Here is a 115,343-nt window from a genome sequence, read left to right on the forward strand (position 1 = left end):
CTTTATCAAAAAGGATTTCCAATAGAAATGATCGATCGATTTATCGATGAAAAGAGGGAGAATGGATGAAAAAAACATATGCGCAAATGACGCCTGAAGAATTAAGACAAGAGATAGCGAATCTGAAGGAAAAGGCGAGAAAAGCCGAACAATTGGGCATCGTCAATGAATTTGCCGTATACGAAAGAAAAGCGCTGATGGCACAAGCCTATTTGATGGACCCATCCTTCATCAAACCTGGTGAAATTTATAGAATAGAAGGGGCACCAGGGGAATATTTCAAAGTGGAATATTTGAAAGGGCGCTTTGCATGGGGCTTCCGACTACATGGAGAAAAATTTGAAGAAGCATTGCCAATTTCCATGCTCATTCCACTGAAAGAGGAGGAATAACATGGACGCAAGCACGATGATGATTGAGCGATTGACTGAAGAATTATTGGAAGTGAATCCATTTTTATCAGAAAACAAAGCCCGCACATGGATTGAATTATTATGGTCGGATTTTGAGGCGACCTATGCAAAGGCGGGCCGCCGCTATAAAGGGCCTGAATTTACGGAAAGAATCATCCGCCAGTGGATTGAAAGCTATGGCGATAAAATCCATGAATTTGCAGGCCGCAATCCGAAATATGCGCATTTATTGGATGAAGAGTAATGAAAAGGAGCACCCCTACTAAGAGGTTGCTCCTTTACACTTGAAGCCGATTATCATATGGTCAGCCGCTTGGGCGGAAACTAATCGCTCGCTCCGATTTGCAATTTCCGTTGAAGCTTGTCTTCGCTGAAAATCCAACCGGTATAGGAAGTGACGATGTTCAAGTCTTCATCCAAATGGGCGACCGCTACGAATGGATAGCGTTCATTGCTTCGGTATCTCAAATCGATCAATCTGACTTCCGTGAGCCCGTTTTCCAGTTCGGAAATGTCCCAATGATAAATTGGGGAGAAAGATAAAAAGGCGGATAAATTTGGATCGCTCAAGGCCTTTTCGACCAGAGGCGTTTTAGGCAAAGGGCGGATTTTGAATTTATCGTAAATATTGATTGTCCGTCCAAATGCCCGTCCCACATAATAATGGGTTTGGGATTTGGCTGCGACCCGCCAGATAAAGAAACGCATGGTCGGAGCGACAATGATGACCTCCGCATCCGGAATCGTTTTGCGCACGGCATTTTTTACCGATTGTTGAACGAGGTATCTTAAAATATAATAGCCAATGATGACCAAATACATAGTGGTAAATATCGTAACCGGGTCCATCCTTAAAACCCATAGAATGATCCCGACACAATGGATTCCAAAAATGTATGGGTCAAAGGTGTTGATGACGCCGAGAGCCACCCATTTCCTTGAGAATGGCCTTAGTGCCTGCGTGCCGTAAGCATTGAAGATATCGACAAAAACATGCAAGAAAACGGCGAGAAACGTCCATAACCAAAGATGCAGCACATTGGCTTCCTGGAAAATGAGCGATGCGATGGCGGTAATTCCAATGGGCCAAAGAATGACGGCAGGAACAGAATGGGTAATGCCTCGATGATGTCTTATATAAACCGCATTATTGCGGAGTTTTAATATCGTGTCTACATCAGGAGCTTGGGAACCGACAATTGTTCCTGTTAAAACTGCTGCAAAAGTCACGCTATGATTTGCCACAACCGGATCAATCAAAGATAACCCTCCGAGGGCAATGCCCATGACGAGGTGAGTGCCAGTATCCATCCCAATCATCTCCTTAAAAACGGAGGACTACAGAATTTGTAAAAGCAAAATAAATACAACTTCTTTATAATTATATTATACCCTAATTACTAAAAATAAAATCGAAAACTGTCAGGAGGAACTAGTGAAATACCCATATTCGCAACAATTTCGACAAAGTCTTGTCGAATGGTTTCATGAAGAAAAACGTGATTTGCCTTGGAGACAAACAAACGATCCATATAAAATTTGGGTTTCGGAAGTGATGCTTCAACAAACCCGTGTGGACACGGTCATTCCATATTATCAACGGTTTATCGATAAATATCCCACAATCGAGTCGCTGGCAAACGCCGATGAAGAAGAGCTGCTCAAGATGTGGGAGGGGCTTGGATATTATTCAAGAGCCCGCAACCTGCAAGCCGGTGTAAAAGAAGTGGTTGAGAAATATGGCGGCACGGTGCCGAACAACCGCCATGACCTGCAACGATTAAAAGGCGTCGGCCCTTATACTGCCGGAGCCATTTTAAGCATTGCCTATAATCTCCCGGAACATGCAGTCGACGGCAATGTGATGCGTGTATTGAGCCGGGTGTTACATATCAAAGAGGACATTTCCCTTGTAAAAACCCGGAAAATCTTTGAAGAAGCGGTGGAACAATTGATCCATCCGGAATACCCTGGGGATTTCAATCAGGCATTGATGGATTTGGGGGCGATGATTTGTACGCCATCTTCTCCAAAGTGCCTGCTTTGTCCGGTGAGGGAATATTGTCTGGGATTTATGGAAGGCGATGCGGAACAGTTGCCGATCAAGACGAAGAAAACAAAAGAAAAACATGAATTTTATGATGTGTATATCGCAGTCAATGATGGGAAAGTCTTGTTCGAAAAGCGTCCGGAAGAAGGACTCCTTGCAAACATGTGGCAGTTTCCGATGATGCTGAAGGGCAAATCATCGGAAGATACAAAAAAACAATTTGAATTAAAATACAATGTGGAAATCAAAAATATCATCGAAGAAGATTTTTTCGAACAGAAGCATATTTTCTCCCATTTAATCTGGAATTTGCGTTGCCATTTGGTGGACATCACAGAAAACGGGGAACTGCCGGAGTTTGCGCATTATGTCACATTGAAGGAAATCGAAGGCTTGCCGCTTCCGGTGCCAATGATAAAAATTGTGAATATTCTGAATCAATATATTTTTCATTCCCCGGAATAATCCCGGGTTCACCTGTCCACAATAACTAGCGTGGAGGTGAACATTCATGGCAAAAAATCGCAACAAAAACAACCAGGCAGAGGAGTTTGCTCAAGAACAGGATTTTGAACAAACTCGTCAAGACCAACAAAACAACAAAAAACCACAAAACCAACAACAAAACAAAAACAACAACAAATAAGAAACAGCGATTGAGTGCTACTGGTATAGACATTTTTGTCTATACCTTTATTTTTTGCGCCAGTTCCTTATCAATGGATAACACATCAAGAATAATTATTGATTTTAATAGTAAAATGAGCCGTTCCTCAATATAATATATAAAGAGTGTGTTATTTCCTACAAGTTTTCAGAAACATTGATATAATAGACGTGAGTATATAGGAAAGTGAAAAGGTGGGGCTAAAAAATGACGGTACCGAAAGAAGGAGAAACCATACAAATACATAGTTATAAACATAATGGAAGCATCCACCGGGTTTGGCACGAAACGATGGTATTAAAAGGAACGAAAAATATTATTATCGGAGCAAATGACAGAACTCTTGTTACAGAAGCGGATGGTCGAACTTGGCTTACAAGAGAGCCTTCCATATGTTATTTTCATGCGGAACACTGGTTCAATATCATCTGCATGTTGCGGGAAGACGGGGTTTATTATTATTGTAATATGAGTTCCCCTTTTGTCTTTGACAATAACGCGATCAAATATATCGATTACGACCTGGATCTCAAAGTGTTCCCTGACAAGACCTATACATTGCTGGATGAAGATGAATATGAACAACATAAAGCGGAAATGGGCTATCCGGATGTGATCGATAAAATATTAAAGCGCAATGTCACTAAACTCCTGAGCTGGGTGAAGCAGAAAAAAGGTCCCTTTGCCCAGGACTTTATAGAAGTATGGACAAACCGGTATTTATTTTACAAAGACATGCAATCCAATAATAAATAGCTTTTCGGCGTCTCATGTGGGAAGAGACGTCTTTTTTATTGTGGTAAAATAGAATTCGTTATGTCAAACTTGGAAAAATAAAAGGAAAATTGACACTCCATGTGTAGCAGTAAGGATGTGATCGCTTTTGGACAGTATTCGAAGATATATGCGTTTTGTCAAGCCCTATTACTGGGAAATCATTTTGACCCTGATCATAGGGGTCATCAAATTTGCCATCCCGTTGTTCATTCCATTCTTAACGAAAATTGTCATCGATGATATTCTGTTAAATACTGAATTGACGGATGCCGAACGCATCAAGCAATTGACTTATTGGCTTGGCGGAGCCCTCGTCATCTTCTTCATCATCCGGCCACCGGTGGAATATTATCGGCAATATTTCGCCCAACATGTCAGCAATAAGGTGCTGTATGACATTCGGAAAGAACTTTATGTGCACTTGCAAAAGTTGAGTTTGAAATTTTATTCCAATCATCGGGCAGGGGATATCATTTCCCGCTTCATCAATGATGTTGAAGCGACGAAAAACTTTGTGATGATTGGGCTGATGAATTTATGGCTTGATATGACAACGATTTTGATCGTCATAGGAATCATGCTGACGATGGATTGGAAATTGACGATCGTTGCGGTGATTTCCCTTCCGTTATTCGCAATCAGTGTAAAGTATTTCTTTGGAAGACTGAGGGTGTTGACAAGAATCCGTTCCCAGGCGCTGGCGAATTTGCAAAGCTATTTGCATGAACGGGTGAGCGGCATCAGCATTGTAAAAAGCTTTGCTCTTGAGGAACACGAACAAAAGATTTTTGACAAGGAAAATGGCGAGTTTTTGGACAAATCTCTGGACCATACAAGATGGAATGCAAAATCCTTCGCGGTAGTCAACACGATTACGGATATCGCCCCTTTGTTGGTCATCGGCTTTGCCTCTTACCTGATCATTCAGGGGCAACTATCCGTCGGTGAAATGGCGGCATTTATGGGGTATATCGAGAGGCTTTATTCACCGTTAAGAAGATTGATGAACTCTTCAACGACCCTTACCCAATCCATCGCTTCAATGGACAGGATGTTCAGTTTGATGGATGAAGAGTACGATGTCCAAAATAAACCGAATGCTCTTCCATTGCCGCCGGTTACAGGGAAAGTGGAATTCCAGAACGTCCAATTCAAATACGCAGAAGAGGGACAACCGGTATTAAAAAACATCAACTTTACCATCCAGCCTGGGAAAACCGCCGCATTTGTCGGAATGAGCGGTGGAGGGAAATCGACGATAGTCAGCCTCATACCGCGCTTTTATGATGTAACATCCGGTTCTGTAAAAATTGATGGCAAAGATGTGCGGGAGGTGGACATCAAGTCCCTCCGTTCGCAGATCGGCATTGTGTTGCAGGACAATATTTTATTCAGCGATTCCGTGAAGCAAAACATTTTAATGGGAAAACCGGATGCGACGGATGAAGAAGTCATTGCGGCGGCAAAAGCGGCGAATGCCCATGACTTTATCATGTCGCTGCCGAATGGATATGACACCAAAGTGGGAGAGCGGGGAGTCAAGCTGTCAGGCGGCCAGAAACAGCGTATCGCTATCGCAAGGGTGTTTTTGAAAAATCCTCCAATCTTGGTGCTGGATGAAGCAACCTCCGCCCTCGATTTGGAAAGCGAAGCGTTGATCCAGGAATCGTTGGAACGTTTGGCGAGTGACCGAACAACCATCATCATTGCCCATCGCCTATCGACCATTACTCATGCCGATAAAATTTTTGTCATTGACCATGGTGAAGTGGCAGAAGAAGGCAATCATGAGTCTTTGATGGCGAAAAAAGGAATATATCACGACCTATTTCAAATTCAAAATTTGGATTAAAAAGAGGAGCCAGGTGCAAAAAATTACCTGGCTCTTTTATTGTTATGTTCCAAAAATTTTTATTTTTTCTATCTTTTCCATATATTTAATGTTAAAATAAAAATTTCTAAGGATTCTATAAAATGAATAATTCAAAATTTTCTGTATTAAAAACAGATATTGCTAGGTTAGAAAGAAATGTATAAAATATTTAGTAAAATGGAAAAATTTTTAGTTTAGAGAATTTTTTCTCATATCTTCCATTTGTTTATTACTATATATTATTTTTTGAAAATCTATGAATCTATTCATTGTATTTGAAGGTTAGAAAAATCAATAAATCAATAGAATCGCTTCCCACGTTTTACTTTTTTAAAATATTATTTCAGAAAATTCTAATTTCTAAAACGAAATCGGCAGATTCTTGCATATGAATCCGATAAATAGATGAGGTGAATACATGGAGAGAAAAGTGCTGCTAGAAGTGAAGGATTTGGAAACAACATTTTTTACAAATGACGGAAAAGTTCCCGCGGTTGATCATATAGATTTTAAAGTCTATGAAGGCGAAATATTGGCAATTGTAGGTGAATCCGGTTGCGGGAAGAGCGTTACCTCTTTATCGATCATGGGGCTGGTTCCAAACCCTCCCGGAAAAATTACATCAGGTGAAATATTGCTGGAAGGCAGGGATTTGACGAAGCTTCCGGAAAAGGAGATGCGGAAGATTCGCGGAAAGGATATCGCGATGATTTTCCAGGAGCCGATGACTTCTTTGAACCCTTTGTTCACAATTGGGAACCAATTGGTTGAGGCGATTCGGATCCATCATCGGGATTGGGGCAAAAAGAAAGCCGAAAGCCATGCCATCGAAATGATGAAACTTGTCGGACTTCCCCGCGCGGAAGAATTGATGAAGGAATATCCCCATCAATTATCCGGCGGTATGAGACAGAGGGTGATGATTGCGATGGCTTTGTCTTGCAATCCGAAATTACTGATTGCCGATGAACCGACAACCGCATTGGATGTAACGATTCAAGCGCAAATTATGAAACTGATGCAAGATTTGAATAAAAAATTCAATTCCGCTGTTCTTCTGATCACCCATGATTTAGGTGTCGTGGCGGAAATCTGCGAAAGGGTGGTTGTCATGTACAGCGGGCAAATCGTGGAAGAAGCATCGGTGATGGAAATCTTTAAAAATCCAAGCCATCCATATACAAAAGGACTTATTCAATCCGTGCCGGATATGCGGGTGAAGAAGGAAACATTATATTCGATCCCGGGTTCCGTTCCAAAGCCTGGTTCCATCAAAACCGGATGCAGATTTGCCCCAAGATGTGAATTTGCAACGGATCGGTGCTTCAATGAAAATCCTCCGATATATGAAGTTTCAGCAGGTCATAAGGCAAGATGTTTCTTATTGGAGAAAGAGGAGGGGACTGTTCTTGAAGAACACACTGTTAAAAGTTGAACAATTAAAAAAACATTTTCCGAAACACAAAAAAGCGTTTTCCAAAACAACAGAAGTGGTAAAGGCCGTTGATGGCGTTTCTTTTGAAGTGTTTGAAGGAGAGACGCTCGGAATCGTTGGGGAATCAGGCTGCGGAAAGTCCACTACCGGAAGAATGATTATGCGCTTGCTTGAACCGACTGATGGAAAAATTTATTTTAACGGGATTGAACTGACATCCTTGTCAAAAAGTGAAATGCGGAAAGCCAGAAGGGATTTGCAAATGGTGTTCCAAGATCCGTACGCTTCATTGAATCCGAGGCATACGGTCGAAAAAATCCTGGAGGAACCATTGATTGTCCATGGAATTGGAAATTCAAAAGAAAGAAAAGAAATGGTGAAAGAGTTTCTCCAAATTGTCGGTTTAAATACTTACCACGCGAAAAGATATCCCCATCAATTCAGCGGAGGTCAAAGACAGCGCATCGGCATCGCAAGGGCGTTGATGACCAATCCCAAATTGATCATAGCGGATGAACCGGTATCGGCATTGGACGTATCGATTCAGGCGCAAGTCCTCAATCTGATGCAGCGGCTGCAGGAAGATTTGAAACTGACATACATCTTCATTGCCCATGATTTGGGGGTTGTACGGCACATCAGCGATCGGGTTGGAGTCATGTATTTGGGAAGATTGGTGGAATTGGCGGATTGCGATTCCCTCTATGAGGAACCGTTTCATCCATATACGAAAGTGCTGCTTTCTTCCGTTCCAGTTCCTGACCCTACATATAAAAAAGAGGAAGTCTTGATCAAAGGGGATATTTCCGAATCTGTACCGAAAAACGGTTGTTTATTCCATCCGCGATGTCCTTTTGCCACGGAAGCATGCAAAACAATCGTTCCGGAATTGAAAGAAGTGAAACCGGGTCATTCTGTTGCGTGCCATCTTTTTGATGAAGCGCAGCAATGACATAAATGAACATCAAAAAATAGGAGGGGTTTTATGTTGAAAAAACTTTGGCCTGCAGCATTGCTTTTATTGCTGCTTGTTCTGGCTGCCTGTGGCGGAAATGACGATCAGGCAGGCAACGACGAAGGGGATCAAAAGTCAAATGTTCCTCAAGTATTAGTGTTTGGCCGCGGCGGAGATTCAGTATCTCTTGACCCAGCCATCGTGACTGACGGGGAATCTGCAAAAGTAACAATCAATTTATTCGAAACATTGGTAAATTTCGGTGAGCAAGATACAACCATTCAACCGGGGCTTGCTGAAAGTTGGGAAGTAAGCGATGATGGTTTGACTTATACGTTTAAATTGCGCGAAGGCGTAAAATTCCATGATGGAACAGATTTCAATGCGGAAGCGGTAGTGAAGAACTTCGAGCGTTGGAAAGCCGGCGCATCCGAAAAGTTCTACTACTACCATTCCATGTTCAAAGCTGAAGGCGAAGATATCATCAGCGAAGTAATCGCCGAAGATGACCATACAGTGGTATTCAAATTATCAAGACCGCAAGCACCATTCTTGAAAAACTTGGCGATGTTCCCGTTTGGTATCGCTTCGCCGGCTGCGTTGGAAAAATATGGTGAAAGTTTTGGGGATAATCCGGTAGGTACAGGTCCGTTCAAATTTGTTGAGTGGAAACGCAATGATTCCATTACCCTTGAAAAATTCGCGGATTATTGGCAAGAAGGATTGCCAAAATTGGATAAAGTGATTTTCCGCGCGATTCCTGACAACTCGGCGCGCTTAAATGCATTAGTTGCCGGAGATATCGACTTGGCGGATGGCATCAACCCATCTGATGCAAAATCTGTTGAATCCAATGGAGATTTACAATTGATTGAACGTCCGTCCATGAACGTCGGTTACTTAGGTCTGACAGTGACGCGTCCGCCATTTGACAATAAATTGGTTCGTCAGGCTGTGAACCATGCGATTGATAAAAAAGCGATTGTCGATGCATTCTTCTTAGGAAGAGCCGAAGTGGCTGTAAACCCTATGCCGTCATCCATCAGCGGTTATAACGACGAAATCCAAGATTACGAATACAATCCGGAAAAAGCAAAAGAACTTCTTGCTCAAGCCGGATATGATGGCACACCAATTGAACTTTGGGCAATGCCGGTTCCACGTCCATATATGCCGGATGGCCGAAAAGTTGCGGAAGCCATTCAGAAAAACTTGCAAGATGTAGGTATTCCATCTGAAATCAAAACAGCGGAATGGGCTACTTACTTGGAAATGGCGAATAATGGTGAATTTGACGCCTTCTTGTTAGGTTGGACAGGCGACAACGGAGATGCGGACAACTTCTTATACACATTGCTTGATAAAGACACAATCGGAAGCAACAACTATACTTACTATTCCAACGAAGAAGTCCACAAATTGCTTGTACAAGCCCAATCTGAAGTGGACGAAGAAAAACGCAATGAATTATACAAAAAAGCGCAAGAGTTAATCAAAGAAGATGCGCCTTGGGTACCACTTGCACACTCAACTCCGCTGCTTGCCGCGAAGAAAGGTGTAACAAATTATAAACCTCATCCAACAGGTTCAGAAGTACTATCTAAAGTGGAAATGAAATAATTTCAAGCGAGGCACTCATGCGAGTTAGTATGAGTGCCAAGCATTTATACCATTCGTAGAGGGGGGAAGAAGATGCTTCATTACATAGGGCGAAGATTATTGCAGCTAATCCCTGTGCTTTTAGGAATGACCTTCATCGTATTTTTGATTATTCGTGCAATCCCTGGGGATCCGGCCCAAGTGATTTTAGGACAACAGGCAAACAAAGAAACAGTCGAAGCATTGAGAGAAAGTTTGGGGCTGAATAACCCGTGGTATGTTCAGTATTTCGATTATTTGAAAGGATTGCTTAAAGGCGATTTAGGAGTATCCCTCCGAACAAACCAGCCAATCTCTTCCGAAATATGGCCTTATCTTGCCGCAACTTTTGAGTTGGCATTTTTTGCGATGTTTATCGCCGTTGTCATTGGAATGAATGCGGGCATTATTTCAGCCTGGTTCCAAAATACCTGGTTTGACTATTTAGCGATGGTTCTTGCGTTGATCGGTGTATCCATTCCGGTGTTTTGGCTTGGTTTGCTGGAACAATGGATGTTCAGTATCAATTTAGGATGGTTTCCGACTTCCGGACGGGAAGAAGTGCGTGATCCCATCACGGCGATTACCCATTTTTATTTGATTGATACATTGATTCAAGGCAGATTTGACCAATTCGGAACAGTCGTCAAGCATCTGTTCCTGCCGGGATTGGCCCTTGCCACAATTCCGATGGCGATTATTGCGCGTATGACCCGTTCTTCCATGCTTGAAGTGATGCGTTCAGACTATATCCGCACTGCCCGGGCAAAGGGGCAGAAAATGTTTGTTGTCGTTTATAAGCATGCTTTAAAAAATGCAATTATTCCAATTTTAACAGTCATCGGTTTGCAAACAGGTTTGCTTTTAGGAGGAGCGATCCTGACGGAGACAATCTTCAGCTGGCCGGGAATTGGTCGCTACATTTATGAAGCCATTGGATTCAGGGACTATCCGGTCATTCAATCGGGCATTTTGGTGGTGGCATTCTTATTCGTCATGATTAACTTCATTGTCGATATCCTATATTCAGTCATCGATAAGCGGATTAAGTACAGCTAGAAGGAGGGAAAATAATGGCAGAAGTAGCAACAAAACAAATGGAAGTAATTGAGGATAAAGTGTCGTCTCCTTGGAAAGAAGCTTTGCGCACTTTTCTGCGAAGCAAATCGGCTGTAGCGGGAACCATCATCGTTTTATTGTTCATACTGGTTGCCCTTTTTGCTCCCGTAATTGCGCCTGAAGGGATCAACGAGCAAAAATTGGGAGATCCAAGTACGCATTTAGTACCTCCTTCAAGTGAATTTTGGTTCGGAACAGATGAATTTGGAAGGGACATCTTTTCGCGGGTTGTATGGGGGGCGCAAATTTCTTTGACGGTCGGTTTCGGTGCGGTTGTTTTATCCGCGATTCTGGGAAGTTTCCTTGGAATCATAGCCGGTTATTATGGCCGTTGGGTGGATACGATCATTTCAAGATTCTTTGATATTTTGCTTGCATTCCCAAGCATCCTGCTTGCAATCGCGATTGTTTCCATTTTGGGAAGTTCATTGCAAAATGCATTAATTGCAATTGCAATCGTCAATGTGCCAAACTTTGGGAGATTGATCCGTTCCAAAGTGTTGAGTGTAAAAGAAGAGGAGTATATTACAGCAGCCAAAGCCATTGGAATGAAGGATTCCAGAATATTGCTTCGGCATGTGCTGCCCAACTCTTTTGCACCGGTCATCGTTCAAGGTACATTAGCGATTGCGACTGCAATTATTGAAGCGGCGGCCCTCAGCTTCCTGGGCTTAGGAGCGGAACCACCGCAACCGGAGTGGGGGAAAATGCTTGCCGATGCGCGAATTTATTTGATGAATGCACCTTGGACAATGATTTTCCCTGGACTTGCCATCATGTTGACCGTGCTCGGCTTTAACTTGATGGGAGACGGATTGAGGGATGCCCTCGATCCGAAAATGAAAAACTAAGGTTTGGATGTTTATTCAAACAAATCCGTAGACAAATACCGTTCACCAGTATCAGGTGCAAGACACAACACATTGGCCGTTTTCGGCAAGTCTTTGGCGATTTGAATGGCAAAGTAGGCGGAGCTTGCACCGGATGCACCTACCAGGATGCCTTCTTCACGGGCGAGGCGTCTTGCGGTGTTTTGGGCATCTTCATCTTTAATATGAAGTATTTTATCGTAAATGTCAGTGTTTAATATTTTTGGAATGAACCCTGGGCCTGTCCCGGGGATTTTATGTGGTCCTGGCTGGCCGCCTGCAAGCACCGGGGATCCGGCCGGTTCGACGACATAAATTTTCAAATCCGGCAACACCTTTTTCAGTTCTTCCCCTGTACCTGTAATCGTGCCACCTGTTCCCGCGGTTAAGACGAAAGCATCCAATTTGTCGCCAAATGCCTTCAAGATTTCAACAGCGGTTGTATTTCTGTGGGCATCTGAATTGGCTTCGTTTTCAAATTGCAAAGGTATAAAGGAATCGGGGATCTTTTCCGCGATCCGATAAGCTTCATCGATGGCCCCTTGCATCCGCAACCGACTCGGTGTCAAATGCACTTCCGCGCCATAAGCCCGCATCAGTTGAATACGTTCTTTCGTTGCGTTATCAGGCATTGTAATGATGCATCGGTAGCCTTTTACAGCACATACCATGGCAAGGCCGATGCCGGTATTCCCGGATGTCGGTTCAATGACGGTACTTTTCCCGGGAATTAATTTTCCTTCCTGTTCCGCGCGGAGAATCATGTTGTGGGCAGCGCGGTCTTTCACGCTTCCCCCGGGATTGAAGGATTCCAGCTTCATATATACGTTTGCCCCTTCAGGAGAAGGCAATCTATTTAATTTCACGATGGGTGTATTGCCTATAAGTTCTGCAACAGAATGATATAATTTCATGATAAACTTCCTTTCAAAGTGTTTTCATTGTTCATTTAAACGAAGGCGGGCAGCTTCCCCAAGCATCCGGTTTATAGGAGTCTTGGATAAGCGCCCGCAATTTTTTGTTTTCAACACTTCATTTCAGCAAGTCAGGTTTGCAAGTCCGGAGTTAATGGGTATTGCCGAATACCGGATGTGCAACAATCAATAAAACTGTTCTTCCAAGTCTTCGTTGAGGTCTTTGCCATGAAAGTTTTGGAAAGAGACGATCAATGTGTCGAGATGCTCCAGATTTTCCTCATAATCAAGGATTCTCGAAAAAATATAGAACAAATGGTAGCTTGAAAATTCTTCTTCGCCTTCCCGCTGCTTCTCGATGGCGATTTGTTCGATTAACCGCTCCATCACTTCCGAGCGGTTTAAATGTTTTTTATCCACCGTCCATTTGGAATGTTCCGGCCGAAGTTTCCCCGTATATTTCAACAATAGCTGTTCATGATACGTGAGCAAAAAGTCAAGCCTCTCTTGAAGCATCGTTCTAAAGGTGGCAGGCAGATGGGCGATTTCATTTTCATGTTTATGAAGCCTCACCAACAGCTCAAAGCTTTTTTTCGTTGTGGTGATCATTTGGCGATACACAACGAGTTTGCGCATCTGGCTATGGCGCTTCTTTTTGCTGTATTGCCTCTCTTCCTTATATAAAACATACATTGATTCAATCTCGGAAAGCCGCTTTTGAAATTTGTTCAAAGCGTTTTTCATCGATACATGCTCAGATGCTCCCCGAATGGCCAATCTCGTCCATCGGATAATATCATCCTGAAGCGATTGGATTTGCTTGAATAACTTAACCTCATACCGCGGCGGCAGGAAAACCATATTCACAATAAACGCCGCGAATACCCCGACCATGACCGTGGCAAATCGGATGACGCTGAATTCCAAAAAGTTGCCGCTTTCATATACCATGATGGCCACAAGGGTCACGAGGGCCAAAGAAAGGGATGAATTCAATTTCAATTTCAGCATGATTCCGATGACAATAATGGCTGCAATCCCGATGGCGACAATATGGTGGCCGAAAAATATCCCGAATAAAATGGCAATAACCGCTCCAATCAGGTTCCCCTGCACTTGTTCCACAATCGTCAAATAAGAACGATAGATGGAGGGCTGAATGGCAAAGATGGCAGCGATTCCGGCGAAAACGGGTGATGGAAGCTTCAAAAGCTCCGCCAAAAATAATGCAAAAACGATTGCGACTCCTGTTTTTAATACTCGGGCGCCTAACTGCATAACGAAGCCCCCACTTTACAATTTATTTGAAACTCAATATTCAGTAAGCCGTCCAAATGATTCAACAACACAATTCTCATCTATGAAAAAGTCCCCCAAGAAAAATGTATAGACAATATTGAAGCCTGGGAAAGGGTTGGCATGGAATTCCTTCATGCCTTCCTGAATCCCTCACAAGTTCAAATAGAAAGGAGTCCGGAATCCCACATGGTTATGTCATTTCAATTGTGAAAATGCGTAATCCACCGCATCGATTGTTTCAAGAATATCTTGTTCCTTGTGTTCCGTTGTCAAGAACCAGGCTTCGAATTTGGAAGGAGCCAAGTTGATTCCTCTTGAAAGCATCAATTTAAAGAAGCGGCCAAACATTTCGCCGTCGGATTGTTCCGCTTGTTTATAATTTTCCACTTTTTGATCGGTAAAGTACACAGTAAGGGCACCTTTGATGCGATTTACCGTGATTGTAATGCCATGTTTTTCTGCGGCATCCAAAATGCCTTTTTCAAGCATGGCACCTAACCGGTCCATTTCTTCATATACCCCCGGTGTTTGCAGCACTTCCAAGCAAGCAATACCCGCAAGCATGGATGCAGGGTTGCCGGCCATTGTTCCCGCTTGATAGGCTGGACCTAATGGTGCGACGGTATCCATGATTTCTTTGCGGCCGCCATAAGCGCCAATTGGAAGACCACCGCCGATAATTTTCCCCATTGCCGTCAAATCCGGTGTAAAACCAAGCATATTTTGCGCTCCACCATAATGGAAACGGAATCCGGTGATCACTTCATCATATATCACAAGGGCTCCGTATTCTTTGGCCACTTTATGAATATATTCCAAAAAGCCCGGTTTAGGCATGACCATACCGAAGTTTCCGACGATCGGCTCCACCAAGATGGCTGCCACTTCTTCCCCCCATTTGTCCATTGCGAGTTGCAAGTGTTCTGTGTCGTTGTAAGGAACCGTAATCACTTCTGTTGCCACGGTTTGAGGAACACCGGCTGAGTCAGGTGAACCGAGGGTGGCCGGACCGGATCCTGCTGCAACCAATACTTGGTCGAAATGTCCATGATAGCAGCCTTCAAATTTGATGATTTTTGTCCGTCCCGTATAGGCGCGGGCTACGCGGACCGTCGTCATCACCGCTTCTGTGCCTGAGTTGGTAAAACGCACTTTATCCAACGATGGAATCGCATCTTTCAACATTTTAGCAAATTTTACTTCGTGCTCGGTTGGAGTTCCGAAAAGCACGCCTGTGTCAGCCGCAAGTTTGATGGCTTCCGCAATGTGCGGATGGCCGAATCCTGTAATGATTGGTCCATATCCTGCCAAATAGTCGATGTAACGGTTGCCGTCCACATCCCAAAAATATGGGCCTTTTCCTTTTGCCATCACAACTGGTGCGCCACCGCCAACCGCTTTATAGGAGCGGGAAGGGCTGTTCACCCCAGCCACGATATGTTTTAGCGCTTCTTGATAAATTTCTTCAGATTTTGTGTGAATCATTGTATTGCCTCCATTTTATAATTTCAATTTTATTTTAGCCTTCTTTGGCATATTACGCCAAAGAATTTGAAACATTTTCCCTGGTTCGGTAGGATAGACGAAAAGGAGGAATTTTCATGAGCGAATCTTTAGTGAATAAAAAAGCGCCGGAATTTACTCTTATGAATGAAAAAGGGGAACCGGTCAGCCTCAGTGATTTTATAGGAAAGAAAATTGTTCTTTACTTTTATCCAAAAGATATGACGCCAGGGTGCACAACGGAAGCCTGTGATTTCCGCGACCATTATGAGTCTTTCGCGGACCTGAACGCGGTCATTTTGGGGGTAAGTACAGATTCGGCGGAAAGGCACCAAAAATTTATTGAAAAATACGATTTGCCCTTCTCCTTATTGGTTGATGAGAATCATGAAGTATGCGAAAAATACGGCGTTTGGGTGTTGAAGAAAAATTATGGCAAAGAATACATGGGGATTGAACGTTCAACATTTCTGATTGATGAAAATGGGGTTGTCATCAAGGAATGGAGAAAAGTCCGCGTGAAAAATCATATTGAAGAAGTATTGAATTATTTGAGGGAAATCGAAGGGGAGTAAGAGATATGAGAGTTTATTTCACTTTTGATCCAAGACCGGATTTGAAAGATTCATTGGTAAAAGATTTTCCGGAAGTTGACTTCGTTTTTCATAAAAAAATTGATGAGGAAGAATTGGCGAAAGCGGAAGTGCTTGTGACTTACGGGGAAGATTTGGATGATGAAAAAATCAAGATTGCCCAAAAAATGGAATGGATTTTTGTCGCTTCCGCCGGGATTGAAAAAATGCCGCACCGGGCCATTGCCGAACGGGGCATTGTCGTTTCCAATGTGCGCGGCATACATAAAAAACCGATGGCGGAATCGATTCTTGCACATCTTCTTTCCATTAAAAGGGCGCTGCCATTCATTTATAAAAATCAGCAAGAAAGAATTTGGAGCCAGAAGACCAAATTGTACGAATTAAATGGTTCAACCGCCCTGATTTTAGGTCCGGGGGCTATTGGCGGAGAAGTGGGGCGCATGCTTCAGGCGTTTGATGTCTATACGATCGGACTCAACCGCAACGGGGAAAGTGCGCCTTATATGAACGAAACACATACTATCGATAAGTTGAAAGACCTGTTGCCGAAAGCGGATATCGTCATCTCCATTCTGCCAAGCACAAATGAAACAAGATATTTGTTGACTTATGAAGACTTCACATTAATGAAAGACAGTTGCATCTTTATGAATTTCGGCCGTGGAGATTTGGTCAGAACGGAAGATTTGATCAAAGCGTTGGAGGAAAAGCAAATTTTCCATGCGGTGTTGGATGTGTATGAAGAAGAGCCGCTGCCAAGGGACAGCAAGCTTTGGGAAATGGATAACGTAACGATTTCTCCGCATATTTCAAGCCGTTCTTCCAGATATTTGGAGCGCAGTTTTGAAATATTCAAACCGAGCTTAAGAAAATGGATGAACGGCGAACGGGATATCGAAAACAAGATGGACATATTGAGGGGATATTAAATTTTTTATAGAAAAATTGTACGTTTTCATAGTGATTATTTTTTATCAGGAAGTATATTGAATATAGGACTATTTTTTGAGAAAATTATGTTATTGTATGTGATTTCAGCATGTTTAAAAGTTGACGATATCCAAATATTCAGTTACACTAATTATAACAATTATTAATTAATAATTCTTGAAAAGAGGTGCATGACGATGTCTGAATTGCAGTTGAAAAATGCTCTAGACACGTTAAAGGCAACGGGCGTAAGAATTACTCCACAACGTCATGCTATACTGGAATATTTGATCAATTCAATGACGCATCCAACTGCCGATGAGATATATAAATCATTAGAAGGTAAATTTCCAAACATGAGTGTTGCGACTGTATACAACAACTTGCGCGTATTCCGCGAGGCCGGTTTGGTCAAGGAATTGACATACGGCGATGCAGCAAGCCGTTTTGATTTCGTAACAAATGATCATTACCATATGATTTGTGAAAGCTGCGGGAAAATCACCGACTTCCACTATCCGGCGTTAAAAGAAGTCGAACAATTTGCATCTCATGTTACTGGATATAAAGTTAATTCTCACCGCCTTGAAGTTTATGGAACTTGCCCTGACTGTCTAGAACAAAAAAATAAGCAAGTGCTGTAAAAAGAATCCTAGTAACTTTGGTTGCTAGGTTTTTTAAATGTCTTGATTGAGGGGCCAATCTCATAGCCTTTGGTACTCGGGAAGATTACAAATCGAAACCTATTTGATATGGAATATGGGACTTTAAACTCTTGGGCATTCTTTTCAAACCCATAAAATAAAATGAGTAGGAATACATTTTCCTACTCATATTTTATGGTTATTTTTTCGATTTTCTATTGTATTCTTCGTTGAATTCTTTGCCTTCCAGTGCCGGATCCAAAGTCAACGGTTCATTGCAATGCATGCAAATATCCACGCGTCCCAGCATTTTCGTCTCTTTGCCGCAGCCTGGACAGACAACTTTCACTGCCCGGGTGGATAACATTCCTATCCAAAGGTATACGACTGTGCTGGCGATGATGCATAATAAACCCAAACACATAAAAATAAGCACTAACACGACGTTATTTTTGAAAAACACGGCACCGTACATGACGATAAATCCGACGAATATGAGTGCAAGTGCGAAGGAACGTATTTTATTGATTTTGCTTGAATATCTTTTTTTCATCAGAGTGCCCTCCTAATCTTGATTCTAATATAACATAGCTGAGAACAATGTAGAAATAGAAAGAAAAAAAGAAGGATTCTTATTCTTGATGTCGAAAGAAATTAACGTAATCGCTATATAGGAGGACTATTCATGGACTATATTCTGCGTTCAATTTATCAAGAACGTGCCAGTCAACCTGAAACCTTGGGAGTAATTCTTGTCAATAAACGGGAAGATCAAATCAACTTGACAGATACATTTGATACGATCCTATTAATCATTGTTAAAGAGGCCCAGTTACCTATTTTTACAAAGCACTATTGCTATGAAAACCATAAAGTCGCTATGCATGTCATTACAGAACAATTGTTGAACAAGTGGATATATATAGGAAAAAACCGGCGAATTGTAGATTGGGTTTTTCATGGGAAAGTGATGTTTGAACGGAATGAATACTTGAGTAATTTAAAAATGGAATTGGAGGATTTTTCTTATTACGGGAGAAAGATCAAAGCCGGCATCCAATTTGCGAAATTATTGAGAAGCTACACTGAAGGGAAGGAATTTTTTCAGCGCGGTGATCATTTGGATGCGTATCATCATGTGGTGAAGTCCCTTCAATATTTGGCCAGATTATCAATTATCGAAAATGGCTTATATCCGGAAGTGACTGTCTGGTCACAGGTGAAAAAATTGGAACCTTCTGTTTATAAATTGTATGAAGAGCTGGTGACAAGCAGAGAATCGATTGAAAAGCGATTGGAGTTATTGTTTTTGGCAATCGAGTTTTCCATGAATTCCAAAGTTCAATCTTGCTCGGAACACATTATGGAAATCATGCAATCAAAGGAACTTTGGACAATTCAAGATTTGCATAATCATCAAGAACTTAAATTTTATTCGGTAGAATTGGAGCTTTTCATTGAATTTTTAATTGAAAAAGGATATATTATTGTTGAGAGAATTCATTCCAAAAATGAATCTATCGATCATCGCCTTTATAGAATCAATGATACTTTAAAATAATATTTTTTGATTGAAATAAGAAATTTTCGAGGTTAAATAGTTTTATTTTTCCTCGAAATTTTTTCGCTAAAAGTATTGACATTCTATAATTGATCGTTGTATTATAATTACCGTCGCTAAACGATAAAAGTTATAGTTAAATAGCAACTTGATAAAAAAGTTGTTGACACAAAAAAACAGATATGTTAAATTATAAAAGTCGCTGTTAAAAAAGCGGTAAAGAACGAACCTTGAAAACTGAACAACAGACGCGCAAATTTTAGTTCGTAACCCTCGTTACAGAACTAAATTTGAACAATATTTTTGAGCTAATCAACTTTTCTTTTATGGAGAGTTTGATCCTGGCTCAGGACGAACGCTGGCGGCGTGCCTAATACATGCAAGTCGAGCGGACCAATTAGAAAGCTTGCTTTTTAATTGGTTAGCGGCGGACGGGTGAGTAACACGTGGGTAACCTGCCCTATAGACCGGGATAACTCGCGGAAACGCGTGCTAATACCGGATAACACACCGAAGCGCATGCTTCGGGGTTGAAAGATGGTTCTGCTATCACTATAGGATGGGCCCGCGGCGCATTAGCTAGTTGGTGGGGTAACGGCCTACCAAGGCGACGATGCGTAGCCGACCTGAGAGGGTGATCGGCCACACTGGGACTGAGACACGGCCCAGACTCCTACGGGAGGCAGCAGTAGGGAATCTTCCACAATGGGCGAAAGCCTGATGGAGCAACGCCGCGTGAGCGAAGAAGGTCTTCGGATCGTAAAGCTCTGTTGTAAGGGAAGAACAAGCGCAGCAGTCACTGGCTGCGCCCTGACGGTACCTTACTAGAAAGCCACGGCTAACTACGTGCCAGCAGCCGCGGTAATACGTAGGTGGCAAGCGTTGTCCGGAATTATTGGGCGTAAAGCGCGCGCAGGCGGTCTCTTAAGTCTGATGTGAAAGCCCCCGGCTCAACCGGGGAGGGTCATTGGAAACTGGGAGACTTGAGTGCAGGAGAGGGAAGTGGAATTCCATGTGTAGCGGTGAAATGCGTAGAGATATGGAGGAACACCAGTGGCGAAGGCGGCTTCCTGGCCTGTAACTGACGCTGAGGCGCGAAAGCGTGGGGAGCAAACAGGATTAGATACCCTGGTAGTCCACGCCGTAAACGATGAGTGCTAGGTGTTAGGGGGTTTCCGCCCCTTAGTGCTGCAGCTAACGCATTAAGCACTCCGCCTGGGGAGTACGGTCGCAAGACTGAAACTCAAAGGAATTGACGGGGGCCCGCACAAGCGGTGGAGCATGTGGTTTAATTCGAAGCAACGCGAAGAACCTTACCAGGTCTTGACATCCCGCTGACCGCCATGGAGACATGGCCTTCCCTTCGGGGACAGCGGTGACAGGTGGTGCATGGTTGTCGTCAGCTCGTGTCGTGAGATGTTGGGTTAAGTCCCGCAACGAGCGCAACCCTTGTCCTTAGTTGCCATCATTCAGTTGGGCACTCTAAGGAGACTGCCGTACAAATACGGAGGAAGGTGGGGATGACGTCAAATCATCATGCCCCTTATGACCTGGGCTACACACGTGCTACAATGGGTGGTACAAAGGGCAGCGAACCCGCGAGGGGGAGCGAATCCCAAAAAGCCACTCTCAGTTCGGATTGCAGGCTGCAACTCGCCTGCATGAAGCCGGAATCGCTAGTAATCGCGGATCAGCATGCCGCGGTGAATACGTTCCCGGGCCTTGTACACACCGCCCGTCACACCACGAGAGTCTGTAACACCCGAAGTCGGTGAGGTAACCCTCCGGGAGCCAGCCGCCGAAGGTGGGACAGATGATTGGGGTGAAGTCGTAACAAGGTAGCCGTATCGGAAGGTGCGGCTGGATCACCTCCTTTCTAAGGATTATAAAACGGAAAGCGCGTTTTGTTGTTCAGTTTTGAGGGTTCATTCCCTCGAAGTTAACGATAGGATGGGCCTATAGCTCAGCTGGTTAGAGCGCACGCCTGATAAGCGTGAGGTCGATGGTTCAAGTCCATTTAGGCCCACCATAATATAATAAAACTAAAATACGGGGCATTAGCTCAGCTGGGAGAGCGCCTGCTTTGCACGCAGGAGGTCAGCGGTTCGATCCCGCTATGCTCCACCATATATTCCGTATGACTTTCGTAGATGAAACAATCCATCTCGTGGTTATACCAGCTTTGGAATATTGCTGTTGTTCTTTGAAAACTGGATAAACGACATTGAAAGCAAGAAATTTACTGTAAGCTCTTAATTTTTAGGTTAAGTTAGTAAGGGCGCACGGTGGATGCCTTGGCACTAGGAGCCGATGAAGGACGGGACTAACACCGATATGCTTCGGGGAGCTGTAAGTAAGCTTTGATCCGGAGATTTCCGAATGGGGCAACCCACTGCTCGTAATGGAGCAGTATCTTAACGTGAATTCATAGCGTTAAGAGGGCACACCCAGGGAACTGAAACATCTAAGTACCTGGAGGAGAAGAAAGAAACATCGATTCCCTGAGTAGCGGCGAGCGAAACGGGAACAGCCCAAACCAAGAGGCTTGCCTCTTGGGGTTGTAGGACACTCTATACGGAGTTACAAAAGGATGGGTTAGACGAACCGTTCTGGAAAGGACGGCCGTAGAAGGTAACAGCCCTGTAGTCGAAAATCCATCCTCTCCAGAGTGGATCCTGAGTACGGCGGAACACGTGAAATTCCGTCGGAATCCGGGAGGACCATCTCCCAAGGCTAAATACTCCCTAGTGACCGATAGTGAACCAGTACCGTGAGGGAAAGGTGAAAAGCACCCCGGGAGGGGAGTGAAAGAGAACCTGAAACCGTGTGCCTACAAGTAGTCAGAGCCCGTTAACGGGTGATGGCGTGCCTTTTGTAGAATGAACCGGCGAGTTACGATTACGTGCAAGGTTAAGTCGAGGAGACGGAGCCGCAGCGAAAGCGAGTCTGAATAGGGCGAAAGAGTACGTGGTCGTAGACCCGAAACCAGGTGATCTACCCATGTCCAGGGTGAAGGTGAGGTAACACTCACTGGAGGCCCGAACCCACGCACGTTGAAAAGTGCGGGGATGAGGTGTGGGTAGCGGAGAAATTCCAATCGAACTTGGAGATAGCTGGTTCTCTCCGAAATAGCTTTAGGGCTAGCCTCGCGTAACGAATACTGGAGGTAGAGCACTGTTTGGACTAGGGGCCCACCTCGGGTTACCGAATTCAGACAAACTCCGAATGCCAGCTATTTAGACGCGGGAGTCAGACTACGAGTGATAAGATCCGTGGTCAAGAGGGAAACAGCCCAGACCACCAGCTAAGGTCCCAAAGTAACCGTTAAGTGGAAAAGGATGTGGCGTTGCTTAGACAACCAGGATGTTGGCTTAGAAGCAGCCATCATTTAAAGAGTGCGTAATAGCTCACTGGTCGAGTGACGCTGCGCCGAAAATGTATCGGGGCTAAACGGTTCACCGAAGCTGTGGATTCGTGCTTCGCACGAGTGGTAGGAGAGCGTTCTAAGTGCGCAGAAGTCAGACCGGAAGGACTGGTGGAGCGCTTAGAAGTGAGAATGCCGGTATGAGTAGCGAAAGATGGGTGAGAATCCCATCCACCGAATGACTAAGGTTTCCTGAGGAAGGCTCGTCCGCTCAGGGTTAGTCGGGACCTAAGCCGAGGCCGAAAGGCGTAGGCGATGGACAACAGGTTGATATTCCTGTACCACCTCCCCGCCGTTTGAGCAATGGGGGGACGCAGGAGGATAGGGAAAGCACGCCGTTGGTCGCGCGTGTCCAAGCCGCAAGGCGGGGAAGTAGGCAAATCCGCTTCCCATAACGCCAAGCGGTGATGGGGAGCCTCTTAGGAGGCGAAGTTCCTGATTTCACACTGCCAAGAAAAGCCTCTAGCGAGGCGGGAGGTGCCCGTACCGCAAACCGACACAGGTAGTCGAGGAGAGAATCCTAAGGTGAGCGAGAGAACTCTCGTTAAGGAACTCGGCAAAATGACCCCGTAACTTCGGGAGAAGGGGTGCTCATTGGGGTGCAAGCCCCGATGAGCCGCAGTGAATAGGCCCAGGCGACTGTTTATCAAAAACACAGGTCTCTGCAAAACCGCAAGGTGACGTATAGGGGCTGACGCCTGCCCGGTGCTGGAAGGTTAAGAGGAGGAGTTAGCGCAAGCGAAGCTCCGAATTGAAGCCCCAGTAAACGGCGGCCGTAACTATAACGGTCCTAAGGTAGCGAAATTCCTTGTCGGGTAAGTTCCGACCCGCACGAAAGGCGTAACGATCTGGGCACTGTCTCAACGAGAGACTCGGTGAAATTATAGTACCTGTGAAGATGCAGGTTACCCGCGACAGGACGGAAAGACCCCGTGGAGCTTTACTGTAACCTGATATTGAATTTCGGTGCAACTTGTACAGGATAGGTAGGAGCCGTAGAAGGGGGAGCGCCAGCTTCCCTGGAGGCGCCCTTGGGATACTACCCTGGTTGTACTGAAATTCTAACCCGCAAGCCTGATCGGCTTGGGAGACAGTGTCAGGTGGACAGTTTGACTGGGGCGGTCGCCTCCCAAAAGGTAACGGAGGCGCCCAAAGGTTCCCTCAGAATGGTTGGAAATCATTCGCAGAGTGTAAAGGCATAAGGGAGCTTGACTGCGAGACCTACAAGTCGAGCAGGGTCGAAAGACGGGCTTAGTGATCCGGTGGTTCCGCATGGAAGGGCCATCGCTCAACGGATAAAAGCTACCCCGGGGATAACAGGCTTATCTCCCCCAAGAGTCCACATCGACGGGGAGGTTTGGCACCTCGATGTCGGCTCATCGCATCCTGGGGCTGTAGTCGGTCCCAAGGGTTGGGCTGTTCGCCCATTAAAGCGGTACGCGAGCTGGGTTCAGAACGTCGTGAGACAGTTCGGTCCCTATCCGTCGTGGGCGCAGGAAATTTGAGAGGAGCTGTCCTTAGTACGAGAGGACCGGGATGGACACACCGCTGGTGTACCAGTTGTCTTGCCAAAGGCACAGCTGGGTAGCTATGTGTGGACGGGATAAGTGCTGAAAGCATCTAAGCATGAAGCCCCCCTCAAGATGAGATTTCCCATTGCATAAGCAAGTAAGATCCCTCAAAGACGATGAGGTAGATAGGTCCGAGGTGGAAGCACGGTGACGTGTGGAGCTGACGGATACTAATCGATCGAGGACTTAACCAAAAGAAAAGCTTTCAATGCCGTTATCCAGTTTTGAGAGAACAACCTCTCAACTACTAAAAAAATTCAAATAAATACTTGACAAATAAACGAAATATGATATAATAATATTTGTCTTTCGGTGAGAAAACAAGCCTAGTGATGATAGCAAAGAGGTCACACCCGTTCCCATACCGAACACGGAAGTTAAGCTCTTTAGCGCCGATGGTAGTTGGGGGCTTCCCCCTGCGAGAGTAGGACGTCGCTGGGCTTGAAAATAGAATCATTCCGAAGTAGCTCAGTGGTAGAGCAATCGGCTGTTAACCGATTGGTCGTAGGTTCGAATCCTACCTTCGGAGCCATGCTTCTTGGAGAGTTGTCCGAGTGGCTGAAGGAGCACGATTGGAAATCGTGTAGACGGGGATAACCTGTCTCAAGGGTTCAAATCCCTTACTCTCCGCCATTATTAAGGATTGGCCCCTTGGTCAAGTGGTTAAGACACCGCCCTTTCACGGCGGTAACACGGGTTCGAATCCCGTAGGGGTCACCAATATGGAGGATTAGCTCAGCTGGGAGAGCATCTGCCTTACAAGCAGAGGGTCGGCGGTTCGATCCCGTCATCCTCCACCATAAAAATACTTATTATCGCGGGGTAGAGCAGTCTGGTAGCTCGTCGGGCTCATAACCCGGAGGTCGCAGGTTCAAATCCTGCCCCCGCAACCAAAGAGTGGTCCCGTGGTGTAGTGGTTAACATGCCTGCCTGTCACGCAGGAGATCGCGGGTTCGAGTCCCGTCGGGACCGCCATTAAAAAATAGTGGGTCGGTAGCTCAGTCGGTAGAGCAGAGGACTGAAAATCCTCGTGTCGGCGGTTCGATTCCGCCCCAACCCACCATTTTGAAAATAAATGCCGGCGTAGCTCAACTGGTAGAGCAACTGACTTGTAATCAGTAGGTTGAGGGTTCGATTCCTTTCGCCGGCACCATACTTTCGGAGGGGTAGCGAAGTGGCTAAACGCGACGGACTGTAAATCCGTTCCCTTTGGGTTCGGCGGTTCGAATCCGCCCCCCTCCACCATCTGATATTACAGGGGCATAGTTTAATGGTAGAACAAAGGTCTCCAAAACCTTCAGTGTGGGTTCGATTCCTACTGCCCCTGCCAATGAACCAGACATGATGGCGACTGTGGCGAAGTGGTTAACGCACCGGATTGTGGCTCCGGCATTCGTGGGTTCGATTCCCATCAGTCGCCCCATAAAAACTGAAAATGGATTCGAAAATAAAAAAGGATTCCATTAGGTTTCCACCAATATAGAATATAAGGATTTTATATGATATAATTGGGGTATAGCCAAGTGGTAAGGCAACGGATTTTGATTCCGTCATGCCCAGGTTCGAATCCTGGTACCCCAGCCATCAAGTATGCGGAAGTAGTTCAGTGGTAGAACACCACCTTGCCAAGGTGGGGGTCGCGGGTTCGAGTCCCGTCTTCCGCTCCAGTGTTGGCGGCTTAGCCAAGTGGTAAGGCACGGGTCTGCAACACCCTTATCACCGGTTCGAATCCGGTAGCCGCCTCCAAATGAGACAAAAAAATAATATTACGCCGATGTGGCGGAATTGGCAGACGCGCACGACTCAAAATCGTGTTCCCAAAAGGAGTGTGGGTTCGACTCCCACCATCGGCATCCATGATTAAAGTAAGTTCCAAAAAAACGTTTCCTGATAATTTGGGAAACGTTTTTTTGTTATACGGAATAAGATTTATAGGTTCTTTGTCAAATGGTGTTGGTGAATAAATTTTAGTGACATTATTTGGTAATATGTAATCGGATGGCTTAGGGGAAATTCGAGGTTCCCCTAAGCTGTTTTTATTTTCGCTAAGTTTTGGGTAATGAATATTCGTAAGCCCGAATTCAAATGACGCATTGAAAAACTTAAAACAGGGATTAAAAAAGCGTACCTATTAGTACGCATGACAAATAGCCCTACAATCTTGAATTTTTTCAGATTGAGGGCTATTTTGCTATTGCACATGATTCACGTATATTTTTAGACCAAGGCAAGTAGCGATCGATTATTTCTGGTTGCTGATGGATTGGGAGGTTTGGGAGTTCTGTCAATACTTTGACCAAGTATTGATAGAAATCAATTCCATTAGCTTTTGTCGTTTCAGCTAAACTCAAACAAACGGCATTGGCATCAGCTCCCAATTCACTCACAGAGAAAAGCCAGTTCTTCCGACCAATCACACTCGGACGAATCGCATTTTCTGCTGGGTTATTGTCAATCGCAATTCGACCGTCATATAGAAATGCTTTTAGACCTTCGGCATGTTTCAAGGTATAGTTTGCCGCTTCCGCAAGGGCACTTTTGCCGTAAAAAGGAGATTCATCTACCCATTGTAAGAATTCTTCCACAATCGGTTTGGAATATTTTTTTCGTGCTTTTCGACGTTTGCTTGGTGAAAGTTTCTTAAACTTTCGTTCCAATTCGTAGAGTCGATTACAATATTCTACACCTTTTTCGGCGTTTTTACTGTTGGCTTTTAGCCATTTTCTACGCACATGTGCCCAACAATTGGCGAATGTGACGTTAGGTAAACCAGCGTATGCAGAATATCCGTCACAAATGATGGTTCCCTTGAACTTTTCCACGAAGTCTTTTAAAACTTCCCGACTTCGCGATAACGCACTATGAAACATGACGATGGTCGGCCCTTGAGAAGCAACGCTTCGGAATACCCAGTTATAAGCATTAGACTGAGCCGACTTTCCATCCGAACGGTTGAGTATTTGAGCGTATGTTTCATCAATATGAAGAATTGATTTTTTCATAAGGAGCTCTTTCATACGATGGTAGATTGGATGAAGCCAATCCTCCGCGATTCGAATCACCCAGTTCGATAAATTTTTATCGTTTGTAAGGAGACCATAATGGTTCCATTCCTTTACCTGGCGATATAAAGGTAAATATTGAACAAACTTATCGTAGATGATTTTTGCCAAGACCGTTGGTCCAGCAATACTTCGTTGAATCGCTGGTTGTGGTGCTTTGCCTCGTTTGATTTGTGAATTTTTGCTGAGATCTTTTTTACAATTCCTGCACTCATAAGCGTGTTCGATATGTCGAACACGCTTCACAATAGCCGGTATAAATTTTGCTTCCTCACGAACAATCGTGCTGCCGATCTCTGTCATCTGAGATTGACAACACTCGCATTGTAAGTTTTCAGGGTGATGATGAATTTCTTCAATTTCTAAACCATCCACGAAGAAATCGTTTCGTTTCTTTTTATGTATTTTACGAACAACTGTATAGGTAACAGTGTCCGTGCTTTGTTCTTCTGTGTGCTCAGGTTCGTTAAAAAAAGAGTCATCATCAAATAAAGAACATTGTCCATCTGGAGCTTGGTACTTTGATTTTTCTGATTTTGAGCCATAAAGAAGCTTTGTTAAATAGCGAACTTGTTGTGACAACGATTCAATTTGTTTCAACAGTTCTTCATTTCTCTTATTGGATTGCGCGAGTTGTTCTTCTAATAATTGAATTAATTTTTCATTCGAATCATTGCTCACATCATTCACCACATTTCCGTCCAAATTCAATAATGTCTTGATTATATCACTAGTAATCATTGGTTAAAAGACACCTTTTTTAGATTTTTGTATGGCTTTCGGTTGATGAATTGTGAGTCCTTCAAGTAACCAACGAAGTTGTTGTTGCGTGAGCCGACGAACTTCATTTTTATTTCGTGGCCATTGGAGTTTGCCATTATCCAATCGTTTATAAAGCATAGCGAAGCCATCTCCATCAAAGTATAAACATTTATAACGATCTTTCCTTCGACCGCAAAACAAGAAGATTGCCTCGCTGTATGGATCGAGTTCGAATGAATCCTGAATTAGCGTTGCTAGACCGTCGATTCCTTTTCGCATATCTGTATGACCGCAAATGATATAGATATTTTTGCATTTTGTAAAATCATGAATCATTTCGATTCAACTCCCTGATAACCGCTTGAAGTAATTGAGGTTTGACACCGGGGTAGAAGGAGATTTTACACTGATTGGATTGAATGACGCATATTGGTCTGAGTGGACCACGACTTGCTGGGGATGGAGTTGGATCAGATTTGGACTCTAATTTTACAGGCACGATATTGAGTTTTTCCGTTGTCAAAAAAAGAACACCTCCTCTGTAATTGTTACTTTCATCTTACAGGGAGGTGTCATTGATTTATAGGCGTTGTTTGATTTCGGGCTTACGAATATTCGGTTTCTAAAGTGATAGAAGGATCGATAACCGAAAGAAATGCGTTTAATCACTTTGATTTTGTTATTAATCCCCTCTAAAATGCCGTTGTTATAATCATATTTCAACGTATTCTCCACGTAATTGATGTATTTGTTGATTGTCTTGATGGCGGTTTTCATATAGCTGGAAACGATATTTTGTTTATTCTCTAATGTTTTCTTTAGGAGCTCAAAGTCTTTGATTTTTATGCAATGTTGCACGTATTGATATAACTCATAGGACGCTTTTAATTCAGAATCTAAATCAATGAGATAGTGGAGAATCTCCACCTCACACATATGCTTTTTAAAGCAACGATGATATTTATAGTTCTTATAATCAAGTTTTGTTTGATCTTTCAGAAGGAGCTTCCAGTATTTTTTTAATTTATTGTAATTCTTTTTATCCCGATTCATGACGTTGATGCGCGTTTTGTTTAAAGCTCTGCTAAATAGTTGGAGGATATGGAATTTGTCGAGTACGATTTCCGCTTTAGGGAAAACTTCGTGGATTAAGGAAATATAAGGGCTGTACATATCGATGACAATCGTTTTTACCGCATCTCTCGCCTTCTTGGAATACCGTAAGAAATACTCTTTGAGGACATGTAATCTCCGGTCCTCCACGATATCCACCATCTCCCCCGTTTCAGAGTCGCAGAAAATAAAGGACATCGCTCCAGCTGCGGATTTCACTGATTTAAACTCATCAAAACACAAATGCTTTGGAAGGTAGTGAACATTTGGTTGATAATAGCTATAAAAGCTGTCAATGACACGACTGACAGTGGCATGAGAAACATTATGTTTCATCGCAATATCTTTTTCGGATATTTTATCTTTGGCGTTTAAAGCAATCGCTACTTTAGTATTGTTGGAAATACAACAGTTTTTAGCCACGACGCTCGTTTTTAAAGTAAACGTGGAATGACAATGTTTACAGAAATAACGCTGTTTACGCAATTTTAAGTAGGTATGAAAACCTGAAATGCTAGGCATTTTAATGAGAGACGTTTTAAAACCGTGTTTAATGATTTGAACATCAAAGACATGTCCACAAGCATAACAAGCTTTTGGTTGGTAAGTTAATTGGCCATAAAAGACTTTTGATTGGACCCCTTTAATGAGTTCTTCTGCACAAAAATTTTCATCAAATGTGATATTTTTGTCTTTTATATTGAGTAGGTTTCGTATAGAATGATGGTGAGACATGTGACACAACTCCTTTGGAAAATGTGTTTTGGCGATTACATTTTACCAGAGTTTTGTCACTGTCTCATTTTTTTTTTGTTCAAAAAAATTGGTGCTGGTTTATACTCACCAACACCAAATATTATAGAGCCGATTTATAGGCTCTATAATATGGTTCTTTGTCAAGTAAGCCCGAAATATAGGAGATAAATAGTAAGCCCGAAATCAAACAACGCCTATAAATCAATGACACCTCCCTGTAAGATGAAAGTAACAATTACAGAGGAGGTGTTCTTTTTTTGACAACGGAAAAACTCAATATCGTGCCTGTAAAATTAGAGTCCAAAGTAAGCCCGAATTCAAATGACGCATTGAAAAACTTAAAACAGGGATTAAAAAAGCGTACCTATTAGTACGCATGACAAATAGCCCTACAATCTTGAATTTTTTCAGATTGAGGGCTATTTTGCTATTGCACATGATTCACGAATGGTTTTCGACCATGGTAAATAGCAATCTAATATTTTTGGCTGTTGATGGATTGGTAAACTTGGGAGTTCCGACAATACTTTCGCTAGGTATTGATAAAAATCAATGCCATTCGCTTTTGCCGTTTCAGCCAAGCTTAAACAGATGGCATTCGCATCGGCTCCCGATTCACTGACGGAAAACAGCCAATTTTTACGTCCAATGACATTTGGGCGAATCGCATTTTCAGCTGGATTGTTATCCATTTCAATGCGCCCATCATACAGAAAAGCTTTTAGACCTTCGGCGTGCTTCAATGTATACTCCGCAGCTTTGGCAAGGGCATTCTTCCCATAGAAAGGAGATTCTTCAATCCATTTGAAAAATGCCTCGACAATAGGTTTGGACTCTTTTTGTCTAGCTTTTCTCCGTTCGCTCGGCCGAAGTTTCTTAAATTTCCGTTCTAGGCGGTAAAGTCGATCACAATAATCGACACCAATCCGTCCATTTTTACTTTCGGCTTTTAACCAGTATCGACGAACATGAGCCCAGCAGTTGGCAAAATGAATATTTGGTACATCATGGTATGCAGAATATCCATCGCAGATAATCGTCCCTTTAAAGCCTTTCATAAAGTCAGTCAAAATTTCCCGACTACGGGATAAAGCACTATGGAACAGAACAATTGCCGGTCCTTGGGAAGCAACGCTACGGAACACCCAGTTGTAAGCTTTAGATTGAGCTGGCTTTCCATCTGAGCGGTTCAATACTTGGGCATAGGTTTCATCGACATGAAGAATTGATTTTTTCATGAGGGTTTCTTTCATTCGATTATATAATGGAAGAAGCCAATCTTCTGCCGTGCGAATCACCCAGTTTGATAGGTTTTTATCATTGGTTAGTAAACCATAACGATGCCATTCCTTTACTTGCCGATGTAAAGGCAAATAGAGGACAAACTTGTCATAAATCAGTTTTGCTAAGACCGTTGGTCCTGCAATACTTCGCTGAATGGCAGGTTGTGGTGCTTTACCTCGCTTGATTTGTGAGTTTTTATGTAAATTTTTTTTACAGGACCTACACTCATAAGCGTGTTCAATATGCTGAACACGCTTCATCGTAGCTGGTATGAATTTCGCTTCTTCCCGTACAACCGTACTGCCAATCTCTGTCATAAGTGATTGACAACACTCGCATTGTAGATTTTCCGGATGATGATGTATTTCTTCAATTTCTAAACCATCTATAAAAGAATCATTTCGTTTTTTCTTGTTATGTCGTTTACGAACAACGGTGTAAGTCACGGTGTCCGTGCTTTGTTCTCCTGTGTGCTCAGGTTCCTTAAAAAAAGGGTCGTCATCAAACAAAGAACACTGTCCATCTGGAGCTTGGTACTTTGATTTTTCGGATTTTGAACCATAAAGAAGTTTCGTGAGATAGCGAACTTGCTCAGTCAACACTTCAATTTGTTTGGATAGCTCCTTGTTTTGATTGGTTAACTGATCATTTTGTTTCTTCATATATGTTAACTGTTCTTCAAGAAGTTGAATGACTTTTTCAGTCGGCATTGAAGTGTCGCCCAAACGATTCACCACATTTCCGTACAGATTTCATATTGAATTGATTATATCATTAAATTGGTAACTAGAAGATACCTTTTTTCGATTTTTGGATGGCTTTCGGTTGTTGAATTGAGCGTCCTTCCAGCAACCATCGAAGCTCCTGCTGAGTCAGATTTCGAACTTCATTTTTGTTTCTTGGCCATTGGAGTTTGCCGTTATCGATTCGTTTGTATAACATGGCGAAGCCATCTCCATCAAAATACAAACATTTATAACACAATCATGAATATGATCACAATGCTGAAAAACAGAAAGAAATTTACTCCGGAATTTTTGAAGATGATGAAGTGGAAGACAGGGAATTGTCGGACTGGGAAGGAGATTGGCAATCTGTTTATCCTTATTTATTGGATGGAACCTTGGACGAGGTTTTGAAGAAAAAAGCGGAAACAAAGAAAGACAAGACTTTTGAAGAATACAAAGAATATTATAAAATCGGCTATGAAACAGACATTGAACGAATCGTCATAAAGGATGATACAATGAAATTTTATCGAAATGGGGAGGGGAAAACAGGAAAGTATAAATACCATGGTTACGAAATACTGACATATGAAGCTGGAAATAGAGGTGTTCGTTACTTATTTGATTTGGTAGACGGTGAAGAAGGAGTTCCAAAACATGTTCAATTCAGTGATCACAATATATATCCGACCAAATCACATCATTTCCATATTTACTTTGGGGATGCAGATCATGAAACATTGTTAAAAGAATTGGAAAATTGGCCAACATACTATTTCTCTCATTTAAGCGGAGAAGAAATTGCAGAGGAAATGATGGCACATTAATTATATCAGCTCTTTATAGCAACCTAATTTCTAGGTTTCTATTAGGGAGAAAAAGAAGGATAGTGTGATGTGACGTATATTTTCTAAAAACCATATATTCTGAACTTCATAAAAAAATCCTTCAAAGTATTGTATAATATGATTGATTGGAGGTGATAGCAAATGGCAGATATGAAGATTTATCCGCCAGAAATTGGAGCTTCCCATGCAAAGTCTGTTACTGAAATGGCGATACTTTGCATGGGTGGATTTTAAATAAATCGCCTATGAACTGAATGATCCCATTTCTGAAACAGCTTTGCAAAAATCCTTTAAATAATAAAAAAGGAGCTGTCAGGAATGGAAAACAAAAATACAGAAATGAATTTAAAACCTTTTATTCGAAATGATCAATTCAATTTTATTAAATTTGAACTAAAAAACATTATTTCAGCACATTTATCGGTTAAAGACAAAGAAACGCTGGATGCTTTGAAATTATATGCATTCGATAAGATTCAAAACTTGTTCCCCGATTTAAATGAAGAACAAAGTGAACGATTATATAAAATCATCGACATTGAAGAGGAAACACAAGCAAAGCATTTTCTTCATGAATTGAAACAATATGTTATTCCGTTTGCGAATCTCACGGAAAATGCAATAAGAAAACTCTTTCCAAAAATAGGGAAATTAAAAGTTCCTCCATTAGTAGAAATGGATTGCAGGGAAATTTCCTATTTAGGCTGGAATGATGTCGGATTAGGAAGAAAGTTTCTTGTAGTCGAATATGACGGCAAATTGATGGGAATCGAAGGAACTTTTAAAGAGTCACATAAAGGCATATGTTCTATATGCAATAGATTGGAAGAAATCGGTCTATTTGTCGCAAATGTGAAAAGCGGAAAAGAATCTTATGTCAATAGAGGAAATTATATTTGCAAAAACAGCGTAAAATGTAATCAAAATATCACTTCATTGGATAAACTGAATAGTTTTATTGAAGTTCTAAAGAAATAAAGGAAAAAACTGTGGGCATGAACCCACAGTTTTATTTTTCCACATTCCAAAAATCCGCTTCATCCACATTTTTCACAGCATGCAAAAAGTTTTGGCGCACGTTTGGGTATTTTTCGCTTAACGCTTTGACGAGTTCTTTCATCTCTTCCCGCTTCGTGTTTTTATCCGCAGGGCAAGGGTTATGTATAATAGGGATTTCTTTCGCTTTGACGAATTGAATGATGGATTGCTCTTCAATGGCAATCATCGGGCGAATCAATGTAATGTCCAAACGGCTCATATAGGATACCGGTTTAAACACGCCCAATTTTCCTCCAAACAGAAGATTCATAAAAAAGGTTTCAATGCCGTCATCTAAATGGTGGCCGTAAGCAACTAGATTGCAGCCAAGGGATTTTGCGTAATCATATAAAATTCCCCTGCGCAAGTTGGCACATAAGGAACAAGGGTTTTTTTCCCGGCGGATGTCAAACACGATTTGGCTGATGTTGGTTTCTTTAATATGCAGCTCATGTCCGAGGCTTTCCACATAGTTTTTTAGCGGCGATAGATCCATTCCTTCAAAGCCGAGCGTCAAGGTAACAGGAACAATATCAAATTGGAAAGGAGCCTGTTGCTTGAGCAGTGTGAGAAGATAAAGCAAAGTGGAGCTGTCCTTTCCCCCGGATAAGCCGACCGCCACCCGATCGCCTTCTTCAATCATGTTGTATTCCATAATCGTTTTCCGAAAGGGTTTGTAAAGGCGTTTGTTTTCAGAGTTTGAGAGTTTTAATACCATAGTAAATACCCCTTTTTATCTTCAAAGTTCTGTAAGAATTATAAAATATGTTGCCGTATGCGGCAAATGGCTGATGGATGACTGCCTTTGATAATATATTGTTAGAAAAGACCTTTGCTTGAATATATAAGAAAGGGGAAAAGAAGGGGTGTATTCAGAAGAACAATTGCGAGAATTAATTGAAGGCCAAACCATTGGTGAAGATTATCCCTATAACACAAATGATAAAGAAGAGATTGAAGAATACATCAAACGTTTATATTACCGGATCAAATCGATACATTACGGACATATCCAGGCATAAAAAAATACATAGGAATCGAAAAATTATTACATACTTATTCCATTATCGTTTTTACTCAACTATCCACATTGAAATTCAAGGAGCCTTTCATATCTGCTAAAGTGATTCAAATCCCGCAATTATTAAATGTAATTAAAGAGCGGAATGAAGTAAAAATTTCCTCAAGGGAGTTGCAAAAAATTAATCAATAGCTGGGGAAACTGTTTATGAAGAAAAAAGAAACAAATCAAAAAGCATCACACCAAAACCATTCGGAAAAACATTAGGTATCGAATGTTATTTTATAAAAAAATGATTGAAGAATTTATACATTTCATGAACCTTTCCCTAAACCATATAATCCCAAAAGTTATAGTAGTAAAATAATAATAGATTCATTAAAGAAACGGAGGGCATGAAGATGAATATCAAACATGTAACAGTAGCCGGTGGAGGAGTGTTGGGAAGCCAAATCGCATTCCAAACAGCATATTCCGGATTCCCGGTCAATCTTTATGACATCAGCGATGAAGCTTTGGACAAAGCAAAAGAAAAAATCCGCGCTTGGCAGGAAGCATATAAAAGAGACTTGGGCGCCACTGAAGAAGAAGTAGAAAAAGCATATAACAATTTGACGTTTTATACGGATTTGGAAAAAGCGGTGAAAGGGGCGGACCTTGTCATCGAAGCGGTGCCGGAAGTGTACGACATTAAAGCGAACTTCTATAAAAATCGGTTCTTTGTCAAATGGTGTTGGTGAATAAATTTTAGTGACATTATTTGGTAATATGTAATCGGATGGCTTAGGGGAAATTCGAGGTTCCCCTAAGCTGTTTTTATTTTCGCTAAGTTTTGGGTAATGAATATTCGGTTTCTAAAGTGATAGAAGGATCGATAACCGAAAGAAATGCGTTTAATCACTTTGATTTTGTTATTAATCCCCTCTAAAATGCCGTTGTTATAATCATATTTCAACGTATTCTCCACGTAATTGATGTATTTGTTGATTGTCTTGATGGCGGTTTTCATATAGCTGGAAACGATATTTTGTTTATTCTCTAATGTTTTCTTTAGGAGCTCAAAGTCTTTGATTTTTATGCAATGTTGCACGTATTGATATAACTCATAGGACGCTTTTAATTCAGAATCTAAATCAATGAGATCGTGGAGAATCTCCACCTCACACATATGCTTTTTAAAGCAACGATGATATTTATAGTTCTTATAATCAAGTTTTGTTTGATCTTTCAGAAGGAGCTTCCAGTATTTTTTTAATTTATTGTAATTCTTTTTATCCCGATTCATGACGTTGATGCGCGTTTTGTTTAAAGCTCTGCTAAATAGTTGGAGGATATGGAATTTGTCGAGTACGATTTCCGCTTTAGGGAAAACTTCGTGGATTAAGGAAATATAAGGGCTGTACATATCGATGACAATCGTTTTTACCGCATCTCTCGCCTTCTTGGAATACCGTAAGAAATACTCTTTGAGGACATGTAATCTCCGGTCCTCCACGATATCCACCATCTCCCCCGTTTCAGAGTCGCAGAAAATAAAGGACATCGCTCCAGCTGCGGATTTCACTGATTTAAACTCATCAAAACACAAATGCTTTGGAAGGTAGTGAACATTTGGTTGATAATAGCTATAAAAGCTGTCAATGACACGACTGACAGTGGCATGAGAAACATTATGTTTCATCGCAATATCTTTTTCGGATATTTTATCTTTGGCGTTTAAAGCAATCGCTACTTTAGTATTGTTGGAAATACAACAGTTTTTAGCCACGACGCTCGTTTTTAAAGTAAACGTGGAATGACAATGTTTACAGAAATAACGCTGTTTACGCAATTTTAAGTAGGTATGAAAACCTGAAATGCTAGGCATTTTAATGAGAGACGTTTTAAAACCGTGTTTAATGATTTGAACATCAAAGACATGTCCACAAGCATAACAAGCTTTTGGTTGGTAAGTTAATTGGCCATAAAAGACTTTTGATTGGACCCCTTTAATGAGTTCTTCTGCACAAAAATTTTCATCAAATGTGATATTTTTGTCTTTTATATTGAGTAGGTTTCGTATAGAATGATGGTGAGACATGTGACACAACTCCTTTGGAAAATGTGTTTTGGCGATTACATTTTACCAGAGTTTTGTCACTGTCTCATTTTTTTTTGTTCAAAAAAATTGGTGCTGGTTTATACTCACCAACACCAAATATTATAGAGCCTAAAAATCTTGGGGAAGTGGCGGATGAAAAGACCATTTTTGCATCCAACTCCTCGACCATGTTGCCAAGCCAATTTGCCGATATTTCCGGAAGACCTGAAAAGTTTTTGAATTTGCACTTTGCCAATGAAATTTGGAAACACAACACAGCAGAAGTTATGAAACATGAAGGAACAGACCGACAAGTGTTTGAAGAGGTCATTGAATTTGCCAAAGCGATTGGCATGGTTCCGCTGCCATTGTATAAAGAACAGCCGGGCTACATCTTAAATTCCTTGCTCGTTCCGTTCTTGGATGCTGCGCAAAAATTGGTGGTGAACGGCATTGCCGATCCTTATACAGTAGATAAAACATGGATGATTGCAACGGGTGCTCCTCAAGGTCCTTTTGCGATTCTGGATGTGGTGGGCATAAATACTCCATATAATTTGTGCCTTGCGAGAGCAAAAGCGGGGGACAAGGAAGCGGAGAAAATTGCTGAGTACTTGAAAAAAGAATTTCTTGATAAAGGACGAATGGGCATTCAAAACGGCAAAGGCTTCTATGACTACCCTAATCCGAAATACCTTGACCCGGATTTCTTAAAATAGAGTTGATTGGAAAAAGGAGATTAAGTTCTCCTTTTTCTATGTGATAATATTAAATAAAATCCATCTTTCCGCAACGAATGCAAATGGGGCGAAAAACATGATCCAGTACAAAAACGGCCAAATCACCGTATTCGAAAGCCAGCTTTATAAAACCACATCCACCGTCATCCAAACGGAAGATTGCATTATTGTCGTTGATCCTTGCATCCTTCCATTTGAAGTGGATGAAATTCGTGAATATGTCATGCGTATTCGGGGGAGTCGCCGGATTTATCTCATTCTGACCCATTCGGACTGGGACCATATCGTGGGCGCCGGAGCATTTCCGGAAGCGACTGTCATTGCCAGTGCCAACTTTCAAAAGAAAAACCCGGAAGAAATGATTGAACAGGTGAAGGCTTTTGATGATGAATATTACATCGATCGCAAAACCCCTTTGATTTATCCGAATGTGGATATGATTGTGGAAAAAGATGGCCAGCCGCTGAAAATCGGCAATACCGTGCTCACCTTTTATGAAGCGAAAGGGCATACGGATGATGGAATCTTTGCGATTGTCGAGCCTCTTGGCATTTGGATTGCAGGCGATTATTTATCCGATATTGAATTCCCGTTCATTTATTCCGGTTCAAAGGATTACGTAGAAACTTTGGAAAAAACGGAAACCATATTGGCAAATCATCAAATCAATATTTTGATTCCGGGACATGGACATGCGGCTTTCAGCAAAGAGGAGATTTTGAAAAGAAAAAACGAAAGTCTACTGTATATCATCAGCTTGAAAAAAGCAATCCGGTCCAAAAAAGAGCATGCGCATTTGATTGCCCAGTACCCATATCAAAGAAGTTTGATCAAATGCCATGAGGAGAATGTGCAGTTTTTGATGAAGGAAATGGAAGGGGAGTCATGAACTTTCATGGAGCGAAAGTGAAATTCGCTCTTTTTATTTTGTCCAATTAGGTGCGTGTACGGACTAATGATTTGGTGTGCCCTTTAGTGCGAATGCAGCCGGTTTTGGTGCGAGTGATGCCGCCTTTAGTGCATATACAGCCGCAATTGGAGCGGATGATGCCGCCTTTAGTGCATATACAGCCGCAATTGGTGCGGATAATGCCGCCTTTAGTGCATATAAAGCCGCAATTGGTGCGAATAATGCCTGCTTTAGTGCATATACAGCCGCAATTGGTGCGAATAATACCTGCTTTAGTGCATATACAGCCGTAATTGGAGCGGATGATGCCGCCTTTAGTGCATATACAGCCGCAATTGGAGCGGATAATGCCGCCTTTAGTGCATATAAAGCCGCAATTGGTGCGAATAATTCCCACTTTAGTGCGTATGCGACTGCAATTGGTGTGAATAAGCCACTCTTTGTTCGGATACATTCTTTCAACATGTGCGTATGCAACCTCAAATTCATCGGCTGCAATCAATTCCATAAAAAAAGCCCCCATTAGGACAGATGTTTACCTAATAGGGGGCTCATGTTTTACAACAGTCCGTCATTCATACTTGGGCTTTCTTTTATTGACCACCGCATCGACCCCTTCTTTGAAGTCATCAAGTTCAGTGACGATGGCCATTTGAGAGGAAATATAATCAAGAGATGAGCGCAAGTCCATCTTCTGACTTTGGTAAACGGCCCGCTTGATAAAACGGATGGCGGTTTGCGGCCCGTTTGCAAGCTTTTCGGCATACGCGCGGGTAAATGGCTCCAATTCTTCATCATCCACCACAAAAGTGACAAGGCCCATTTCTTTGGCTTCCCCGGCTGTGACCATCCGGGCGGTCCATAACAGATCCAGCGCTTTATCAATACCAATGAGCCTTGGCAAATAGTAAGCGCCTCCATCTCCCGGCACAATGGCCACATTAATATAGCTTTCGGAAAGTTTTGCAGATGCGGCGGCAATCCGGATATCGCACATTAACGCCATATCCAAACCGGCACCCATCGCAAATCCATGAATTTGGGCAATGACCGGTTTATCGATTTCCTCAAGAAGCAAGGGAATCCTTTGAATTTTCTTCCATAATGAATTTTTCCGTGCCAACCCTGTGGAGGAGATATCCTCCTTACTTCTGTAAAATCCTTCGCCCGCATGCATTGCCTTAATGTCGCCTCCCGCACAGAAAGCCTTTCCGTTGCCTTTAACAATCAGCACCCGGATGGAATCATCATCACGCACCGTTTCCAATGCCTCGATCCATTTCACAATCATTTCTTCACTAAAAGCATTGTAACTTTCCGGCCGGTTCAAGGTAATCGTCGCAATATGCTTTTCCACTTCAAAAAGTAAATCTGCCATGAAATCTCTCCCTTATTTTTTCCCAACGGTTTTTGTCAGATAGGCCCACAAATCAACATCATGTTTCAATAAATAGTCGACAATGTATTCGCTCCAGAATGGACTGTTTCTGCCTTCATCCCGCCAAGACCATAAACGGCGCGTATATTGATGCAATGGGTACTCATGGGTCATCCCAATCGCCGCATGAATTTGGTGGGCAGATGAAGTGATGGTTGTGACGGCATCCTCGATACGGATGCGGGCAAAGGCGATCTCATGCAAAAAATCTTTTGATTGTATAGCGGCACAAACGTTGTTAAAAGCGGAGACCGCAATAGCCGTCTCTCCGGCCAATTGGGCGATATGCTCCTGCACCAATTGGAAGCGGTGAATGGGGCGTCCAAACTGCTCCCTTTTTTTGGAATACTCTACGGTGATGTCAAAAATTCTTTCAATGGCTCCCGTCATTAAGGCGATTTTGAACGCAGTTTCAATGGATAAAGCATTGAAAAATTGTTCATCGGTTATAACGGCGGAAGAAAGTGGTTTGACTTTGTCCAAAATGACGGCATCGCGCGGTTCACTGGCAATGTTGCTGCTTTGTTCAATCGTTGCATCTTTCATATCGATGAGGACAATTTGTGTTCCTTGGAAGCTGTCTGCAGCGGCCACCAAATATTTGGAAAACCTCGCCCATCGCACATTGGGCAATGTTCCGGAGATTTCACCATCTTGCAAAATCAATCCTTTTTTTAGGGAGTATGTCGCAATTCCATCAACGACTGATTGTTTGCTGTTTTCCAGCAGGAAGTTGGCAAAAGTCGATTCCGCATAGGGCATCGGTGCGGCATATTTTCCTGTCAATCTCACAATATTCAATAAATCTTCCAGATCACCGCCGGCCCCTCCATTCACTTCTGAAATGGCGACGGAGAACATGCCCGATTCTTCAAATAAAGCCCAAATCCCTCTAGCCCAGTCGCCTCTTTCAAGCAGATCGACGACATCTTTTGAGACATTCTCTTTCAGCATTCGTTCGGCAACATCGATAATCATATCTTTCATTTCGCTCATTTTGCCACAACCCCTTTCGCCACCATACCATAAAGGATTTCCGTCGTGCCGCCGCGGATTGTAAAGCTGGGAGCATGCAAAATGGATTGTGCCATGTAGCGGTCGAATTTCCGATTTGCTTCAAGATTCGGGTAGGTTTCAATAAGCAATCGCGCAATTTCAGGGATGCTCTGTTCAAACTTGGTACCAATGGCTTTGACTAACGAAGCAGGGATGGCCACATCTTCCGTATTGCCCGATTCCAATAATTTGGCGACGCCGATGGATAAATTCCTTAATCCCCACAATCGGGCAAGCAGTTTCGATGCCTGTTTTAATCCTTCTTTATTTCTTTGTTGTTTTAATTCACGAACCAATTCATCCAATAAAAGGAAGGTGCTCAAAATACGCTCCGGACCGCTCCGTTCAAAGGCCAGTTCCGCCAATCCCTGTTCCCAGCCATTGCCGATTTTTCCCACTACCATATTGTCAGGCACAAATACATTATCAAAAAATACTTCGTTAAAGTGATATTCACCGGATAAAAATTTAATGGGAACGATGGTAACGCCTTCCGCATGTAAATCGATGATGAGCTGGCTCAACCCTGCATGCTTGTTCTTTCCGTCAAAGGGGCTTGTGCGTACAAGGGCCACCATATAATGGCACACGTGGGCATTGCTAGTCCAAATTTTTTGTCCATTTACAATCCAACCGCCTTCCACCTTTTCCGCCCGTGTACGAACCGATGCCAAATCTGAACCGCTGTTCGGCTCACTTAATCCAATGGCAAAATAACATTCCCCTTTAGCGATTTTTGGAAGGAAAAATTGCTTTTGTTCTTCAGTGCCATAGCGGAGGAGCAAAGGGCCCGTTTGGCGGTCCGCAAACCAGTGGGCTGCGACGGGGGCACCGATTGCCAAAAATTCCTCTGTCAAAATATAACGGTCAAGGGTGCTCCGCTCTTGGCCACCATATTGTTTCGGCCATGTCATTCCAATCCAGCCCTTCTCACCAATCAATTTTGAAAAGGATGGATCCACACCGCTCAACCAGGAATCGACGGTGGGCGTAAAAGTCCCTTTTTTCACGTGCTCTTGAAGAAAATTTCGCACTTCCAAACGAAAGGCTTCCTGTTCTTCCGTAAATTGTACAGTTGGTAAGTGAAACATGACATCATCTCCCTCCTTCACCGTATTACGGCAGAGTGAAAAATAGTACTATTTTAATATTTCGCACATAATAAAAATGTATATGTATATTCTATTATATTTATGTTTTTTTCTCGATTATGTAATGGTAGAGAAAATTTATCATTTTCTGAAATCGGAAGGGGGAAAAATTTTTATTTATGAGTATTTGTGCCCAATCCGATTTCTTATCGCTTCATAAAATTTAGTTTAGGTATTCTATTTGCGAAAGGATGGGTAAATGAACTATTTTCATCCGTATTACTACAACACTCCGATGCCTTATGGATATGGGAATCCGCAAGATATGCAATACCAACATTACCGGAATGCAAACATGAATCCCCATGACATGCAATACTGGAATTATCCTCATATGAACCCGTGGATGCCAAACGATATGAATTCAAATTATTGGTTTCCAGAGATGAATCCGGATGTTTATGGAAAAGAATCCAGCTCTTTTAAACACACTGGCCATATCATTGACCGGGGGCCGGCTCCATACACAGTGGATATTGAAGAGGCGACAAAGAAAAACAGAACGTACCGTACGGCTTTATGGACAGGGCCACATTTGCAAGTTACATTAATGAGCCTTCATCCGGGAGAAGATATTGGATTGGAAATTCATCCGCATACGGACCAATTTTTGCGGATTGAGCAGGGAGAAGGAATCGTTGAAATGGGGAGAAGCCGCAATCATTTGAATTATAGAAGAAAAGTCAATGAGGATACCGCGATCATGGTGCCTGCCGGAACATGGCATAATGTGATCAACACAGGAAAAGTCCCATTAAAGTTATATTCGATTTATGCACCGCCGCATCATCCGCATGGCACGGTTCATCGCACTAAAGCGGATGCGATGGCGGGAGAAAATCATCATTATTGATGGGGCATGATCAGCGGATTGCTTTTGATGGAGAAAAAACTCACAATCCTTGCATGACAAGGTTTGTGAGTTTTTTGAATTACCATTTATTCACTAATACAATTTTGCCGATCGCTTTGCCTGATTCTAAATGTTCGTGGGCTTTGGAGATTTCATCAAAGGTAAAGACGTTCGGGTCAAGTAGCGGGCGAAGCTTTCCTTCTTCAACGATTGCCGTTACTTTTTCCAAAATTTCTCCATATTCTTTGCGCCATTCTTTTTCCAAGATTTTTAACAACATAAAGACCACATGAAGGGTCAACCCTTTTGAATGCAATGGCGAGAGGTCATGGGTTGAACGGGCGGCAATGGCAAGCACAGTTCCAAGGGGCGCTGCCGCTTCGAATGAACGATCCAGATTCTCTCCTCCCACCGTGTCAAAGACAATGTCGAACCCTTTGCCATCTGTATATTTTTGAACATAATCCTGTACACTTTCTTCCCGGTAGTTGATGGTTGCGTCCGCGCCAAGGCGGGCTCCGATTTCAAGCTTTTCATTGGAAGAGGCGGTCGTGTAAACTTTGGCTCCAGCCCATTTGGCGAGCTGTATTGCCACATGGCCCACTCCGCCTGCAGCGGCATGGATCAGGATGTTTTGTCCGGAAGCCAGCTTGCCGCGGGTGAACAGGGCCTCCCAAGCGGTAATGGTTACGAGGGGCAAAGCGGCTGCTTCTTCCATTGTTAAATTTTTGGGTTTATGGGCAAGCAAATCCGCATCCGCAAGCATATATTCTGCCAATGCGCCGCCAGCTGTCCCTTTAAACCCGCCGGCACAGCCGTATACTTCATCGCCCACTTTGAATTTCGAAACCCCTTCGCCAACCGCCCGTACGATTCCTGCCACATCTCCATGCAAAACTGCCGGAAATTCAGGGGCAACAGCGGAAACGAATCCTGAACGCACTTTTGTATCAATCGGATTGACGCTTGTCGCTTTCACTTCAATGAGGACATGGCCTGGAATGACTTCAGGTGTGGGAATATCCTGTATTTGAAAAACGGATGGATTTCCAAAAGATTGAATGACTTGGGCTTTCATTTCTCGCACTCCTTTATGATTGATAGAGTCATATGGTGAAATTTTTATGCTATTAAGATGATTTTATTCTTAATATTCAGATATGGCAAATTTAGGATAGAGGAGAGCAAAAAATAGTTGAAAAATGCCTTTCGCCGTGTTATAAGTGAATTACCAAATCAGTACAATAGGTGATGGAGTTCACCTTTAACCGCCGATGTCGGCTGATGACTCCTGCTGATGATATGGGATTGCCATGTCTCGGCAGGGGTTTTTTTGTGAAAGGAGGAAAGGGAATGACCTACATATACGTTGGCATTGCAGGTGCATGCGGTGCCATGTTGAGATATTTCATCGGAATGACCTTGTTGACGGGAAGGGCTTTTCCCTGGGCGACACTCATGACCAATTTGGCAGGCAGTTTTATATTGGCTTGGCTGGCCACTTCATTATTTAAACGGGTTTCCATCTCCCCAACAATGGCCACCGCCATCAGCACAGGATTTGTCGGTTCCTTTACAACATTTTCCACCTTTAGCGTGGAAACGGTGGAGCTGTTTGAAAATCAGCAGTTTGTATTGGGTGTTGTATATGTCTTTATAAGCATCGTCGGGGGATTGCTCATGAGCGGCTTGGGTTTTAAAACAGGCAAGGGGGCGGATTGAAAATGTTGATGCATTACATTTTGGTGGGAATGGGCGGATTTGCTGGGGCAATTTCACGGTTTGCTTTGAGCAAAGCTTTAAATAAATATGAATCGCTGCCATTTGGAACGATGACAGTGAATTTGGCAGGCTCATTTTTATTAGGAATCATCACCGGTGCAACTGTGGATGAAATGATCGCCTTGCTTTTCGGGACAGGCTTCCTTGGGGCATTCACCACATTCTCCACTTTGAAATTGGAGCTCAACACGCTTTTTTTGAAGGATAAAAAAATGTTTATGTTGTATTTGATCATTACTTATGTTGGAGGAATAGCTCTGGCGTTTTTTGGGTATTTAATAGGGGGAATGGTGTGAAACGCTGTTTTTGATTTATTCGGAAAAGGAGTCTTAACATGAAAAACAACCGAATTTATAAGATGAAATTTTCAGGAGTATATCCCCTTTATGTTCAAAAGGCGGAGAAAAAAGGCCGCACAAAAGAGGAAGTGGATGAAATTATCCGTTGGCTGACAGGATATAGCCAGGAGGAATTGGAAGGGCAAATAGAAAGAGAGGTGGATTTTGAAACCTTTTTTGCGGAAGCTCCCCAATTAAACCCAAACCGCGCACTGATCAAAGGGGTCATCTGTGGAGTGCGGGTGGAGGAGATTGAAGAGCCGTTGATAAGGGAAATCCGTTATTTGGATAAATTGATTGATGAATTGGCAAGGGGAAAAGCGATGGAAAAAATTTTGCGGGCGTAGTTCCGGTCATCGCCGATTTATAGCGGGAATCCCAAATGCAGCCAAATCGATTCACCCAATGTTCCAGCCATGAATATTCTATTCCGAGAGGAGGATATTCATGGGCTTTTTTGTTCCCGTGGATTCGGGTGTGAAATTGTATGTGGAGGATATCAATCCTTTGGGCAAGAAAACGATAGTATTTTTGCATGGTTGGCCGTTAAGTCATGAGCAATTCGAGTATCAGTATAATGTATTGCCGGCGTTGGGCTACCGTTGTATCGGAATAGACTGGAGAGGGTTCGGAAAGTCGGATAGACCTTTTGAAGGTTATAGTTTCAATAGACTGGCGGATGATGTTTTTGCCGTAGTGAATGCATTGCAGTTAAACCATTTTGCTTTACTCGGGCATTCAACGGGAGGCGCCATTGCCTTAAGGTATGTGGCCCGTTACAAAGGCTTTGGCGTTTCAAAATTGATTCTCGTTGCCAGTGCGGCGCCGGTCGGATTTACTCAAGAAACGGCACAAAGTTTTTTGGAGCTGGCTTACAATGACCGCCCGAAAATGATGCAGAAGGTGATTGACGGATTTTTCTTCCAATATATCACAAAAGAATTTTCCGACTGGTTTATGAACATGGGGATGGAGGCGGCCAGCTGGTCCACCATTGCCATCATCAATACATTGCGGGATGAAACATTGTATGCGGATCTTTCAAAGGTGCATGTGCCTACTTTGATCATTCATGGAATTCACGACAAAGTGATCCCATTTGCACAAGCGCACGAGCTCCATCAAGGAATAAAACATTCAAGGATTGTCCCTTTCCAATATAGCGGCCATGGAACATTCTGGGAGGAACGGGATAAATTTAATAAAGTGTTATGTCAATTTGTATGAAGCGGATTGGAGCAGTTTCCAATTCGCTTTACTTTTGGTGAATTTTAGCAGCGAACATGCGGTTTTGTCGAAAAAATCGTCGGATTCGTCTTTGTGAACCTGCAAGAATCTTTTTTGAAACCGGTTTTTTAAGTAAAATAGAAATTACTCATGATTAGCCAGAAGGAGAAGTACTAAATGAGAAGAATTCTTTTGGATTTAGCGGTAACATTGGATGGCTATATCGAAGGGGAAAATGGTGAAGTGGATTGGTGCATTATGGAGCCGGAAATGAACTTTGCCGATTTTCTTCGTCAGATCGATACAATTTTTTATGGGCGAAAAAGTTATGAATTGTGGGGCGAATATTCCCCCTGAAAAGATGCAGACCAAGAAGAAAAAGAACTATGGGAAATAATTGATAGCAAAAGGAAGTACGTTTTTTCAAGGACACAGCAAAATACAGAAGGAAAAGCCATTTATATCAATGACAATATTCTTGAGGAGGTCCATAAAATAAAAAGCCAACCGGGAAAAGACATTTGGCTTTATGGAGGAGCAGGTTTGATTACAACATTTGTCAATCATAATCTGGTTGATGAATATCGGTTATCGGTCCATCCAATCATTTTGGGGCAAGGAAAGCCGCTATTTATCGATATTCAACAGAGAGTGGGATTGAAATTGATGGAAACAAAGACTTTTCCATCGGGAGTGGTTCAGTTGATCTATCATAAGATTGATTCAAATGGTTAGCAAACGCGAAACCTTTTCATATAAAAATCCGTTTTCATTGAAAAAACTTATGGGGGAAGGATCTTGGAAATTGACGTGAAAACAAAGGCGATGAAAAAGGTGATGACAGTCCTCCTCATCTGGTTTCTTTTATTTGCGGTTATTCTCAGCTATGGAATCTATTGGCTGTTCTTTGATTGGAGCCGCTTCAAGGATGAATTGATTGCCCAATCCACTTCCCCAAACGGAACCTATACAATTAACGCTTACTTATCCAATGGTGGCGCAACACTATCCCATTCGGTGTTAGGGGAATTGGTTTTCAACGAAAAAAATGAGAAACCAAAGAAAATTTATTGGGAATATAAAATCGATTATGCCATCATCGAATGGCTGGATGATGACACAGTGGTGATCAATGGGGTTCAGCTTGAGTTGCCAAAGGAAACTTATGATTATCGCAGGGGGATAAAATAATTTTCGCTTTCTTAATATATTTTTTGATTAGAAATAGAAGGTAGAATAATGAAATGAGTAATGGGGATGCTTACGCGGGAATTGGATACGGGCAATCCATACGGTCAGGGATGACAGGACGATACCCGGCGAAAAGCGTTTCGGGAAAACGAGAAAATGACAAGCTCAAAAACCATTCATATATGTTACTCATGATCACCCTTATCTTTTTCTTAGTCCAGTCTCAGGTGCACGCTTGTGAACCTGTGTGTTTTTTTTTGCCTAAAATCCCATTTCCTTTGGCCAAAAATCAAGTTGACTCATCCCGGAAACTTCTATACTATTAAAATGGCCCGACTAGCACGGGAGAGGTTCATAGCTTAACCCTCTATAAAAAACTATGAAACAATAATTTCATCAGTTTTATAGAATTATTGGGTGCACCTCTCTTGAAAATGTTGGGAAACATTTTGCAAGGAGGTTTTTTTATGTCCAGTCGAAAATTGGAAGATGGTTTGCAGGATTTAACGCTATTGGGGAATCAGAAAACAGCGTATCCAACCCAATATGCGCCGGAAGTGTTGGAAGCGGTGGACAATCTTCATTCCAACCGGGACTATTTTGTGAAGTTCAATTGCCCTGAATTCACCAGCCTTTGTCCGCTCACCCAGCAGCCGGACTTTGCAACCATCTATATTTCTTATATTCCAGATAAAAAGCTGGTCGAAAGCAAATCCCTCAAATTATATTTATTCAGTTTCCGCAACCATGGGGATTTCCATGAAGACTGCGTGAATATCATTATGAACGATTTAATTAAATTGCTGGATCCAAGATATATTGAAGTGTGGGGCAAATTCACGCCGCGCGGGGGCATTTCCATCGACCCGTACTGCAACTACGGCAGACCCGGCACGAAATATGAAGAAATGGCCAACTACCGTTTGATGAACCACGATTTATATCCGGAAAAAGTGGATAATCGATAAATTGAATAACAGAGGTTCTTAGCTACCCTCTATAAAAAACTAAGAAGAAAACAGCATTTCCTTCTTAGGATGCTGTTTTTTCTTATATAAAGGAGTGTTTATGAATGAAAAATGAAAAAGCGATTGTTGTATTCAGCGGTGGACAAGACAGCACGACTTGCCTGTTTTGGGCAATGGAACAATTTGGGGAAGTGGAAGCGGTCACCTTTGATTATGGCCAGAGACATCGATTGGAGATCGAGTGCGCAAAGGAAATCGCAAAAGAACTCGGGGTAAAGCACCACATCCTGGATATGTCGCTGTTGAATCAACTGGCGCCGAATGCGTTGACGCGGGAAGATATACAAGTGGAAGAGGGGGAGGATGGCGGGCTTCCGAACACTTTTGTGCCAGGACGCAATCTGCTGTTCCTTTCTTTTGCAGGAGTTGTGGCAAGCCAAGTGGGGGCGAAACATATTGTCACAGGTGTTTGCCAAACGGATTTTAGCGGCTATCCGGATTGCCGGGACATTTTTATCAAATCATTGAATGTCACGTTGAATTTGGCCATGGATGATACATTTGTGATTCATACGCCGCTTATGTGGCTGACGAAAGCCCAAACTTGGGAGCTTGCCGACAAATTGGGCGCGCTTGATTTTGTGCGCAATAAAACTTTGACTTGCTATAACGGCATAAAAGCGGACGGTTGCGGGGAATGCCCTGCATGCAAGTTGAGAAGAAGAGGGCTTGAGGAATATTTGCGTTCCAGAAAGGGGTCTATCCATGCTTGAATTTCGGATTGTCGATAAGCTGCAAAAGCTGGGGGAAGATATCCAGCGGGATCAATTGAAATATCATTCCAAACGGGTGCTTGTATCGAAAGAGTTTACTTTTGATGCCGCCCATCATTTGCATGCCTATGAAGGGAAATGCAAAAATCTCCACGGCCATACGTACAAAGTGGTAATGGGCGTCAGCGGCTATCCGGACGATCGGGGACTGGTCATTGATTTTGCCGATCTCAAAGAAATTTGGAAGGAAAAAATAGAAATCTATTTGGACCACCGCTATTTAAATGAAACGTTGCCGCCGATGAATACAACGGCTGAAAATATGGTCGTCTGGATTTACGAGAAGTTGGCGGAAGCATTGGCGGAAAGAAGCATAGATGGTGCGCGGGTGGAATTCATCCGGCTTTATGAAACGCCGACAAGCTATGCGGAAGCAAGACGGGAGTGGATGGAAGGTGAGTAAAATCCCCGTCATCGAGATATTTGGACCCACCATTCAAGGGGAAGGCATGGTCATCGGGCAAAAGACGATGTTTGTCCGCACGGCTGGCTGTGACTATTCCTGTTCCTGGTGCGATTCCGCCTTTACTTGGGATGGCAGCGGCAAAAGTTTGATTAAGCAAATGACAGCGGAAGAGATATGGAACGAGTTGAAACGGCTTGGTGGGAATGGATTTTCTTTCGTCACGATTTCCGGTGGGAATCCGGCGTTAATTCGGCATTTGGAACATTTGGTGCGGATTTTAAAGGAGAATGGAATCCAAATCGGCGTCGAAACCCAGGGAAGCAGATGGCAGGATTGGCTGTACGAGGTGGATCAATTGACGATTTCCCCAAAGCCGCCAAGTTCCGGGATGAAAACGGATTTTACGGTGCTTACGGAAATTTTGGAGAAGCTTGAAAATCGAAAGGGGAGCCAACAAGTTTCTCTGAAAGTGGTTGTGTTTGATGAGAAAGACTACGGGTTTGCCAAGGAAGTGCACTTGCGCTATCCGGGCGTTCCCTTTTTCTTGCAGGTGGGAAATGACGATATTGCAACGACGGATCAAAAGAAGCTTGTTCATCATTTGTTGAAGAAATATGAAGCGCTGATTGATACGGTGATGGCCGATGAGGAATTGAAAAATGTGAAAGTGCTGCCGCAATTGCATACCCTTGTGTGGGGGAATAAGAGGGGCGTGTAAGTGTAAGAAAGGACTTCTATAAGACTTGCGAAGAGCCGATAATCGCCGCGTTGGGAAGAATAATCGCCAACCGGGCAAGGATAATCGCCGAATAGAGGAACATAATCGCCAGAGGAACAAAAACCGCTTCCGCAGAGGCCGATAATCGCCGCGTTGGGAGAAATAATCGCCAACTGGGCAAGGATAATCGCCAAATCTCCAAACATATTCGCCAACCAAAGAGACCAACAATTATCCGTCTTCTGCCCTCCAAATTCTTCGCAATTTTAAAAAGGAGCATGTCCAAAAGAGACTGCTCCTTCCTTTTATTTTTTAGTTCGTAAAGTCGATCACCATTCGACCAGTGAACTTTCCTTGCTCCATTTCTTCCATGATATCATTGATTTCTTCAAGTTTTCGGAGGGTTACTCTAGGTACTACTTTTCCTTCAGCTGCAAATTGGAACGCTTCTTTCAAATCTTGGCGGGTGCCGACGAGGGAACCGACCACTTGAATGCCGTCCAGCACAAGGCGAGGGATATCAAGATCCATTTTATCAACAGGCAAGCCGACTGCAACAACCCGGGCTCCTGCTTTCACGACATCTACAGCCTGGTTGAATGGCGCTTTCGCCACGGCTGTCACAACGCAAGCGTCCAATCCTTTGCCATCTGTGATTTCAAGGACTTTTTCTTTCGGATTTTCTTTTAACGAATTCACCGTGACATCTGCTCCCACTTCTTTTGCAAAGGCCAATTTATCGTCATTGATATCAAATGCGACTACTCTTGCGCCAAATACATTTTTCGCATATTGGACAGCCAGGCTTCCTAAACCGCCAATGCCAAATACGCCAATCCATTGCCCAGGCCGGATATCCGACACTTTTACCGCTTTATATGTTGTCACTCCGGCGCATGTAATGGAAGTGGCAGCCGCCGGATCCAAGTTGTCAGGCACTTTTACAACATAATCGGCAACCACGATCGCTTGTTCCGCCATGGCTCCGTCAACCGTATAACCGGCATTTTTTACATTTCGGCACAACGTTTCTCTTCCCGTTGTGCAATACTCGCAATGGCCACAGCTTTCGTATAACCAAGGAATGGCTACCCGGTCGCCGACTTTTAAGGAAGTGACCCCTTCAGCCACATCAACGACTTTTCCAACGCCTTCATGGCCAAGAACTACACCTGTGACATCCCCAAAATCCCCGTTTTTCACGTGCAAGTCTGTGTGGCAAACTCCGCAATACTCCATCTGCACCAACGCTTCACCATGTTTAAGCGGCCGTAATTGTTTGTCCACCACACTAACCGTCTTTTCTTTTGATACAACTGCAGCTTTCAATAAAGATCCCCCTTTGTTTGAATTTCGTACATGGAAGCGTATCCATATACTTAAAAATAAAGATACTAGCAGAGAGTATGTTCAGCAATATAGGAAATACTACTATTTAATGTAAATAGATTTCCATTTTTCGACATAAAAAAATAGGGAGATAAGCGCGGATTATATCTCTTTGTGAATAGTAAAATATGATTATCAAAATAAGTTTTATGGAGGACGAAAATGCTACTGTTGAGTTACAAATCATCGTCTTTTGAAAAATTCATCTCTTTTCTGCAAACAATAAAAGCAATGTGGCCAATGGTCCCAATAAAAGCGAAATCAAGAACCAGTTCAATCCGGAGCGGTTTTTTCCTTGGGCAAGCCCTGCATTGATCAACGCCAAAGTGCCCCAACCAACAACATATTCATTTTCCATGATAGCCTCCTCATTGATTTCTTTATATATATTATAAACCTAGAATCTAATCATGGTTATATTATTATATAGGAAAAACCATATTTATAGGAAAATATTCAGTTTGAAAAATACTTAGCTAATCCATTTTTATGGCATAATGAAATGAAAAACTGTAAAAGGGGAATCTCGATGATCCAAATTGGAAAAATCACAATCTATGTTGAAGATCAGGAACAGGCAAAAGATTTTTGGATTAACAAAGTAGGGTTTGTATTGAAATTCGAACAGCCAATGGGACCTGGGATGGCGTGGATCGAGGTGGGGCCTGAAAATGATTTTGCGACATTGGTGCTATACTCAAAAGCGTTGATGAAGAAACAAAAACCGGAAAATGTCGCCCATCCAACCCTCCTTTTCAGCACACCGAACATTGAAGAGGCGTATGAGCGGTTGAAAAATAATGGTGTAAAGGTGGATGAACTCCAAAAATTTCCTTATGGTTCGATGTTCACTTTCTATGACCAAGATGGAAATCAGTATTTGTTGAGAGAAGATAAATAATAATGTCAGCAAAGCAGGCTATCCGGAGAGAAGGAACTTTCCGGATAGTCATTTTATTTGATCCACGGCGGTAAATCGGCATATGTCACAAGACAGCCGCTTTTAGATTCATCGGCCTCATCGCTATAATAATGAAGAAATTGTAAATAATAAAAGAGGCCCTCTTGTCCGATAAACTTTGTTTGATTTATTATAAAGACAGCATCAGTTCTATCGATGTAAAGGCTAAAAGAAGAAGGAGACTTGACATGAAGCACATTTACACTGGTAAAACGAAAAATGTTTACGAATTGGAAGATGGCAACTATTTATTGGAATTCAAAGATGACGTAACAGGCGTTGACGGGGTATTTGACCCAGGTGCCAATACGGTGGGATTGACAATTGAAGGTGCAGGACTTGCAGGATTGAAATTGACGAAATATTTCTTCGAATTGCTTAATGAAAAAGGCATCCCAACGCATTTTATTGAAGCGGATATCGATAAAAAGACGATGAAAGTGAAACCGGCGGAAACTTTCGGCAAAGGCTTGGAAGTGATTTGCCGCTTCCGCGCAGTGGGGAGCTTCTTGCGCCGCTACGGCCTTTATGCAACAGAAGGGCAACCTCTTGATGCCTTTGTGGAAGTGACAATCAAAGACGATGAACGGGAAGACCCGCCAATCAGCGAAGATGCGTTGGACATGCTTGGCATTTTATCCAAAGCGGAATATAAAGTGCTAAAAGAGCTTACACAAAAAATCGCCGGCATTGTAAAAGAAGAATTGGCGAAAAAAGGCATCGAACTTTACGATATTAAATTCGAATTCGGCCGCGATAAAGAAACGAATGAAATCATGTTGATTGACGAAATTTCCGGCGGCAACATGCGCGCCTACAAAAACGGCGAATACATCGAGCCGTTGGAATTGGAAAAATTGATTTTGGAAGGATAGAGATAGGGACTGGTAGAAAAAGAGCGGGTGGAGAAGACCATGGAGTATTGCCATTCGCTCTTTTTTGCATTTTAAACCCGGAGAAAAAATGCACTTTGATTTGAATTAACTCCCTTGGCAGCTGCCGGGTGTTTTTCTTTGGACGTGCGACAGTTGAAGTTCTTGTAACAATGGTTTATTTTGATAAATGAACGTTTATAAACTGAGAGTTTAGGAGTGCAAATAATGAAAAAGAAAGTGGTTTTGATCAGTACGGGCGGCACGATTGCTAGCGGCGTGAATCCGGAAACGGGGCTCCTCACATCCGGCATGTTGACGGGGGAAGATTTGTCCAAACAATGTGTGCTGCCATCACATATTGAATTGAAGGTAGAAACCCTATTCCATTTGCCAAGCAATGAAATGACCTTTGACCATTTAATTCAGTTAAAAGAAAAAATTGAACAAGTTTTTGAGGATCAAGAAGTGGCAGGAGTGGTCGTGACCCACGGAACGGATACGCTGGAGGAAACGGCGTATTTCTTGGATTTGACAATTGGTGACGGGCGGCCGGTGGTGGTGACAGGCGCCCAACGAAGCCCGGCCACGATTGGAACGGATGCCTTTTCCAACTTGCGTCAAGCCATCATTTTGGCTGCAAGCGATGAAGCGAGAAACTTGGGCGCGGTTGTGTTGTTCAATGAAAAGATTTTGCCCGCCCGCTATGTGAAGAAGTGCCACGCCTCCAACGTGGACGGCTTCAACGCGCCGGGGTTCGGCCATTTGGGGTATGTGGATGATGAAGAAGTAATTTTATATGGAAAAGCGGTGAAAAGGGAAACCTATGAGCTGAAATCCGAATTGCCTTATGTGGAAATCATCAAATGTTCATTGGGCTCCGATGGCCGCTTGATTAAGTATGCGGTGGAGACGGGAGCAAAAGGCATTGTCCTTGAAGCGTTCGGCCGAGGCCAAGTCCACCCGGCTGTTGCGGAACAAGTGCAATATGCCATTGAAAAAGGCGTCATCGTGGTGGTGACAACAAGCACGGCGGAAGGGAACGTCAAAGTCGTGTACGACACTCCAGGCACAGCCTACGACTTGCAAAAGAAAGGCGCCATCCTCGGCCGCGACTACGACAGCAAAAAAGCCCGCATGAAGCTGGCGGTGATGTTGGCTGCCGAGGTGGGGGAGATTAAGGAAAGATTTTAATGCAAGTGGAAAATTATGTAAAAAGCATCTCTGTTCATGAACTGTGGATGCTTTTTATTTTTTGGATAAATTATGAAAATCATAATTCACTAATTTGCATTTATATAATAAATTTGTAAAATTTAAGAAAAAATATAATTGACTGCTGTAATTTTTCGCATGATTGTATATGAAACAACAAAAGTAGAATTTATGAATCATGTTTTTTTGGATGTGCTTATAAAGAACTTTGGAATGAAACTGGCGATCCAGTATGGGAATTTTTGTATCAATTTTCTAAAACTAAACAATATAAAGCTAAGTAATAAATACTGTCCTTGTTATTAAAATTATAGTAGTTTTTTGGGTGGAGTGGGTAGTATATAATTTGACTCACTCTTTCCCATAATCTTATAAAAGAGGATGTTTCTGTATGGATATTTATGTATGTATAGATTTTTTTGTTGAATATTCTTTAAAAAGTGAACTCGAAAGACTTTTTGGAAAATTTGATATTTCATTAAACTTTCCGGATAAGCCGAAAATGGGGACTGAAGTATATCTTCAGGTTCCAATCCGACTCAACGGAAAGGTAGGAATAGATACAATTTCTTATATCACTTCTCATTTAAAAAAAGAATACCAGATTTCATGTGGTGAATCATTTTCTTGCAGGTTTAATTATTTAGATTTTGAACGATCGCCTTTTTTTAGGTTGGTTTCTACAGGTAATTCATCAAAAGCGTTTTTAGAACACAAAAAGGATGGAATTAAATGGAAGACGATTTGCCCATCTTGCGGCATTCAGGAAAAAGTTCAGACTTCCCCTTTAGTCATGGATACTTCAAAAGTGGTGGATCGATATATGGTCAATGTCGGTGTCGATTACTGGGTTGTATCGGAGAAAATGGCGTATTTAATGAAAGAGTGGGAAATAACAGGGTACGAATTGAGAGAGGTGATACATAGCGGCAAAAAGCCTGCACAGCCCGTATTTCAAGTGATTCCTACAAATGTTCTTCCATCGTGGAGTTCCGAAATGAAACATTATTATTTTATCACGGAACCGGAAGAACGATGTCAAACATGTAACATTAGGGGGCGGATTGATTACCCATATCACTATAATAAAAGGGATCTTGAACAATACCCTATTAAAGATATAAATATCATGAAAGAGTTGAAATCCAATGGAAGCTGGGCGTATAGACCTGTATTTCTGAGCAAAAGGTTTAGAGATTTATTAATTGAAAATGGCATCACTCGGGAAGTTATAAATAGAGATGATAATAATTACAAATCAAGAGATTGGTTGTTTGAACCGGTTGTGATCATTGAATGAACAATATTACTTGTATTTTTGGGCTGCTTAGCTTTTTACGTTAAGCGGCTCAATCTTGTGGCCCTTCTTCAATTAAAGTTTCTAAGTCAATCGCAATTGTATCGTATGGTACGCTTTTTTCTTCCTCCGAGTAACCATCGTAATATTTCACTGCTTTTCCATTTTGGACGACTAAATAAAAGGAATAATTATTTGGTTCCTGGTATTGTTTTTTTCCGGATTAGTAGTTACAGTATTTGGTTATTCAAAAGGACAGAGTTAGTAATCAAAAAATGTTCAAATTGGAGCTTTATGGCTTGAAATCCTACTAAGTTCAGAGAAAACGATTACAGTTTTGCGATTCACTGGGCTATCAAGCTGATCATAAATTCCACTAAGTTCAAAGAAATCTCGATCAGTTCTTCGTCCGTTTCCTCCACCGTGATTTTTAAATCCCACTGAGTTCAGAGAAAACCTGAATGGCGGCGAATATTTTTTTCTTCGGGCAAAATTTAAATCCCACTAAGTTCAGAGAAAACGTAGTTTTTCAAACAAGAAATTTTTTCATCCAATGGTCTTTAAATCCCACTAAGTTCAGAGAAAACGCTCCCCACGCATTAGCGCCATCTGTACGTTCTTTTAACTTTAAATCCCACTAAGTTCAGAGAAAACTGCCGAGAACTGATTCAAGCGGCCAAGCGTTTCCTAACTTTAAATCCCACTAAGTTCAGAGAAAACGTCGTAATACACTTTTTGTAATCTGCCCTTTACCCATCTTTAAATCCCACTAAGTTCAGAGAAAACATTAATGAACAATTGAAACAAAGTATGTAGTAAAAACTTTAAATCCCACTAAGTTCAGAGAAAACGGGGTGGAGCTATGGCGGTAAGTATTACCAAACTAACTTTAAATCCCACTAAGTTCAGAGAAAACCCCTTGCTAAAAACCTTATAAAAACAACATGTAGAAACAAACCATTGCAGCGAACGTCCAATCGTGCGAATTACTTTTACTTGCTCAACCTTTACAACCCTTGATATAACAACATTTTAACCCAATATCTCAAAATTTGGCAAAATGCATTTTAGAAAAATCAATCGAAATCTGCCTTTTCAATTACTGCATGCGAATTTTCAAAATTTCAATAGCCTTTTATTCAGTTTTAATTCTATTATAACTGACTATATAAAGATTAAGAATAATATGCTGCATGCTTCCTAAATGAAAGACGACTCATGGAATGTTAACATGAGTCGTCTTAATTATGAAATAAATATATCTTTTCTACTAAATTCAGATAAATAAATGATTAATATAATTTAAAAATAATTTTAAATCCAACAAAATTCAAATAAAATTACATTTTTTAACAAAAATATACTAAATAACAATCGATTAATATTGGTTAGATTTTCTTACTTATATTTACAATTGATTTAGTTATAAATATACTTACTATAGTATAGTTCATACTTTAATAATAAAGGAGGTACAATATTGCGCTTCAAAATTTTATTAGATGTACAAAAGGTTCCTCAAGCTTACCGAATGTATTTATTATCATTTATTAAAGAAATGTTAAAGAAAGGCGATGAGGATCTGTACAATCAATTATATGATGGTAAAAAGAAGCCCAAGCCTTTCACCTTTTCCTTTTACATGAACAATTTCAACCTTCTCGAAGAAACTGCAGAATATGAGATGAAAAACGCAACTTTGATTTTTTCAACATCTGATGTAAGAGTAGGAGTAGCATTTTTCAATGGATTAAGTATAACACAAAAATATGATCATCCCGAATACCCTCTAAAAATTATAAGCAAACAGATCGCTCACGAAAAACCAATCACCTCAAATGTAGTTACTTTTAATATTTTAAATGGATTATTAGTTGAGGACAAGATGAAAAAGCCCTTACTAATTTCTAACCCTTCTTTTGAGCAAGAATTCAACATTATTACGAATAAACAATTTCAAGCGTTATATGGCCGCCCATTGTACGAACCATTAAAAATTTGCGGACATTGCTTAAAGAAACAAGTGATTAAAGAAACGAATCGCCATGCAAACGGTAAAACGCTTTTTTATACAGCACAAAAAGGCGTCATTAAGCTTCAAGGACATCCAGAAGATTTAAAACTCCTATATTTGGACGGAGCGGGACTACGGAGGGCCCAAGGCTATGGCACGCTGGAGGCGATTCAGCATGGTTAAAATATTAATTAATGACTGGCTGTTTTCAATGGGAGCAACTGCCCTTTTACGAATGGATGAAGAGCATCAAATCAAATGTGACGGAAATGTTTTAGATGTACCGATTGAATGGTTTGAATCTTTACCAGAACGTTTTTTTGATTATTTAGTTCGTACGTATAGTATGGGGGCAAGACGTAAAGAGCAATTAGATCAATCCTTTCGAAAAATAAAGCTTTCCATTGAAAATGGTAAAGTAAAGAATACGGACTCTTATAAGTTTCATGGAGATATTATCAATAATACATTGAAAGAAGGATTAGATCGAGTAGCAAAGTATTTCCCTGACTATCAAGATGAAGCGACTAAACTAATACTTGAAGGAAAGGATGCTTTGAAACAGATCGATTTGCCTACCTTAGAAAAGGTGATTCATCGAGCGATCGAAATTTTAAATGAGCCGGAAATTGATCAAAAACTGACTATCAATGTGGTAAAAGGAACAATTTTATCAAGTTCGGGAGGCCAGGTATCGTTTTTAAATGTTGCGAAAAATACATTGTCGTTTAAAGAGCAAATCGCAGTATTTCGAAAAGATTTTATTGATCCACTTGTTTTGGAATTGAAACTGCAACAGTGTATTGAAAATAATGATGCGGATACGGCATGGAAACTTATTCAAGAAAGCGATATAGGTATTGCCGAACAATGGAAGAAAAAAAATAAAAAAGCAAAGTCTATTGATTTTAGTTATTTTGAGAAACTTCCTCCGTGCAGTGGAATTGAAGGACAATGGGGAACACTGGCATATCAGGAAATGATGTTTATGCCACTTGCATCAACAAGTTTTAATGATTTTTATAATGGGCAAATGACAAGCGCACCTCTCATCAGTACATTAGCGAGGTTATTATTGTTCATATCTCCTCTAGGGTGTACAAGCTATCGGAAAACGATTGGACGAGAAGAACATTTTGTTTTTAGTTTCTTACATGTTGAAGGGGATTGTGAAGAAACAAGGAAGCGTAATGATGCTTTTGCGCGGGCGTTTCGCCGTGATAATTTATTTAGTACTGCATTGATATCTAGTCATGAAAAAATGATTAAAAAAGAGAAAGAGCGGGAAACTGTTACGTTATTAATTGAATGGGTAACATTCAATAAATCGAAAAAAACTTTACTCGAATATCGAGTGGTAAATGAAAAGTTTATTAAAACATTGCTTTCGGGTTCGACTCATTTTGATATAAATAAGATTTTTCCATATGCATTTCGCGAGCAGCTTATTCACGAAGCGTTGCGAAATAACGATACAAAGACGCTAATTTTTGAAGAAATGCGCCGGTTAATTACTGATAATTCGAAAAATTATTACAGTATTAAAATGGCACTCAATTTACGTGAATTGATTTTGAAGGAGGGACAAACAGTGGAACAAAAAACGTTAACAGACCGTATGTATGGACGTGGTCAAGCTTTGCAAAAAAAATTGTTTAAACCACAAACTGTGCAAGAAAGTGAAGAGTATACTTCTCCAAATGAGAAAAAAATTGCAACGATCGCTTATCGTTTATTAAATGCCGCAAAAGGCGGAAACCGTGAAGTTTTCTTTGAAACGGTATTGCGTCTACATTTGTTAGCAAATCTTCCAATCAATAAAGAGTTTACAAGTTTATTAGATCGTAAAGTTGTTTCAGACCATGAGTTTGCCACAATGTCATTGGCGTTTATTGCCGGTCTAATGTCACAATTTGAATCAAAAGAACAAAAAGAAGTGGAGGAAGTTGAAGCATGAGTAAATCATTAACATTTACTGCTATTGTTGAGGCAGGTTCACTTAACTTTGGTGAAGGATTTTCCAATATTTCAGAATTAAAGAAATTTAATCGTGCGGATGGCAACACTTATACTTTCGCTTCCCGCCAATCATTACGTTATGATGTCGTTCGTTTAGGAAATGAATTATTTGGCTGGAATCTAAACACAGTTTCTAAACAAAAGGGAACTTTACAATTTAAAGATGAATTAACAATTGAAGATTCGGTCGAAATGGATTTATTCGGTTATTTAAAAACGGGTAAAAATTCCCTTAAACGTCCTGCAACCGTTCGTTTAAGTCATGCGATTTCCTTAGAGCCCTACAATGGGGACATGGAGTTTTTAACGAATATGGGGTTGGCTGAGCGCTTAGGAGAAAATGCAAACCTAGCAAATATTGAAAATCATATTAGTTACTACACTTATACAGTAACTGTGGATTTAAGCAAGGTTGGCATCGATGAAAATAACCAGGTGGAGTTGCCGAATGAAGAACGTTTTAATCGTGTTCATCAATTACTGGAAGTGTTGAAATTATTATCCCGTAATATTCGTGGCCGTCAGGAAAACTTAACACCACTGTTTGTGATCGGAGGGGTGTACCCTGTGGCAAATCCATTTTTCCAAGGACGTATTCAATTGGAAGGAAATTCGTTAAAAATTGAGCCTCTTGTTCAAACAAGCGAATTCACTTTTGCTGGTGAAGCAATGAAACAATTTACAAAGGTCGGCTTAACAAATGGAATATTTAGTAATGAATCAGAAATCAAAGAAGCTTTTGGACAAGTAGGAACGGTAGAGGAATTTTTCCAAGCTGTAACTCGTGAAGTAGCAGAATATTACGGAGTTGCCTATGAAGTTGCTAAGGCTTAAATTGTTTCAAGAAACAGCTTGTTTTCTAAAGCCATTTGCCTATAAAGTCGGCGAAACATATCCTCTCGTACCATTTTCTACCGTAAAGGGCATGTTACACGCGGTGCTGGGTGCGACGGAGTACATTCCGATGAATATATCCATTCAAGGACAGTCCGAAAGCTTTATGATAGATTATCAAAAAAAGTTTATGTACAAGAAAGCCGAAGTGCCTCCGATTGTAACAACAGATGGGTTACCAGAAGCTCCTTTACCTGACAGTAAATTGTATACAACCATGCCAATGTATCAGCACTTACTATTTAACGTGGAACATGTTATCCATGTTGATGCAGAAGAAACTATATTAAATGAGCTTTACAACAAGTTTCATCAATTGTCCACAACAATAAGCATGGGCCGCTGGGAAGATATTGTAAGGATTGATGAAGTGCGTTTTGTAGAGGCAACAGAAGATAGTATGGAAGAATTGGTTTACAATCAATATATTCCAGTAGATTTAGAGATTGATACTTACTTTGATGTGCCAAAAGCATATTATCGTCTTCCTCGTAAATATGAGATTCGTGATGGCCGGCGAGAGTGGGATTATATAGCGGCTGCTTATGTTCAAAAGTCTACTTTATTGGAGGACGATGTTATGACGGATGGGGAATACAGTATTTTCTTATTGAAAGGATAAGGGATATGTATTTTGCAAAATCTAAACCGGATGTTTTAACGATTGCTGAACATACTTCAGACGTTGTGGAGGCAGTGAAAGCTCTTGCTCAAGCTTATGGCAATGAGCTTTCATTTTTTACAACTAAAGATTTTGAGTTAGTTGAAGTGGCAGCTATGTATCATGATTTAGGGAAATATAGCGAGACTTTTCAAAATATGATCCGTCCCTCGATTGATAAAAATTGGCGTAAAACAAATCTAGTGAACTATCCACATAATTATTTATCGGTTTGTTTATTGCCATTTGGTGAATTACGAAAAAAATATTCGAAAGAAGAAGCTGAAATTGTGGCATTAGCAGTAGGATATCATCATGAAAGAGATTTGAATCCGAATGAGAAACTCATCCTACAAATATATGAACAACATTTAAAAGAAGCAATTCCGTCTATAAAAGAGGAAATCCCATTATCGTTTGAGTTAACAGATAAAGCCAACCGTTTCGCAATTAGAGCGATTTGTAATCGAGTAAATATTGTTAATCAATTCAATCATTATATGTGGTTAAAGTATATCTTAATAAAAGGCTTCCTCCAACGTGCAGACCATGCAGCATCTGCGAAGAGAAAAGATGAGAATGTTGCAATTTATGTGGAAGAAGCGGTGGATCAAAATGTAGGGGAGCAGACGAAAACATTTCTTGAAAAGAAATATTCATTACGTCCTTTACAGACCTTAACTTATGAAAATCAAGATAAAAATATTGTCCTTATCGCTCAGACAGGTAGTGGGAAAACGGAAGCGGCTTTATTATGGATTGGCCAAAAGAAAGGTTTTTTTACACTGCCTATGCGAGTGAGTTTAAATGCGATGTATGACCGAATTCAAAGCGAAAAGGGTATTGGTTTTAGTAGTACGGGTTTGCTTCATTCAACGGCTTTAGACCATCTAATGTCAAAATCAGATGAACCGATTTCCTTTGAGCAATCGATTATTCAAACGGAGCATACACGTTTACTTGCGAAAAAATTGACCCTTTCCACAATTGACCAATTATTCAAATTTCCACTTCTTTACCGGGGGTTTGAAACAGAACTTGCTACCCTTGCCTATTCCAAAGTGGTAATCGATGAAATTCAAGCATATGACCCACATATTGTTGCGATACTGCTAAGAGGTTTGGAACTGATTCATCAATTAGGTGGTCAGTGGATGATTATGACTGCTACATTACCACAAATATTTCTTGATGAATTGCAAAAGAAAGGCTTGTTGGATCATAAATCATTAGTTAAAACTGTACTGATTCCAGACGACCGAGATGCTAATCCGGTTATGCCGAGAAGACATCGGATACAACTGCTGGATGATAAAATAGAAGCTTTAACGAAAATCGTTCAATTTGGTGAAACTTCCAAAGTATTAGTTGTTGTGAATACGGTGAAGGAAGCACTTGCAATGTATGATCAGTTAAAGCAACTTGTTGGGGAAGAACAAATCAATTTATTACATTCACAATTTACAAGGAAAGATCGTTTGCCAAAAGAAGAGAAAATAAAAGAGTTTGGACAGTTAACGAATAATCGGCCAGGAATTTGGGTGACGACACAAATAGTAGAGGCTTCTTTGGATGTAGATTTTAATTATTTATTTACCGAGGCGGCTACACCAGATGCATTATTTCAACGGTTTGGCCGCTGTAATCGAAAAGGTCTCCGATTTAATGGTGGTACACCAGATGAACCGAATATTTTTATATTATCGAATCTAGAAGAGGTGTCTGGCCTTGAGACGATTTATGAAAAGGCGATCGTCCAAAAAGGGGTGGAAGCGTTGTCTGCTTTTGATGGCCAATTAATTGGGGAGCATGAGAAAATCGATATTGTGAAGCAAGTATTTAGTAGAGAACAACTTGCAGGGACAAAGTATTTAGCAAAATTTGAAAAGGCCAATCAAGAATTGCAAGATATGCGAGCATTTGATTTAAGTAAGGAAGAAGCTCAACAAATATTACGTGATATTCAAAGTGTAAGTTTTGTGGCTGGAAGAGAAAATTATGAAGCGGTAATGGCGTTAATTGAGCAATATGATGCAATTCCCGATTCTTTAGATCGAATCGAACGGAATAAGCAGAAGAAACAAATTCGAATGGAGATTGAGCAATACATTATTTCGGTAAGTGCTAAAAGCTTATTTTTTAAAGCAAAAGAAGCAGGATTTAAAGTTTCCCCTTTCGAACATCCGGATTTTAATTATATTCAGTATTCAATAGACGTTTCATATGATTCAAATCGAGGGCTGGAGTTACGATTAGATGAAAATTTTGATGTTCTTTTCTAGAAGGGAAGGGTATTTTTGCAAAGTATTGGTGGATTACACATGCAGTATTATGTGGTTTGCCCGAGAAAACTATGGTTATATAGCAAACAGATAGGTTTTGAAACGGAACATGATCGAGTAATTGAAGGAACTCTTCTTCATGAGAAATCTTATCCTAGGAAAGACAAAGAGCTTGTTATTGAGATGCTGTAGTGGATGTCATAGATGATGAGTACATTCAAGAAACAAAGCTGTCCAGTAAAATGCAAAAAGCAGATGAGTGGCAACTTTTATATTATTTGTATTTATTGAAACAACGAGGCATTGAGAAGAAAGGGAAAATTGCGTATACAAAGGAAAAGAAAGTTGTTGAGGTTGTATTGACTGAAGACAATGAAAAAGAGTTGAAGAAAAAGATTGCTGGCATTTATCGCGTGATCGAATCAGAGTCTGCACCGAAATTCAAGAAATTACCCTATTGTAAAAATTGCGCTTATTTTGATTTTTGCTTTGCATTGGAGGGGAAGGACGATGCAACGTGATATTTATATGTTTTCAAATGGCACTGTAAAAAGGAAAGATAATACGATTTATTTAGTATCAGAAATGGACAATAAAAAGAGACCACTTCCCGTGGAGCAAATTGAAAATTTACACTTATTTGGAGAAGTAAATCTAAATTCAGCCTTTTTAAATTTTATGGGGCAAAAAGGAATTTTCGTACATTTTTATAACTATTACGGTTTTTACACTGGAAGTTTTGTACCAAGAGAGCAGAAGGTTTCAGGAATTGTGACAGTACGGCAAAGCGAGCATTATTTAAATAAAGAAAAACGTTTAGCTTTAGCACAAGCATTTGTTCAATCTGCCGCATTTCATATGATTCGATTCAATCGGAAGAAAAATAATATGGATTCGGAGCATGTTAAAGAGATTCAAGAGTTGCAGAAACAAATCGCTTCAGTTAAAGATGTACAGCAACTAATGGGACTTGAAGGATTGATTCGACAAAATTATTATCAATCGTTGAATGAATTAATATTACCGGAATTTTATTTTACGGAACGTACAAAAAGACCCCCTCGTGATCCATTTAATGCATTAATTTCATTTGGTAATACGATGATGTATACGACTATTTTGAGTGAAATCTATAAAACTCAATTAAATCCAACAATCAGCTTTTTACACGAGCCATCCCAAAAACGTTTCTCATTATGTTTGGATCTTGCGGAAATATTTAAACCCCTTTTTGTAGATCCGCTAATTGTTTCTCTAGTAAATATGAAAAAAATTCAACCGAAACATTTTGAGGATTATGAAGGAATGGTATATTTGAATGAGGAAGGAAGAAAAATTTTCATTGCATCTTTTGATAAAAAGTTATCAGATACAATCAAACATCGTCAGTTAAATCGAAATGTTTCTTATCGTTATTTTATCCGATTAGAATGTTATAAACTGATTAAGCATGTCATAGGGGATACGCCATATAAGCCTCTAAGGGCATGGTGGTGATCAAATGTTCGTAATTATAACTTATGATGTAAGTGAAAAACGAGTAAATAAAGTGTGCAAAAAATTAAAAGAATATTTAAATTGGACACAAAATTCAGTTTTTGAAGGGGAAATGACAAAGACACAATTTTTAAAGTGTCGTCGTGATTTGGAGAAAATCATTGATCATGAAACAGATAGTATTTATTACTATGTTGTGGAAAATCCAAAACATTTAAAGAAATTTCATGTAGGAGCAGAAAAGGCAGATTTAGATTTGTTTTTCTAAATTGCATTTTGTTAATTTTTTAGATATCAGGTAATAATGTTGTCATATCAAGGCTTAGAGAGATTAAACAAAAATTGTGGTTTGCACGATTAGAGGTTCACTGCACTTGTTTGTCTCTAAAGGATTGATTTTATGGGGTTTTTTAGCAGGGTTTTATCTGAACTTAGAGGGATTTAAAGATGATAATGCGTAAAATCCAAGTTGTGTTGTTTTTTGTTTTATCTGAACTTAGAGGGATTTAAAGGTTGTCGGTCGTATTAAAGAAGGACAAACGTTAAAGGGTTTTATCTGAACTTAGAGGGATTTAAAGTTCGGAGAAAGGAGCTATTATGGCGAAAAGAATTAAGTTTTATCTGAACTTAGAGGGATTTAAAGATCAAGCTTTTAAAGATAATTACACCGATCCGAATGAAAGTTTTATCTGAACTTAGAGGGATTTAAAGGTGTATTTTTACCCAACCTTGGTGCATCATCCTCCCTCCGTTTTATCTGAACTTAGAGGGATTTAAAGAGAAGAAAAAACAATTTAAAAGGAGCATAATTCGCTGTTTTATCTGAACTTAGAGGGATTTAAAGATTGGCTCACGTTTTTCTGGCGATGATTTGAATTATAGTTTTATCTGAACTTAGAGGGATTTAAAGATCCACCCCTCGCCAGACACACTCAAACGTTTGGCTGTTTTATCTGAACTTAGAGGGATTTAAAGTTAGGAAACGCTCGGCCGCTTGAATCAGTTCTCGGCGTTTTATCTGAACTTAGAGGGATTTAAAGTATTTGTAAGGGATTAGTGTTTATCACTTCACCGTAACGAGTTTTATCTGAACTTAGAGGGATTTAAAGCTGCTATATCCCAAGCTAATCTCGATGTATGCCGAGAGTTTTATCTGAACTTAGAGGGATTTAAAGTGAGTTGTTGGATCTACGATGATGCCAATAGCTGAGTTTTATCTGAACTTAGAGGGATTTAAAGGCTCACAAACCGTAATCTGTTTCTTCATAATGCAAAGTTTTATCTGAACTTAGAGGGATTTAAAGATCGTTTTATCATTCGGTACACTCCTGGAATCAATGTTTTATCTGAACTTAGAGGGATTTAAAGATTGTTTTATCGTCAGGAATTCAAATCTGACTTGAGTTTTATCTGAACTTAGAGGGATTTAAAGCTAATGAGAGTGCTAGCTATCTTTATAAAACATCTTGTTTTATCTGAACTTAGAGGGATTTAAAGTGTATATAACACCTTCCGCTGCAACCCAACGACCGTAGTTTTATCTGAACTTAGAGGGATTTAAAGTCTGTTTGTATCTCGTTTATTTGTAAGCGTCAAATCTTGCACACCTTCTTGATGTGCTAATTTCATGAGATAATCTCCTCAAGATGAAATTGAAGGAGGTTTTTTTATGCCTAAGAATCCTGAATTACGAAAGGTTTGGGAACAACGAATCGCTGACTATCGTAAAAGCGGTCAAACTCAAGTAAACTGGTGCAAGGAAAATCAATGGAGTATTCACCAGTTTAAATACTGGTTAAGAAAAATTGAAAATCCAATAAAAAATCAAGGAAAGTCTACAAAATGGGCATCCGTTACCCTAGAAGATCATTCACAAACAGTTGAAAATTCATTACGGATTGAAATTAGTGGGATTTCAATTGAAGTAAAACCTGGTTTCAATCCGGCCTTTCTTTCAGAAGTGGTTAGGACGTTGAAATCAACATGTTAGTTGGTACAAGAGCTGAACGAGTTTACTTGGCAAAAGGAAGTACTGATTTGAGAAAATCCATTGATGGATTAGCTGCTTTGGTGAAAGAGGGATTTGATTTAGATCCCTTTTCATCAAGTTATTTTGTGTTCTGTAATCGAAAGCGAGATAAATTAAAAATTCTTCACTGGGACTATAATGGTTTTTGGCTTTATTATCGTCGATTGGAAAAAGGAAAATTTCAATGGCCAAATGAAAATGACACTGGAACGATACAAATTAGTTATCGGCAATTACGCTGGTTATTGGATGGTCTTCCAATGGAGCAAAAGAAAGCACACCCAGAAGTAAAGGCTAGAACAGTTATATGAATTTTTTACTTTTAACAAAAACCTTGGAGGAAAATAGCTAAAACCGTCGAATTATTACTACATGATGAAAAATTTAAAGAATCCTAACCAAAACCCATTTGAATTAATTGAAAAACTTCAACAGCAAATCGTTGAATTGACGGCGAAATTACGATGGTATGAAGAACAGTATCGTCTTAGTCAAAAACGAAAATTTGGCTCTTCAAGTGAAAAAACAAATCCTAATCAATTAGAACTACCTTTATTCAATGAAGCAGAGGTAGAGTCTAATGTAAAAGCCGAAGAGCCAACTGTTGAAACAATTACATATCGTCGTAAAAAGAAACGTGGTCAACGTCAAGCTACGTTTGAAAACCTGCCTATGGAAACGATTGAATATCGTTTACCCGAAGAAGAGCAGGTCTGTTCGTGTTGCGGTGAAAAAACACACGAAATGAGCACAGAAGTACGACAAGAATTAGTGATTATTCCGGCTCAAGTCAAAGTTTTAAAACACGTTCGATATGTCTATGGATGCCGTCATTGTGAGCGTAATGAAATAGAGACACCAATCGTTACAGCACCTGCCCCAAAATCTGTGTATCCAAAAAGTTTAGCTTCACCGTCAAGCATGGCCTATATTATGAATCAAAAATATGTAGAGGGGCTACCTCTATATCGCCAAGAACAACAGTTCAAACGATTAGGTGTGATCTTATCCCGGCAAACCATGGCCAATTGGATGCTTTATGGTGCCGAAAAATGGCTTGCGCCAATTTATCAACGAATGAAAGAGCATCTCCTCTCTAAAGACATTCTACATGCGGATGAAACAACTGTTCAGGTTTTACATGAACCTGGAAGGTCAAGTACATCGAAATCTTACATGTGGCTTTATCGGACTGGAAGAGAGGATCCACCACTTGTCCTTTATGACTATCAGGAAACTAGAGCAGGAGAACATGCCAAAGAATTCCTAAAAGGGTTTAAAGGATACCTGCATGTCGATGGATATGCAGGATACCATAAGATATCCGGCGTAACATTAGTTGGATGTTGGGCTCATGCCCGCAGAAAGTTCGATGAGGCTTTAAACGTACTTCCTGAATCCAAACGTCATTCAGCAGTCACAGCTCGGGAAGGACTCAATTTCTGTAATCAGCTATTTGCCATCGAGCGTGATTTGAAAGAATGTACACCAGAAGAACGATATAAAAAACGACTTAAACACAGCCAACCATTGTTGGAGGCTTTTTCAGCATGGCTAAAAACAGAGAAAAGCAATGTTTTACCAAAGAGTCTATTAGGTCAAGCCATTACATACTGCCTCAACCAATGGGAAAAACTCGTGGCATTTTTAGAGGATGGACGTTTAGAAATCGATAATAATCGAAGTGAACGATCCATTAAACCATTTGTGATCGGAAGGAAGAACTGGATTTTTAGCAATACTCCGAAAGGAGCTAAGGCCAGCTCAATCATTTACAGTATTGTGGAGACAGCAAAAGAGAATAAATTAAATCCATTTTATTATCTTCGCTACTTATTTGAAAGGCTTCCCAATATGGATATAAGCAATATGGATGAGCTTGATCAACTACTTCCTTGGTCCAAAACAATTCCTTTGAATTGTCGGGTTTTTAATAACTTATCACAATAATAGTATTTAATCCCTATCATTAAAAGGTGGGGATTATTTTACGCTTACGCTTGTGAACTAGGTTATGAGGTTCGTTTTTACCGTGTTGCCCACCTAGTTGAGGAATTAGAGCAAGCTTTACGTAACAACCGTTTATCAGCATTTAGAAAACGGATGGAGAAGGTTGATTTGGTCATTTTAGATGAAATGGGATACTTACCATTTAGTAAAGAAGGAGCTGAATTATTATTCCAAATTATATCGGAGTTTTATGAACAGAAAAGCGTAATTATTACATCTAACTTAGAATTTAGTCAATGGAACCGGATCTTTACAGATTCTCGTTTAACAGCAGCGTTAGTGGACAGGCTAATTCATCACGCCCATATCATCTCTTTTCATGGCGAGAGCTATAGACTGTCCCACGCATTGTCGAAAAGGAATTAAATGGGTGGCAAACCTCTGCATTTTTCATTGCATTTCTCTGCACTTTTCTATTGCAAAATACAGTCTATGACCAAGATGCGTTATTAGCAGTTAGTGAAAATGCAGGTGATTTAATTCTTACAGCTGAATTTACTAAATATCATCATACCCGTAAATTTAATGTTTATTTATGTAGAAAGAGTGATCCGGAATCAAAAGGTAAAATTGAACAGGTTGTGAAATTTGTAAAAAATAATTTTAGCAAAAATCGAGTATTCGATCATCTTTCAGATTGGAATCAATCGTGCCACGCTTGGTTGAAAAGAACAGGAAACTATAAAGTTCATCATAATACGAAAAAGAGACCTTCTGAAGTGCACGCCCTGGAAAAGCAACACTTAAAGAAAGTCTCTGGTACTTACATTTTCGCAAATGTTTCAACTCCAAGTATAACAAGAAATATCCATAAGGACAATGTTATTCGTTATGAAGGAAATCGATATAGCGTTCCTAAAGGAACATATAGAGCAGATGCCCCAAATCTTGCTTATTTACAAGAAGAGGATGGTTGGTTAATTATTCGACTGAAAGAAACTGGGATGGAGTTAGCAAAGCACCGAATATCCGAAGGAAAAGGATTGATTATTACAGATCCCTCCCATCGGGAACATAGCACAAGTAAACGAGATCTTTTAATTCATCAAATTCAAGAAACATTCATAGATAAAGAGAATATTCAATGGTTAATACACAAATTGAAAGAACGATATCCACGTCATTTAGTGGATCAACTCAAAGTACTACAACAAGCCATCAGAATTTACCCAAATCATTGTGAGGAAGCTTTATCTGAAATGAAGAAACTTGGAATGACCAGTGCAAATGATTTTCGGGATATTGCACATGCATTATCTGTACAATATCAAAAAAGTTCACCTAAAATCGTTGAATTGAATGAGAAGTATAAAGATTTATCAGCACCAGAACGATCCGAAGACATTTATTTAAAAGTCTTATCTGGAGGTGAAAATGAATGAATCATCATCCCTATGAAATTTTACAAGATAAATGTCGTACCTTGCGCCTCGCTGAGACGGCTAAAGAATTACCGAATTTACTCCGTGAAGCTGAAGCAAAGAATTGGACATATCATGAACTGGTTTATGAAATCTTAAGCTATGAGATGCGATGTAGAGAGCAGAAAAATAATGAGAGATTAATGAAATGGGCAGAGTTCCCAGAAATATTGACGTTTGATACCTATGATTTGAAGGAACAAACAGCTCTTGGTGAAAAACAACTAAATGTATTAAAAGAACTGAATTGGATTGAAGAATTTTTTACTTTAATTTTGATGGGACCAACAGGAGCAGGAAAAACACATTTATCCGTTGCATTAGGAATACACGCTGTGGAGAGAGGATACAAAGTATCCTTTGTCTCCATGAATCAGCTTATGTATATTTTAAAAACAAAAGAATATATCAATAAATCTAAAATACGCTACAAACGTATTATAGCTTCGGATTTAATTATTATTGATGATGTCATGTACATGACTTACGAGACTCAGGAAGCCAATCTATTTTTCCAGTTTATCTATGATTTATATGATAAAGCAGCATTCATTCTAACCTCTAATAAAGGGCCAAATGAATGGGGAAAATTTCTTGGTGATCTTACTTTAACAACAGCTATACTTGACCGTTTATTACATAGGAGTGAAATTATCACTTTCGATAACGAAACGGATAGCATTCGTATGAAATACAGAAAGGTATTATTTTAATTTAGCAAACTGTTGAATCTTAATTGTAGAAAACTGTTTAAAATTATTTGTGGAAAATTGTTTAATTCTACTTGACGGTTACAATCCTCTAATACATGACAGAATTTATTTACTATGTTTATAATCTTTTCTGCTTGATCAAAAGTTTTTATCATATAAGGAATTGTTACCTCGATGTACATACTTGTTTCGAATTTTATTATCTGTTAGTGGCAATCAGAAAATGTACAGTTTGGCAATTAAGCGTATGCCTCTATTTCTGCATAATTATAACTTGATATGGAGTGGCGGTCATGATAGACTCTTTTGCCTGCAAAACCATACAACCTTCCCCTTTGTGTAGAATCATGACCGCAGAGGATCCATGTCAAGTAACGATGCGTATGAGTTAATATTCAATCAACTGCATACTCTTGTTTGCCATTTGGTACATATTTTAATTACCAAAAACAATTCAGAGTTTTGCTTCAAGTCATGCTATTTTCACTATAATTGCAAGAGATGATGATATAATATAGAATGGATCGATTTGGAAAGGCGGTGAGATTGTGAACCACTATTATTTTTCTGAATGCAAAGCAAATGAAAAAGCGTCGGATATTGCCATTCATCTTTATACGGTTCCTTTATCTAATCCGCACGAAAAATATTCTTATGCCCACTCGATCGCTTATGAACTGAGAAAGCTAAATTCGTACATAACGGTGGCGGCGCATGGACAGTATATAGCATCGTTTGAAGAAATCTGCCATTGGGGAGATTATCGTTACATTCGGCACGAACATCGGCCTATTCAATGTTCTTTGCCTATGGAAAGAACAATTTTGGAAAAATTATTAAAGAAAGAATTAGAGAATCGTTGTAAAAGCGGCTATAAGATGGATAACGACTTATTCCGTTTAGCCAATGAACAGTCGATGCATGTCGGTGAAATTAGTATTCATCCGGTAATCTATATTTCCTTTTCAGTCGAAGAAAATGGAGATATTTTCGTTGGTTTTGATTATCAGCACCGTTTTGAATATCGAAAAACATTACAAGATTTTATCGATACCGATCCATCGTTACTCAAAGAAGGAATGGAGGTTGTCGACCCATTTAATAGGCGAGCATACTATTACACATTTGTAGAAATTGCTGACTATACAGCTGGGCAAAAAAGTCCGTTTTTACAACAAAGTGTCATTGATTATTACTTAGAAAAAAATGAACTGTGGAAGCTAAAAGGGGTTCATGAAAAAACACCGGTTGTACATGTAAAAAGCAGAGACGGTCATCTTCTTCCTTATTTGCCCCATTTGCTAAAGTTAACTTGTTCATATGAGCAATTGCTGCCATTGATGACGAAAAAAGTGAATCGCTTGATTAAGCTGTCGCCACATGAAAAAATGTCGAAGCTTTATACAGAAACGTTCCGCTTGCTTGGGCAACAACAAGTGTTAACATTCCAAAAAGAAAATGTGCGGGCGGTTAACCTAGGCTATGATGTTAATGAGCTGGATTCCCCGATAATGGTGTTTGGACAAGGATATAAAACAAATGAGATTTATAGAGGGCTCAAGCAGTCGGGAGTGTATGAACCGAGCAGTGTAGCCATTAGTTTTTTCGTCGACCCAGAGCTGAACTATGACCTACAAAAGCGAAAGGAAGTAGGATATTTTGTAAAAAAGCTAGAATCAATGTCTGAGGCACTTGGTGTAAAGCTTAATATTTCTGATCAGCCTCGCCAACTATACGGTCAATTGCCAAAAGACTTTTTTAAGCAAGATAACCTGTCGTATCATTTGAAATCCATTACTGACCAGTTCCGCGGAACAGTAGTAGTGGTCATTGGAACAGAAGAAAATATTGATCGCGCCTACGTTACGATTAAAAAAGAATTTGGTGGAAAAGAAGACTTAATGACGCAATTTGTTGGGTTCACTTCTTCTTTAGTTACGGAAAATAATATCTTTCACTACTATAATATTTTGCTGGGGATTTATGCCAAGGCGGGAATTCAGCCTTGGATTTTGGCAAGTCCTATGCATTCGGACTGTTTCATTGGATTGGATGTCAGCCATGAACACGGAAAGCATGCCTCTGGTATCATTCAGGTGATTGGACGCGATGGAAAAATCATTAAACAAAAATCAGTGGTCACGGCGGAAGCGGGAGAAACCATCGCCAATTCTACAATGGAAGAGATTGTGAATGAAAGCATATACGGCTATGAACAAATCTATGGAGCAAAGCCGCGGCATATTACTTTTCACCGCGATGGCGTTTGCCGGGAGGATTTAGAGTTTTTACAAGCTTATTTGCGATCATTTCAAATTCCTTTTGATTTTGTAGAAATTATAAAAAAACCGCGAAGAAGAATGGCTATTTATTCAAATAAAAAATGGGTGACGAAGCAAGGAGTATACTATTCCAAAGGAAACACCGCGTATTTATGTGCGACAGATCCGAAAGAGTTTGTGGGCATGGCTCAACTTGTAAAAATTGTGAAAAAAACGAATGGTCTGTCTGTTCATGAGATTGTTTCTGATGTATATAAGCTATCGTTTATGCATATTCATTCCATGCTGAAGACACGCTTACCGATTACGATCCATTACGCCGATTTAAGCTCTACTTTCCATAACCGCGGGCTGATTCACCCGCGTTCGCAGCATGAACGGGCATTGCCGTTTGTGTGATATGAAAGGGTTGCTTGCCCGTCATTCTCTAAGGATTGCTGGGATTTGTAGAAGCAGAGAGTCATTGCTTGGCTCTCTGTTTTTGTTTGTGCGCCCGGCATGTACATGAACTATAGGGTGTAAGTCCCGAACCCCGAAGACAGAAGTAGAGGTTAGCCAAGAGCAAGGGTGTCCGTGGTGACGCGGAATCTGAAGGAAGCTGGAGGCAAAACACCGGTCCGAGGAACACGAACCTCATATAAGGCTAGGTATGATTGAGTGAGTTTGCAAAACAAAACAAAGCTCTTTCTGTCGAAGGTCATATCGAGTAGATGAGGCGGATAGATGGTGTGAAAGTGCATGTACTTACCCGGGGAGGTCTGGCGGATAGGTGAAGTACGCTTCATAACCTACTTAGTGATAAGTAGCTGAACCGTCAGAAGTCAGCAGAGGTCATAGTATTAGTTGGTCTAGAACAACTAAGAAGGACCGAACAATTAAGAGAGAATAGCCCTTGGCATTCAGTGAGTCATGATGAAAACAGAAAACGTAGTACCTCACTTGAGGAAGGAAGCGGTGAATCCCGTGGGGGACCTCTTGGAGGGTGGAGTGACCACTGGCATAAAGAGAACAGCTATTCACGGAAGGAGAATAACGATGCTTTTGAATCAAATCCTGTCACGGGAGAACATGCTTCAAGCACTAAAACGTGTAGAACAGAATAAAGGAAGCCACGGAGTAGATATGATGCCCGTACAAAACCTACGACAGCACATAGTCGAAAACTGGCTATCTATTAAGGAGGCAATTCTCAAGGGAACTTATGAACCAATGCCAGTCCGCAGAGTCGAAATCCCGAAACCTGACGGCGGTGTTCGTTTACTAGGAATCCCTACCGTAACAGACCGTTTGATTCAACAAGCAATCGCCCAAGTACTTTCAAAAGTGTATGACCCTACATTCTCTGAAAACAGCTACGGATTTAGACCAAACCGAAGTGCCCATGATGCGGTGAGGAAAGCGAAAGAATATATAAGAGATGGACATCGATGGGTTGTAGATATGGACTTGGAGAAATTCTTTGATAAGGTCAACCATGACAGATTAATGGGTACACTCGCGAAGAGAATCCAAGATAAACCATTACTGAAATTGATTCGTAAGTATTTACAATCGGGAGTCATGATTAATGGTGTGGTGTCAAGCACATTAGAAGGAACTCCACAAGGAGGACCATTAAGTCCGCTACTATCTAACATTGTACTAGATGAACTAGATAAAGAATTGGAAAGAAGAGGACACAAATTCGTTCGATATGCGGATGACTGTAACATTTACGTGAAAAGTAAACGAGCAGGACTTCGCACAATGGCAAGCATTCAACGATTCATTGAAGGAAAACTACGACTGAAAGTAAATGAAAAGAAATCAGCGGTCGACCGTCCATGGAAACGTAAGTTTCTAGGATTTAGCTTTACCTATCATAAAGAGCCAAAGGTTCGTATCGCAAAAGAAAGCCTTAAACGAATGAAGAATAAAGTTCGTGAAATCACATCACGCAAGATGCCCTACCCGATGGAATACCGCATTCAGAAACTGAATCAATATCTAGTGGGATGGTGTGGATATTTTGCGTTAGCAGACACCAAATCTATATTCCTTGAATTAGATAAATGGATTCGTAGAAGACTTCGAATGTGTCTATGGAAGAACTGGAAGAAACCGAAAACAAAGACACGCAACCTTATTCAGCTTGGCGTACCACAATGGCAAGCGTATGAATGGGGAAATACTCGGAAGAGTTATTGGCGTATTTCAAATAGTCCAATATTACACAGAACCCTTGGTAACTCCTATTGGAGAAACCAAGGGTTGGAAAGTCTTGAAGCTCGTTATGAAAACTTGCGTCAATGATCTTAATTGAACCGCCGTATACGGAACCGTACGTACGGTGGTGTGAGAGGACGGGAGTTAATCGCTCCCTCCTACTCGATTATCCCATGCAGGAATTTCGCTCACGTTGTCAAAATAACGTATGTGAATTTTCACATGTAAGGTGAATGTATGGCTGTTGACCATGACCGATTGTTCAAAGAGTTGATCCAAGCATTTTTTGAAGAGTTTATTCTTCTCTTTTTCCCCGACATGTACGAGCATATCGACTTTTGCCATTTGTCCTTTTTATCCGAGGAACTGTTCACTGATGTAACGGCAGGGGAGAAGTATCGGGTCGATTTGTTAGTCGAAATGAAACTAAAAGGGGAAGACGGGTTGATCATCGTCCATATTGAAAATCAAAGCTACGTGCAATCGTCGTTTCCTGAACGGATGTTCATTTACTTCAGCCGCTTGTTTGAGAAATACCGCACGAATGTCGTTCCGATTGCCGTTTTCAGCTACGATACCATCCGCGACGAACCCTCTTCGTTTACGCTTCCACTTCCGTTTGGCAACATCCTTCACTTCCGTTTTTTTACCATCGAACTACGCAAACAAAATTGGCGCAATTACATCCGCATTGACAACCCGATCGCCGCTGCACTGTTAAGCAAAATGGGTTATACTGAAAGTGAACGAATCGAATTGAAAAAACAGTTTTTACGCATGTTAGTTCGTTTAGAGCTGGATGAAGCAAAGCAGAGGCTGTTAATGGTTTTTTTGAAACATATGTGAAATTGTCGGATGAAGAAGAACAACGATTACGAAACGAGGTGAATCAAATGGAAACGAAAGAAAAAGAGCAAGTGTTGGAATTGTTGATTTCGTATGAACAAAAGGGAAAACGTGAAGGAGCTAAGCAAAAAGAGCGAGAAATGATGAGAAAAATGATTGCAAAAGGAATGAGCATTGCCGATATTGCACATATATTTGACCTAACGGAAGAAGAAGTTCATAAAAGGGTAAAAGATGAGTAGGAAGGGGCAGTGCTTGGCATCAGCTAGCTCCTGAAATACAAGAGAACATTATTAGATGATGCGGATACTTCTTCCGATATATTAATAACAATGAAAATAGCAACTATTGAGCAGACACTAAATTATTTGATGGAATACGAACAAGGGAAGTTGCATGAAGAATTTAACAGAGAGCGAGAACGTATACATTATGGGAGGAAATAAAGTGATTTCAAACAATATTTTGCATGTGGAGTGAAATGTATAACGATTGGATACGACCAATTGTTTAATAAAAAGCTGGCAAAGCGTTTTTTAATGGTGTTATTCTTGTATTGGCTTGGTACCTGTTGTTACCCACTAAAGGAGAAAGCTACCCTATGCTAATGGATAGCTTTTTGTTTCAGTCGTCTGAATTTTCAGTCGGTATATTAGTTAATTATGCATAGGAAATTTGTAAATGATTTTACAACATTCGACAACATTTTTCTATAAATGTTGGTACAATCGAATTAAATGAGATTTTTGATTTAGGAATAAGGAAGAGGATCATGATGACAACGATTTGCAAAGCGGATTACTATTACGGGGCGTTGCTTTCTGCGTTGGTCAACGGGGGACTTGCACCGGCTTTGTTTGAAAAAGAAAACGATAACCGGCAAATATACGAAGTCTCGACGAATAAAGCGAGTTATATCATTTATACGAAGTACCATACCACTCCATCAGGTTCCAAGGATTTCACTTGGTCTTTTTCGTTTAGCGACAATGAGATCGAAGAAATTACTAAGATTCATCAAGGAAATAAAGAAAAAACATTAATCTTTGCCTTTATTTGCGGGCAAAAGCAATTAAGCGACTACAACCAAATCATTGCCATCGTCTACTGGGACGAATTTCTCGAGTGCGTGGATATCGAAAAAGAACAGATTCGTGGAACGGCACGGCTGTCCTTGAAAGCGGTCAAAAGTTCCCCGTGGCTTCGCATTTACGGCAGCAAACGTGCCGATATGCTAGACGGAAAAGACAATACGATAAGAATTGAAAGAAGTCGATTGAGCAGTTTGTAACAATAACATTTGGGGGCGGGGAGGGGAATTGTGAATATGGGTCTTTTCTATACATTGCTTCTTTTGGTCTTGCTTGTTTTGCTGGCAAGATGGATCAAGTCAAAAGAAGCGGAATGGATCGGATCGTATGGAGAATATAAAGTCCGTAAAGCAATTAAAAAGATAGAATCAACATTATCTGGAAAATACAATGCTTTCCATAACCTGTATATTCCAAAACAAGACGGTTCAACTTCGCAAATTGATCATATTATCCTTTCCGATCAAGGACTGTTTGTCATCGAAACGAAAAATTACAGCGGCTGGATTTTCGGAGATGAAACGTCAAAATATTGGACGCAAGTCATTTATAAACGAAAAGAAAAATTTCTTAATCCTATTTTGCAGAACAAAGGGCATATCAAGGCGTTAAGAGGCTGGCTTGGGGAGGAGTTTGCGCATATTCCGATTCACTCGGTTGTCGTGTTTTTGCCGCGGGCAAAGTTTAAATCAAATGCTCATTTTGCCCATGCTTATGTGGTTTATCCGAAACAATTGAAACAAGTGCTCGAGCAACACCAAACAAAAGTGATCGATAGGGAAACAAAGCAACGTTTAGCTCAAAAATTAGAAACAGTGCTTGCCAAAGATAAGACACAAGAAAAAGAAATGAAAAAATGGCACATCCAAGCGGTTCGAACGAAGCAAAAGCAGACGGAACAACATATACAGCAAAACCGTTGTCCAAAATGTGGCGGTGTTCTAATCGTTCGGAAAGGGAAATACGGAACATTTAAAGGTTGCAATAATTATCCGAAATGCAAGTTTACGAAGTCGATTGGCTGAACTTGCAACATGGCGATCGGGTAGCAACTATAGATAGGGGAAGGAGGAAAATGATGTTTTCTATTCACGAGGAATTGGAACGCCTATCGCAAAAGTATCGATTTTTTGCTTCAAAAGAAGCTTTTAAACAGTCATTAAAATTTCAGCTTCAAGAAAAGTTCCGCGTCGAGGAGAACAAACGCTTTCATGATTATCTGATCGATTTGTGGGTGGAAGAACCGGAAAGTGGGCGCCAATACGCGATTTGTTTAATGAACAAGCTCGCTCGGGTCACGATAAAGCAAAACGGGCAAACGATTGAATTGAAGCACCACGGTGCTCAGGATCAGGGTCGTTATGATTTTTTGGCGCAAGTGGAAAAGTTAGAACGAATAACGATGGGGAGAAGGAATGTATACGGGATCGTTGTGTTGCTAACGAATGACCATTTGTATTGGACCGAGCCGATGCGACCAAATACGGTGGACTGCGAGTTTCGCATTCATGAAAACCAGATCATCACCGGGGAGTTAAAATGGCAGGAACGTGCATCAGCAGGGACGAAAGAAAACCGTGATGCGCCGATCTTTATTAAAGGGAGATATCAATTGAAATGGCATCATTATTCTACCATCAACCAAGACAAACATGGCGAGTTCCAATATGTAGCTGTTCATGTTGGGGACGTATATAGTTGAGAGAAATAGTTTTAGTGTCTGTTGTCACCTCTTGAAGAAAAGCTGTGTCAGGAACGAAAACGTCTTGGGCAAGACTTGATTAACCCGGATTTATCTGTTGTGATGAAGAAGTGTTATGAGAAGCAATTAAAAAATTAGAGTGCGACAGGAGAAGCTTCGTTGCACGCGGATCCTGTCACTTGTCGCATGTATGGGCACAGACAGGGGAGAGAAAGTTTGTTAGCTGAAATACATGGAAAAATATCATCGGAAGGTTCGAATTTAAGCGAGCGGCTTGAAGATCAGCTGACAGCGAACGTATTTGGTACGTCGCGTTATCTCCCTTTTCACAAAGGGATTAAGCCGATTTTAAGCAAGGCTGTATTTTTTTTCTCAAACCGCTCAAACGGTGTTCATAAATGGTTTGGAGATGCAAAAAGACGAGTTTATAGGGGATAAGGTTAAGTTTTGGGTCAAGGGAGAAAGAAGTGAAATCGATGTTTTACTTGAATTTGATCATTTGATTATAGGAATCGAAGTGAAATACCATAGTCCTTTATCATCAGACGATCAATTGGAGCGAGAAGCGAGTGATTTACTAAAGGGTAAGGGACAGACGCCAAAGTTTTTGCTCTTATTAGGAACGGAACCAGAAGTGAATATGATTGCTAAAAAGGTGATGGAAGACAGAAAACTGCCAAGCGGTGTTCATTTCGGATATTTATCGTGGCAAGAAGTGTTCCATCAATTGGTGTACGTGCAAAAAAATGAAACATTCAATCATGTTTGTATAATTGTATTGGCTATGGAAATGTCAATGCCCCGATTTGGTTTCTTGGAGTTGAAGAAGGTAGGGCAGAAATATGGAGACACCGTACGAAAACGCTTGAACAAAGTTTAGAGATTCGCTCAAAGTTTCATCTTCAAATGGATTTTCGGCATGTTTGGGAAGATTTGTACAATATACCATTATCATCATGGACAGGCCCTAATGTTTGGCGCTATATAGCAGCTTTTATTTTGAAATTCGAAGGAAGGGATGCAACGGTTGAAAATATTAACGATTATTTGGACATGATCAAGGAGTTTAGAGATGCAGAACCGAAAAATGTGGTTGGTGCATTAAGATGGTAATCAATTGCAGGGAGTGGATAAGCGTGAAATTTGATCCCAATCAGCATCTTCATTTAGGATATTATGAGAACAATGTTGACTTAGAAGCAGTCGCATATAAAATTCAGAATGAAAATAAATGGGTAGTTTTTTTAGATAATGAACAAGATACTACATTAGTTAAAAAAATATTAGATAAGTATGATTTCCATGAAAAATATGGTTACAAGATTTTTACTGTTGATGCAGATGATTTATCTTATGAAGTCGGAAGTAAGCTATTTGAAGAATGGTTAAAAGCAAATAATATAATATAAAATATAAGAAATAAGGAACGAATTTGCTAACGTAACTTCAATCCATGCCCCAAGTGATGAAAAACACTTGGGGCATTTTTCAATTCTAATCGTATAGTCTCTTCCCAAAAAGGACACAGAACTTCTACCCCGAGTTCGACAGTTTGAAGCTCACTTTAGGCAAGCACAATTTAGAAATTGTTTTCAACAAAAAACAAACGTTTTATTTTTATTATAAATAGAAGCCCCTTTCGAGATGATGTATAAAATTTTGTGTAAAGCATTTTGCTAGACCAAAAGAAAAAAGGTAGGGTATTCTCTGATTTGGACCAAAACATTCCAGAGAAAGGAGAACCCTACCTATGTCTAAAAGTATACCGAATGTAGACTGGGCAAATCAACTGGAAAGTGTTATTCGTCAGTTTGTAAAGGAAAAATTAGAACTGATCATGCGGGAAGAAATTAAAAATTTCCTCGAAATTGAACAGGCCGGAACATCAAATATGAGAAACGGCTACTATCAGAGAAATCTAGATACGCAATACGGTCGGATTGAAGGTCTTTTGGTCCCTAGAGACCGAAACGGAGAATTTCAAACGCAGCTGTTTGCCCCTTACCAACGCCACACGGGCTGGCTTGAGGAAGCCATCATCAGGATGTATCAAAGTGGCATGAGTACACGTGAAATTGGCAAGTTCATTGAGCGAATTTTAGGCAATGCCTATTCTCCTGCAACGATCAGTCGTATTACCGATGTAGTGAAGGAAGACATCGAGAAATGGCACACTCGTCCACTGCACAAGCGTTATTCTGTCTTATATTTGGATGGTTTTCGTCGCGAAACCGTGGAGAAAGAAGCCATTTATGTGGTGTTAGGGGTGAATGAAGAAGGATATCGCGAAATTCTTGATTTCTTTGTGGGGGGACAGGAAAGCGCCTATGTATGGCAGGAGATTCTTCAACAACTATACAACAGGGGCGTAAAGGAAGTGCTTCTGGGCGTATTCGATGGACTACCGGGGCTGGAGGAAGCCTTTAAGGCGGTGTATCCGAAAGCCGATGTGCAGCGCTGTGTCGTGCACAAAGTCCGCAACACCCTCAGCCGTGTTCGGAAAAAAGACCAATTCGAAGTGGCCGAGGACCTCAAGTTGATTTATCGCGCGCCGAATAAGGAGATGGCGTTACAAATGTTTCAACAGTTTGAGTCGAAATGGTCCAGCAAATATCCAAGAGAAGTTCAATCTTGGGCCAATGAGTTGGATGTCCTCCTTACATGTATGGATGATCCAAGCAGTATTCGAAGTGTGATTTACACGACGAATGCCATCGAACGAACGATCAAAGAGATTCGGAAACGTCTCAAGTCGATGAACGTTTGAGTAGTTTAGAAGCTGCGGAAAAAGTCGTGTATTTGACCATCCAAGACTTTAATGAGAAATGAGCAGGACGAAAGTTACGAGGATTTGCCGAAGCGCATGAAGCCCTCGAGCGAATGTTTGAAGAACGTTATCATTAACCAAATACTGTAAATAAACAAAATAGGGAGATTCTCCCTTTCCACACAGGAGACTGAATATTCAGTCTCCTGTGTGGAGAAAATCAGTCCCCTATCAATTCAAATCCATTTCAGAGAAACCCTACCCCAATACATTACACAAAATTCTTGACGGTACCATCTTTTTTGGTACCTTATTTTTAAGTATCGAATTAGGAACAATATGGTAAAATAAAAAAGAACATAAATTCTTAGCAAATATTTTTATACGTCTTATGGACAACCGTTCAAGCGAAGATGGAAGAAGTGTTCTAACATTTGATAAAAGGGAGTGTTACATAGTGAAGGAATATCTTGAACGCGAACGTTATAACGAAAAATACAATTGGTTAGTCATGTCGAAAAGTCCTTACTTGAAGCAACATGAAACAAATCCTGTGAATTGGTTGGAATGGTCGCCAGAAGCGTTTCAAAAACAAAAAGGGAAGGCAAGCCAGTATTTTTGTCCATTGGCTATAGCTAGCCCTCGAACAGGGGGCTAAATGATAAAATTAAAAAAAGAGAGGTTTAACTTAGTACTTGCCACTGATGGCATGTTGGTATAATCATCCCAAATCAAATCCCCTTATGAAAGTATTTTAACACATTATGAAAATTTGATGTTAGTCTAAAAAGTGGACACGACCTAGAAAGGTTATAATAAAACTAATTACATTAAGGGAGTGTCCAACGTGGGAAAACGTTTTGATAAAGAATTTAAACTTCATGCCGTCAAGTTAGTTGTAGAAGAAGGCAACACTATCGCTGCAACAGCACGGTAGATCGATTTATCGCCAAAAACATTGCATAGATGGGTATAAGATCCTGTTCACAGTTTTGTTAGAAGTGGAAACCTCCGGTTGAAAGAGCAAGCATTGCGAGAAGTACAAAAGCGAATTCGTAACCTAGAATAGGAAAACTCCATCCTAAAAAAGCCAAAGTAAGTGTATTTGAGTACATTGAGTGTTTTTACAACTACAAACGAATCCATTCCGACAATCGATATCCATCTCCAGTGATGTATGAAAAGGCGTATTAATTATCTATTTCCTTGTCAGAAATGAAAGAGGATAACACCTTCATTCCCTGACAAGGCCAGCAAGCGAAGCGCGGTAGAAAAAATCTCTATTTTTTTGTGTCTATTTTCTTGACATAACACCAACGTTCGTTTGGCAATTTGGATGTGCATCTTAAATCCATAGAAGAACATCTTCTTGAAAGCACGATATCTGATATCCGCCACATCTCGAAACCGTTTTATACGTGAAGTACGTGTATAATGGCACAGATCGGTAAACTGTCTACAATGGTATACGCGTGAGATTGTCCAAGTTTGCGAATTGATGTCGAATCCATTTAATCATCCAACGTAGCGAGCGACAACAACGATGGTATCGAGAACGCTCAGGGAATGCCTTTTCTGTAATAGGTTTTCGACCACAAAGCGATGCCATGCCCGCTCCGATGTGAAGCTAAAAATTTCATGAGCACATGGTGGCTTCTTATAAAATGAGGATGCCTTTTGAAATCAACCTCTCAAACATAAATATTCTTTAGAAACCGTGTTGTAAAAAAACTCACTCTTCGCCATTTTCTGCTACTTCCACCAATCCCAAAATATGTTAGTTGGATAAAACATGTTCATCAGATAATACATAGTGAATCCCTCTTTGTCAAAGCAAAGGGGTTATTGTTTTGAAAATTACACTGATTTGAAGAAGGAATTTTATAAATCTTGTTGAAATTTACCTATTTGGAAATATTTATTTTATGCAAGGTGTTGCTGAAATGATCGAAAAAGAAGCAGTGAAGATGCAAATGAAAGAGATCGTTACAGCATCTTTTTCCGTACCGTCTTTAAAAGAGTCGGTATTGACATCAATAGAGGAGCACACAAAACAAAGCGACTTTTTGTTCGGCCGCTTAGCTGGTGTGCATTATCAGATGTTTTCCGAAAACATGAAGGAAACTGAACGAATCGCAGCGTCTGTAGAACTGATGATGTTGGCGGGAGATATGCTCGATGACCTCGTTGATCAAGACAGCTTGGAAACCACGTGGAACAAAGCACCTCTTACAACTTCACTTCATATAGCCATAGGGTTATTGTTAGCAGGACAAAAAGCTATTGTGGATTTACTTATTGATGATCATAAAAAAGCAAAGGCACAGTTATATATTTCATCTCGATTGCTTCAAAGCGTAAACGGGCAGCATATGGATGTCACATATGACATACAGACGGAAGCGGAGTATATAGAAATGGTGAAGAAAAAATCAGGTTCTTTAGTAGCAATGGCGTGTTTCGTCGGAACTGCATTAGCAGGTGCTGAAAGAAACACTGTCATCATTGAAAAGTATGCCAATGATATAGGAATTGCTGCACAAATCGACAATGATATGGATGCGTTGTATCGTTGGGATGAGAAGAACGACATCAAAGCGAAGAAGAAGTCGCTTCCGATTTTGTACATGCTGGCCAGTAAACACGATAACGTATGGAAACAGTATTTCAGCCATCGTATTAATTACGATGTGCTTTATGCACAAAAAGAAAAAGCGATTCAGCAAATGGAACAGGAAGGAGCGTTTTACTATGCAAAAGTGATGAGCCAGATTTACAAGGAAAAGGCTTTGCAAGAAATCGAGAAACTGGATGTAAACGATAGGTACAAATCCGCACTAAAAATGATAATTTTATAATTTCGGAGGGAGTAAATATGCAAGAAATGATTCGTTTTTTAATGGAAAATCCAGAGGTTATTGAAAAATTAAAAAGTGGTACAGTAAGCTTAGTAGGTTTAGATGAACTCGAAGTTCAAGCGATAATAAAGGTATTTAGCCAATCCGTTACCCCCCTTGGATATTGGAAGTAGAGAGCGATGAGACGAACGATTACCGTGATAAGCGTAGCTGCGATTGTGGCACTATATTTAACCATTTTCAATGTGAAGCATCCATTGATTGGCATGGATGTAGAGAAAAATAAGAACGGTGATATTGTTGTAAGCGATATTTACGAGTTTGGTTGGGCAAAAAAAAATGGCATTCATATTAATGATCAAGTGCTGAAAGTGGACGGAAAGCCCCCGCTCTCCCATTTTACTGTCCGGAAATACAAAACAATTGAACAAGCGAAAACAATAACGATTCAGAGAGAAAATCAAATCCAAACATTGACGGTTGACTATAAATCGCATGGAACGGAACAATGGCTGTATTATATCGCCTTGCCGATGGGTTTTTTTCTATTCGCTGTTAGTTTAAGCATTTTTTTGCTTCGTCTGCGGCCGGATGACAAATCGGCCACCGTGCTTATTTACTTTTTATTATTGATAGGGCTTTGTTATATAAGTGCCAGCTTATCAGCGAAATATGCACTGTTTGGAAGGCAAATGTTTAACGGTATATTTTTAATCTTACCTGCCGTCTTTTTGCACTTCGTTCATCATTATTTTGAAAAAGAAAAGAAAGTGTGGTTCGCGAAAAAAATCGTCTTTTCCCTTTATGGGTTTAACTTAGTGATGTTCGTTGCCTCACTCATATCTTTATCGTTTCGTTCGATAAGTGAAGTGGAAGTGCTATTGACTACATTTTTTATCAATATAGTTATCATTCTTGCTTTGTTAGGAAAAGGATTCGTTTATCTTAAAAAAGATGAACAGCAAAATACGGTCAAAGGTTTGCTTTTAGCCATTGGGTTATCTGCCGCACCATTTGTTTTATTTTATAGTCTCCCGGTTCTAATCATTGGAAAATGGGTACTACCAGCTGAATTAACCGTTACTTCGCTTTTTGTGTTGCCATCTGTCTTTCTTTATTTAATTTGTACAGATCGGTTATTTCGATTGCAGTTTTCCATCAATCGCTTTGTGTACTATGCTTTTTTATCATTCCTCCCAGCTTTTCTTATTACATTGCTTTATGCCAAATTTGTCAATGAAGCGTGGAGACTTGTTGAATTCGTTTTGTTGTTTTTACTAATTTATATAATAAATATCCTTGCTCTCTATTTAAAAGAATGTTTCGATCGAACATTAAGAGCTAAGTTATATGTACAAAAAGACTTTTACCAAGAAAGTATATATCGAATCGGCGAAACATTAAAAAAACAGAAAAACATGCAAGAAGTGATCCAATGCCTAGAAAAAGAGGTGAGCAAATTATTAGCTATAGAGGAACTGGCTTTTGTACAACCAGCAATTAAAAATATGCAAGCACCTTTTCAATGTGATGAAAAAGAGTGGATGAAACTAACCAAAAAGATGGATAGAAAACCACTTTCGATTGGGAAAATCATTGAAAATAAGCGTTTGTTTGCGGTTTTTGTAGGCTCGTTCCGGCAAGGTCCTTTACTATTAATAGGAAAAAAGAAACATCCTATTCCATTTACGGCAGAACAAACAGATTGGTTATCGACTATTGTCTATTATACCAGCATCACGATTGAAAATATGGCCAAAGTAGAGGATTTAATAAAAGAGTTAGACAATCTAAAGGAAAGCAGAAATTCTATTTGGCTCACTCGTTTGATCTTTCAATGGTCGGAAAAGGAAAGAAGAAAGTTATCCATTGATTTGCACGATACGATTCTTCAAGATTTAATTGTTTTAAAACGGAAAGTGGAGAGTTTGCGCGTTCAAAATATGCGTATGGATGAAATGAAAAAGCAGCTAAACACTATCGAAGAAGAAATCGTAGATATGATTGATTTAACAAGAGAGATATGCCATGAATTAAGACCGCCATTTTTGAGTCAAATCGGATTAAAGGAAGCGATCGTACAGTTAATCCAACGATTCCAATTACGTGCGAATATAAAAGTGAAATGGCATATTCATTTATCAATCAAATTAGATGAAGAACGAGAACTTGCAGTATATCGGATTATCCAAGAATTATTAAACAATGCGCTGAAACATTCGCAGGCATCACATATTCAACTAACATTGGAGACTTACGATGAGAAAGTTCAACTTCATTATGTTGATAATGGTATAGGTATAGACATGGAAACATTAAATCATTGTGATGGCAAGCTTGGTTTGTTTGGCATAAAAGAGCGCGTTGAAAGCTTGAGTGGAACATGCGAGATGACGTCACAACTTGGAGATGGGCTACATATCATTGTCACAATCCCGTTATGAACATGAAAGGGGACTTACTTGTATGATTCATATTTTAATTGTCGATGATCATCGCCTTGTTGGTGAAGGGACAAAGAACATGCTGGAGAACGAACAAGATTTTCAAGTAGAACTTGTTACATCTGGCACAGAAGCGGAACAGATGATGGAACAACGTACATATGATGTGTTTTTGCTTGATTGGCGTATGCCGGATATGAGCGGCACCGAATTAAGTAAGCGAATTCTTCAAAAACAACCGAATGCGAAAATTGTCATATATACCGGATATGATGTTGCTCCTTTTTTTAATTATTTGATTGAATCAGGCATTACAGGTTTTGTCAGTAAAACGGGGACAAGCGAGCAATTGATTACAGCGATTCGCTGTGCATTAAGAGATGAAGTTGTCATTCCTGTGCATTTACTGCGTCAGCTGCATCGTTGCGAAGTAAAGGCCAAGATTGCAGAAAGTGAAGAACATGTTGCGCTGAGTCAGCTCGAGCAAGAAATATTAATGGAAGTCGCCAACGGTTTATGTAATAAAGACATTGCCAAAAAACATCATATAAGCCAGCGAAGTGTAGAAAGACACCTATCGCGTATCTTCATCAAGCTACACGTATCTTCGCGAATAGAAGCCGTGGAAAAAGCAAAACAATTAGGACTCATTCCAGAGCTTCATATGTTGTTAACGCCTTCATCTGATCGGTGAGGGCGTTTTCTTTTTCAAGTCCGCCATTTCGTGTCGATACTCCGCTAAAAAATGGCGGGGTTCTGACACAAGTTGGCGGTGAAGGAACAAGGGATCATAAATATAATTGAGTATAGGGAGGGGATAAAAATGTTTAAAGTAAAAATTGCTGGAATGGGAAAAGCCGTTGGTTCACTGAAAGTAAAAAGTGAAGAATTAGAAGAAAAAATGAATGTTACGAGCGGTTGGATTGTTAAGGCAACAGGTATTGAGTCTAGACATTATGTTGATTTTGAAAATGGAGAAAATGCGTTAACATTAGGTGTAAAAGCTGCTAAGCAGGCAATCCAAAATAGCGGAATTGATCCGGAGCAGATTGATTGTATAATTGGTGCGAATGGTTCTCCATTACAGGCCATTCCGTGCGGAGCTAGTTTATTTCAGCGAGAATTAGGTTTGGGCGATTCAGGGATTCCGTGTTTTGATGTTGATACGACGTGTTATAGTTTCGGATTAGCTTTATTTGTGGCGGCTAATCTTATTCATAATCAAGTCTACAATTGCATCTTAATCATCAGTTCAGATGCTCCAAGTCCAACATTGCCAAAAACTTCTAATGAGGTAAGAGCTCTGTTTGGAGATGGGGCTGCTGCTGCGATTGTCACCAAATCTGCAAAAGATGAAAAAAGCGTTCTTCATTATTTCAAAATGCAAACTTATGGTTCAGGGGCAAATTTGACATGTGTGAAAGGAGGAGGTACGTTAAGACACCCTAATGATCCAAATACGAGAATGGAAGATAATTTGTTTCAGATGGATGGCAGAAAAGTGTTTAGGTATGCAGTTCGTTTGCTTCCTGATTTTTTTCAAGATTTTTTTTCTGAAAGTGGTATATGTCAAAGTGATGTTAAATATTTATTCCCTCATCAAACAAGCAAGCATGGAATAGACATTTTTAGAAAGTTTGGATTTCATTCAGAACAAATTGCCTCTCATATTTCTACACATGGGAACTGTATTGCAGCTTCTCTCCCAATGTTATTGTTTGACTATATAGAAGATAACAAGATTAATAGAGGAGATTTAGTGTTATTATTCGGAACTTCCGCCGGTTTATCTATAGGGTGTGTAGCCTTAACATATTAAAACAATACAGTGAATATTTTTTTGGATGTGATGATATTCATGTTTAAAAGCTTAGGTAAGATGACATATGTCTATCGCTGGATTATATTAGCTTTATGGGGAATCGCTTCATTTTTACTTATTTTATATGCATTTAAACTCCCGGATGTGCTCAGTGGCGATGGGTTTGAGATGAAAGGTTCTTATGCAAAAGTCCAAAAAATAGCGAAAGAGGAATTTAATCTTCCTAATAATAGCGTTATTGTTTTATTCGAAAAGGAAGAAAAAGTAAAGGAGGAGGCGTTTAGGCAGTTTATACTAAAAAAGCTGGAAAGTGTTCAAAATGTAGAGGGATTAGTTAGTCTTATATCTCCTTATGATCAAGAAGGGCAGTTAAAAGGCAGTGTAGCATTTGCTGTTTTGGGATTTGATCGGGAATTTAACGATATGGGGGATATACTCAATGAGTTAAAGATGAAGTTAAAAAGTGAGGATGGAATTCATATTCGTTTGACAGGACCGGCATTGATTAATGAGGATATGAATAAGGCAAGTCAAGAAGATTTGAAGAAAGCAGAAATGATTGGAATCCCGATTGCTTTAATTGTTTTATTAATCGCATTTGGGAGTTTTGTCGCGGCATCTGTTCCGATTGTGATTGGCTTACTTGCTGTTGGTTGTTCGATGGGAACTTTGTATTTCATCGGTCAGCAGAAAGAGTTATCCATCTTTACATTGAATATTGTTCCGATGATTGGATTGGCTTTAGGAATTGATTTTGCTTTGTTATTTATCAGTCGTTTTCGGGAAGAGCTAAAATCTAGGGATGTAAAGGAAGCAATTGTTGTTACAGCGCAAACTGCGGGGAGAGCTATCTTATTTTCGGCTTTATGCGTGATTTTAGGGTTAGCTAGCATGTTAGTTATTGATGTTGAAATTTTTAAGACAGTGGCCATCAGCGGAGCAGTGATTGTCATCTTCTCATTAGTCATAGCGCTGACATTTCTGCCTGCTCTTTTATCTGTAATAGGAAGAAATATTAACAAATTACAGGTTCTCGAGATTAAAGGAAGCGGAGAGGGTGTATGGCATCGATTTTCTAAGTTTGTCATGAATCGAGCAGGGATATTGTCGTTGATTAGCTTTGGAATTTTGCTTTTCTGTTCAATCCCTATTTCTAATATGAAACTGAGCATCCCTGATGCTACAGCGCTTCCAAAGGAATATGATACTAGGATAGCGTACGAAATTTACGAAAAAGAATTTTTGGGTGAAAATCATTCGGAAGTGCTAATGATCGTTCGCACGAAAGAAAATGATATACTTGAAAAAGAATCTCTTAGACAGCTGGAAAATTTGTTGCAAGATTTAAAGAAGGAAGAGATCGTGGCAAGTGTTGATTCTATCTTTTCAATCATGGGAGATTTACATTACCAACAACTTTATATGCTTCTGCACAATGATGAAACGAAGAAAAAAATAGCTCCTTTCATTAATAAATTAGTGAAAGGTAATCAAACGATTTTTACTGTTCATTTAAATGTTGATTTTGATTCGGAAGAAGCAAAAGAGTTTGCGAAGCGCTGGGAAAAAAATGACGGTCAGATTGAAGTGTTATTGGGAGGTTTACCAAAGTTTAACCAAGAAATTCATGATGAAATCTCCGAAAATTTCAAGTATAGTTTATTGATAGTTTTTGTATCTACATTTATTATTTTAGTTCTAGCATTTCGTTCGATTGTTATTCCTTTAAAAGCTATTGTGATGAATATCATGAGTTTAATGGCTTCATTTGGGCTTTTAGTATGGATTTTTCAAGAAGGACATTTTGGCTTTGAACCGGTTCCCGCTATCGCCCTTATGATTCCGGTCTTCGTTTTTGGAGTTGTCTTCGGTTTATCCATGGATTATGAAGTTTTCCTGTTGTCTAAAATTCAAGAAATCTACTTGAAGACGAATGACAATGATAGAGCTACAATCGAAGGCTTATCCTCGACTAGCAGGGTGGTTACATTTGCAGCGCTGATTATGATTATCGTAACAGGAGCATTTGCGTTTACAGGTATTGTTCCCGTCAAACAAATGGGGTTAGGAATAGCACTGGCTATTTTTATTGATGCTACAGTTGTTCGATTATTGCTTGTTCCATCGTTAATAAAGCTCATGGGAGATATAAATTGGTGGGCACCTAAGTTTTTAAAAAAGCTTCAACGAGCAAACGTTTTTCATGAATACTAAAAAGAATACGCCAAAGCAAAAAGCGTCGAAATGAATAAGTTTTATGCCGGAATAATAAGCTTATTGTATCATTTACAAATTTTTAACGAATTAAACGTAAACTTTGACAGAAGTCTCCCACTTCTATAAGTGGGAGATGAATGTCACTTGACAATTTTTTTGTATAATATGATCAGTGTTAGAAAGGAGGAATTGAGGAAATATCAATGAAATTAGATAGTAATAACCATTCAGTGTTTCTATTGTATTATCATCTCGTATTAGTAATCAAATTCAGCTAAAAGGTGAATTTGGAATAAATCCATTCTGTCATGGCATTGTTAGGATTGTTTGGTCTAGATATTAATTTATAAATGCTACGAGCAATTTGGAATGTATTTTCCAAAAAATTGTATCCCAATAAAAAGATTATAAAATTTGGGCTCATAATGGACATATTTTTAAAAAATATGAAACTCTTTTGAGGAGATATAAGCCAATGGGTTCCTTAGTCAATCCAGAGATTGTTCGTAAATCTTATTATATAGGGCTGTTTATGTATGAAGGGAGAGCAGCGTTAAACGACGGCACCATTTATAGTTTATCTAAACCACCGAGAAAAGCCTTGAAGACCATATGAATCATAACAAATCTCCCGTATCTTTCTTGGATTTGTCAAACACATCACCGAACGACTTTCTATCATTTCCTAGAAGCTGTTTTACGAAATTCAGCATGTTTGCCATTTAACGATGGTAAAAAGAAGAAAGGTGAAATATTTTATGACAAAGCTTAAAGAGATGAGAAAAAAGCCAATAACTGGATTGATTGTCATTGCGATGGCGGTGTTTATTGACATGCTTCTGTATAGCATCGTTGTTCCGCTCGTGCCTTTTTACACTTCTAAATTTGATGCTTCCCAAACAGTTATTGGCATACTAATCGGCTGTTATGCGTTTTCTTTTTTGATCGCTACTCCTATATTAGGAGGAATCTCTGACAAGTTTGGTAGACGAGGAGTCATGCTGTGGGGGCTGGTAGTTCTTTTAGCAAGCACTTTACTATTTGCTTTTGCAAATAGTATGTTGCTGCTCATTGTTGCTAGATTGCTTCAAGGTGTTGCGGCAGCGGCGACATGGACTGCGGGACTGGCGCTGATTACAGATATGTATCCGCCTGCTAAAAGGGGAAAGGCTTTAGGAGCCGTACTGACTTTTATGTCTGCAGGGACTCTTTTAGGTGCACCTGTAGGTGGAATGTTGTTTGAATGGGGAGGTTATCAGCTGCCGTTTTGGTTTGTTTCATGTTTTATTCTTTTAGATGGGCTTGCAAGGATGTTTTTATTAGAGGATCCGCCAAAGACGATGAATGCTGATAGTGTAGGAATGAAAATTTTCCGAGACCGTATAGTATTAAAAATTTTTGGTGTGGTTTTACTTGGAGCTTCTGCAATAAGTATTTTAGAGCCAATCCTGCCTATTTACCTTGAGGAACATTTAGGAGCTAATTCAATGCATATAGGGGTTCTGTTTGGCATTACGACTCTTGCTTATGGAATGGTAAGCCCCTTAGCTGGTTGGTTATCTGATCGATGCGGAACTTTTTCTTTGATGATAGCAGGCCTGCTTATTTTAGCTGTTTCTCTTCCATTGGTCATACTCCCTAACTCGTTAATATTAGAAGGAGCCGTACTTTTTTTGGTAGGGGCAGCGGCTGGTTTTGTCTTAACGCCGACTTTGCCGGAATTGGCGAATTCCGTTGATCGTTTAGGTGGGGGGGCGTATGCTACTGCGTTTGCTGTTTTTAATATGGCATATTCCTTAGGGATGATACTTGGTCCAATTGCAGGAGGAGGACTGGCCGATTTATTGGGTTTATCAACAGCTCTTTATATCATGTGTTTTGTTTTGATATGTTACAGTCTGTTTTCTAGGTTGATGAAACATGAGCAGAAAATCTGTAGAATGGATGAGTTGTGTTGGAGGAAAAAATGAAGTGTTTAAAACCGTTTTTTTTAGTAACGGATATTGGGTTTATTATATACTGGCTCATTACCTTTTTCCATCTTATACCTGAAGAAGTAGCGTTTAAAGACTATGATAACCCGATTATTATCGCATGGAACTGGTCGTTTTTCCCATTAGATATTTTCATTTCTATCACTGGTCTTTACAGTATATATCTATATAATAAAAACAACCCGGCATGGCGGAACTGGGCTCTGATTTCTCTTGTGTTGACTTTTTGTTCCGGCTTGCAGGCCATTGCATTTTGGGCTTTTAGCAAGGATTTTGACATTACTTGGTGGGCTATCAACTTGTATTTGATGATTTATCCATTATTTTTTATTAGAACTTTCATTGCCGCAAAGAAATAGGATCGTCTGTGAAGGGTCATGATTTATCAGGATCATTGGTGAAATGCTATTATGATACTCTTTCAAGCATTTTTAGAATAAAGGAGTGCTGTTCGTGTATTTTCTTATTTGGGGCTTTCTTGTTTGGCTAGGAGCAACCCTCATTTTCCGATTTTTTGGACATTTTTTCTTCAACCCAGAAAATGCTTTGCTTCTTCTGTTATCCTATCTGCTTGTTGTTCCACTCATTTTTTTATTAACTTATCCTCTATACAAACTCAAAGGTTTAAAAAAAGATGAGCGTTTAAAAGCCGCTATGTTTATCGCGCTTCCCGGCATGTTCATTGATACGATTGTATTTAGTTATCTTTCCAAAAGTGTTTACTAATTTACCAGTAGAATCTGATCGATATTTTGGTTCTTGGTTATTATGGGCATATAGTTTAATTTTAATAACCGGGCTTTCCCCGAGAAAAGAGTAAAGAAGAATTGTTTTACAACAGCTTTTGATTGGCGTCACAGGAGTATTGGGCAGAGTCCTTATTTTCTAAACTTGTAAAAAACGTCGAGGCCAAGGCGATGGATTTTTTATGTAACATTTATGCATGGATGATGTGTTTTGCAATAAATTTAAGCATATTAATGTCCCTATTGTGTTATTAGTGTTTCCGTTCGTATATCTTGCTGTTTGTGTACAAAATGAGCCCATTCATAAATTTAAACTTTATGCTTCTATATCTAAGAAGGGAATGAACGTATGCTTTACCGTAAAAATAATATTTCTTCTGAAATCGATTGGCTAAAAGATCATACATACAGTATACAATTGCATGAATTAGATGGTCATTCCGATTTGTATTTTTTAAAACCTTTACTGCAAAATAAACGGATCGTTTTTTTGGGAGAGAATGGCCACGGTGTGGCAGAACATAGCCTGATTAAAACAAAGATGATTAAGTACTTACATAAAGAATTGGGGTTTCGAGTTTTAGCATTCGAAAGCAGTTTTAGTGACTGCAGCATATGCTTTTATCAACAAGATCAACTGGATACAAGGCAATGGATGAAACATTCTTTGTTTAAAGTCTGGCATACAGAGGAAGTAGAGACGCTCTTTCATTATGTGAAGGAAATGCAATTATTGAATCAACCTCTCATCCTAACAGGATTGGATATTCAGCCTACCTCGAGCGATCATATTACCGGCAAGTTTTTGGTAGAAGTATTTTCCAATATGGATAAGGACTTTGGCGAGAAAATAGCATCATTGGAACGAGAAATGCTTTACCAATATGTCAATTCCCGTAATCGGTCAATTTCCAAAAAGGAACGTAAGCGGAAATGCAAAGAATTAATGAAGCTTTATAAAGAATTCCTTCTTTTATTAGATAAAAACAGTCTTGAATTACAAAATAAGTTTGGAAAAGACGCTTTTTTGCTTGTGAACAGAATTTTGCAAAACCGAATTTCCCTTATACAGATGATCTCTTCCCATTTCATGAAAGCGATAAAAATCCGAAATAAGGCAATGGCTGACAATATTTTGTGGCTGGCACAAGAGATGTTTCCGAATGAGAAGATAATAATATGGGCGCATAATGGGCATATAATGAAACAATCTAGGAGCTTACTAGGGTTTCCATCGACATTTTCTTATTTACCTCCCAAAATCAAGGAATTCTCCTATACCATTGGCTTCTTTATGTATAGTGGACAAGCAGCGGAAAATAATCGCAGTGTATATGAAGTACAGCAACCTGATCAAGACAGCATCGAGTTTCGAATCAAGCAAGCCGGGCATGAAATTGGCTTTTTCGATATCTCGCAGCAAAGAAAAGTGCCTCAAAACCGTTGGCTTTTTCAGCACACTTACACAATGCATGAAGGGAAGCAATTAAATCTTATCAAACCTAGCGCTTGTTATGACGGGCTTGTCGTTTGTGCGAAAACATCACCACCAAAGTACATCAATCTAAACTAAAGAAGTTTTCCATAAAAACATTGAAGATGAAATTGGTAATAGGAAATATAATGTTCTCCTTTTCATTCGTTTAGCGATATTGTTTTTCCATGCTGCGCGATGTGCATAAAAATATGGAGGAATATGTAAATGAATGAAAAAGAGATAGTACACGATAGACACAAAGGAAATGATGACGCAAAAAAAGGAAACAGCAAAGTAAATATTTACAAAATTTTATGGCTCCTTCCAATCGTATTTGCCATTCATAATATGGAGGAGCTCCTTTTTCTTGAAGAATGGGCAAAAGAGGTGTTCGCTGGCCGTTCATGAATATTTTTTGCGAATTGTACGAGCTTCGAAATCAATGAATCCGCTTATTATTATTTTCTTAATCATATCGAGGCTTATCATTTTTCCTTTCATGTGATGTAATATTCGCTTTTGTCAAACATGGAAGCCGTTCTCGGCTATTCAAGGTGTTGTAATTTCTATAGGAGCTATTGTTATTTCTGTCATTGGCTGTCTTTTAATTTTATATACTGAAAGTTTTTTACCAACTTTGATCTGCCATTTGTTGTTTGTAATTTTCTATCTAGGTGGTTCTGATTCACGTGAGGCATCTTATTCTATGTAAGACATTTAAAAAGATAATAAGGAAAGGAGTTGAAAAGCACAGTGATCATAGAAGTAGAAGATTTAGTTGTAGAGTACAAAGGTGTGCAAGTGGTAGATCATGTTAGTTTTTCTGTCGAAGAAGGAGAAATTTTTGGGATGATTGGTCCAAATGGAGCAGGAAAGACTACGACGATTGAATGCATTGAGGGAATAAGAGAAAATTATTCCGGGAGCATTCGTGTCTTGGGGCTAAATCCGAAAGTTGACAGGAAGAAGCTGTACAATCTGATAGGGGTTCAACTACAAGAAACTTCATATCAGGATAAAATTAAGGTGTGGGAAATTTGTAAGATGTTCTCCTCTTTCTATGCAAACCCTTTACCGTATGAGAGTTTGTTGAATGATTTCGGCCTCTATGACAAAGTTAACTCATACGTATCTAAGTTGTCTGGTGGCCAACGACAAAAGTTAGCGATTATCCTTGCTTTGATAGCAAATCCAAAAATTATCTTTTTAGATGAGCTTTCAACTGGTCTGGATCCTCAAGCGAGGCGTTCTATGTGGGAGTTGATAAAGGGGCTGCAAAAGGATGGAAAAACTATCTACATGACAACACACTTTATGGATGAAGCAGAATACCTATGTAATCGTATCGCAATTATGGACAAAGGCAAAGTTGTGGCGGTTGATACAGTGGAGAACCTTATTAAAAGATTCGGATTAGAAGAAACGGTTGTATTTAAGGCGGATGAACTGAATCTGGATGAAATAGAAAGAATTGCAGGAGTTACTAGTCTTGAGAGAAGAGGTTCAGAAGTTTGTGTTAAAGGAAGAGAGATTAATTTTGTTAATAATATTTTGAATTATTTGGGTAATAATCAAATTAGATATAGAGACCTGAAGGTGATTCAGCCGTCTCTTGAAGATGTTTTTCTTAAAATAACAGCTGAAAAATCGGAGGGAATGTAATGAAAATGTTATATAACATTACATATATTGAGTTCAAATTGTTCTTAAGGACATTTGTGAACGTCTTTTTCTCTCTAGTTTTTCCATCGATGCTGCTTCTTATCTTTGGGGGAATCTACGGTAATGAGCCATCCGACATGTTTCAAGGACATGGAACTGTTGATGTTTCCGTTCCAGCATATATAGCAATGATTATTGCAGTGACTGGGATTATGAGTTTGCCCTTGTCGGTGAGCGGTTATCGTGAAAGGAAAATTCTCAAGCGGCTGAAAGCAACTCCAATTAATCCTTTTTACATTCTCCTATCCCAAATTCTAGTCAATTTCATTATGACAGTGTTGGGAATGGTTATATTGTTTCTTGTTGGTAAAATAGTGTTTGAATTGGATTTTATGGGAGAGTTTTTTGATATGTTAGTCGCATTTATCCTATCCACCTTAAGTATTTTTTCCATTGGGTTTGCTATTGCTAGTTTTTCTCCAAATATGAAATTTGCCACGGTTATCGCAAATATCGTGTATTTTCCCATGCTTTTTCTAACAGGGGCCACAGTGCCTCTAGAAATTATGCCAAAATTAATGGTTAATATTTCTAAAGCAATTCCACTTACCTATGCTGTGGAGCTACTTAAGGGTGTTTGGCTGGGCAAGGATTTATCTGAGTTTTCGAAAGAAATTTTAGTTCTATGCGGTATTTTGGCCGTATGTACAACTATTTCTGTCAAAAAGTTCAAATGGGAGTAAATTTATAGGAAACAGATTATTAGTAGGAGGCTTTTCTATGCAAGAAGAAAGGCTTAGTTTACCTGAAGAATTTTTTCTGTTATGGAACTATTTTATAGAGGAATGTTAATGGAAAAAGACCAAAAACTAGTGTTAGTTGAGTCAAAAAGGACTGGATTAGAATTTCTGGATGCGATATTGGATATATTTTCCAAACAAAATAAAAATAAAAGCTTGCTCCATTGGATGATTAACCTTCCTACTAGAGGGCTGCGTACAAGGCATCGTATTGCTAATCACTTAGTTCAAAAAAAAATTCTGAAGCCCGCGAGGAAACGATTCCTTTATATAATTCCTGTTAAGAGTTTATTAGAAGTGAAATCTGGAATAAGGGAGGAAATTTTTGAGAGGATGCGAGAAAAACTCTTAAGATGCGCCCTGATGGATGAACAGACGCTAGGTTTAGCACTCTTAATGAAACAGGCCGGAGTATTAAGGCGTTATTTTCCAGAACAGGATGTTTCAAAGATTGAGTATACATTTCAAAAACTTCAAAATGAGAAAATGGGTAATATTTCCTTTCGGCTAATTGAGACAATTAACTCAGCTTATAAAACATTAGGGGCGACTAAATGGGAGTCATTAGGCATGTGGTAAAGATTGATTGGTATGCGCGTTTAGGATAAGCTTAGCGTTAAAGCCGATGATCTCACATTCTAGCTTATCCTATAGGCAGGTGGTTCCTTATTTTTGTAAATTGAGGATCTTTATAAAATGTGTCCGTTTTTTTGTGTGCATGAGGGCACAAAGAAAGCGAAAGTAAAGGTGGGCAAATCATCAATCACGGAGGAATTGCCGCATGCTATCTTCATTTATCAAAGATTTGACCGCTCTGCCGATTTTCTTATTGGAGATGAACGAAAAGAGGCAATGCTTTCTTGCATTGTTTTTCCTTTCCTCAATGTCCAATGTAAAGAATCAACAAAATAAAATTAATCAAACTTTTAGCCGTTTCTTTCCGTTGATCATGCTCCCTGATTCGTTCATATTAGAAGAATCCGACCTTTTTTAGTAGGAGCAGCTGCCGGTGTTGTTTTAATGCCAACTTTACCGGAATCAGCGAATTCCGCTGATCGGTTGGGAGGAGCGCAGATGACATTTTTGATATGGCCCATCTCTTAGGGATGGTCCGTGGGCCGATTGCAGGGAGGCCGATTTGTTAAGTATATTAACCGCTCTTTATATTATGTTGTCTCATTGATGAAGCATATGAACGAAAAAGCGATAGAATGGATGAGTGATATTGCGGGAAAAAATGAAGTGCTTAAAACCGTTTTTTTTTGGTCACTGATATTGGATTTATTGTATATTGGTTCATCACGCTTTTCCATCTCATACCTGAAAGTGTAGCGTTTAAAGATTATGATAATCCAATTATTGTTGCATGGAACTGGTCTTTTTTTCCGTTGGATATTCTTATTTCCATAACCAGTTTTTACAGCATATATCAATATCATAAAAACAACCCGGCGTGGACGAATTACGCTTTAGTTTCTCTTGTTTTGACTTTTTGTTCCGGCTTGCAGGCCATTGCATTTTGGGTTTTCCGCAAAGATTTTGACATCACTTGGTGGGCTGCCAACTTGTATTTAATGATTTACCCGTTGTTTTTTATTAAAGATTTTATTGCCGAAAAGAATAAGGACCGTCTGTGAAGGTATGATGGATCAAAATTGTTGGTGAAATGCGGTTATGACCTTATTTAAGAAAAAGGGGTGTTGATCGTGTATTTTCTTATTTGGGGATTTCTTGTCTGGTTAGGAGCAACCCTCATTTTCCGGTTTTTTGGCCATTTTTTCTTCCATCCAGAAAACGCTTTACTTCTTCTTTTGTCCTATCTGCTTGTTGTTCCGGTCATTGCTTTATTAACCTATCCGCTGTACAAGCTTAAAGACTTGACAAAAGAGGAACGTTTAAAAGCCGCTATGTTTATCGCGCTTCCCGGCATGTTCATTGATACGGTTGTGTTAGTGATCTTTCCAGATGTGTTTACGAATTTACCTGTGCAATCCGATCGGTATTTTGGTTCTTGGTTATTATGGGCGTACAGTTTAATTTTGATAACGGGTCTTCCGTTAAAAAAGCGAGAGGGAGGTGACAAATGAAAAAATGTTTAAAATGTTTGTCTGGCCGTTTTACAGGCTTTGGGGCAGTAATGCTACGGAATATTATGAAAGCAAGGGGATAAACACATGTTTCACCGCAAAAATAATATTTCTTCTGAAATCAATTGGCTAAAAGATCATACATACAGTATACAATTGCATGAATTAGATGATCATTCAGATTTGTATTTTTTAAAACCTTTACTACATAATAAACGGATCGTTTTCTGATGATGTATAAAATTTTGTGTAAAGCATTTTACTAGATCAAAAGAAAAAAGGTAGGGCATTCTCTGATTGGACCAAAAATCTTAGAGAAAGGAGTACCCTACCTATGTCTAAAAGAAATATACCGAATGTCGACTGGGCAAATCAACTGGAAAGCGTCATTCGTCAGTTTGTGAAGGAAAAATTAGAACTGATCATGCGGGAAGAAATCAAACATTTCCTCGAAATCGAACAGGCTGGAACGCAGAATATGAGAAACGGCTACTATCAACGAAATCTAGATACGCAATATGGTCGGATTGAAGGTCTTTTGGTTCCAAGAGACCGAAACGGGGAATTTCAAACACAGTTGTTTGCCTCATACCAACGGCACACCGGCCGGCTGGAGGAAGCCATCATTAGGATGTATCAAAGTGGCATGAGTACACGGGAAATTGGCAAGTTTATCGAACGAATTCTAGGAAATGCTTATTCTCCAGCGACGATCAGCCGGATTACCGATGTCGTGAAAGAAGACATCGAGAAATGGCACCATCGTCCACTATCCAAACGTTATTCGGTCTTTGTACGTGAAACTTCGCCGCGATACGGTAGAGAAAGAAGTCATTTATGTGGTGTTAGGGGTGAACGAAGAAGGATATCGCGAAATTTTGGATTTCTTCGTGGGAGGACAAGAAAGCGCCTATGGATGGCGGGGGATTCTCCAACAGCTCTACCAAAGAGGCGTCAAGGAAGTGCTTCTGGGCGTGTTCGATGGACTACCGGGGTTGGAGGAAGCCTTTAAGGCGGTTTGTCCGAAAGCCGATGTGCAGCGTTGTGTCATTCACAAAGTACGTAATACCTTACATCGTGTTCGGAAAAAAGACCAATTTGAAGTGGCAGAGGATCTCAAACTGATTTATCGCGCGACGAATAAGGAGATGGCGTTACAAATGTTTCAACAGTTTGAGTCGAAATAGTCCAGCAAATATCCAAGAGAAGTCCAATCTTGGGCTAATGAGTTGGATGTCCTCCTTACATGTATGGATGATCCAAGCAGTATTCGAAGTGTGATTTACACGACGAATGCCATCGAACGAACGATCAAAGAGATTCGGAAACGTCTAAAGCCGATGAACAGTTTGAGCAGTTTAGAAGCTGCGGAAAAAGTCGTGTATTTGACCATCCAAGATTTTAATGAGAAATGGGCAGGGCGAAAGTTAAGAGGATTTGCCGAAGCGCATGAAGCCCTCGAGCGAATGTTTGAAGAACGTTACAATTAACTAAATAATGTAAATAAATGAGATAAGGGGGATTCTCCCTTTGCATACAGAAGACTGAATATTCAGTCTCCTCAGTCCCCTATCAATTCAAATCCATTTCAGAGAAACCCTACCCCAATACATTACACAAAATTCTTGACGGTACCAAATACCATGGGAGGTGTTTCATTGAAGAAAATTATATTTATTGTTTTTTTTATTGTGACCATACTTTTTTGCGTTAATTGTAGCGGAAATAATAAGGGAAGTGAAAAATCTATACAACCAGAAATAGAGAGTTATGAAGAAAAAAGACATAGTTCTACTGAGAAGAAAGAAATTCCTTGGAGTATTGAATATTTAAAAATTCAATAAATTCACGATAGTTACAAAGTCTTTGGAGAAGGTGTTTCCATTGCTATTTTAGACACAGGTATTAAAAGTAATCATAAAGATCTGAAGATTAGAGGTGGAATAAATATTATTAATCATTCGACGAATTACGAAGATGATAATGGACACGGTACACATATAGCAGGGATTATAGCACGAATTGCACCAAAAGCAGAACTATATTCAGTAAAAGTATTAAATAAGAAGCAAATTGGCTCATACGAAAATATTGCTAAGGGAATTGAGTGGGCTATTAATAATGATATAGATATTATTCTCATGAGTTTTGGTGGAAGTAAAGATTCACGTATATTAAAAGAAGCTATTAAGAAAGCTGATTCAGAAAATATTACTCTTATTGCATCTACTGGAAATACTGCTCTATCAAACAACTCTATTACATATCCCGCAAAATACGAAGAAGTTATTGCTGTAGGGGCAATAACTGAAAATAATGAGAGGTGGGTTGGCTCTAATACTGGAAAAGAACTCACGGTTATGGCACCAGGACACAAAATATTAAGTACATCTATAGACGGTAACTATACTATAAGAAGCGGTACATCTTTAGCTGCAGCTCATGTTGCCGGAGGCCTAGCATTACTCTTAAGCTATAATCCTTTATTAGATAATAAAGATTTAAGAGAGATAATCATACAATCTTCTATCAAAAAAACTCCTGACGGATATAGGATCTTCAATTTAGAAGAGGCTTTTAAGATATGTAAAAATTTCAAAAAATAGTACAAATATTTGTATAATAATGGTATAATTTACATATTATTTATAATTGAGAGTTTTGCAAAATTAGATTTTTATTAAAAAGAGTTTTAAAAGAAACCCAAATAAATTGGGGTATTTTGTATCTTTGGTTTACAAATATTCTGTTTGTCCTTTTTTGGGCGTACTTGCAGAATTTTTCGCTTTAAAAATTTTTTAAGCGGTTTGTTGCTTTTTACTCTCTTTTGCCATTGCGAGAGCTGAAACCAGTAATACGATGGCGTTCAAGTAAATATGAGTTTTTACTTTATCGATTCCCCACACATGCAGGGAGTTCGCTGTAAGATAACTTTTCATTCTTGAATTGCACCGTTCTACACTGGTTCGCTCATTGTAAAGTTCTTTCCAACGTTTGGAATCGCGGTGTGGATTAGAGTACCGGCGAAGATCCTTATTCACGTTAATTTTTACTACCATTCCATAGTTGGAGGATGAACAGGCTGCCATTCCTAATGGGCAATCCACTTTTCCGGTTGCGTGTGGACATCTGAATTTGAGCTGATCCTTATTGGCGCCCCAATAAGTCATTTCGTACCCCATCGAACAGCGTGGGGTTCCATTGGAGGCAATTCCTTCGGGAGGCTCCTTTTCATTACGCAAATTGAGTGGAATAATAGCTTGAGCCCCGATGTTCTTGGCGGATTCGTAGTTTTTTAGCTGGTCGTACCCACCATCCATTATCAGGAAATCAATTTTAGAGTTTGTACAACTCTTTACTTGTTCAATTAATTGTGGTGCGACATCCCCATCGTTGATATGAGCAGGGGTTACTTCAATCGCCATTGGTAATTCACTTTTGGTGTCAACGGAAAGATGCATCTTATAGCCAAACCAAGTAATTTTATTACCGAAGGAATCAAACTTTGCCCCCCAATTGGCGTTGCCTGTTTGTTCACTTCGCTTCTTAGGCTGCTTCTTTTCATAAGCATCAATGGCGGCACTGTCGATAGCCTGATGTTTTCCATCAATTACTCCTTCCTCTTGAGCTAACTGGACGAGATCTTGAAAGATTCTTTTCACAAGTCCAGTTTTGGTTAGTGAAGAAAATACTCGGCTAAGAGTAGAGATGGATGGTGCAGGCCTGCTAATATCTAAACCACATTGGTAACGAAAACGCAGGTCATTTTTTAATCGATTGTGAAGAGAAGTAAAAGTATCAATACCTTCTAATGGGGCAGCGATAAGAGCCCTTAATATCCCTTCTTTGGAATGTCCTTCAGCCCCTTGGGGTGAAGAACTTTTCAATTGTTTAGCATAAGGACGCAAATCTAGAGCACTAAAAAAGATCGGTAATTTCTCTTTTGACTCTAAAATTTGCAATTCTTCAAAGGAAAATAGACTTTCTTGTAGAATATACAAAGTGACTTCCTCCTTATGGATTTTTGTGGTTTGGTCACTTCAAAATTCTACAAATAAGGGGTGAAGTCCTTTTTTATGCTTTAGAAAACCTTATGGCTCTTGGGTTGAAAAATGTGCAAAATGCTCAAAAAACAAAAGGCCAACCAGCAAAAAAAGAAAATTTCTTCGACGGTTCGAGTGGATGTAGAGCGGTTGGAATATTTAATGAATCTTGTAGGGGAATTGGTGATTGACCAAACAAGCTGATGGAGGAAATTGCTTCATCGGCATCATCGTTAAGCAAAATGGCAGAAAATATGCAAACAATGTTAAACCGGTTTACCGTATAAGGAAGCGTATTTACATTGCTTTATAAGTATGTTAATATTAAGAAAAATTAAATAAGTTTGTCGCTTATCTACTAGGGGAGTCCAATAGCTTGGACTGAGAAAAGAACGCGCTTAAGTTCTTTGACCCTTTGAACCTGATCTGGGTTATACCAGCGTAGGGAAGTAGATAGCGGGAGTGTATGTGTTTGTTGCGTACGTTTCGCTATTTGCGTTCCATCGGGTTCTCTTAGAGAACCCGATTTTTATTTCCGCATATATTCTCCTATCTCTGCCCCGCGTTTTGGTGTAACTTCAGATCCTAAATCATTATTTTAAGGGAGAGGAGTTACATGCAAAACATCAAATCTTTCATGCAATTTCCTGCGAGTAAAAAGGTATATGTCGAAGGTTCAAGATCGGATATTCGTGTACCGATGAGAGGAATTACGTTAAGTCCAACAAAGACAGAAACAGGAATCATTGAAAATGAACCTGTTCGTGTTTATGACACAAGCGGTCCTTACACCGATCCTGATTTTCAGCCGGACATTCAAAAAGGATTGCCTCCGCTAAGAAAACGCTGGATTTTAGAAAGAGGCGACGTTGAAGAATACGAGGGGCGTCCAGTGAAACCGGAAGATAACGGATTCCGTAATGAGAAGCAATCAGAGATTACTCTGCCTTTCGAGAGAAAACCACTGCGCGCAAAAAAAGGAAAAACTGTAACACAAATGCATTATGCAAAACGAGGGATTATTACGCCGGAGATGGAATTTGTTGCGATTCGCGAAAATATAGATCCGGAAATCGTACGTCAAGAAGTTGCCGAAGGAAGAGCGATTATTCCTTCGAATATTAACCATCCGGAAAGTGAACCGATGATTATTGGGAGTCGTTTTCATGTAAAAATTAACGCGAATATTGGTAATTCCGTAGTCACATCATCCATTGAAGAAGAAGTCGAAAAAATGCTTTGGGCGGTGCGCTGGGGAGCAGACACGATTATGGACTTATCGACGGGAAAACACATTCATGCGACACGAGAATATATTATTCGCAATTCCCCTGTGCCTGTCGGGACAGTTCCGATTTATCAAGCGCTTGAAAAAGTAAACGGCGTCGTTGAAGACTTAACGTGGGAAATTTACCGTGATACGCTCATCGAACAAGCGGAACAAGGGGTGGACTATTTTACGATTCACGCGGGGGTGCTGCTTCGTTACATACCGATGACGGTAAACCGAACGACTGGCATTGTTTCACGCGGCGGCTCGATTATGGCGCAATGGTGTTTAGCCCACCATGAAGAAAACTTCTTATACACGCATTTTGAAGAGATATGCGAGATTTTGAAAACGTACGATATTGCAGTATCGCTTGGAGACGGGCTGCGTCCAGGCTCGATTGCCGATGCGAATGACGAAGCACAGTTTGCTGAATTGGAGACGCTTGGAGAATTAACGGAAATCGCTTGGAAGCATGATGTGCAAGTGATGATCGAAGGGCCAGGGCATGTGCCGATGCATAAAATTAAAGAAAATGTCGATAAGCAAATCGAAATTTGTAAAGGTGCGCCGTTTTACACATTAGGACCGCTTACGACCGATATCGCGCCGGGATATGACCACATTACATCCGCGATTGGAGCGGCGATCATTGGCGCGTACGGAACGGCGATGCTTTGTTACGTGACGCCAAAAGAGCATTTAGGGCTGCCGAATAAAGATGATGTGCGTGAAGGAGTGATCGCTTATAAAATCGCAGCACACGCGGCCGATTTAGCAAAAGGGCACCCGGGAGCTCAACGGCGGGATGACGCGTTATCAAAAGCGCGCTTTGAGTTTCGTTGGAACGATCAGTTCAACCTTTCGCTTGATCCAGATCGAGCTCGGGAATATCATGATGAAACATTGCCGGCGGAAGGGGCGAAAGTCGCGCATTTTTGTTCAATGTGCGGGCCGAAGTTTTGCTCGATGAAAATTTCACATGAGCTGCAAAAAACGGTGAGGGAAGAAGGGATGAAACAAAAAGCGAAGGAGTTTGTCGAAAATGGCTCATCTCTCTATCGATAATGTTCAAGAGTTGCAAAAGGACATTGCCGAACTGAAGGAAAAAATTCTTAAATTGGAACAGCAAATTGCCCATATTCAAAAAAATTGCCAGCATTCATTTTTTGAGACACCGTTTATGCGAAAATGTATCAAATGCCATTATATAGAGATTTTATATTATTGAATATGTAATTGGGTGAAGGGGATTGTCAAATATATAGCTAATCCATCTCCCGTTTTGCAGGGTGGAAATCGGGAAATGGATTAGCTTTTTTATTTTTGTTTTTAGTCATTTCTTTTAAGTTTATATATATATTACATCACTAGCGTCGCATAAATAAGTTTTGAAATTTCAGATTTTATTTTTCTGGAAAATTAGCAAAAAACGAAAACACATCCGTCATACGGTCAAATCGCTCATAATCTAAGTATCCACGATCGAACACGTACAGGCATTCTTAATCATCAATGAATATCTCTAATTGACCACGATCATGTTCGATTGCGTTTGTCAGTACGGCCTTGTCGGGATAAGAAAGTCCTTTTTCCATGAATACAAGACGCAAGTGAAGCTTTACACCCGATTTTGTTTTTCGGAACTCTGCCCATTTGTGGTTCGTCAAATTCAGTGGCAACGTACTCGAATCAATGATTTTTAGTGGCGTTGTCAGCTTTCTTCGCTTTTGAAAATGTGTTTTCTCATGAATTTGAGCCACTAAATCAAGAAAAATCGATTGAAAGAAAACCGTTGGAATGGCATTGATTCGTCTTCCTAATTGGGAAAAGCTAATCGATGGAAGACCTGTTGCACGTTGTAATTCTTCAGAAAAAACAGCGTCACTTAAAGCTCGCAAACTCTCGGTTTCATGTAATTGAGCGTACAACAGTAATTTCAGAAATGAAGCCATATAAAGCTTCTTTGTATAGTAATCTAAATGATAGGCTTTCACCATATCGTCAAATAAGTTGAAATTAATTGGTGAAAACCATTGTTCAAATGATGTTTTTCGTGTAAACTTATCCATAATCGTGATTCCTTTATATTGGATTTGGATAGGTTTACTACCACCAAACCATTATAAAGGATTTTTTTATGGAAAAATATAGTTACAGAAAATTCAGATTTATTATGTCTATTGATATTTTTTATGCGACACTAGTGTCCGATGGCGAATCCATATAATTACAAAAGGTATTTAATTTCTTATTATAGTGAATATAAAGAGAAACACACTACGATGTATAAAAATTCATAAGTTTCGAAAATAAAGAATACATGAATGGAAAGAAACACTTCTCAACAAAAATTTCCATTTTTTATTGTTTTGACAAATCTATTGATTGCCCGTAAAACGATTTTTATTGAAATCCCCTCCCCAAAACCAAACATTTCTTGAACTGTGCAACATTCCCCTAACTTTCTTCACAGACTTGTATTTCCAATTTCCCTTCATTTTAAGTAAAATAGGAAAAAAGAATGTTCGGAGGTAAGGATAGTGGATGAAATCTACCGCGCACTTAATGGCTATCCGAAAAGAATGATAGGATTATCCGCATTGGAAGCAATCATGGGGAATTTCTTTCATACATACGAAGAATTTGCCGGCTTTATTTTGAAGCTGGAACAGGAAGGCATTTTGGAGATGGTGAAGTCTAAAGGAAGAACGACAAGAAATCCATCGCTCGCCTTTCAGTACCGGATCAATAAAAGTCTGCTTCAAACCGGTTTCCATCAAGAGATTCAACATTATCGCAACAAGCTCCATCCATCCATAAACCTTGATGAATATTACAAAAAAGATCCTTCCATTTGGCGGCACGATCTTCCTTATCTCATCAAAATCAATGAATACATAAAAACATTTGGTTTTCCGAAAGAGTCCGTTCCTGCACCGGAGCGCAGTTTTGAACTGGTCCAGGATGAAAAATGGCTCACTGAAAAAGGGGGAAAAGAGCTGCTGGAGCGTATCGGACTCTTCCATTCTTTTAACATCATCCCTGTTTCCGACCCGTTGATGTTTGCCATCCATCCCAATCTGGTATCAAAAGAGACACAGTTTCACCTCATTGTTGAAAATAAAACGACTTATCAAGGTCTGCTTCCGGCTTTGCCATCCACTGAATTTTCCACATTGATTTACGGAAGTGGGAAGAAAATCATCCATAGCATCGAACAGTTCCAGGACCAATATCCGGTCAACGCCCAGCATCATTTTTTCTATTTCGGCGACATTGACCGGGAAGGAGTGTCCATTTGGCATTCGTTGAATCAAAAAATCAAAGCCCATTTGGCATTGCCATTCTATAAAGCTTGTTTTGAAAAACAGCCGATCGCCGGAAAAGAATATCAAAGACAATATACTGAAGCTCAAGAAAAATTCATTAGCCAATTTCCGCAAAAGGAGCAAGAACAACTGGCGATGATGTTTTCAGAAGGGAAGTATTACCCGCAGGAAATCTTAAAATCAAAAGAATTGCAGGAAATTTGGAGGGGATCCGATTGGAACAGATGGATATGCAAGCGTTATTAAGCGGATACAGAGATCGGATCCGACGCATCGCCCTTTTTGAACCATTGAATGAACTGGAACGGAAAAGGGATGTTGATTTAAATGGGACGAAGATTGATATGAAAGGGCTTGGCCTCCTCACTTTGCTTTTTTTCTTTGAACAGAAGTTGATGCGAAATCAAAGGACAGGTGTCAAAGAATTGGCTTCCTTTTTAAAAGAGGCCACGAAAGAAGTGTATATGCTGAAAGAGGAAACCTATGAAGAACTGGCCAGAACCTTGATTCAAAATTTCCGCCCGACCCACGGAAAAAAACGCAGCTACGGTTATTTTGATTGGGAGGAAAAGGCGGAGGAGACCATTGAATATTCCATTTTGAAGGCGAACGATTTTGATGCCGGAACGAATACCCAATTCTACACATTGGATGAAGATGGATTGGAATTGATTTTTGCAACGAAGGAGTTTTACAGTGAGTTTCAAATTTCCATCAACCAATTGATTTTACGGAAACAGCTGGAAAAGGGGGAATTTAAGGGGGCACTTCGGCAAATCAATGAAATGCGGGTGGCCGTCGAGACGTTGCAGGAACGCATTGTCAAATTGAAGCATGAAATCCAGCGAAGCATTGTGTCCGAAGAAACCTTTGAGCGGTATAAAGAGCTGCTTGATGATATTTTTCAGAGGCTGGAACGGGAAGATGAAGAATTCAAAGAATTGAGGGAGTTTGTCAAAGAAACGAGGGAACGATTGTTTGCCGAAAATATTCATCAAAAGGAGCAGAAAACGTATCAATACATTTTGCAGATCAACAGGGAATTGGAGAAAGTGCACTATGAACATTCCGAGCTTCTGAATCAGACTCTCCATTTGAAAAACACGACTTTGATTACAGCCCAGGAGTCGCTTTATTATACGGGCATGCATTCCTTTAACTTCGACCAAGATATCGTGTCTCTCATTGTGTCCACCCCTTTGCCGTTGGATGCGATGAAAGGCGTTCTCCATCCTTTCCTGAAAGTGGAAGAAAATGAATTTTGGTCGCCGCTTGCTGTTTTGGAAGAACAGAATATCGTGGAAGACCGAAAAGAGAAGGTGGAATATCACTTTTATGAAGTGGATGACGAAAACAGCTTCAATTCATATAAACAATGGATTTCAGAAAAATATAAAGAGCTGATGGAACATTTTCTGAAGGCTTATGAAGAAAATAGCGGCAATACGTTATCCGAGTTCATATCCTATCTCGAAAGAAATCAATTGGAGAATCTATTCCAAATGCGGTATTTCTACGATTTTTGGATTGTTCTCCACCAACGTTCGCCTATTCAAGCGGGAACGGATGATGAAGAAAGCAGAACGGTTTTTGATGAGGCCTTTCGATTATTGGGAAAACGCAAATTAATCGTTACGGAAGATAAAGCGATCATTCAAAAAGTAGATCGCTATTCCATCAGCGAAATGAACATAAAGTTGGAGGATGAAGATGAACTATTCTGAACAAACGGTGTTGCAAGCCTTTCGACTATATACGAAGCTGGCAAGGGACGGGGTTTTGGGCAAGGAGGCCGTTCAAATCTATAATGCCGATGAAGATGTGCGCGCCCTTCTTGAATTGTTCAGCCAGGAAGTGCATTGCGCCATAATCAAAACGAGTGAAGAACTGTTTCTCGTTCCTGAACCGAAGCTGTCTCCATTCCATGTAAGCAATGAGTGGATTAAACGGAAATATTTGCGTTCCGGTGCGACGAATGCGGATATGTATCTTCTTTATTTTTGCATACTTGTTCTTTTCGGCAGTTTTTATGATTCCTATCAAAGTCCGCATCCCACAAGGCAATTTATCGGCATGGATGATTGGATCCGGCTGATTCAGGAGCGGATTGATTATTTGAAATCCCATGATGAGGAACAATTAAAAGCATCGGAAAAAGAGTTTTCTTACAATTGGAGCGCCATCATCGAAAAATGGGATGATATGGATGATATTAAGGAAACCGCTAAGCGGCAATCAGGAAATACGATTAGCCGAATGAGCTTCCTGCATATGGTTGCAAAGTTTTTGAACGACCAACAGTTGATCCGGGAAATCGGGAATAATGAAATCACCTTGACTGAAAAAGCGATGACCATCATCCAGCGATTTTTCATGGCAGTGGAATATAACAAAGGGATTTTTGAGTTTCTTTACGGTTTTGATAAGGAGGGACAACATGCCGGCCATCAATAAAATCAGATTGACCAGTATTGTCTATGAAGAAGGCAACAAGCGTTATAATGATGAACTCTTTTTATTCAACGGATATAATGGGGCGATTCTTCTTGAAAACGGCGGAGGGAAGACCGTTTTTATCCAAACGGTATTGCAAGGGATGATTCCCCATACCGATTTGGCGGATCGAAAAATTAAAAACACTTTGGTGTTGGAAAATGCCCCGGCCCATATTGCGATCGAATGGATACTCAACGAACGTCCACGGCGATATGTTGTGACGGCAGTGACCCTTTTTATGACGGATAAAGGATTGGATTCTTACCGCTATGTTTATGAATATGATGAAGGGGATCAGAACGGAATCGAAGGCATTCCTTTTGTTCGGGAAGGACAAGGCGGCACTAGACCTGCCGACAAGGGGGAAATGCTTGATTATTACAATGGCATGAAGGAACGATATCCTTTATCGGCAAGAACGTTTTCGACAATCAAAGAATATCGGAAGTTTATTGAAGAACAATACCATATTATTGCCGATGAATGGGAAAGTATTGTGACAATCAACAGCTCGGAAGGGGGCGTCGAGGCCTTTTTCGAAGCCTGCAAAAACACCACCCAGTTATTTGACCGCTTATTGATACCGACCGTTGAACAATCGATTGCGGGTCATCATCCAACCCTTTTTGCCGATATCTTTGAAAAACAGCTGGATAATTTGAAACTTTATAAAAAACTGAAAGAAACCATTGAAGAGAACAAGCGGATCCAACATCAACTGGAAAAATACGTGCAAACGTTTGAAAAACTGCATTCCTCCCAGCTTGCCTATGACAAGTCGAAGCAGAAGGCAAAGGGAATCTGGGAAGAGATTCAAATTCAAAAAATCGATGTTGCAAAGGAAATGGAAAAGAATAAAGAGCAATTCAATCTTTGGATTCAAAAGAAAAAAGAACATGAAGTGAAAGTGGCGTCTTATCAGATTGCCGTTGAGGAAGAAAAATACGAACAACTGCAGAAAGATTATGATCTGGCAAATGTTGAATATGGCACAAAAAAGGAAGAACTGGAGCAACATAGCCTTGCCTATTATTCATTGAAATTTGCGAAATGCAAGCAACTTTTGAATCATTATCAAAAGGAAATTGCGTTTGTTGAAAGCGAAATGAAGAAGCTGGAAGAAATAGAAGAGCTCTCGGATTTGCAAAACCAATTGGAAGAAACGAAGCAGGCGCTGCTCGGACATTTTATTGAACAGATGGATGACATGAAAAAGAATATGGAACAAATCCAATTCGAACTCAATCCGATTGTAAGGCAAATCGATACTTTGCAGGAAGAAAAGCGGTCCATCGAAAAACATGATTTGGATAAGCAAAGGGAAATCGCCGGTGTTCAGAAAACCATCCAAATGAGGGAAGCGGATATCGAAAGGTTGAAACAAACTTTGCTTTCCAATCCACAGCACGAACAAGTGGAAGAGAAAATGGCCGAATGGCAAAACCGCCATCAATTTTTGGATGAAGAACTGATACGGCTGCACGGAGAGAAGAAGGAAAAAGAGAAGCAATCGATTGAGCTGGATGAAACCATCGAAAAATTAAAAAATGAGAAGAACGGTTTGCATGTTGCAAAAGAACAATTGAAAAACGAGAAAAGCCAAATTGAAAATGAACAAAGAAAATTGATTCGAATTTTGGGAAGATTAAGACCGCAATGGGCCATTCTGGAATCGGTCTATGAAAATGAACACTCCATTTATAACCGGCTTTATGAAACCATCGAAAAATTGAAAAAGGAAAAAGAGGTTTTATTATACAAAGAGCGGGTGGCATGGCGTTTAGTCGATGATTATGGGGAACAGAAAACATTTTTCAGCGATCCGTTGATTGAAGCGCGGATAAAATCATGGAAAAATCAATTGGACTATTGTGTAACGGGTATTGAATATTTGCAGATGCTGAATGAAGCGGATTATGAAGAAAAAGTCTTCTATCCGTTATGGGCTGTCACTTTGATTACAACCAATAAATCGAAGGAAGAATTGCAAAAGAAAGTGGAAGACCTTGCAGATGAACTTCGATACCCGATTCAAATACTGACGACCGAAGAAGCGGCGAAGATAAAGAAAGATGCCGTCCAACCGGAGCCATCCTGGATTATTCCTGCTCATTGGGAAAAAGGGATGATGGAAGAGACCTTTGGGCAATGGAAAGAAAAAGTCCGTGTGGATGCGGAAAAAGCGACGAAGGAAAGAGAACTGAAAGAAACGGAACAAAAAGAATGGGAATATGCCCTACAAGCCTTCCAACAATTTTTGAAAGACTATCCATATGAACGGCTGACCGATTTTCAAAAAAGATGGTCGGAAACGATGTTAAAAATCGAACAAATCGAAAGAGAAATTGAAAATGCGGAGCAGCAGCGAAAGAATCTGAAGCATCAAATCACAACCATCGGGGAACAAATGGAACTTTGCCAAGAAGAAATGCAAGGGCTTGAACGGAAAATCCAGGAAGGGAATCAATATTTCCATTATTGCCGTGAAGTAAAAGAGGCCAAGGAAGTTGAAAAAGAGTTGAAAGACGTATTGGCCAATATAAAAGCCAAAAAAGCACATTTAGCCGCACAATTATTGGATTATAACGAACAAAAGGCTGCACTGGAGGAACGCAAACAAAATTTAAAATGGAAATTAGATTCTCTTAAAAATGATGAAGAGTATAAAGAAGTGCAATCATTGACCCCAATTTTTACCGGGGAAAGCCGGAAAAATCTCCGCGACAAAATCCAGACGCTGAATTTGAAAATCCATCAAGCGTCAAAAAGTATAGGAGAATTGAATGAAAAGCTGGCCAATGCCAAACACAATTTGACTAAACTGCAGGAAGAGATGGATCAGATCCGCAATGAATGTGAAAATGTGCATGAACATTGGGAATTTCCATCAGATGGAGAACATTTATTGCAAAATAAGATTATCAAAATAAAAGAGTTGAAACAGGCATTAAACAAGTTGGAAAAACAGGTTACAGAAAAGCTTTCTGCAAAGGAAGAGCAAAAAGGAAAAAGAAATCATTTGAAACAGCTTTTCCGTGAAAATTTTCCGGATTATGATATTTACACATTCTCCGTTCCATTAAACCAAGCGGAAGAAGAGCTTGCTGAAGAAAAGAAGGCGCTTCAAAAAGAGAAGAATTATTTGGATGAACAGATGGAACAAGTGTCACGAGAGCAAAACAAGATTGATGAAGCGGAACGCGAGCTGATCAAATTCATTGAAAAACATCATTTTAACGCACCGCAAGTCGTGACAATCCCTTTAAGTGAAAATGAAAAAATGGATTTTATCTATAATCGGAAGAAAATGGTGAAAGCCATTATCCAAGAATTGGAGCAACATAGTGGACAAGTGGAGAAGGAAAAGGAAGCGGTGGATGCCCAAAA

The 115,343-nt window shown here is 40.1% G+C and carries 105 protein-coding genes, 17 tRNA genes, 3 rRNA genes, 11 pseudogenes, 2 CRISPR repeat arrays and 4 riboswitches (2 of these 142 only partly in view); of the genes and pseudogenes, 114 read left to right on the forward strand and 22 right to left on the reverse strand.

The features are described 5' to 3' along the window. The 3 genes in view from recX to NSS77_RS09315 are tightly spaced (at most 1 nt apart) and all read left to right on the forward strand, a layout consistent with a single transcriptional unit that may run on beyond the window. Positions 1-69, forward strand: partial view of a recombination regulator RecX gene (recX, locus tag NSS77_RS09305; RefSeq protein WP_342468544.1) — the end only. It extends 732 nt beyond the left edge of the window; only the last 69 of its 801 coding nucleotides appear in the window; its start codon lies off the left edge, out of view; its stop codon occupies positions 67-69. Further along, positions 66-392, forward strand: a complete 327-nt coding sequence (locus NSS77_RS09310) for a YfhH family protein (RefSeq protein ID WP_342468545.1) — start codon at positions 66-68, stop codon at positions 390-392. Before recX ends, NSS77_RS09310 begins: the two co-directional genes overlap by 4 nt. 1 nt (position 393) lies before the next feature. Beyond that, on the forward strand, positions 394-657 hold the full coding sequence (locus NSS77_RS09315; RefSeq protein ID WP_342468546.1) for a YfhJ family protein: 264 nt from the start codon (positions 394-396) through the stop codon (positions 655-657). Between the two features lie 80 nt (positions 658-737). On the opposite strand, the gene NSS77_RS09320 is transcribed toward NSS77_RS09315, so the two are convergent. Then, on the reverse strand, positions 738-1,724 hold the full coding sequence (locus tag NSS77_RS09320; RefSeq protein ID WP_342468547.1) for a metal-dependent hydrolase: 987 nt from the start codon (positions 1,722-1,724) through the stop codon (positions 738-740). A 124-nt stretch (positions 1,725-1,848) separates the two neighbouring features. Here NSS77_RS09320 and mutY point away from each other — a divergent pair, with 124 nt between their 5' ends. The 9 genes from mutY to NSS77_RS09365 all read left to right on the forward strand — a co-directional run bounded on the left by mutY (position 1,849) and on the right by NSS77_RS09365 (position 11,778). Further along, positions 1,849-2,928 (forward strand): A/G-specific adenine glycosylase, encoded by a 1,080-nt coding sequence (mutY, locus tag NSS77_RS09325; RefSeq protein ID WP_342468548.1) that lies wholly within the window; start codon positions 1,849-1,851, stop codon positions 2,926-2,928. Between the two features lie 46 nt (positions 2,929-2,974). Beyond that, positions 2,975-3,109, forward strand: coding sequence for a hypothetical protein (locus NSS77_RS09330; protein WP_342468549.1), 135 nt, complete (start codon positions 2,975-2,977; stop codon positions 3,107-3,109). A gap of 228 nt (positions 3,110-3,337) precedes the next feature. Further along, positions 3,338-3,886 carry a DUF402 domain-containing protein gene (locus NSS77_RS09335; protein ID WP_342468550.1) on the forward strand — a complete coding sequence of 183 codons (549 nt, stop codon included), beginning with the start codon at positions 3,338-3,340 and terminating at the stop codon, positions 3,884-3,886. A 127-nt stretch (positions 3,887-4,013) separates the two neighbouring features. Then, complete coding sequence (locus NSS77_RS09340; RefSeq protein ID WP_342468551.1) at positions 4,014-5,759, forward strand: ABC transporter ATP-binding protein; 1,746 nt, start codon at positions 4,014-4,016, stop codon at positions 5,757-5,759. Positions 5,760-6,198: 439 nt separating this feature from the next. Further along, positions 6,199-7,215 carry an ABC transporter ATP-binding protein gene (locus NSS77_RS09345; RefSeq protein ID WP_342468552.1) on the forward strand — a complete coding sequence of 339 codons (1,017 nt, stop codon included), beginning with the start codon at positions 6,199-6,201 and terminating at the stop codon, positions 7,213-7,215. After that, positions 7,190-8,167, forward strand: a complete 978-nt coding sequence (locus tag NSS77_RS09350) for a dipeptide ABC transporter ATP-binding protein (RefSeq protein ID WP_342468553.1) — start codon at positions 7,190-7,192, stop codon at positions 8,165-8,167. Before NSS77_RS09345 ends, NSS77_RS09350 begins: the two co-directional genes overlap by 26 nt. Before the next feature lie 33 nt (positions 8,168-8,200). After that, positions 8,201-9,790, forward strand: coding sequence for an ABC transporter substrate-binding protein (locus NSS77_RS09355; protein ID WP_342468554.1), 1,590 nt, complete (start codon positions 8,201-8,203; stop codon positions 9,788-9,790). Positions 9,791-9,862: 72 nt separating this feature from the next. Then, the gene (locus NSS77_RS09360; RefSeq protein WP_342468555.1) at positions 9,863-10,867 is read left to right on the forward strand and encodes an ABC transporter permease; all 1,005 of its coding nucleotides are present in this window, start codon (positions 9,863-9,865) and stop codon (positions 10,865-10,867) included. 14 nt (positions 10,868-10,881) lie between these two features. Then, on the forward strand, positions 10,882-11,778 hold the full coding sequence (locus NSS77_RS09365) for an ABC transporter permease (protein WP_342468556.1): 897 nt from the start codon (positions 10,882-10,884) through the stop codon (positions 11,776-11,778). 11 nt (positions 11,779-11,789) lie between these two features. On the opposite strand, the gene cysK is transcribed toward NSS77_RS09365, so the two are convergent. From cysK to NSS77_RS09380, 3 genes are all read right to left on the reverse strand, one after another. Then, the gene (gene cysK, locus NSS77_RS09370) at positions 11,790-12,710 is read right to left on the reverse strand and encodes a cysteine synthase A (RefSeq protein WP_342468557.1); all 921 of its coding nucleotides are present in this window, start codon (positions 12,708-12,710) and stop codon (positions 11,790-11,792) included. A gap of 186 nt (positions 12,711-12,896) precedes the next feature. Further along, positions 12,897-13,988 carry an aromatic acid exporter family protein gene (locus NSS77_RS09375; protein WP_342468558.1) on the reverse strand — a complete coding sequence of 364 codons (1,092 nt, stop codon included), beginning with the start codon at positions 13,986-13,988 and terminating at the stop codon, positions 12,897-12,899. A 216-nt stretch (positions 13,989-14,204) separates the two neighbouring features. Then, positions 14,205-15,494, reverse strand: a complete 1,290-nt coding sequence (locus NSS77_RS09380; RefSeq protein WP_342468559.1) for a glutamate-1-semialdehyde 2,1-aminomutase — start codon at positions 15,492-15,494, stop codon at positions 14,205-14,207. Positions 15,495-15,610: 116 nt separating this feature from the next. Between NSS77_RS09380 and bcp the strand changes: the two genes are divergently transcribed. The 3 genes from bcp to perR all read left to right on the forward strand — a co-directional run bounded on the left by bcp (position 15,611) and on the right by perR (position 17,682). Further along, a complete protein-coding gene (gene bcp, locus NSS77_RS09385; protein WP_342468560.1) occupies positions 15,611-16,087 on the forward strand; it encodes a thioredoxin-dependent thiol peroxidase in 477 nt (158 codons plus the stop codon). 5 nt (positions 16,088-16,092) lie between these two features. Next, positions 16,093-17,037 carry a D-2-hydroxyacid dehydrogenase gene (locus NSS77_RS09390; protein WP_342468561.1) on the forward strand — a complete coding sequence of 315 codons (945 nt, stop codon included), beginning with the start codon at positions 16,093-16,095 and terminating at the stop codon, positions 17,035-17,037. A gap of 198 nt (positions 17,038-17,235) precedes the next feature. Then, positions 17,236-17,682: a peroxide-responsive transcriptional repressor PerR gene (gene perR, locus NSS77_RS09395; RefSeq protein WP_342468562.1), complete on the forward strand. Its 447-nt coding sequence runs from the start codon at positions 17,236-17,238 to the stop codon at positions 17,680-17,682. 199 nt (positions 17,683-17,881) lie between these two features. Here perR and NSS77_RS09400 read toward each other — a convergent pair whose 3' ends face one another. After that, on the reverse strand, positions 17,882-18,235 hold the full coding sequence (locus tag NSS77_RS09400) for a YgzB family protein (RefSeq protein WP_342468563.1): 354 nt from the start codon (positions 18,233-18,235) through the stop codon (positions 17,882-17,884). Positions 18,236-18,367: 132 nt separating this feature from the next. Between NSS77_RS09400 and NSS77_RS09405 the strand changes: the two genes are divergently transcribed. The 21 genes from NSS77_RS09405 (at position 18,368) to NSS77_RS09505 (ending at position 26,091) form a co-directional block, all read left to right on the forward strand. Next, entirely contained in the window at positions 18,368-19,243 is an 876-nt protein-coding gene (locus NSS77_RS09405; RefSeq protein WP_342468564.1) for a nucleotidyltransferase-like protein, read from the forward strand. 323 nt (positions 19,244-19,566) lie between these two features. Then, positions 19,567-21,119 (forward strand): 16S ribosomal RNA (locus tag NSS77_RS09410). A 76-nt stretch (positions 21,120-21,195) separates the two neighbouring features. Further along, positions 21,196-21,272: transfer RNA gene (locus NSS77_RS09415), tRNA-Ile, on the forward strand. 22 nt (positions 21,273-21,294) lie between these two features. Beyond that, a tRNA-Ala gene (locus tag NSS77_RS09420) sits at positions 21,295-21,370 on the forward strand. A gap of 135 nt (positions 21,371-21,505) precedes the next feature. After that, positions 21,506-24,432, forward strand: a 23S ribosomal RNA gene (locus NSS77_RS09425). Between the two features lie 131 nt (positions 24,433-24,563). After that, positions 24,564-24,679 (forward strand): 5S ribosomal RNA (gene rrf, locus NSS77_RS09430). Together the 16S, 23S and 5S rRNA genes with 17 tRNA genes alongside form the textbook arrangement of a ribosomal RNA operon. 16 nt (positions 24,680-24,695) lie before the next feature. Continuing rightward, positions 24,696-24,770 (forward strand) — tRNA-Asn (locus NSS77_RS09435). Positions 24,771-24,778: 8 nt separating this feature from the next. After that, positions 24,779-24,871: transfer RNA gene (locus tag NSS77_RS09440), tRNA-Ser, on the forward strand. A gap of 12 nt (positions 24,872-24,883) precedes the next feature. Beyond that, positions 24,884-24,958 (forward strand) — tRNA-Glu (locus tag NSS77_RS09445). A 4-nt stretch (positions 24,959-24,962) separates the two neighbouring features. Continuing rightward, positions 24,963-25,038 (forward strand) — tRNA-Val (locus NSS77_RS09450). A 16-nt stretch (positions 25,039-25,054) separates the two neighbouring features. Beyond that, positions 25,055-25,131 (forward strand) — tRNA-Met (locus NSS77_RS09455). 6 nt (positions 25,132-25,137) lie between these two features. Continuing rightward, positions 25,138-25,213, forward strand: a tRNA-Asp gene (locus NSS77_RS09460). Positions 25,214-25,225: 12 nt separating this feature from the next. Beyond that, a tRNA-Phe gene (locus NSS77_RS09465) sits at positions 25,226-25,301 on the forward strand. A gap of 14 nt (positions 25,302-25,315) precedes the next feature. Beyond that, positions 25,316-25,391 (forward strand) — tRNA-Thr (locus NSS77_RS09470). A 7-nt stretch (positions 25,392-25,398) separates the two neighbouring features. Continuing rightward, a tRNA-Tyr gene (locus NSS77_RS09475) sits at positions 25,399-25,483 on the forward strand. Positions 25,484-25,494: 11 nt separating this feature from the next. Continuing rightward, a tRNA-Trp gene (locus NSS77_RS09480) sits at positions 25,495-25,568 on the forward strand. A gap of 17 nt (positions 25,569-25,585) precedes the next feature. Next, positions 25,586-25,661: transfer RNA gene (locus tag NSS77_RS09485), tRNA-His, on the forward strand. 86 nt (positions 25,662-25,747) lie between these two features. Continuing rightward, positions 25,748-25,822 (forward strand) — tRNA-Gln (locus NSS77_RS09490). 8 nt (positions 25,823-25,830) lie between these two features. Beyond that, a tRNA-Gly gene (locus tag NSS77_RS09495) sits at positions 25,831-25,905 on the forward strand. A 5-nt stretch (positions 25,906-25,910) separates the two neighbouring features. Then, a tRNA-Cys gene (locus NSS77_RS09500) sits at positions 25,911-25,984 on the forward strand. Positions 25,985-26,008: 24 nt separating this feature from the next. Then, positions 26,009-26,091: transfer RNA gene (locus NSS77_RS09505), tRNA-Leu, on the forward strand. 330 nt (positions 26,092-26,421) lie between these two features. On the opposite strand, the gene NSS77_RS09510 is transcribed toward NSS77_RS09505, so the two are convergent. The 5 genes from NSS77_RS09510 to tnpB (NSS77_RS09530) all read right to left on the reverse strand — a co-directional run bounded on the left by NSS77_RS09510 (position 26,422) and on the right by tnpB (NSS77_RS09530) (position 32,199). Beyond that, a complete protein-coding gene (locus NSS77_RS09510) occupies positions 26,422-28,041 on the reverse strand; it encodes an IS66 family transposase (RefSeq protein WP_211358719.1) in 1,620 nt (539 codons plus the stop codon). A gap of 3 nt (positions 28,042-28,044) precedes the next feature. Next, the gene (tnpB, locus tag NSS77_RS09515) at positions 28,045-28,398 is read right to left on the reverse strand and encodes an IS66 family insertion sequence element accessory protein TnpB (protein WP_141603390.1); all 354 of its coding nucleotides are present in this window, start codon (positions 28,396-28,398) and stop codon (positions 28,045-28,047) included. Between the two features lie 183 nt (positions 28,399-28,581). Beyond that, complete coding sequence (locus NSS77_RS09520; protein WP_342468565.1) at positions 28,582-29,910, reverse strand: ISL3 family transposase; 1,329 nt, start codon at positions 29,908-29,910, stop codon at positions 28,582-28,584. 440 nt (positions 29,911-30,350) lie between these two features. Continuing rightward, positions 30,351-31,925, reverse strand: a complete 1,575-nt coding sequence (locus NSS77_RS09525; RefSeq protein ID WP_342468566.1) for an IS66 family transposase — start codon at positions 31,923-31,925, stop codon at positions 30,351-30,353. A gap of 76 nt (positions 31,926-32,001) precedes the next feature. Beyond that, the gene (tnpB, locus tag NSS77_RS09530; protein ID WP_342468567.1) at positions 32,002-32,199 is read right to left on the reverse strand and encodes an IS66 family insertion sequence element accessory protein TnpB; all 198 of its coding nucleotides are present in this window, start codon (positions 32,197-32,199) and stop codon (positions 32,002-32,004) included. A 37-nt stretch (positions 32,200-32,236) separates the two neighbouring features. Here tnpB (NSS77_RS09530) and NSS77_RS09535 point away from each other — a divergent pair. Beyond that, positions 32,237-32,770, forward strand: a pseudogene (locus NSS77_RS09535) (metal-binding protein ZinT); the annotation flags it as partial. A gap of 339 nt (positions 32,771-33,109) precedes the next feature. Then, complete coding sequence (locus tag NSS77_RS09540) at positions 33,110-33,769, forward strand: FusB/FusC family EF-G-binding protein (RefSeq protein ID WP_208650618.1); 660 nt, start codon at positions 33,110-33,112, stop codon at positions 33,767-33,769. 31 nt (positions 33,770-33,800) lie between these two features. Here the strand turns inward: NSS77_RS09540 and NSS77_RS09545 are convergent, their stop codons facing one another. After that, complete coding sequence (locus NSS77_RS09545; RefSeq protein ID WP_342468568.1) at positions 33,801-34,547, reverse strand: ATP-binding protein; 747 nt, start codon at positions 34,545-34,547, stop codon at positions 33,801-33,803. A 148-nt stretch (positions 34,548-34,695) separates the two neighbouring features. Here NSS77_RS09545 and NSS77_RS09550 point away from each other — a divergent pair, with 148 nt between their 5' ends. Both NSS77_RS09550 and NSS77_RS09555 read left to right on the forward strand, forming a co-directional pair. Beyond that, positions 34,696-34,851 carry a hypothetical protein gene (locus NSS77_RS09550; protein ID WP_342468569.1) on the forward strand — a complete coding sequence of 52 codons (156 nt, stop codon included), beginning with the start codon at positions 34,696-34,698 and terminating at the stop codon, positions 34,849-34,851. A 400-nt stretch (positions 34,852-35,251) separates the two neighbouring features. Continuing rightward, entirely contained in the window at positions 35,252-35,590 is a 339-nt protein-coding gene (locus tag NSS77_RS09555; RefSeq protein ID WP_342468570.1) for a 3-hydroxyacyl-CoA dehydrogenase NAD-binding domain-containing protein, read from the forward strand. A 65-nt stretch (positions 35,591-35,655) separates the two neighbouring features. On the opposite strand, the gene NSS77_RS09560 is transcribed toward NSS77_RS09555, so the two are convergent. Further along, a complete protein-coding gene (locus NSS77_RS09560; protein WP_342468571.1) occupies positions 35,656-36,930 on the reverse strand; it encodes an ISL3 family transposase in 1,275 nt (424 codons plus the stop codon). Between the two features lie 137 nt (positions 36,931-37,067). On the opposite strand from NSS77_RS09560, the pseudogene NSS77_RS09565 reads away from it, so the two are divergent. Both NSS77_RS09565 and NSS77_RS09570 read left to right on the forward strand, forming a co-directional pair. Next, a pseudogene (locus NSS77_RS09565) lies at positions 37,068-37,649 on the forward strand (3-hydroxyacyl-CoA dehydrogenase family protein); the annotation flags it as partial. A 97-nt stretch (positions 37,650-37,746) separates the two neighbouring features. After that, entirely contained in the window at positions 37,747-38,559 is an 813-nt protein-coding gene (locus NSS77_RS09570; protein WP_342468572.1) for an MBL fold metallo-hydrolase, read from the forward strand. A 63-nt stretch (positions 38,560-38,622) separates the two neighbouring features. Here NSS77_RS09570 and NSS77_RS09575 read toward each other — a convergent pair whose 3' ends face one another. From NSS77_RS09575 to NSS77_RS09590, 4 genes are all read right to left on the reverse strand, one after another. Continuing rightward, positions 38,623-39,045 (reverse strand): hypothetical protein, encoded by a 423-nt coding sequence (locus tag NSS77_RS09575; RefSeq protein ID WP_342468573.1) that lies wholly within the window; start codon positions 39,043-39,045, stop codon positions 38,623-38,625. A 106-nt stretch (positions 39,046-39,151) separates the two neighbouring features. Beyond that, a complete protein-coding gene (locus NSS77_RS09580; RefSeq protein WP_342468574.1) occupies positions 39,152-39,958 on the reverse strand; it encodes an enoyl-CoA hydratase-related protein in 807 nt (268 codons plus the stop codon). Between the two features lie 12 nt (positions 39,959-39,970). Then, positions 39,971-41,014 carry an acyl-CoA dehydrogenase family protein gene (locus NSS77_RS09585; RefSeq protein ID WP_342468575.1) on the reverse strand — a complete coding sequence of 348 codons (1,044 nt, stop codon included), beginning with the start codon at positions 41,012-41,014 and terminating at the stop codon, positions 39,971-39,973. Continuing rightward, positions 41,011-42,165, reverse strand: coding sequence for an acyl-CoA dehydrogenase family protein (locus NSS77_RS09590; protein WP_342468576.1), 1,155 nt, complete (start codon positions 42,163-42,165; stop codon positions 41,011-41,013). Before NSS77_RS09590 ends, NSS77_RS09585 begins: the two co-directional genes overlap by 4 nt. A 259-nt stretch (positions 42,166-42,424) precedes the next feature. On the opposite strand from NSS77_RS09590, the gene NSS77_RS09595 reads away from it, so the two are divergent. Beyond that, a complete protein-coding gene (locus NSS77_RS09595) occupies positions 42,425-43,078 on the forward strand; it encodes a cupin domain-containing protein (RefSeq protein WP_342468577.1) in 654 nt (217 codons plus the stop codon). A gap of 79 nt (positions 43,079-43,157) precedes the next feature. On the opposite strand, the gene NSS77_RS09600 is transcribed toward NSS77_RS09595, so the two are convergent. Next, complete coding sequence (locus NSS77_RS09600) at positions 43,158-44,156, reverse strand: zinc-dependent alcohol dehydrogenase family protein (RefSeq protein ID WP_342468578.1); 999 nt, start codon at positions 44,154-44,156, stop codon at positions 43,158-43,160. 160 nt (positions 44,157-44,316) lie between these two features. Continuing rightward, a riboswitch (Fluoride riboswitch) is annotated at positions 44,317-44,379 on the forward strand. Positions 44,380-44,431: 52 nt separating this feature from the next. Here NSS77_RS09600 and crcB point away from each other — a divergent pair. The 10 genes and pseudogenes from crcB to queE all read left to right on the forward strand — a co-directional run bounded on the left by crcB (position 44,432) and on the right by queE (position 50,541). After that, positions 44,432-44,800: a fluoride efflux transporter CrcB gene (crcB, locus tag NSS77_RS09605; protein WP_342468579.1), complete on the forward strand. Its 369-nt coding sequence runs from the start codon at positions 44,432-44,434 to the stop codon at positions 44,798-44,800. Positions 44,801-44,802: 2 nt separating this feature from the next. Then, complete coding sequence (locus NSS77_RS09610; protein WP_342468580.1) at positions 44,803-45,156, forward strand: CrcB family protein; 354 nt, start codon at positions 44,803-44,805, stop codon at positions 45,154-45,156. A 38-nt stretch (positions 45,157-45,194) separates the two neighbouring features. Then, a complete protein-coding gene (locus NSS77_RS09615) occupies positions 45,195-45,545 on the forward strand; it encodes a DUF2200 domain-containing protein (protein WP_342468581.1) in 351 nt (116 codons plus the stop codon). 100 nt (positions 45,546-45,645) lie between these two features. Beyond that, positions 45,646-46,425, forward strand: coding sequence for an alpha/beta hydrolase (locus NSS77_RS09620; RefSeq protein WP_342468582.1), 780 nt, complete (start codon positions 45,646-45,648; stop codon positions 46,423-46,425). 177 nt (positions 46,426-46,602) lie between these two features. After that, positions 46,603-47,160, forward strand: a pseudogene (locus tag NSS77_RS09625) (dihydrofolate reductase family protein). 63 nt (positions 47,161-47,223) lie between these two features. Next, entirely contained in the window at positions 47,224-47,616 is a 393-nt protein-coding gene (locus NSS77_RS09630; RefSeq protein WP_342468583.1) for a DUF5412 domain-containing protein, read from the forward strand. Positions 47,617-47,957: 341 nt separating this feature from the next. Further along, positions 47,958-48,003, forward strand: a riboswitch (PreQ1 riboswitch). Between the two features lie 80 nt (positions 48,004-48,083). Continuing rightward, the gene (queF, locus tag NSS77_RS09635; RefSeq protein WP_342468584.1) at positions 48,084-48,584 is read left to right on the forward strand and encodes a preQ(1) synthase; all 501 of its coding nucleotides are present in this window, start codon (positions 48,084-48,086) and stop codon (positions 48,582-48,584) included. A 5-nt stretch (positions 48,585-48,589) separates the two neighbouring features. Then, a riboswitch (PreQ1 riboswitch) is annotated at positions 48,590-48,633 on the forward strand. A 55-nt stretch (positions 48,634-48,688) separates the two neighbouring features. Further along, a complete protein-coding gene (gene queC, locus NSS77_RS09640; RefSeq protein ID WP_342468585.1) occupies positions 48,689-49,357 on the forward strand; it encodes a 7-cyano-7-deazaguanine synthase QueC in 669 nt (222 codons plus the stop codon). After that, complete coding sequence (queD, locus tag NSS77_RS09645; RefSeq protein WP_342468586.1) at positions 49,350-49,820, forward strand: 6-carboxytetrahydropterin synthase QueD; 471 nt, start codon at positions 49,350-49,352, stop codon at positions 49,818-49,820. The genes queC and queD overlap by 8 nt, the downstream gene beginning before the upstream one ends. Continuing rightward, positions 49,813-50,541, forward strand: a complete 729-nt coding sequence (queE, locus tag NSS77_RS09650; protein ID WP_342468587.1) for a 7-carboxy-7-deazaguanine synthase QueE — start codon at positions 49,813-49,815, stop codon at positions 50,539-50,541. The genes queD and queE overlap by 8 nt, the downstream gene beginning before the upstream one ends. 312 nt (positions 50,542-50,853) lie before the next feature. On the opposite strand, the gene adhP is transcribed toward queE, so the two are convergent. Both adhP and NSS77_RS09660 read right to left on the reverse strand, forming a co-directional pair. After that, entirely contained in the window at positions 50,854-51,870 is a 1,017-nt protein-coding gene (adhP, locus tag NSS77_RS09655; RefSeq protein WP_328216108.1) for an alcohol dehydrogenase AdhP, read from the reverse strand. Positions 51,871-52,132: 262 nt separating this feature from the next. Next, positions 52,133-52,288, reverse strand: coding sequence for a hypothetical protein (locus NSS77_RS09660; protein WP_016838205.1), 156 nt, complete (start codon positions 52,286-52,288; stop codon positions 52,133-52,135). A 171-nt stretch (positions 52,289-52,459) separates the two neighbouring features. On the opposite strand from NSS77_RS09660, the gene NSS77_RS09665 reads away from it, so the two are divergent. The 31 genes and pseudogenes from NSS77_RS09665 to NSS77_RS09815 all read left to right on the forward strand — a co-directional run bounded on the left by NSS77_RS09665 (position 52,460) and on the right by NSS77_RS09815 (position 83,366). Next, on the forward strand, positions 52,460-52,831 hold the full coding sequence (locus NSS77_RS09665; protein ID WP_096552102.1) for a VOC family protein: 372 nt from the start codon (positions 52,460-52,462) through the stop codon (positions 52,829-52,831). A gap of 248 nt (positions 52,832-53,079) precedes the next feature. Further along, the gene (locus NSS77_RS09670; protein WP_342468588.1) at positions 53,080-53,766 is read left to right on the forward strand and encodes a phosphoribosylaminoimidazolesuccinocarboxamide synthase; all 687 of its coding nucleotides are present in this window, start codon (positions 53,080-53,082) and stop codon (positions 53,764-53,766) included. A gap of 225 nt (positions 53,767-53,991) precedes the next feature. Further along, positions 53,992-54,957, forward strand: coding sequence for an asparaginase (locus tag NSS77_RS09675; RefSeq protein WP_096552097.1), 966 nt, complete (start codon positions 53,992-53,994; stop codon positions 54,955-54,957). A 412-nt stretch (positions 54,958-55,369) separates the two neighbouring features. After that, complete coding sequence (locus tag NSS77_RS09680; protein WP_342468589.1) at positions 55,370-56,278, forward strand: hypothetical protein; 909 nt, start codon at positions 55,370-55,372, stop codon at positions 56,276-56,278. A 296-nt stretch (positions 56,279-56,574) separates the two neighbouring features. Further along, a CRISPR array of direct repeats spans positions 56,575-57,191; the repeat unit is 28 nt; unit sequence TTTAAATCCCACTAAGTTCAGAGAAAAC. Positions 57,192-57,755: 564 nt separating this feature from the next. Then, positions 57,756-58,472, forward strand: coding sequence for a CRISPR-associated endoribonuclease Cas6 (cas6, locus tag NSS77_RS09685; RefSeq protein ID WP_342468590.1), 717 nt, complete (start codon positions 57,756-57,758; stop codon positions 58,470-58,472). Then, positions 58,465-60,246, forward strand: coding sequence for a hypothetical protein (locus NSS77_RS09690; protein WP_342468591.1), 1,782 nt, complete (start codon positions 58,465-58,467; stop codon positions 60,244-60,246). Before cas6 ends, NSS77_RS09690 begins: the two co-directional genes overlap by 8 nt. After that, positions 60,243-61,142, forward strand: coding sequence for a type I-B CRISPR-associated protein Cas7/Cst2/DevR (gene cas7i, locus NSS77_RS09695; protein WP_096552091.1), 900 nt, complete (start codon positions 60,243-60,245; stop codon positions 61,140-61,142). The genes NSS77_RS09690 and cas7i overlap by 4 nt, the downstream gene beginning before the upstream one ends. After that, the gene (cas5b, locus tag NSS77_RS09700; RefSeq protein WP_096552089.1) at positions 61,123-61,824 is read left to right on the forward strand and encodes a type I-B CRISPR-associated protein Cas5b; all 702 of its coding nucleotides are present in this window, start codon (positions 61,123-61,125) and stop codon (positions 61,822-61,824) included. The genes cas7i and cas5b overlap by 20 nt, the downstream gene beginning before the upstream one ends. Positions 61,825-61,829: 5 nt before the next feature. Then, positions 61,830-64,145: a CRISPR-associated helicase Cas3' gene (cas3, locus tag NSS77_RS09705; RefSeq protein ID WP_342468592.1), complete on the forward strand. Its 2,316-nt coding sequence runs from the start codon at positions 61,830-61,832 to the stop codon at positions 64,143-64,145. A gap of 39 nt (positions 64,146-64,184) precedes the next feature. Next, entirely contained in the window at positions 64,185-64,337 is a 153-nt protein-coding gene (locus NSS77_RS09710) for a Dna2/Cas4 domain-containing protein (RefSeq protein WP_342468593.1), read from the forward strand. Continuing rightward, on the forward strand, positions 64,337-64,666 hold the full coding sequence (locus NSS77_RS09715) for a Dna2/Cas4 domain-containing protein (protein WP_342468594.1): 330 nt from the start codon (positions 64,337-64,339) through the stop codon (positions 64,664-64,666). The genes NSS77_RS09710 and NSS77_RS09715 overlap by 1 nt, the downstream gene beginning before the upstream one ends. Beyond that, positions 64,656-65,642 carry a type I-B CRISPR-associated endonuclease Cas1b gene (gene cas1b, locus NSS77_RS09720; RefSeq protein WP_096552083.1) on the forward strand — a complete coding sequence of 329 codons (987 nt, stop codon included), beginning with the start codon at positions 64,656-64,658 and terminating at the stop codon, positions 65,640-65,642. The genes NSS77_RS09715 and cas1b overlap by 11 nt, the downstream gene beginning before the upstream one ends. Positions 65,643-65,646: 4 nt before the next feature. Further along, complete coding sequence (gene cas2, locus NSS77_RS09725) at positions 65,647-65,910, forward strand: CRISPR-associated endonuclease Cas2 (RefSeq protein ID WP_096552081.1); 264 nt, start codon at positions 65,647-65,649, stop codon at positions 65,908-65,910. A gap of 150 nt (positions 65,911-66,060) precedes the next feature. Continuing rightward, positions 66,061-67,205: direct repeats of the CRISPR family, unit length 29 nt; unit sequence GTTTTATCTGAACTTAGAGGGATTTAAAG. Between the two features lie 106 nt (positions 67,206-67,311). Further along, positions 67,312-67,632, forward strand: coding sequence for an IS66 family insertion sequence element accessory protein TnpB (locus tag NSS77_RS09730; protein WP_342468595.1), 321 nt, complete (start codon positions 67,312-67,314; stop codon positions 67,630-67,632). Continuing rightward, entirely contained in the window at positions 67,626-67,982 is a 357-nt protein-coding gene (tnpB, locus tag NSS77_RS09735; protein WP_145986160.1) for an IS66 family insertion sequence element accessory protein TnpB, read from the forward strand. The genes NSS77_RS09730 and tnpB (NSS77_RS09735) overlap by 7 nt, the downstream gene beginning before the upstream one ends. 61 nt (positions 67,983-68,043) lie before the next feature. Beyond that, complete coding sequence (locus NSS77_RS09740; protein WP_340715078.1) at positions 68,044-69,621, forward strand: IS66 family transposase; 1,578 nt, start codon at positions 68,044-68,046, stop codon at positions 69,619-69,621. Between the two features lie 48 nt (positions 69,622-69,669). Beyond that, positions 69,670-70,047: pseudogene (locus NSS77_RS09745) on the forward strand (ATP-binding protein); the annotation flags it as partial. Positions 70,048-70,097: 50 nt separating this feature from the next. After that, positions 70,098-71,063, forward strand: a complete 966-nt coding sequence (locus NSS77_RS09750; RefSeq protein ID WP_342468596.1) for a hypothetical protein — start codon at positions 70,098-70,100, stop codon at positions 71,061-71,063. After that, on the forward strand, positions 71,060-71,815 hold the full coding sequence (gene istB / locus NSS77_RS09755; RefSeq protein WP_342468597.1) for an IS21-like element helper ATPase IstB: 756 nt from the start codon (positions 71,060-71,062) through the stop codon (positions 71,813-71,815). The genes NSS77_RS09750 and istB overlap by 4 nt, the downstream gene beginning before the upstream one ends. Positions 71,816-72,363: 548 nt before the next feature. Further along, the gene (locus NSS77_RS09760) at positions 72,364-74,496 is read left to right on the forward strand and encodes a Piwi domain-containing protein (RefSeq protein ID WP_342468598.1); all 2,133 of its coding nucleotides are present in this window, start codon (positions 72,364-72,366) and stop codon (positions 74,494-74,496) included. A gap of 636 nt (positions 74,497-75,132) precedes the next feature. After that, positions 75,133-76,389, forward strand: coding sequence for a group II intron reverse transcriptase/maturase (gene ltrA, locus NSS77_RS09765; RefSeq protein ID WP_342471176.1), 1,257 nt, complete (start codon positions 75,133-75,135; stop codon positions 76,387-76,389). Positions 76,390-76,539: 150 nt separating this feature from the next. Further along, positions 76,540-77,390: pseudogene (locus NSS77_RS09770) on the forward strand (DUF4351 domain-containing protein). A gap of 533 nt (positions 77,391-77,923) precedes the next feature. Beyond that, the gene (locus NSS77_RS09775; protein ID WP_342471249.1) at positions 77,924-78,439 is read left to right on the forward strand and encodes a hypothetical protein; all 516 of its coding nucleotides are present in this window, start codon (positions 77,924-77,926) and stop codon (positions 78,437-78,439) included. Between the two features lie 36 nt (positions 78,440-78,475). Then, positions 78,476-79,264 (forward strand): NERD domain-containing protein, encoded by a 789-nt coding sequence (locus tag NSS77_RS09780; RefSeq protein ID WP_342471250.1) that lies wholly within the window; start codon positions 78,476-78,478, stop codon positions 79,262-79,264. A gap of 53 nt (positions 79,265-79,317) precedes the next feature. Beyond that, positions 79,318-79,941 (forward strand): hypothetical protein, encoded by a 624-nt coding sequence (locus NSS77_RS09785; RefSeq protein WP_342468599.1) that lies wholly within the window; start codon positions 79,318-79,320, stop codon positions 79,939-79,941. Between the two features lie 216 nt (positions 79,942-80,157). After that, positions 80,158-80,379, forward strand: coding sequence for a hypothetical protein (locus NSS77_RS09790; RefSeq protein WP_342468600.1), 222 nt, complete (start codon positions 80,158-80,160; stop codon positions 80,377-80,379). After that, positions 80,351-80,821: a hypothetical protein gene (locus tag NSS77_RS09795; protein ID WP_342468601.1), complete on the forward strand. Its 471-nt coding sequence runs from the start codon at positions 80,351-80,353 to the stop codon at positions 80,819-80,821. Before NSS77_RS09790 ends, NSS77_RS09795 begins: the two co-directional genes overlap by 29 nt. 26 nt (positions 80,822-80,847) lie before the next feature. Continuing rightward, positions 80,848-81,054: a hypothetical protein gene (locus NSS77_RS09800; RefSeq protein WP_342468602.1), complete on the forward strand. Its 207-nt coding sequence runs from the start codon at positions 80,848-80,850 to the stop codon at positions 81,052-81,054. A gap of 23 nt (positions 81,055-81,077) precedes the next feature. Then, positions 81,078-81,350 carry a DUF3986 family protein gene (locus NSS77_RS09805; RefSeq protein ID WP_033026638.1) on the forward strand — a complete coding sequence of 91 codons (273 nt, stop codon included), beginning with the start codon at positions 81,078-81,080 and terminating at the stop codon, positions 81,348-81,350. 341 nt (positions 81,351-81,691) lie between these two features. After that, positions 81,692-82,845: pseudogene (locus NSS77_RS09810) on the forward strand (IS256 family transposase). A gap of 320 nt (positions 82,846-83,165) precedes the next feature. Further along, positions 83,166-83,366, forward strand: coding sequence for a DUF255 domain-containing protein (locus NSS77_RS09815; protein WP_342468603.1), 201 nt, complete (start codon positions 83,166-83,168; stop codon positions 83,364-83,366). Positions 83,367-84,037: 671 nt separating this feature from the next. Here the strand turns inward: NSS77_RS09815 and NSS77_RS09820 are convergent. Continuing rightward, a pseudogene (locus NSS77_RS09820) lies at positions 84,038-84,369 on the reverse strand (IS982 family transposase); the annotation flags it as partial. Positions 84,370-84,651: 282 nt separating this feature from the next. On the opposite strand from NSS77_RS09820, the gene NSS77_RS09825 reads away from it, so the two are divergent. From NSS77_RS09825 to NSS77_RS09930, 22 genes and pseudogenes are all read left to right on the forward strand, one after another. Further along, complete coding sequence (locus NSS77_RS09825; protein WP_342468604.1) at positions 84,652-85,566, forward strand: polyprenyl synthetase family protein; 915 nt, start codon at positions 84,652-84,654, stop codon at positions 85,564-85,566. Between the two features lie 17 nt (positions 85,567-85,583). Beyond that, positions 85,584-85,739, forward strand: a complete 156-nt coding sequence (gene comX, locus NSS77_RS09830; protein WP_008881885.1) for a competence pheromone ComX — start codon at positions 85,584-85,586, stop codon at positions 85,737-85,739. A gap of 6 nt (positions 85,740-85,745) precedes the next feature. Continuing rightward, entirely contained in the window at positions 85,746-88,010 is a 2,265-nt protein-coding gene (locus tag NSS77_RS09835) for an ATP-binding protein (RefSeq protein ID WP_342468605.1), read from the forward strand. 22 nt (positions 88,011-88,032) lie between these two features. Further along, a complete protein-coding gene (locus tag NSS77_RS09840; protein WP_342468606.1) occupies positions 88,033-88,704 on the forward strand; it encodes a response regulator transcription factor in 672 nt (223 codons plus the stop codon). Positions 88,705-88,833: 129 nt separating this feature from the next. After that, entirely contained in the window at positions 88,834-89,829 is a 996-nt protein-coding gene (locus NSS77_RS09845) for a 3-oxoacyl-[acyl-carrier-protein] synthase III C-terminal domain-containing protein (protein WP_208650568.1), read from the forward strand. Positions 89,830-89,868: 39 nt separating this feature from the next. Beyond that, positions 89,869-92,046: an MMPL family transporter gene (locus tag NSS77_RS09850; RefSeq protein ID WP_342468607.1), complete on the forward strand. Its 2,178-nt coding sequence runs from the start codon at positions 89,869-89,871 to the stop codon at positions 92,044-92,046. Positions 92,047-92,252: 206 nt separating this feature from the next. Beyond that, positions 92,253-92,321 (forward strand): annotated as a pseudogene (locus NSS77_RS09855) (IS200/IS605 family transposase); the annotation flags it as partial. A gap of 486 nt (positions 92,322-92,807) precedes the next feature. Next, a complete protein-coding gene (locus NSS77_RS09860; protein WP_342468608.1) occupies positions 92,808-94,019 on the forward strand; it encodes an MFS transporter in 1,212 nt (403 codons plus the stop codon). Beyond that, complete coding sequence (locus tag NSS77_RS09865) at positions 94,016-94,402, forward strand: YvaD family protein (RefSeq protein ID WP_342468609.1); 387 nt, start codon at positions 94,016-94,018, stop codon at positions 94,400-94,402. Before NSS77_RS09860 ends, NSS77_RS09865 begins: the two co-directional genes overlap by 4 nt. Before the next feature lie 94 nt (positions 94,403-94,496). Beyond that, positions 94,497-94,769, forward strand: coding sequence for a DUF5367 family protein (locus tag NSS77_RS09870; protein WP_342468610.1), 273 nt, complete (start codon positions 94,497-94,499; stop codon positions 94,767-94,769). After that, positions 94,759-94,863, forward strand: coding sequence for a DUF5367 family protein (locus NSS77_RS09875; RefSeq protein WP_342468611.1), 105 nt, complete (start codon positions 94,759-94,761; stop codon positions 94,861-94,863). Before NSS77_RS09870 ends, NSS77_RS09875 begins: the two co-directional genes overlap by 11 nt. A 275-nt stretch (positions 94,864-95,138) precedes the next feature. Next, complete coding sequence (locus NSS77_RS09880) at positions 95,139-96,362, forward strand: erythromycin esterase family protein (RefSeq protein ID WP_342468612.1); 1,224 nt, start codon at positions 95,139-95,141, stop codon at positions 96,360-96,362. A 129-nt stretch (positions 96,363-96,491) separates the two neighbouring features. Continuing rightward, a complete protein-coding gene (locus tag NSS77_RS09885; RefSeq protein WP_342468613.1) occupies positions 96,492-96,674 on the forward strand; it encodes a hypothetical protein in 183 nt (60 codons plus the stop codon). A 345-nt stretch (positions 96,675-97,019) separates the two neighbouring features. After that, entirely contained in the window at positions 97,020-97,928 is a 909-nt protein-coding gene (locus tag NSS77_RS09890; RefSeq protein WP_185222700.1) for an ABC transporter ATP-binding protein, read from the forward strand. Further along, the gene (locus NSS77_RS09895; RefSeq protein WP_185222701.1) at positions 97,928-98,671 is read left to right on the forward strand and encodes an ABC transporter permease; all 744 of its coding nucleotides are present in this window, start codon (positions 97,928-97,930) and stop codon (positions 98,669-98,671) included. The genes NSS77_RS09890 and NSS77_RS09895 overlap by 1 nt, the downstream gene beginning before the upstream one ends. Positions 98,672-98,752: 81 nt before the next feature. Further along, positions 98,753-99,307, forward strand: coding sequence for a GPP34 family phosphoprotein (locus NSS77_RS09900; RefSeq protein ID WP_342468614.1), 555 nt, complete (start codon positions 98,753-98,755; stop codon positions 99,305-99,307). A 658-nt stretch (positions 99,308-99,965) separates the two neighbouring features. Beyond that, positions 99,966-100,365, forward strand: a pseudogene (locus tag NSS77_RS09905) (YvaD family protein). A 69-nt stretch (positions 100,366-100,434) separates the two neighbouring features. Then, positions 100,435-100,815, forward strand: a complete 381-nt coding sequence (locus NSS77_RS09910) for a DUF5367 family protein (RefSeq protein WP_003253272.1) — start codon at positions 100,435-100,437, stop codon at positions 100,813-100,815. 87 nt (positions 100,816-100,902) lie between these two features. Then, on the forward strand, positions 100,903-101,046 hold the full coding sequence (locus NSS77_RS09915) for a hypothetical protein (protein ID WP_245989499.1): 144 nt from the start codon (positions 100,903-100,905) through the stop codon (positions 101,044-101,046). A gap of 193 nt (positions 101,047-101,239) precedes the next feature. After that, positions 101,240-102,305: pseudogene (locus tag NSS77_RS09920) on the forward strand (IS256 family transposase). Between the two features lie 168 nt (positions 102,306-102,473). Then, positions 102,474-102,659, forward strand: coding sequence for a hypothetical protein (locus NSS77_RS09925; protein ID WP_342468615.1), 186 nt, complete (start codon positions 102,474-102,476; stop codon positions 102,657-102,659). After that, the gene (locus NSS77_RS09930) at positions 102,660-103,421 is read left to right on the forward strand and encodes a S8 family peptidase (RefSeq protein WP_342471251.1); all 762 of its coding nucleotides are present in this window, start codon (positions 102,660-102,662) and stop codon (positions 103,419-103,421) included. It begins immediately after the preceding gene. Between the two features lie 192 nt (positions 103,422-103,613). On the opposite strand, the gene NSS77_RS09935 is transcribed toward NSS77_RS09930, so the two are convergent. Continuing rightward, the gene (locus tag NSS77_RS09935) at positions 103,614-104,816 is read right to left on the reverse strand and encodes a transposase (protein WP_027725900.1); all 1,203 of its coding nucleotides are present in this window, start codon (positions 104,814-104,816) and stop codon (positions 103,614-103,616) included. Between the two features lie 120 nt (positions 104,817-104,936). Here NSS77_RS09935 and NSS77_RS09940 point away from each other — a divergent pair, with 120 nt between their 5' ends. From NSS77_RS09940 to NSS77_RS09955, 4 genes are all read left to right on the forward strand, one after another. Beyond that, positions 104,937-105,062 (forward strand): hypothetical protein, encoded by a 126-nt coding sequence (locus tag NSS77_RS09940; protein ID WP_211358724.1) that lies wholly within the window; start codon positions 104,937-104,939, stop codon positions 105,060-105,062. Beyond that, the gene (locus tag NSS77_RS09945) at positions 105,046-105,171 is read left to right on the forward strand and encodes a hypothetical protein (RefSeq protein WP_340436359.1); all 126 of its coding nucleotides are present in this window, start codon (positions 105,046-105,048) and stop codon (positions 105,169-105,171) included. The genes NSS77_RS09940 and NSS77_RS09945 overlap by 17 nt, the downstream gene beginning before the upstream one ends. A 37-nt stretch (positions 105,172-105,208) precedes the next feature. After that, positions 105,209-105,323, forward strand: a riboswitch (TPP riboswitch). A gap of 151 nt (positions 105,324-105,474) precedes the next feature. Further along, the gene (gene thiC / locus NSS77_RS09950) at positions 105,475-107,196 is read left to right on the forward strand and encodes a phosphomethylpyrimidine synthase ThiC (protein ID WP_141602348.1); all 1,722 of its coding nucleotides are present in this window, start codon (positions 105,475-105,477) and stop codon (positions 107,194-107,196) included. Beyond that, positions 107,174-107,359 carry a hypothetical protein gene (locus NSS77_RS09955; RefSeq protein ID WP_141602347.1) on the forward strand — a complete coding sequence of 62 codons (186 nt, stop codon included), beginning with the start codon at positions 107,174-107,176 and terminating at the stop codon, positions 107,357-107,359. Before thiC ends, NSS77_RS09955 begins: the two co-directional genes overlap by 23 nt. A 211-nt stretch (positions 107,360-107,570) precedes the next feature. Here NSS77_RS09955 and NSS77_RS09960 read toward each other — a convergent pair. Beyond that, a pseudogene (locus NSS77_RS09960) lies at positions 107,571-108,200 on the reverse strand (IS4 family transposase); the annotation flags it as partial. 471 nt (positions 108,201-108,671) lie between these two features. Between NSS77_RS09960 and NSS77_RS09965 the strand changes: the two are divergent. The 4 genes in view from NSS77_RS09965 to NSS77_RS09980 are tightly spaced (each overlapping or abutting the next) and all read left to right on the forward strand, a layout consistent with a single transcriptional unit that may run on beyond the window. Continuing rightward, positions 108,672-109,706: a Wadjet anti-phage system protein JetD domain-containing protein gene (locus tag NSS77_RS09965; RefSeq protein ID WP_342468616.1), complete on the forward strand. Its 1,035-nt coding sequence runs from the start codon at positions 108,672-108,674 to the stop codon at positions 109,704-109,706. Next, complete coding sequence (locus NSS77_RS09970; RefSeq protein WP_096552071.1) at positions 109,676-111,184, forward strand: replicative DNA helicase; 1,509 nt, start codon at positions 109,676-109,678, stop codon at positions 111,182-111,184. The genes NSS77_RS09965 and NSS77_RS09970 overlap by 31 nt, the downstream gene beginning before the upstream one ends. Continuing rightward, positions 111,171-111,914: a DUF6063 family protein gene (locus NSS77_RS09975; protein WP_342468617.1), complete on the forward strand. Its 744-nt coding sequence runs from the start codon at positions 111,171-111,173 to the stop codon at positions 111,912-111,914. Before NSS77_RS09970 ends, NSS77_RS09975 begins: the two co-directional genes overlap by 14 nt. Beyond that, positions 111,898-115,343 carry the 5' portion of a hypothetical protein gene (locus tag NSS77_RS09980; RefSeq protein ID WP_342468618.1) on the forward strand. Its footprint extends 973 nt past the window's final position, so only the first 3,446 of its 4,419 coding nucleotides appear in the window; it begins with the start codon at positions 111,898-111,900; the stop codon falls past the right edge of the window. The genes NSS77_RS09975 and NSS77_RS09980 overlap by 17 nt, the downstream gene beginning before the upstream one ends.

Source organism: Ureibacillus sp. FSL K6-3587, assembly GCF_038593165.1.
GTDB lineage: Bacteria > Bacillota > Bacilli > Bacillales_A > Planococcaceae > Ureibacillus > Ureibacillus suwonensis.

What these genes read in the sequence shown, in the direction of transcription:
- NSS77_RS09310 (WP_342468545.1), top strand. Translation starts at nt 66, where the DNA reads ATGAAAAAAACATATGCGCAAATGACGCCTGAAGAATTAAGACAAGAG.
- NSS77_RS09315 (WP_342468546.1), top strand. Translation starts at nt 394, where the DNA reads ATGGACGCAAGCACGATGATGATTGAGCGATTGACTGAAGAATTATTG.
- NSS77_RS09320 (WP_342468547.1), bottom strand. Translation starts at nt 1,724, where the DNA reads ATGGATACTGGCACTCACCTCGTCATGGGCATTGCCCTCGGAGGGTTA.
- NSS77_RS09330 (WP_342468549.1), top strand. Translation starts at nt 2,975, where the DNA reads ATGGCAAAAAATCGCAACAAAAACAACCAGGCAGAGGAGTTTGCTCAA.
- NSS77_RS09335 (WP_342468550.1), top strand. Translation starts at nt 3,338, where the DNA reads ATGACGGTACCGAAAGAAGGAGAAACCATACAAATACATAGTTATAAA.
- NSS77_RS09345 (WP_342468552.1), top strand. Translation starts at nt 6,199, where the DNA reads ATGGAGAGAAAAGTGCTGCTAGAAGTGAAGGATTTGGAAACAACATTT.
- NSS77_RS09355 (WP_342468554.1), top strand. Translation starts at nt 8,201, where the DNA reads ATGTTGAAAAAACTTTGGCCTGCAGCATTGCTTTTATTGCTGCTTGTT.
- NSS77_RS09360 (WP_342468555.1), top strand. Translation starts at nt 9,863, where the DNA reads ATGCTTCATTACATAGGGCGAAGATTATTGCAGCTAATCCCTGTGCTT.
- NSS77_RS09365 (WP_342468556.1), top strand. Translation starts at nt 10,882, where the DNA reads ATGGCAGAAGTAGCAACAAAACAAATGGAAGTAATTGAGGATAAAGTG.
- cysK (WP_342468557.1), bottom strand. Translation starts at nt 12,710, where the DNA reads ATGAAATTATATCATTCTGTTGCAGAACTTATAGGCAATACACCCATC.
- NSS77_RS09375 (WP_342468558.1), bottom strand. Translation starts at nt 13,988, where the DNA reads ATGCAGTTAGGCGCCCGAGTATTAAAAACAGGAGTCGCAATCGTTTTT.
- NSS77_RS09380 (WP_342468559.1), bottom strand. Translation starts at nt 15,494, where the DNA reads ATGATTCACACAAAATCTGAAGAAATTTATCAAGAAGCGCTAAAACAT.
- bcp (WP_342468560.1), top strand. Translation starts at nt 15,611, where the DNA reads ATGAGCGAATCTTTAGTGAATAAAAAAGCGCCGGAATTTACTCTTATG.
- NSS77_RS09390 (WP_342468561.1), top strand. Translation starts at nt 16,093, where the DNA reads ATGAGAGTTTATTTCACTTTTGATCCAAGACCGGATTTGAAAGATTCA.
- perR (WP_342468562.1), top strand. Translation starts at nt 17,236, where the DNA reads ATGTCTGAATTGCAGTTGAAAAATGCTCTAGACACGTTAAAGGCAACG.
- NSS77_RS09400 (WP_342468563.1), bottom strand. Translation starts at nt 18,235, where the DNA reads ATGAAAAAAAGATATTCAAGCAAAATCAATAAAATACGTTCCTTCGCA.
- NSS77_RS09405 (WP_342468564.1), top strand. Translation starts at nt 18,368, where the DNA reads ATGGACTATATTCTGCGTTCAATTTATCAAGAACGTGCCAGTCAACCT.
- NSS77_RS09510 (WP_211358719.1), bottom strand. Translation starts at nt 28,041, where the DNA reads ATGATTACTAGTGATATAATCAAGACATTATTGAATTTGGACGGAAAT.
- tnpB (WP_141603390.1), bottom strand. Translation starts at nt 28,398, where the DNA reads ATGATTCATGATTTTACAAAATGCAAAAATATCTATATCATTTGCGGT.
- NSS77_RS09520 (WP_342468565.1), bottom strand. Translation starts at nt 29,910, where the DNA reads ATGTCTCACCATCATTCTATACGAAACCTACTCAATATAAAAGACAAA.
- NSS77_RS09525 (WP_342468566.1), bottom strand. Translation starts at nt 31,925, where the DNA reads ATGCCGACTGAAAAAGTCATTCAACTTCTTGAAGAACAGTTAACATAT.
- NSS77_RS09540 (WP_208650618.1), top strand. Translation starts at nt 33,110, where the DNA reads ATGGAAAACAAAAATACAGAAATGAATTTAAAACCTTTTATTCGAAAT.
- NSS77_RS09545 (WP_342468568.1), bottom strand. Translation starts at nt 34,547, where the DNA reads ATGGTATTAAAACTCTCAAACTCTGAAAACAAACGCCTTTACAAACCC.
- NSS77_RS09555 (WP_342468570.1), top strand. Translation starts at nt 35,252, where the DNA reads ATGAATATCAAACATGTAACAGTAGCCGGTGGAGGAGTGTTGGGAAGC.
- NSS77_RS09560 (WP_342468571.1), bottom strand. Translation starts at nt 36,930, where the DNA reads ATGTCTCACCATCATTCTATACGAAACCTACTCAATATAAAAGACAAA.
- NSS77_RS09570 (WP_342468572.1), top strand. Translation starts at nt 37,747, where the DNA reads ATGATCCAGTACAAAAACGGCCAAATCACCGTATTCGAAAGCCAGCTT.
- NSS77_RS09575 (WP_342468573.1), bottom strand. Translation starts at nt 39,045, where the DNA reads ATGTTGAAAGAATGTATCCGAACAAAGAGTGGCTTATTCACACCAATT.
- NSS77_RS09580 (WP_342468574.1), bottom strand. Translation starts at nt 39,958, where the DNA reads ATGGCAGATTTACTTTTTGAAGTGGAAAAGCATATTGCGACGATTACC.
- NSS77_RS09585 (WP_342468575.1), bottom strand. Translation starts at nt 41,014, where the DNA reads ATGAGCGAAATGAAAGATATGATTATCGATGTTGCCGAACGAATGCTG.
- NSS77_RS09590 (WP_342468576.1), bottom strand. Translation starts at nt 42,165, where the DNA reads ATGTTTCACTTACCAACTGTACAATTTACGGAAGAACAGGAAGCCTTT.
- NSS77_RS09595 (WP_342468577.1), top strand. Translation starts at nt 42,425, where the DNA reads ATGAACTATTTTCATCCGTATTACTACAACACTCCGATGCCTTATGGA.
- NSS77_RS09600 (WP_342468578.1), bottom strand. Translation starts at nt 44,156, where the DNA reads ATGAAAGCCCAAGTCATTCAATCTTTTGGAAATCCATCCGTTTTTCAA.
- crcB (WP_342468579.1), top strand. Translation starts at nt 44,432, where the DNA reads ATGACCTACATATACGTTGGCATTGCAGGTGCATGCGGTGCCATGTTG.
- NSS77_RS09610 (WP_342468580.1), top strand. Translation starts at nt 44,803, where the DNA reads ATGTTGATGCATTACATTTTGGTGGGAATGGGCGGATTTGCTGGGGCA.
- NSS77_RS09615 (WP_342468581.1), top strand. Translation starts at nt 45,195, where the DNA reads ATGAAAAACAACCGAATTTATAAGATGAAATTTTCAGGAGTATATCCC.
- NSS77_RS09620 (WP_342468582.1), top strand. Translation starts at nt 45,646, where the DNA reads ATGGGCTTTTTTGTTCCCGTGGATTCGGGTGTGAAATTGTATGTGGAG.
- queF (WP_342468584.1), top strand. Translation starts at nt 48,084, where the DNA reads ATGTCCAGTCGAAAATTGGAAGATGGTTTGCAGGATTTAACGCTATTG.
- queC (WP_342468585.1), top strand. Translation starts at nt 48,689, where the DNA reads ATGAAAAATGAAAAAGCGATTGTTGTATTCAGCGGTGGACAAGACAGC.
- queD (WP_342468586.1), top strand. Translation starts at nt 49,350, where the DNA reads ATGCTTGAATTTCGGATTGTCGATAAGCTGCAAAAGCTGGGGGAAGAT.
- NSS77_RS09660 (WP_016838205.1), bottom strand. Translation starts at nt 52,288, where the DNA reads ATGGAAAATGAATATGTTGTTGGTTGGGGCACTTTGGCGTTGATCAAT.
- NSS77_RS09665 (WP_096552102.1), top strand. Translation starts at nt 52,460, where the DNA reads ATGATCCAAATTGGAAAAATCACAATCTATGTTGAAGATCAGGAACAG.
- NSS77_RS09670 (WP_342468588.1), top strand. Translation starts at nt 53,080, where the DNA reads ATGAAGCACATTTACACTGGTAAAACGAAAAATGTTTACGAATTGGAA.
- NSS77_RS09675 (WP_096552097.1), top strand. Translation starts at nt 53,992, where the DNA reads ATGAAAAAGAAAGTGGTTTTGATCAGTACGGGCGGCACGATTGCTAGC.
- NSS77_RS09680 (WP_342468589.1), top strand. Translation starts at nt 55,370, where the DNA reads ATGGATATTTATGTATGTATAGATTTTTTTGTTGAATATTCTTTAAAA.
- NSS77_RS09690 (WP_342468591.1), top strand. Translation starts at nt 58,465, where the DNA reads ATGGTTAAAATATTAATTAATGACTGGCTGTTTTCAATGGGAGCAACT.
- cas7i (WP_096552091.1), top strand. Translation starts at nt 60,243, where the DNA reads ATGAGTAAATCATTAACATTTACTGCTATTGTTGAGGCAGGTTCACTT.
- cas5b (WP_096552089.1), top strand. Translation starts at nt 61,123, where the DNA reads ATGAAGTTGCTAAGGCTTAAATTGTTTCAAGAAACAGCTTGTTTTCTA.
- cas3 (WP_342468592.1), top strand. Translation starts at nt 61,830, where the DNA reads ATGTATTTTGCAAAATCTAAACCGGATGTTTTAACGATTGCTGAACAT.
- NSS77_RS09710 (WP_342468593.1), top strand. Translation starts at nt 64,185, where the DNA reads ATGCAGTATTATGTGGTTTGCCCGAGAAAACTATGGTTATATAGCAAA.
- cas1b (WP_096552083.1), top strand. Translation starts at nt 64,656, where the DNA reads ATGCAACGTGATATTTATATGTTTTCAAATGGCACTGTAAAAAGGAAA.
- cas2 (WP_096552081.1), top strand. Translation starts at nt 65,647, where the DNA reads ATGTTCGTAATTATAACTTATGATGTAAGTGAAAAACGAGTAAATAAA.
- NSS77_RS09730 (WP_342468595.1), top strand. Translation starts at nt 67,312, where the DNA reads ATGCCTAAGAATCCTGAATTACGAAAGGTTTGGGAACAACGAATCGCT.
- tnpB (WP_145986160.1), top strand. Translation starts at nt 67,626, where the DNA reads ATGTTAGTTGGTACAAGAGCTGAACGAGTTTACTTGGCAAAAGGAAGT.
- NSS77_RS09740 (WP_340715078.1), top strand. Translation starts at nt 68,044, where the DNA reads ATGATGAAAAATTTAAAGAATCCTAACCAAAACCCATTTGAATTAATT.
- istB (WP_342468597.1), top strand. Translation starts at nt 71,060, where the DNA reads ATGAATCATCATCCCTATGAAATTTTACAAGATAAATGTCGTACCTTG.
- ltrA (WP_342471176.1), top strand. Translation starts at nt 75,133, where the DNA reads ATGCTTTTGAATCAAATCCTGTCACGGGAGAACATGCTTCAAGCACTA.
- NSS77_RS09775 (WP_342471249.1), top strand. Translation starts at nt 77,924, where the DNA reads ATGACAACGATTTGCAAAGCGGATTACTATTACGGGGCGTTGCTTTCT.
- NSS77_RS09780 (WP_342471250.1), top strand. Translation starts at nt 78,476, where the DNA reads ATGGGTCTTTTCTATACATTGCTTCTTTTGGTCTTGCTTGTTTTGCTG.
- NSS77_RS09785 (WP_342468599.1), top strand. Translation starts at nt 79,318, where the DNA reads ATGTTTTCTATTCACGAGGAATTGGAACGCCTATCGCAAAAGTATCGA.
- NSS77_RS09795 (WP_342468601.1), top strand. Translation starts at nt 80,351, where the DNA reads ATGCAAAAAGACGAGTTTATAGGGGATAAGGTTAAGTTTTGGGTCAAG.
- NSS77_RS09800 (WP_342468602.1), top strand. Translation starts at nt 80,848, where the DNA reads ATGGATTTTCGGCATGTTTGGGAAGATTTGTACAATATACCATTATCA.
- NSS77_RS09825 (WP_342468604.1), top strand. Translation starts at nt 84,652, where the DNA reads ATGATCGAAAAAGAAGCAGTGAAGATGCAAATGAAAGAGATCGTTACA.
- comX (WP_008881885.1), top strand. Translation starts at nt 85,584, where the DNA reads ATGCAAGAAATGATTCGTTTTTTAATGGAAAATCCAGAGGTTATTGAA.
- NSS77_RS09835 (WP_342468605.1), top strand. Translation starts at nt 85,746, where the DNA reads ATGAGACGAACGATTACCGTGATAAGCGTAGCTGCGATTGTGGCACTA.
- NSS77_RS09840 (WP_342468606.1), top strand. Translation starts at nt 88,033, where the DNA reads ATGATTCATATTTTAATTGTCGATGATCATCGCCTTGTTGGTGAAGGG.
- NSS77_RS09845 (WP_208650568.1), top strand. Translation starts at nt 88,834, where the DNA reads ATGTTTAAAGTAAAAATTGCTGGAATGGGAAAAGCCGTTGGTTCACTG.
- NSS77_RS09850 (WP_342468607.1), top strand. Translation starts at nt 89,869, where the DNA reads ATGTTTAAAAGCTTAGGTAAGATGACATATGTCTATCGCTGGATTATA.
- NSS77_RS09860 (WP_342468608.1), top strand. Translation starts at nt 92,808, where the DNA reads ATGACAAAGCTTAAAGAGATGAGAAAAAAGCCAATAACTGGATTGATT.
- NSS77_RS09865 (WP_342468609.1), top strand. Translation starts at nt 94,016, where the DNA reads ATGAAGTGTTTAAAACCGTTTTTTTTAGTAACGGATATTGGGTTTATT.
- NSS77_RS09880 (WP_342468612.1), top strand. Translation starts at nt 95,139, where the DNA reads ATGCTTTACCGTAAAAATAATATTTCTTCTGAAATCGATTGGCTAAAA.
- NSS77_RS09885 (WP_342468613.1), top strand. Translation starts at nt 96,492, where the DNA reads ATGAATGAAAAAGAGATAGTACACGATAGACACAAAGGAAATGATGAC.
- NSS77_RS09895 (WP_185222701.1), top strand. Translation starts at nt 97,928, where the DNA reads ATGAAAATGTTATATAACATTACATATATTGAGTTCAAATTGTTCTTA.
- NSS77_RS09900 (WP_342468614.1), top strand. Translation starts at nt 98,753, where the DNA reads ATGGAACTATTTTATAGAGGAATGTTAATGGAAAAAGACCAAAAACTA.
- NSS77_RS09915 (WP_245989499.1), top strand. Translation starts at nt 100,903, where the DNA reads ATGTTTCACCGCAAAAATAATATTTCTTCTGAAATCAATTGGCTAAAA.
- NSS77_RS09940 (WP_211358724.1), top strand. Translation starts at nt 104,937, where the DNA reads ATGCTCAAAAAACAAAAGGCCAACCAGCAAAAAAAGAAAATTTCTTCG.
- thiC (WP_141602348.1), top strand. Translation starts at nt 105,475, where the DNA reads ATGCAAAACATCAAATCTTTCATGCAATTTCCTGCGAGTAAAAAGGTA.
- NSS77_RS09955 (WP_141602347.1), top strand. Translation starts at nt 107,174, where the DNA reads ATGGCTCATCTCTCTATCGATAATGTTCAAGAGTTGCAAAAGGACATT.
- NSS77_RS09975 (WP_342468617.1), top strand. Translation starts at nt 111,171, where the DNA reads ATGAACTATTCTGAACAAACGGTGTTGCAAGCCTTTCGACTATATACG.